The organism is Rufibacter latericius (genome assembly GCF_003721515.1).
Taxonomy (GTDB): domain Bacteria; phylum Bacteroidota; class Bacteroidia; order Cytophagales; family Hymenobacteraceae; genus Nibribacter; species Nibribacter latericius.
In genome coordinates this window covers 1-115,343 of record NZ_RJJD01000013.1, presented here as the reverse complement: position 1 = coordinate 115,343, position 115,343 = coordinate 1, and the positions used below count along the sequence as shown (strand labels likewise).

The following is a 115,343-nucleotide window of genomic DNA, read 5'->3' as shown; positions in this document are numbered from 1 at the left end:
TTGATTACGATCTGGTCTGAGTTTTGCAGGTAGATCGCGAAGTAGGTTTTCAGGATGGTGTTATCCAGAATTTTGATATTGCTGCGCTGAAACACCCGAATGGCGGCATCGTCTCTGGAATAGCTGGTGGCCACGTTTTTGAGGGTGAACCCCTGGATAATCACGTTATCGGCGGTTACCGCGATAAGCAGCCCCGTGAAGTTGCCATCAATGACCGGGTTGTTTTTCCCGATCAAGGTGAGGGGCTTGTCTATCTCTATCTTTGATTCTTGGTACACGCCGCCGTTCACCAGCACGGTATCGCCGGGCTTGGCCTGCAGCACCGCCTGCTTCACAGACGTAAGGGCGCAGGTTTTGCACACCATGACGTTGGCCCCTGCCGCGCTTTGGCCGGGTACTGACAGCAGCAGAATACTTGCTGCTGTCAGTACCCTTTTAGTGAAGTTTCTCATCATTCTTTACAATTGCCAGCACCTGACCCCAGGTGAGCAGCTCTGCACCCTGCTCCTGCTGTATTTTCCTGGCGGCCTCTTGCGTTGAAACGGCCAATAGGTTCATGCCCATAGGGCTGGGCAAAGCTGCGCTCCGCACGAAATGGGCGCTGTTTACCGGTATGAGTTCTGTAGGGTTTGAAAAATCAGTCACCATCAGAAAAGAGGCTTTTCGGCCTTCTTCCGGCTTACGGTTGACATAGGCCGCCAGGCATTCCACCGCGTCAAAGAAGGAAGGCTTGCCTTTGTCATTCACCAATTCGGCCCCGTACCGCACATCCGTAATGGTCATGCTGCAATGCGTGCAGTTGGCGTTGCCGTAAGGGACCGGCTTGGGCTCCGTTGAACAGGCCGTAAGCAACAAAACGGCTGGCACCAGCCAGCCATAGGGGAGGGAAAAAATTTGTTTCATGATAAAGAGGGAGTTGATTCTTTGCCCTTAGGCTTGGAGCTTAGATAATACACCAACCAGGCAAATATGACAGCCAGTAAGATACCCAGACTTCCCCAAGAGGGCAACGACAACGCATTAAAGTTGAGAAGCTGCTTACTGCCCAGCATGGGGGGGATATAGGTCATGTCCGGTACTTTGATAGGCGCCTGGGGGTTAAGGTTAGTCCCGAATTCGTGCAACCACAGGTAAAAGTCCAGTAACCCAACGGCTCCCCCCAGCATCAGCAGAACTACCCAACCTAAGATCAGTTTCCTTTTTCCCAGGAAAGCCACAATTACGCCCGTTACCATCAGAATGACTACGATGTAGGGCATGACTCTTAGTTCGGCAAAAGATTCTGGATGGATGGGCGCCATGCCGATGTAATGGTTCAGGATGTTGAAATTCTGAAGCACGCCTTCCGTACTACCGCCCAGTTTGTTAACCCAAATGTGCAGTTCCAGCCCCTCGGGGTATTGGGGGGCTTCCAGGTAGATCTTCCACATAGGGAAGAGAAACAAAAGGCCTAGCGACAAGGCGGCGAGAACCATCAATCCTCTGTGGTAAGCGGTCATCCTTTTTAGGTTAAGGTGAAATAAAAAAAAGACAGCGGAGTCTATGTAGAAACCTCCGCTGTCTTTTTAGTTTGAAGAAATTACTTACTTAAATAGGCGGAGGCCGGAGGCACCGGTTTTTTGACCCCGGTTGAGAATTTTATGGGAACGGTAGATCCCTTTTTGGAAACCCGCACGTACCCCTGCATTTCCTGGTGCAAGGCAGAGCAGAAGTCTGTACAGTAGAAGGGGAAAATACCCTCCGCTTTAGGCACCCACCGCAGGGTTTGGGTAGCACCCGGCATGATCAGCGTCTCCGCGTTGTTGGCCCCCATGATGGCAAAACCGTGCGGCACATCCCAGTCCTGCTCCAGGTTGGTTACGTGGAAGAGCACGGTGTCGCCTACCTGTATGCCTTCAATGTTATCAGGTGTGAAGTGGCTTCTGATGGAGGTCATTTTCACTTTCACCGTTTTGCCTTTACGGGTCACACTCACGCTTTTCTCGTTCTTCACGGCATCAGGGTGCGTGTTTTCGTCCAACTTGAAGAACTTGACGCTGTTAGGCGCAATCTTGCTGGCGGCAATACCCTGCGCGTAGTGCGGTTCGGCCAGGGTAGGGAAGTCCAGGAGCAGCTTCATCTTCTCCCCGCTGATGTCAATCAGTTGGGCGGAGTGCATCAACTCGGGGCCGGTGGGCAGGTAGCGGTCTTTCGTGATCTTGTTCATCGCGATGAGGTACTTGCCGTACGGTTCCTTGGTATCGCCGCCTGGGATCATTAAGTGGCCAGGGGAATAATACACGGGGATCCTGTCCTTCACCTTGAAGTCCTTCAGGCTCCATTTCACCACCTCAGAAGACACGAACATGGTGGAGTATGCATTGCCTTTCCCGTCAAACTCCGTGTGTAAGGGCCCTAAGCCCGGCTCTTTCACCTCGGCGTGCAGCACAGACTCATACTTGAACACCGGAATACCGTTCACTTCCCCGTCAAAGTCTTTGTTCTTGATGGCTTTCTGCATCTTGGAGAAAGAGAACACCGGCAGTGAAGAGGCCAGCTTGCCGTTTACCACCATAAACTCGCCAGTTGGGTCTACGTCAATGCCGTGCGGCGACTTAGGCGCCGGAATCAGGTACATCATGCCCGGGCACTCCTCCGGAAGCAGGTAACGCACCTTTTTTATTACGTTAGATTTGGCGGTATGTGAGCCATGGTCCATCTTGTTGTGGTAGTAGTTGGCGGGCATTTCGTGCGTCTTGCCTTCTTTGGCATACTTGGCCGCTAATTTCCAATTGATGGCTGCCAGGTAATCGCGGTCGTTCTGCGAGGCGCCCAGCTCCTTCAAGGTACCAGATTTCTCTGTGTTGTAGGTAGTGAAGAATACCCAGTCTTCTGATGGCCCTTTGCCGCCGTTGGCTAGATCATAGTCAAAGCCGGGCACCAGCACCTGGAAATCCAGTTTCATGTCGCCATGCCCCGGATCCATCTTTATAAAGGAAATGGATCCTCTGAACTTGTCTTTATAATCCGACAGACTTGCATCAGCGGTACCACCTTTCATGTCCAGCGGTACACTGAAGCGGGTACCCGCGATAATGTATTCGTTGTTGTTGGTGGGATAGGGCGAACAGTGGTTACCGGCAGAGTTAGGGATCTCCATGATCTCCACCGTCTCAAACGTTTTCAGGTCTATCCGGGCCACACGGGGGGTGTTGTTCCCGTTTACGAAGAGCCAGCGGCCATCCGCCGTTCCGTTCGCACGGGAAAGTTTGGGGTGGTGGAGGTCATCCCAGGGCACAAAGCCGTGCGAGGTCATCAGCATGGGCTTGGTTTCCTCATTGTAGCCGTAGCCGTTCTCGGCAAACTGGCTGAAAACCGGGATCACCTTGAGCAGCCTGCCAGAAGGAATCCCGTAAACAGACACCTGGCCGTTGAAGCCGCCTGAAAGGAACGAGTAGAGCTCGTCGTGCTTGCCAGGAGCCACATACACCGCCGTAGCAGCATCTGCGGCAATGGCGCCGTCCTTGGCATTGCCACCGCCACCCTCTCCAGAGTTACTACAGCTTTGCAGCATGGTACCGGCGGCCAACGCCACCAACAGGCCAATCTTAGGGACACTACTCTTATACTTATTGATAAGTGTTTCCATGTTTAATAGAAGGGTTACTTGTAAGGTCTACTAGCTTTTGCTGTCGTTCTGTCTCAGGTACTCCAGAATGGCCCGAGCATCAGACTCGGTAACATTCTGGTTGGTCATCTGGGTCAGGTGCTCCGCCAACAGCTTCTTAGCCTCGGGGTCTTTCTTAGTCATCTCCTCTGGGTTAACGATCATGTTCATGATCCACTCCGGCTTGCGGCGCCCCGTAACCCCCGCCAGACCCGGGCCTACTACCTTCTGATCACTCAGTTGGTGGCAGGCAGTACATTTGCCGTCAAAGATGGCTTTGCCGGTAGTGGCAAGGGCCTGGTCTATCTCCGCTCCAACTTCTACGGTTTTCACGGGGCCAACACCAAAACCGTTTTCTGCAGCCTCTTTTTCGGCTTGCGCTACAGCGTCTTCGTGAAGTGTATATTCGGGTTCGCTGGCGGTTTCCTTCTGCTCAGAAGAGCAACCAAATAAAAGAGCGGCACACATAATAACTACTGCCTGCATCCGCAGGGGAGACCTGGTTTTGTTGACGATGCTGCTGAACTGTTTTTTCATGAGAATTAGGATTAATGGTTGTTGAGCGAATTATGAAACAAAAGTAAATTCCATCGGCAGTAAAATAAAGGATGAATACATCTTTTATTTATGACATCAATCATGTTTTGATGTACTTCATCTTGCATTTCTAAGGCAAGGATACAGGCTACTTTCCCCAGAAGTGGCTCCCAGGCTCCTAAAACCAAACGAGTTATGATTCTAGGTTCATAAAGGGGCAGGAAACACTTCCCGCTACCCAGCATGAAGCAGAGGTCACCTCTGTTCAAGTAGGCCATCGCCTATTTTATACTATATTCCCTTTATTGATTTGCCTGCGGATGGAGAAAGTAAAGCAGGAAGAGGCCCGTAGGAACAGGTTTAACCGGGCGACCTGAATAAGGTGATGGGAGAAAGTCCTGTTTGGACAGGTAGATCCAAAAGGTTTCTCCTGTAGGATCATTTCGTTTCTGCACCATGGTTTTGGCCTACCCCTCTCACGATACCCTTTACCTCTGCTAGTTGATTTCTGCGGCAGATGAAACGGTGTCTACCTCAAGGGCATTGGAGGAATCTGACTCAGACTTTAACTGTGGGCTAATCTCATCTCCAGATCCAATTTCTACGCTCTCATCCGCAGTATTGCTATCGAGGTTTGAGTTTTCAGTATTGCCGCAGGCAAAAGTTAAAGTTCCGAGTGAAATAATCAATAATTTTTTCATGGGGGCTTTATTTACTTTTTTGTTTAAACGTCTTGTTGATTTTTTTGTTATGCAGGACGCCTGATGTAGGTGGAAACGGTTATCTTCTGGTAAGTACCCAAAGGGTGGGGTGCCCTGTATTCTTTCCGCCACCGGTCGGGGTAGCAGCTGGGCAGGGGAATAAGATAGCAGAAAAGGCTCAGTACCTCAAACGTAAACTATCCGTTGAAATGAAAGTGGGGGTAAAAGTAGATAGTGGAGAAGGAAACAGCTTTGAAATAGAGGTTGCTTCCGTTTTCTCAGATAGCAATAATAGGGCCTATGACGCAGGGACTTAAAGAAAAAAGCGCCAGAAAATTTAAAACGGTCTTCCTATTCCCTCATTATCAACGCACATGTCCTTATCTTTTATAGTAAGAGAAGGCACCTCCTCAGCACGCCTCAGGTATTCTTCGGTTATGAAGATGAAATTAACCCTAAGTACATGACCTATTATGATTCGGAAACAGAGAAGGTGAATTGGTGCAGGACGAGGATGCTAAGAAATATCACCAAAATACGCTGAATTACAAAGCGAAAGCCCTTGCTTCAGGAATACAAAGGCTTATACATAAGACTGCGGATTGGATTTTCCCTTACCACCTTAAACTGGGTGATGCCCCTGAGGGCCTCAAACGAAAGCTCGTGGATAAATGCGCTGTGTAATTAGCAGGAAATAAATATCCAGTTCAGAGAGTGTTATACGCTACTTGGAGGAAGAGATTGAAAGGATCATATACGATGTGTTGCAAAGGTATTTGCCCAGATTCATTGTTTAGGGAGTTTCTGCCGCTAAGTTTTGCTTCAGTTCTAGCAAATGCTAAAAATGAAGGAGGTAGCAAGAAGTTACTTTCTTCTTGCTACCTCCCGACGCTTGGCTAAGAACTTGATTCACCTTCACACACGGTACCCATTCAGCCTATCGCCATCCTATCTGAAAACAAACATAATCCGCTGGTAAGCATTATCTATCTTCCCCATATTGCTTTAGAGCATTAACATTAGCCGCTGATTGCCTTTTGTTGAAGTGGACGGGAGACGCCCTGACAATGTCCCGGTTGCCCACTTCCATCGTCATCACCCGACCCCCGTTCTTCTCGTACATCTCCACCACCAGCATCTTTTTATCCGGGATGGTGAATTTCTCCAGGCAGTACACCCGCTTCAGTTCGGACCGACCAGTGATGGTGTTCTGTCCCTCCGGATAGACGAAGATCGGCGTCACCTCCGTTTCCTGGACGGCCGTCCGCTTGCGCTGCTTTTTGTCCCGGACGTAGAATTTGATAAAGTCAATGTCATAGTTGAGGTTGCCCTTGTTTTTGGCGGTGATGGGGAAGAACAGGACGTTATCCTTGACATAGATCCCGTCCACCCCAAAGGTGATCTTGTTTTTATGCATGCCTATGCCGGAGATATAATCCCTTCGTTCAGCGATTTCATGGCTGTAGTACGCCAACTCCGCCTCATTCATGAGGACCGATTCAAACGAGACGGGCGCAGCAGTATTTAGGGAGGCAGTTAGGTAGACGGCCGGGGCGACTTTCGATTGGGACTGAACCAAGGGATTGGTAATGCCCGTATGATCCCCTCCCTCGATCTGATAGGTCAGGGAAGTGGGCTCCTCCTGGTAGCGCACGTGGAAGGAATAGAGCCGGCCGTCCTTGGTGATGACCGAGAGGTTGGTTTCCGGGAACCCCTTGGCATTGGCTTTCACCCGGAGGACGTTCTCCACCCCGGCGAACTTGTCGGCAATCACCGCGGCGGAGCCCAGGTCCACGCTGTGCACCCCGCTGGGAAAAATAAGGTTGACCGTTTTGGCATAGGAGACCCCCAGGGAAAATGATTTCAACAGCTGGGTATCCTTGAAAGGCTGCCGGTTCTGGGCCAGCGCCGAGAAGCCCGCCAAAAGGAATATACCAAGGGAAAGGAGATGCTTTTTCATGGATGCTAAGGTTAAAGTTCGGATTAAAAGTTCTCCGGGATCAGGTAGACCCGGTAATTGGCTTTCACGTGGACCCTCTCCAGCCGGGCCTTTTTGGAGGCCAGCGCCTTGACCCCGTTGATGCCACCCTGCGCGGCCTGCAGGGCCACCTGCTCGCCCACTCCTTGGGCCATCGTCACGTTGTAGCTCCCGCTGGAGGCCATGGAGCCCAGCGCCTGCTTGCCGGCTTCCCGGTCCAGGGAGCCGGGGATGGAGACCCCAGGCAGGCCGTCGCTGTCGTATACCTGCAGGGCGACCGGCAGGATCTCCTTGCCGTGCCGGATGTTCTCCACCGTAATGCCCAGGCGCTCATGCTTGACCGCTGCGACGCCGTAGACAAAGGTGTTTTTGGGGATGAGCGTGCCCTCCAGCTGGAGTTCGTTCAAGAGGCGCAGTTTCACCGTGGCCCCGGATACCACCGTCTGGTCGCTGTGGATCACTGCGCTGATGGTATTGCCGCTGACCTGGCCCTCACTGCCCCCGAGCGAATAGAAGGAATTGCCCTGCTGCCGGTTGGGTTGCCCCTCCCCTCCCCTTCCCTGGGGCAGGCTGCTGGCTACTTTGGGTTGGTGCCCGGTCACTTCCACCAGCTTCCTTTTCGGCTTCCGGGCCACGGTGTCCTGTCTCGGCCGCACGGGCTTCTCCCCGGCGAACTGGCCGCTGGCCAGGGTGCGTTGGAGGTACTGCAGGTACTGGTTGTTTCTGAGTTCCCGCTCCACGTCAACCGGGTTGGGGGCCCCATTTTGTTCTTTTTCCATCAGTTCCAACAACCGGTTCATCTTCGCCTCCGACAGGGAGGAAGTAGTGGCCGGGGTTCGGTAAAAGTCGTTTACCTTGCCGGTCAGGTGTTCGTACTCCCGGCGGTCATAGCTGGGAGTTGACCGAGGAGCAGAGCGAGGCGCGGGGGAATAGGCCAGCCCCCTGGCTTCCGGAGTTACGGCACCGGTATCCAAGCCAGGAGAAGCTGAAGCGGGGCTCACATGGTACTCCTCGAGGGAACGCATCCTTTCCGCATCCGCCTCCTGTTTTTCTTTCTGCTGGTACGCCGTCAGTTTGTCGCTGATAGCGGTTTTAAAGGTGGCTTTCGGGACTTCCGTGTTCAGGCCGCTGGCCTGCAGGGTCGCATTGGCTGCCGGGGTGCCACCACCGAAAAGGAAAAAGATGATCCCCAGAAACGGGACCACAAACACCGGCAACACCATTGCCATTTTTCGCTGGTGGAGGAATTCCGGGGAGTGTTGAATTGGGGAAGTATCCATAGTTGAAAATTTATAATTCTGGTTTTGTACCACGTGCCTTGGGTATCTGATAGAATGGCGGTCACCTGGATTCTGAAGGGCATAGAAATTCTCCGTCAACTCAGGTCCAGGCAACTCCTGATCCACTGCTCGGGAAATCATCGGATGTACCAGCCAAAGTCTCCTTGCTTAGCTTACTTTATTGAATCCAGCGATTGCATCTGTTGCTTGACGAGCGGGCGTTTAATAGAGGTAACCTTGAAACCTGAACTTCCAAACCCGGCCAAACCCGAGACCAGACAATACAGGAAGAAGCCCCCAAAAGAAAAGACAAACAGGAAAAAGTAAATCTTCTTCCGTCGGAGCGTCAAGCCCCTTTCCTTTTGCTGCAGGTATCCGACCAGGGATCCTTGGAGGGTCTTCCATTGGGATTTCACCCACTCCAAAGGGGTACTTTGCATAGCTACCGGGCTGTCACCTGTACATCCCGGTTCTCCAAGACGCGCCATTTCTCCATCAGAAAACCGTGCGGGTTATCGTCGCTCCGGGAAACATCGCGCAACTGGCATTGGGAGACCAGGGAGCGTTTGGTCTCGGAGGTAGACCGGATGATGGTCTGGGTGGCGTAGCAGCGGGCCGTATAAGGGTATTCGTTGAAATCCGTAAGCACGCTGTCAATTCTGATTTCCTGGCTCACGTTCCCCGCAATCAGGCTGGAGAAGTACCCGGCCTCCTTCAGGTTGGCGTATTCATCCTGAGCGGACTCATCACACAGGTACAGGGCCTGGTTGATGGTGTAATCGATGGCCTTTTGGTCGGGGGCCAACGTGAAGAAAAGTTCATGGAAGCGTTTGACGTGATCCCGGGCCTCCACCGGCCGGTTTTGCTTCATATCCTGGGAGATGGCCAGCATCAGGGATTTGCCATTGTCCAGGACGTATATTTTCTCCCGGGATTTCTTGGCGAAGCTAAAGGACATGTACACGACATAGACCGATAGGCAAAAGGTCAGGCCGATAAAGATGAGGAGGAACAGCCTCATTTGCTTAAAGCTGGTCTCCAGGTTGGATAGACTCTTGAACTGCATATTTTCCCCTTTCCTTAAAGTTTTTGGTACCCGGCCATGACTTGGCTGGGGGCATTCGCAAGATTCTTGGCGGCCGTCACACTTCGTCCGGCAATAGCCCCTGCCCCGGCTCCGGCCGCAGATCCGGCACTTCCCACCACGCTGGAGGAGGCATGGGTGATACTGGTCATGAACCGGCCCCCGCCGCAGGATTGCACGATCCACCCCGCCACCGTCGGCACGCAGGTATACCCGAAAATCCCGATCAGCAGAAAGACCAGGTACGCCGTATTGGTGGCGTCAAAATCTCCGCCGCTCTGCAGGTCCGCGATATCTTTCTGCAGCATGAGCACATTGATTTTGGAGATAATGGCTCCGAAAATATTAGCGACCGGTAACCAGAGGAACACATTGATGTACCGGGCGATCCAGTTGGTTAGGGTGCCGTGAAAACCGTCGAAAACCGCCAAACCGAAAGAGATCGGGCCGATAATCGCCATCACGATCAGGAAAAAGGTCCGGATGGTATCCAGCACCAGGCTGGCCGCCTCGTACAGCACAATGAGTACTTCTTTAAACCATTCTCTTACATTCGTTTGTAACTGGTACATGGCCCGTTCCGTGTACATTCCGGTCATTCCACCGACGTCAATAGGGTTTAGTTCCTCTAATTTCTTTTCAAATTCTGCATCATCGACCATCCAGCCTTTCCCCTCCTTTTTCATGCTTGCTTCCTCCAGTTTGGTCAGCTGTTCCTGGAACTCCCGTACTTGGACGTTCTGGGTGTCTACCAAGGCCCCCGTGGCCGTGGCCACCGGATTCAGAATGCCATTCAACGCCCCGATGACCAGCGGGAAAAGCAGGATGCACCAGCCGATGGCGAAAGGCCGAAGCAAAGGGTAAAAATCAATCGGCTCATTGTTGGCCATGTGCCGCCACACGCGGTTGGCGATGTAGAAGATTGCCCCTAGGCCGGCGATCCCCCGGGCCACCCCGATCAGGGAACCGCACAAGGGCAGCATTTCCTCATACAGCTGCCGGAGGATCTCGTGTAAGCTCAGCCATTCGTCGTTCATGCCGCTCTCCCTTTCTTCGTTACTGGGCTAAGCCGTATAAGCGCAGCACCCCTTCGGTATTGTTTTTCTTTTTCGCGCGCAGGTAGGAAACGGAGATGTTCTTGTTTGTATAATACTGGACCAGCGCCTTGTGCTGCCTGACCTTCTCGAAGGTGGTGTTGATCATGTCCAGCCGTTCCTTGTCGGTCAGGCTCAGGCTGCTCGCCTTGGCCCCCAGGTTCAGGTCGTCCACCAGGCGGGAGCTTTCCGCCAAGAGCTTGCCGTACCCATCGGTAATGTAATCCACTTCCGCCGGGGAGAAGTTCTTGTCCATCCGGAAACGGCTGATGTTCGTGCCGTACAGGTCCACGATCTCGGCGGTGAGTTGCAGGGTTTCGTAGATTTTCTGATACTCCGCCACGGTCGTGCTCACCCTTTTCAGGCCATCGTACCACTCTTTCCCCTGGTTGTAGATCTTGGAGGTTTCCTGGAAGGTCCGCACCAGTTCGTACTTCTGCTGAATCTGTTCCGTTATGTTCGTGATCTGTTGCAGGGCCCGCTGGGTGAAAGCCGTCGGATCGGCTACCACGAATTGCGCGGAGGCGGTAAAGTTTAAAAGCACCCAAAACGCCCCGATGAAAATTACCTTTTTCATACTTCCTCCTGTTTAAGTTTTTCCTCTATGCATTACTCCGTCATTTCTCCGATACCCGGCGATACTTGCCGCCACTGCCAAACACAATCATGTCCTCATTTTCGATGTACATGATATCCATGGGCACCCCTACATTCATTCTAATTACATTGTTTGCTTCATCCCAAACCCCAGGCACCGTTTTTTTACCTTGCTGAATCAGGAAGTTTTCCCCGTTTCTTGTGATGATGGTGTGATCCCTTCCCTCGCTTTGTACCGACTTCCATTCGCCAATAAATTTATCAGCATCATCAGTCGCCAGCGGTAGTTCCTCGTCTGGGTCAGAACCGTCTTTGGTGGGCTCGGAGCGGGACTCGGCGGTAGGGTCCGTTGCCGAAGCGGGGGTTTCCGGTTGCGAAGAACAGGCAGCCAGCAGAAAGAGGGCCAATCCTACGACATAGCATTTGGTTTTTGGCAATTGGGGCTTTTTCATGGTGCAGAAGTTAGGTTATACAGATGCGTACTCAACTGGCTCGGGCGAGGTTCGCCATTTCCGTGATCGCTGCCTCCATATTCCCTTTCCGCTCCGCCAATTCCAGCAGCTTTACTTTTTCGGTTTCCTCGGTTGTGTAGGTAAAATATTCCTCCGGGGAAACCTCGGTCGCATACACGGCGCTCTTGACCCCTCCCAGCCCGATCCACACCTCTTTGTAGCGGCGTCGGGGATTGTTGTCCAGGTTGATGGACAGCACCTGTTCTTTTTCCTTCTCGGAGAGGCCCAGCAGGTTCTGGATCTGATCGAACTTGTTGAGGTACTTGCGCTGGTCGAGCAGGATCTTACAATCCGAGTTATTGATGATGGTGTCTTTCACGATGGGGGAATGGATGATGTCGTCCACCTCCTGGGTCACGACCACCGCCTCCCCGAAGAATTTACGGACGGTCTTGAAGAGGTATTTGATGTATTCGGCCATCCCTTCCTTGGCGATCGCTTTCCAGGCCTCTTCTATCAGGATCATTTTCCGGACTCCCTTCAGGCGGCGCATCTTGTTGATAAAGGTCTCCATGATGATCAGGGTCACCACCGGGAACAGGATCTTGTGGTCTTTGATGTTATCCAATTCAAAGACGATGAACCGCTTATTCAAGAGGTCTAATTCCTTCTCCGAGTTGAGCAGGTAGTCGTATTCCCCCCCTTCGTAATAGGGCGCCAGGACATTGATGAAGTTGTCGAGGTCAAAGTCTTTTTCCCTTACCTTTTTCTCCTCCAGGATCTTGCGGTAGGCACCGTTCACAAACTCATAGAAGGTGTTGAAGCCGGGGGTGATATCCGTTCTTTCCCTTAGGGCCACCAGGTAATAGTTCACCGCGTTGGACAGGGCCACCTCCTCGGCCCGGGTTGGGATATCGGTGTCTTTTTTCCAGAGGGTCAGGATCAGGGTTTTGATGCTTTCCTTTTTTTCGATATCAAATAGTCCGTCCTCGGTGTAGAAAGGGTTGAAGCTGATGGGGTTTTCCTCGGTGTACGTCAGGTACACGCCATCCTGTCCCTTCGTTTGCCGGTTGATCAGGTGGCACAGCCCTAAATAGGAGTTCCCGGTATCGACCAGCAGCACATGGGTTCCCTGTTCATAGTATTGCTTCACCATGTGGTTGGTGAAGAAGGATTTACCGGAGCCCGAGGGGCCTAGGATGAACTTGTTCCGATTCGTGGTGTAGCCTTTTTTCATCGGCTCATCGGAGATGTCCACCAGAATGGGCTTACCGCTCATGCGGTCCACCATTTTCAGCCCAAACGGGCTGCTGGAGGAAAGGTAGTTGGTTTCGTGGTTGAGAAAGCAGCAGGCTTGCTCCAGGAACGTGTAAAACGTTTCCTCACTGGGGCAATCGGAGGCATTCCCGGGAATTCCCGCCCAGTACAGGGAAGGCAGGTCCTTGGTGTTCAGGCGGGGCTTGCAGTCCATGGCCGCAATCCCAGCCGAGGTCAGGTTGCGGTACTCTTTCAGCTGCTCGGGGTCTTCCGACCACAGCAGCACGTTGAAATGGGCCCGGACTGAGGTTTGGTTGAAGCTGAGGGCCTCGTTCAGATACTGGTCGTACCACTCTTTGTTCACGGCGTTCTCCCGGCTATACAAGGCCAGGGAATTCAGGTTGCGGGCCTTGCGCTCGAATTCCCGCAGGTTCTCGGTGTGGTCGTCGAGGAAGATGTATTGGTTATACAGATGGTTGCAGGACAGCAGCAAACCCACGGGCGAGGCAAATCCCAGGTGGCAGCTGCTCTTATCGGTGCTAAGGCGCTCATACCGTTTTTCGGTACTGACCGCGCCGGGCAGATCCTCCAGGTGGGAGAGGGTGAACAGGTTGAAATGGTTCGCCCCGATCTGCAGGCCCTGGGAGAAATCAAGGTCAGACAACAAAGGCTGGTTTTCCTGGCTCACGGCCAAGTATCTTTCGATGATCCCCGCTTTCCCCGCCGAGCCCAGGATCTCCGTCTCCGTCAGGCGGACCAGACCTACCGCCCCGCCATCGGTCAGGATGCGCTGGAACTGGCTGACCGTATCAAAAAAGGCAGTGAGGACCTGGGGCGAGTCTATCTCCTTCGGGATGAGCTTTCCCCGCACGAGGGAACCCCATAGGCTGTTTTTCCTGGCTTTCTCCGGGTAGGAAAGGGTCAAGAAGAGGTAGCAGTAATGGTGCAGGTAGGGGCGTTCGTTGAAATGGCGCTCAAAGGCCCGATCCAGGAAGCTTAAATTCTCCTGGCCGAAATCCGGACGGTACCTTTCCTCCACAAACCAATCCTGCTTGTGGACGATGGTGTATTTGGGGAGGATCCGCAGGGCCTTGATCCACGATTGGTGCAGGCTTTCATACTCCGGTTGGGAAAGGGTGAAAATCTCCTTCAGGTCCACCCGGAAGCACACCGTGATCTCGGCAAACTTGTTGATGATACAATCGTGCTCCACCTTGTACAAAGGCAGTTTCGATTCGAGGGTATCCGACTTGTATACAACGCCCATAACCTACCGCTTTTTCTTATACCGTAACACTCTTAAAAACTTCCCCTGGTTGATCAGGTAGTTCGGCCGTCGGCGGGCCGCCGCGTTTTTCATAAACCCATGCTCGCCGTAGACCCGGTTCCATTTGAAGACAAAATGGAATAACAAGCTGGTCGCCCCAATGGCCACGGCCGTGCACCCGTAGAGGTTGACCCCGAGGATGTAGAGGATGGTGAAGGCCAGGAAGATGCCCAACAACCCGGCCGCAAAATACACCAGGTACTGCGCCTTCAACCCCTTGAATTCGACCGGCTTGTTAATCCCCTTGTTGATGTGGTAACTGGCCAAGGGAACAGGATTCTAGAGGAAAAACGACCGCAGCACCGTCGCGACGATCACCAGGAAGATGCAGCTGCCAAACCATCCCGCCGCCACTTTCTGGGTATCGGGATCGCCGCTGTTCCATTTGGAGTACACCTTCACCCCCCCGATCAGGCCCAGCACCGCCCCTACCGCATACATCAGTTTCGTGGCCGGGTCAAAATAGCTGGTCACTTCCGCCGTGGCCGCCTCAATGCCGGCCGCGCCGTTCCCCTGGGCAAATACCTCCGGGGCGATCCCTGCCAGGGTTACCACGGCCAAAGCCCATCCTACCTGTCTTTTCGCTACTCGTTTCATGTTTCTAGAAGTTTGAGGGTTAAAAAATGAAGGGTTACATTATCTTATTCATCAGCTTGGTCATGTCCACATCGGCAAAGGAATCCTTGATCACTTGTTCCCCTCTCACCGTCTCTTCTTCGGCTGCTTCGTACCACCTGGCCCCGATCAGGGAATCCAGCTTTTCCCGGGCCCGGGCATTGCCGGAAAGGAGGGATTGGAGGAGCAGGGTATCCTCAATCAAATCCAGGTTTTTGGACAGCTCCCCTTTTTCACGGCCGGAAATATCCTCCTGCTGGAGAAGCTCCATGGTCCGGCTAAGCTCCTGCACCGAAATCCCACCCGTTTCCACTTCCGGGGATTCCGCGGCCTCGAAGGGGATAAATTGTTTTTCCAGGTCTACCTCCTCCCCGAAAAGCAACTCTTCTCCCTCCCCAAGCCCCTCCCCTACTGGGTACTCTTCCTCTTGGTACTCTTCTTCCTGGTATTCCTCCTCCAGATATTCTTCCTCCAGATATTCTTCTTCCTGATCCTGCACGTCAAACCCTTCCGGCCCTTGGTCATATTGAGCGGTCAAATCATTTGGGGTGCCCGACGCAGAGACGTGAGACAGGCTATGGCCATAATCAGGCGTACTGCCCACCGCCGAGAAAGTCGGCACCGGGGAATTGGCAGGAGCGGGAACCAGGCCGTCCGCTTTCCGCTTCTTCCCGAGCATTGCCAGCACCTCTGCCCGGTAATACACCGCCCCTACCCCGAGATAGTAGACGGTGACCGCGCCTAACACGAAAAAGCAGAATTGTCCCCAGGTAATGCCTTCAAACATAATCGTAACATTTTGGCCTGTTGGGCCGGGATAACGAACGCACTTCCTGCCGGTTCTTACGCCGTGAAGTACTTGGAATAGTTTCGTGAACGTGCTGTCTGCCGCGGATTTCAGGTTTCAGGTTAAAGGTGGTGGCTTCCGGTATGTGTCGCCAATATATTTATAATATAAATACTTTAGAAGCTATACGGTAACAAATATTTATGGGATAAATATTTTTAACAATTTTTAAATTTGTTCTTCGGTTTACAATTGGTAAAAAAAAGAGGCTACCCGGGGATTTCCCCATGGTAGCCTCTGCCTGGCAATGCTTGGGAAAGCTTAGCTTCCCAGGTGCTTTCCGTATAGTTCTTTGATCTGGGCTTCGTATTGCTCGAAGTGTTCCTCCAGCACATTCTCCAGATAATCAGCGAGGGCGATTTTCTTGTCCGTGAAGGCCAGGATCCTCCTTAATTTGTTGTGGTGGGTTTCCGAGATGTAGGCCCGGGCTTCTTTGCGGCCCGGGGTAGCTTGAAGGAAACGCCCGTATTCCCAACGCTTTCCCTGGGATTTGGCGGTAGCGGCCGGTTTCGGTTCTTTCTTTCCTTTGCTTTCCCCCTCGCCTGGTTCCAGGGTGCTTGCCGGGGCTTCCCTCCTCTCGGGTTCCGGCGTAGCCTTGTTTTCCAACGGAGGGACTTCCTCCGGGGGTAAGGGCTCAGTAGGCGCCGACGGTTGCGGAGCCGCTGACGGTTCGGGGGCCGCCTCTTTGTTTCTGTTCAAACCGCTGATGCTTCCAATCAGGAGACTTTCATCAAATGCTGGGCTCTTTCTGTTCTTTGCCATCTTGTTTATTATGTTATCTAGGGGAGACATTGATTTGCGCTAAGACTTCCTCAATCAACGGGACCATGTTGGTGTCCTTGATGAGGGCGGGTTGCATCGGGAAGATGGTGGACCTGAACTCAGGTTTCCTGAATTTCACGCTTTGGCCGATCACGGTCTTCAGGCAGTTTAACCCGGCTTGCCCGATCACGGAATTGGACACGTCATACAGGTTTGACTTTTCCGACTTGACGACATTGTTCCAGAAGAAATGAAGGGACTTCAGGTTGACGTTCGGTTTCCCAATCAGGTTATCATTCACCAGTAAGCCGAATTCGAGGCTGCTTTTGATCACGAGCTGGTCCGCTATCAGGGGAATGAAAATGTGGTCCAGCTGGCTGATGGTTTGGAGCACCCCGGGCGTGTTGATGGTACCCGGCAGATCCACGAAGACAATATCGTACGGCTCCTCCCCTGCTTCCAATTCCAGGAAGATATCCATCTCTTTCACGGATTCGGCCGGGTTGGTGTTCGCGATCGGGTACACCGGTTTGCCCAGGCCGGCAAAGGCCTGCTGGTAGGCTTCGTTTTTACGCACCATGTTGATTTCATCTTCCCTTAGCTTATGGATGTTCAGCTGGGGATAGTCCGCATCCAGGATGGCCACCTTCAACCCCAGCACATTGTGGCAGTAGCTGGCCATCAAAATCTCCAGGGTAGATTTACCCACTCCCCCCTTCTGGTTAAAAAATGAAATAAATTTCGTTTCTCTCGTCATTATTGTCTTTTGCTTTTCTACTTACTTAACCGTCTACTTACTTGTCTATCTAGACAAGTAAGTAGATAGATACTTGTTTGCTTAAATGCCTACTTGTTAACGTGGCCACTTCTGTACTTCCAGCGGCTTTTATTTTCCTGCCTACTTAGTTGTATAACTGCTTAAGTACCCATATACCTGTTTGCTTAGATAACTGAATAGGTACCTACTTACTTCTTCATTTACTTACCTACTTGCTTCTCTATTTACTCACCTACTTACTTCTCTTTTTACTTACCTACTTAGCTGTCTATTTACTTGTTTATCTTTTTAGCCCTTTGCCTGCCTACTTAATTATCTAGTTGTCTAACTATTTATATAAGTATTTATTTACATGGGTAGTTACTTATCTGTTTGTATAAGTGGTTACTTAACCCTCTAATTACTTATTTGTCTAAGCAAGTATAAGAATAAATACCTATATAGCTCCTTAGATGTTTACTTGTCTGTCTACCTATCTTTAAAGATAGTTACTTAGATGTCTGTCTACTTGCTTATCTATGTACTTGCTTGTTTAATTGTCGGTTTACTTGTTTAGCGAACTACTTACTTATCTGTTTACTTGTATAAGTAGGTATGCAAATAGATATCTGTCCAGTTGTATATCTAAGTGGATGTTTAAATGTATATAAGGTGGCTTGGGTAAGTAGATAATGGGTTATATGTTTATTTATTTAATTGGCTAAGCACTTGTTTCTCTATATATCCACATATCTATTTACTTATTTGCCGGTTTACTTGCTTCGCTTTATACTTAGCTCGCTAAATACCCATATAAGTAGATGGTTACCTGTCTGTCTAAGTAGATGGTTCGCTATCGATGTAGACTTCTACTTAACTATCTATTTACGTGCTTTCCAAAATAGCTATTTGTCTACTTGGTTAAGTACCTATCTACTTATTTACTTAACTATCTGTTTGTCTATCTACTTACCCGTTTGGATCCCCGAAGGTACAGATAAGTCTTTTGTTTCCCAATTGTTTACTTGCTTCCCTAAGTAGATACATATCCCTTTACCTATCTGCCTAACTACTTACTTTTGTGGTTAGTTAACTACTTAACTACTTACATCGCTGTAAAGCCTCTGTTGTAATGGTTTCCCGGCACGCTTTCTAAAATCTACTCAACCATCCCTTGGTACTTTCAGTATAAAGAGGTATGTTTTGCGTCAGCAAAAAGCAAGATATGTTTTTGTTCCACAAAAACTAAAACCGGTTCTCTCAGAGGTCGCTAATGCCAGGAGGAAAACCGCTTTGCCGCCGTCGTCATGAAAGAACACGCCCATGGAAAAGGAAGAGAAACCACTCGAGAAAAAGAAGGGGCGGGGCGGGCGGAAGCCCAAGCCCCCGCAGGACCTGGCCTCCGAAGAAATCAAGTTCCGGGTCACCGAGAAGGATTATAAAAAACTGGACGATTGGTTCCGGCAGTCTGCCTACCGGCATAAATCCGAGATGTACCATGATCTCATGTTCCACCAGAAGCTCGCCCTGCGGGACAGCACGAACGTGCTGCTGGCCACGGAGATGCAGCACCTGGTCCGGGAGATCAAGGCCATCGGGACGAACTATAACCAGGTCGTCAAGAAGATAAATTCCCTGACCGACGGGAGGCCCGTGCCCCCCGAAGTGGCCAAGCTGGTGGAGCTGACCGCCCAACTGGGGAAGGCGCAAAGTGAATTCCACGCACTTTTACTTCAGCTAAGGGAAAAATGGTTGCAAGGATAATTCGAGGCAAAGACATCGTCGGTCTGCTCAAGTACAATGAGAAGGAGCACTCCAGCGTCTTGTACGCGCAGTTGATCAATGACCTCAAGGACCCGGAGGAGCTGACGCTGCAGGACAAGATCCAGGGGCTGCAGGCCTATCTCCGGCTGAACCCGAAGATCAGTAAGCCGACCTTCCATGTTTCCCTGAACCCAGACCCGGAGGACAGACTCAGCGACGAGCAGCTGACGGAGATCGCCCGGGAGTATCTGGAGCGGATGAACTACGGCCAGCAACCCTACCTCATCTACAAGCACGAAGACATCGAGCGGACCCACCTGCACCTCGTCTCGGTCAGCGTGGGCCTGGACGGCAAAGCCATCCCCAGCAGCCAAGACCGGTACCGGTCGGAAGAGATCCGGAAAGACCTGGAGGCGAAATACGGGTTGGTGCCCGCCGGCGAGAAGATACCCAATGGGAGAAATGTCTTTGAGCCGATTGATGTCCGGGCCATCGAGTACGGCAAGACGGACACGAAAAGCGCCATCGCCGCCGTGGTGCGCTCCGCCACCCGGGAGTATCGGTTTTCCTCCCTGGCAGAATACAAAGCCCTGCTGAACCAGTACCACGTGACCGTGGACGAGGTAACCGACCCCAACGATCCTAGCAAGACGCTGGGGTTGTTTTACGGAATCATCAACCCGGTAGGGGAGAGGGTCGGCAGCAGGATCAAAGCCAGCAGCATCGGGAAAGAGGTCGGCTGGCCCGCCCTGTCGGCCAAGTTCACCGAAGACGGGCAAAAGATAACCGAAAGCCACGTTAAAGCTACCCTCTGCGGCAAGATAAAGACCGTTCTAACCGCCTATCCGTACCTCACCCTGGCTCATTTCAAGGAAAGGCTACAGGAGCAGGAAATACAGGTCATCTGCCGGGAGGGCGGGGAGAAGGGCCTGGCCAGCCTCACCTATATCGACGCCCACACGAAAACCGTTTTAGATAGCCAGGCTTTGGGCACCGCGTATTCCGCTCCTTACCTAGGCCAACGGTTTGCCGAAGCGACTTTGTCCCGCCCTGACCTGCAGCAGGCGAACCAGGAACTGGTGCGTATTTACAATGGCTACCGGAAAACAGACCAAAACTATTTCTTTGAAAGCAGCCTCATCAACGCCTTGCCGCAGTTAAAAGGGGCCTTTGCGTTGCAATTACTAAAACAGGTTCCCCAGCTGGAGGGGAAGCAAGCCGAATTGGCGGTCAGCAATTTCATGGAATACCGGCAACGGCAATTGCCCCAGGTACAGGAGAAAGAGAACGGGTATTTCCAGGCGAATACGCCGCCTCTGCTCCACTATGTCCAATCCAACGGGGAACTGAGCCTGCGCCAAAAGCTAAGCTTCCTGTACGCCCTCCACATCACGTTTTCCCAGAAAGGGGAGGACCTGCTCATCCACTCCTCCAAGAGTCCCGAGGTGGGGTATACCGTGCCGAATACGACCCTTTTCCAACTGCTGGGCGTGCCGGCCATCCTTGGGAAACTTACGGTGTCCGAAGGGGGGATCCCGGTGTTCCATAAAATGGACCGGCAGATCCTCAAAACCATGAGCCAGGCCCCGGAAGAGCGGCAGTACGGTACGTTGCGGCTAGGGGAGCGGATGGGGCAACTGGATCGTTCCCCCATCCTACCTTTCCTCTCCAAAGCGGACCGGCATCTGCTATTGAGTCACGCCAACCGGGACTATGCCGCCGGGGTCTACCAAGGGATGGACAAAGGCCTGGACTACCCCCAGACCCTCTCTTATCTGCTGGAAAACGGGTTGCTCATCAAACCGGTCCCCGGAAGGGGAGGGGAGCCGGTGGCGTACCACCTCGGGTACCATACGCTGCCGGAGAGCACCTTTGTAAAAGCGGGAGCGTCGCTGGCGAACCTGCTGAAATCCCATGGCTTCAACCCGGAAACCGAGGCCAGCGTCAAGCGTCTCGTCTTCCGGGAATCGCAAACCGGGGAAGTCACCGTGTCCCCTAAGTACCGCCTTCTGGTCTCCCTGAGCCAAGCCCTCCAACGGAATGACCTAAAAGCTACCCACCGCGTCCTACGTTTCATCCATGGGATAAATAAACCGCTGGCCAACCAAATAGAGAAACACCTGGCGGAAAACCTGCCCCGAAACCGGAAAGACCCCGGGGCAGGAATGCTCCAGGCCACCGATCTGATTCCCCTCATCCGAAAGGAAATAGCGGAATACCCGTCCGATACCTTGCGGGAGCCGAGCCAGAATGCCTCCTTGACCAGCCTTTACCGGGCGGAATCAACCCACGGGGCCCGTTTGCTGGAGAGTTTGGGGATTCTCTTCCGTAATTTCGCCGACGCCGTCTTCGGGAACGAGCAAGGGGAGAAGGAGGAACACCGGCCGGAGCAGAAGCGGAAAAGGCGCCGGCGCTTGCGTTGGTAAACCCTTGGTGATTATTATTCATCCCATGGATAGGGCTTGCCCGTATACCGGGGCAGAACGGGCCTCTTCCCCGCCTTTTCTAGTTGGGGAAAGAGGGCGTACATATAGCTGAAATCTATATATTTGCCTTGGCTCTTCCCTTCACCGGAACCTAACACGACTCACTGCCCCGATACTCGATTGGACCTTACCCTTTTCAGCAGATGCACGAAGATCAAAGAGCCTTATCCAAGCTGATGGACTTCACCCGGATCCTCAGTATTTTTTTACTCGGAATCCATGTGTACTGGTTTTGCTATTCCGCTTTCCAGGGCAACGGCTGGACGGTCCCTTTCCTGGATTCCGTTTTGCTGAAGTTGGCGAAAGGAAGCGGGCTTTTCTCCGATCCCCTCTATTCCAAAGGGGCCTGCCTCCTGCTACTGGGGATCTCCTGCCTGGGGACCAAGGGCGTCAAATCAGAGAAGGTCTCCGGGAAAAGCATCGGTGGCTACTTTCTCCTGGGTTCCGGGCTGTTTTTCGCCAATGACCTGCTTTTGCATCTCTTCCCCCAGCTCACCCTCCATTCCTTTTTTTACATCAGCACCCTGGCCCTCGGCTACCTGCTGCTCCTGAAGGGCGGGAATTACCTGTCCCGATTATTCAGCTCGGACCTGATGAAGGATATCTTCAATGCCGAAAACGAATCGTTTCCCCAAGAGGAGGGGTTGCTGGAAAATGAGTTTTCGGTCAACCTGCCCACGGAGTACCAATGGAAGGGAAAAAAAAGAAAAGGGTGGGTCAACGTCGTCAATCCCTTCCGAGCCACTGGGGTCACCGGAACACCCGGCTCCGGGAAGTCCTTCGCGGTGGTCAACCAGTTCATCAGGCAGCACATCGCCAAGGGATTCGCCATGTACATTTACGATTACAAGTTTGATGACCTGTCCCGCATCGCCTACAACACCCTGCTGCGGAACTACGACAAGTACCCCGTAAAGCCCGCCTTTTACGTCATCAACTTCGACAACCCAGCTAAGAGCCACCGGTGTAATCCGCTCCTGCCCTCCATGATGAGCGATATCATCGATGCCTACGAGAGTTCCTATACCATTATGCTCAACCTGAATAAAAAATGGATCGAGAAGCAGGGGGAGTTTTTCGTAGAGTCCCCGATCAACTTCCTGGCGGCCATCATCTGGTTCCTGCGGCTGTATGAAAACGGGAAGTACTGTACGTTCCCCCACGCCATCGAATTCCTGAGCCGGAAGTACGAGGAGATCTTCCCGATCCTGGGGAGTTATCCGGAGATCGAGAACTATGTCAAGCCCTTCGTCTCCGCGTTCGAGGGAGGGGCCATGGAACAGCTGGAAGGCCAGATCGCCAGTGCTCGGATCCCCTTGTCCCGGCTGGCCTCCCCGCAGCTTTACTGGGTCATGAGCGGCAATGACTTCACGCTGGACCTGAATAACCCCGCAGCCCCGAAAGTCCTGTGCGTGGGCAACAACCCCGATCGGCAAGCCGTCTACGGGGCGGCCCTGGGGCTGTACAATGCCCGGATCATCAAACTGATCAACCAGAAACACCGGCTGAAAAGCTCCGTCATCATCGATGAGCTGCCGACGATCTACTTCAAAGGGCTGGATAACCTGATTGCCACCGCCCGAAGCAATAAGGTGAGCACGTTATTGGGGTTCCAGGACTTTTCCCAATTGGAAAGGGATTACGGCCGGGCCGAGGCCACGGTCATCAAGAATACCATCGGGAATATTTTCTCGGGACAGGTGGTAGGGGATAGCGCCAAGCAGCTGTCGGAGCGATTCGGCCGGATCCTGCAGAAGCGCCAGAGCGTGTCCGTCAGCCGGGATTCCACCTCTTCCTCCACCTCTACCCAATTGGACAGCATGCTCCCGGCCAGTAAGATCGCCAACCTGTCCCAGGGAGTGTTCGTCGGGGCGGTGGCGGATAACCTGGGCCAGGAAATCACCCAAAAGGTATTCCACGGGAAAATCAAGATCGATGTCAAAGCGGTGCAGGAAGAGGAACGTACGTACCGGGAAATCCCCGTTATCACGAATTTCACGGATGAAACCGGGAGAGACCGCATGGAGGAGATCATCCAACAAAACTACCTGCAAATCAAAGCCGATATAGCAGACCTGATCCAGGCGGAGCTGACCAGGATAAAGGCGGAAGCCCCGGCACCAGCATCTAAGTAATCACAATGGAGCATATTGAGGAAGCATCAGAAAATATACCGAACAGCAATACGGGTCTCCCGGCCATGGAAACGGCCGCGTTCCAGGCCCTCGTAGGAAAGAGGCTGCTGGAGATCCGCACGTCCATCAAGCCGAAACTGACCCAGATGCGGTTGGCCCAGGAACTTGATTTAAACCAGGGCAACATCCAGCGGCTGGAATCCGCCGGCAGGGGAACCGTGGAAAACCTGCTGGTGATCCTGAACTACTACCTGAAGCAGGACTTTAACCTGAATTACATCCTGGCCGAGGACAATTCGAGGTTTACCCCCCGCCTAAGGCCTGAAGACAAGGTAGAGAACTTGGATTCCTATTTTGAGCGGCTGGAATAGGGGGTGCCTGCTTCCGCCCTGAACTTCTCAAACATCAGAAAGCAGAAAGGCAGGGGATCGAGGGGCCGCCCGTTTTTGGCGACGATGTAATGCAGGTGGTTCCCCGTACTCAACCCCGTCTGCCCCACATAACCCACCACTTGCCCTTGCTGCACGGTTTGTCCGGGGGTGACGATAAACCGGAGCAGATGCCCGTAGACCGTGGAGAACCCATTCCGATGATCCAGCTGCACGAAGTTCCCCAAGGCCTCATGGAAGGAAACCGAACGGGAAACGACCGCATCGGCCACGGCATAGACCGGGGTGCCGTTCGGGGCCGGTATGTCAATTCCCCCATGGAAAAGAACCGCGTCCTTCACGGGGTGCGCCCGGTACCCGAACCCGGAACTAACCCTGAAATTCCTTACTGACGATTGCTTGACCGGCACCAGGCTGGGGATCGTCCGGAGGATCCGGGAATCAAACCGGGAGATTCGGAGAAGGCGCAACACCTCGCCATAGGTGGTCGATTGCCTTAAGAGATCCTCCGTTACGAAGGTAATCTCATCCCGCAGGGCCTGTTTACGCAGCCAGAGCAGGGATTCCCGTCGCTTTTCCGTTTCCGATTTCTTCTCCCAGGGCAGAGGGTCCTGGGCCGCTGGGAAGGACTGGGCCTGACCTGGTACCTCCCCCAGTCCTAGCAAGGCGAACGCGGCATATTTTAGGTAGTGCGACATGCCATTTTTTTAAAATTATTCGTATCATGAATTATACGCAGTAAAAAAGTGGCCGTTTATTCATCTTATGAATAACTTATGTCTTTCTTTCGGCCAGTTGATTTTTTTACCTTAAAAATTAGAGCCATGGCAACGGTAGCATCACCCCTGATGGGGACAGGAAATCACGGCCTCGGGGAAACCGGGAAGACGAAAGCCAGGGAAGAGAAATCCGGCACGGAAGAGGAGCTTACGAAGGCGGAGAGTAAGACACAGCACCCAGGGGAATCCCCCCAACACCTTTTTACCTTGAACAAAGAAACGGGGGAGGTCCACATCCTCGGGAAAGATCCCCAAGGCAAAACCAGGCTCCATGATCCTGCCCAGCCCAGGCAAGCGGATGGCCCCGTTTTTGAAATAATTCCCCACAAAGGGTTTCTGGGTAACTTTATTATTAACTTCAAAAACAATTACGGTACTTCGGATTCTTTAGAAGTGTTGGCCGTGCCGGTTTCCAAATCGCCCGCCACGGCGGCCCGGGAAATACAGGAGAGCTTGCCTGACTTGAAAGCCGATCTGATCAAAGGGCTGATAGCCCTGGAAGACAAAACAGGGACCTCCGGGATGACCGACGCCACGGAAAGGGCCTTTGTCCATCTTCCGGAAGACCGGCAGCAACAGCTGCTGGAAAAGCTGGCCCCTGATCCGGAAGGGAATAACTCCTTTGTGTTGAAGGGTCAGAAGGATCGGTGGCACTTCCCGGAGGAGGGCACGGGGAAGCTGACCTTGCGGCAGAATCTAAGCAACATGGTCCTTTTCATCACAGGGGAGGACGGTAGTCCGAAGACAACTTTACGGCAGGATTTCAGAAATATGGTTTACTTCGTGAAGAATGATGAGGTAGGATCTTCCGAGATCGACGATGGCAAACCTAAGGCTGCCCAACCATCCTATAGCAAAACACTAGACATGCAGAAAACAAAATTCAACCCGGAGGACATCAACTGGAAAGATGCCGAGAAACTAGGCCTCACCAAGGATCTGTTGGAAAAAACCGATAACCTGACCAAGCTTCTGAATGGGGAAAAGACCTCCCTGCTCCAAGGGCTGAAAGGGGACTTAGGGGGCGTGAAAGTGTCCCTCGACGGAAAATTCCGGTTGGCGGAAGATCCGACCGGGAAGCCGACCTTTGTATTCCATGGCGTACGAGCCCACCTGGATATCCCCACCTCCTACCTGGGCTATGCGTTCTCCCCGGAGGACAAACAAAACCTGAAAGAAAGCGGAAACTTGAATAAACAGGTAACCCTCACCGATAGGTCCACCAACAAGGAATTCCAGGCCTATATAGGGGTAGACCGGGATACCCAGGAATTAGTGGCCGTCCGGGCCGATCGGATCAAGATCCCGAATACCTTGTGGGGGGTCCTGTTGACGGACGAGCAAAAGAAATCCCTGGAGCAAGGCAAGCCTACCCCCATCGCCGGGATGAAAGACGATAAGAACCAGGAGTTTTCGGCCACCGTGCAAATCGATCCCGCCAAAAAGGGATTTTCTTTCCGTTCTTTGCCCGCTACTGCCGTCCACCAAACCATCCAACCGGAGAATAAAATACAGGTAGCCGCCAATAACGAGGGGAACAAAGCGGAAACGGTGAAACACTCCGATACCGTGGAAAGCAAGCAGCAGCAGGAGCCGGAACCGAAGGCGGCCAAAAGAAGGGGACCAAAACTATAAACCACGCTGGGCTGCCTGGCTGGCTTCAAGTCGGCCGGGTCGGACTACTTTCCCCCTTCCATTCTACACCTTTACTTTTTTCCTATGGAGGATTTCAGAAGTAAATACCCGGATGCCAAAAGCTTTGAGGACTTCCGCCAGGAAATCTCCATCATTGAGCTGGCTACTGCCAACGGTTACCACCATGAGGTGAAAAAGGGTTCCCGGACCCCGGTCTTTTTCAACCCGCAAACCAATGACCGGATTATCATCCTCAATCCGACGAATCCTGGGAACCAGGGCTATTGGAATCCCGAGGATGACACGGATAAAGGCAGCCTGATCAATTTCGTGAAAAGGAGGCTGGGTACCCTGTTTCCGCAAAACAGCAACCGGAACGAAAACGCCAACGTGAATGCCATCCTGTACCAGTACCTGAAACTGCCGGAACCGGCCAGGCAGCAGAACCGGCAGCTGGTGGATACCGGAACCCTCCATAACATCGAAGCGCATCAATTTCTGATCGACTACTACCAGCTCAAACCGCTTTATAAAAAAGACTTCTTCCGGGAAAGGGGGATCTCCCTGGAAACCTTGGAAAAACCGGAATTCATCGGGCGTATCTACAATGTGCAATACCAGGATCCGGCCAAACCGGGACCGGTCTATACCAATGTGGCGTTTCCCTACCACCTGGCCCATGATACCCGGATGGTGGGCCTGGAGATTCGAAACAGGGATTACAAGGCCCATGCCGAAGGCTCCGACCGGAGCAACGGGGTTTGGCACTCCAATATGCCCCACAAGTTAGACCGGATCGTGCTGGTGGAAAGTGCCTTGGACGCCCTTAGCTACCAGGAACTCCGGAAACCGCAAAATACCTTGTACATTTCCTACGGCGGGAATCTTACCAGCCACCAGATCCAAACCATCAAGGAACTGAAAGCCAAAGGCAACACGGACCCTGATTTTCAGTACGTGACGGCCAATGACAATGACAAAAAGGGAGCCTACTATGATCTGATGTTCCTGAGGGAATTAGCTGCCGAAAAATTCCCCTCCCAACGGCTGGCAAATCCCAAAAACAGCCTTAAGCTGGCTTTCTCCAGCCTCCATACTGAACCTGGTGCTCTCGTGGACCTGGCCGACAGGCTGATGCGGGCACTGAAGCAGTACCACGGGCAAATCGACGAGGAACTAAAAAAGGAGGGATTGGGCAACGTCGTCAAAAACGAACTGGAAAAGGATAAAATCAAATTCAACCTGACTGGAAATCAGTTTATCGTTGAGATTCCGACTACTTTCTTCGCCCTGCACCAGTTCAACAAGGCGTTGGTTTCAGCGGCAGGGTTGGAGAAAAAGATAGAGATTAAGAAAGCCATTCTAAACGACTACAACGAGGATCTGAAACTGATCAAAGCCATCCACAAAAGCCCCGAGTTGCTAGCGGAAATCAATAAAAATGATCTGAAAAAGAGCCCAGCCGAAAAGCTGACGCATGACGATCTGAAGTTCGTGGTTCTCCAGCCAGGGCGCTACGAACAGCTCCAGCAAACCTTCGGGTTGGGGAAAGAGAATGAGGAAAGCCTACAGGTGCTGCAGCAGGAGAAAAAAGGGGGAGCGGTAGCGGACAGGGAAAACCAAGAAGCTTTGCCGAAGGATACTCCTCTGGAGAGAAGGGCCAACCCCAAAGAGAAGATACCACAGGTAAGCCGCAGACTGTAGAAGTCACCGCAGGGCCAGCAGAGAAAACCAGATCCAGGAACGGGTTTGGTTTTTTTATGAAAAGGGGGGAGGCTCCCTACCGGTCGGACCCACTCCGGACTGCGCATTGCTTCGGTCGCGACGACAAATCTGCTCCCTAGATTTTCCTTCGAGCTTCTAGCCCTACAAGACAACTGCCCAGCTTAGGGAAGGAATTGCTTTCCATGTAATAATAGGCTAGTAATCAGGAATTAATAAATAATAAAGCCAAGGGAAAAAGTTTTAAAGCACTAGTTTCTGTGCATAAATTAATATATACATTATGTATCTTTGTGATGATACGAAACGTATATATAGTAAAGGAAACGGTTTAACAATTGTACTTAAAACCTCTAAGACCATGGCCACCCAAAGCGCACATCTCGAAAGATCAAACTCCTGGGACCGACTCTGTTTTCCGGTCCGGGAAGAGAAACTGCAGGCTCTTCTACCCGGTTCGTACCAGTTGCTTCCCTCCGACCGGCAACGGGCGGTCGTGGGCGCTATGCCTGATGGCACACAGCACGTCTTTGCCCTGCAAAGTGAGGAGTATACTTTGATCCCCAATGAATTGCTGCGGGAGGTAGTCAACAGCGTAACCCAGGAGTATGTCTTGGATGCCCGCTTTACTTCGCTGGGGGATTTCGGGATCAACATCGTGTTGCCGGACAGCCTGCACGTAGGCCCCGAGCGTATCTATAAAAACCTCATCATCACCAATTCCTACACCGGGAAAAGCCCCTTTACCATTCAGGGTTCCTCCATCGAATCCACCAACGAGGAAAAAGTAAAGGTATCCTATTACCGTCAGATATGCTCCAACGGGCTGATGGGATGGGCCGACGAGTTTATGGGGTATGAGGAGTATTTTAATTGGTTGGCGAACGGCCAGCCTAAAAAGTACCTGGATGCCCTGCAGGAAAAAGTGGAGCACGTCACGATTGAACGGATCCGGAAAGAGGAAAGGATCCTGGCCGAGACGTTCCACCACAAGGGGTTGAACCTGGCGTTTTTCAAAGAGCACCTTACCAAGATCCTGAAAAATTTCACTGCACAAAGCCTCTCGGTGACCGGCACTATTTACCAAAAATTGGTGGAAGTGGCCGTGCCCACGGAGGCAGACGTCCAAAAAGTGATCCTCCAAGCGGGATTGCCCAAGAAATTGTCCTCTCTGGCCATGGAGCGGTTGCGGTTCGAGGAAAAGGAGTTGCAGACCGAGGCGAACCTATGGCTTTTATACAATGCCGCCAATTATGCCCTGTTCAACGGGAAATCGGCCCTGACTATCAACGAGCGGTTCAAAGCCGACCAAAAAGCCTTCCACCACATCGCTGAAATGGCGCTTTGATGGCCCGCGGAGGGTGCCGGTATTGTGCCTACACTCTCCGCAACTTTTTAGTCAAAGGCTATTACAAAGCAGGTGGTGGAGCCTCCCTCGCTCCTCCTCATCAAGTCAAAAAAATAGAGCACCAATGGAAAGGGAGTTGCGGTTATCATTATTTTATCGTAACATTGCGATGTAATAATCATCTACCAATCATGGGAGTCACTAAGACGCAGAATTTCACGGAGGAGCAGAACACGGTCGCCGCTTACGCGAAAGCCTTGGCGCACCCTGCCAGGATAGCGATTCTCCAGCACCTGCTCAAGAGCAAGGCCTGCATCTGCGGTGACCTGGTGGAGGTGCTTCCGCTGGCGCAGGCCACGGTCTCACAGCACCTGAAGGAACTCAAGTCCGCTGGGCTGATCACTGGCACCGTGGAGGGCACCAGCGTGTGCTACTGCATTGACAAACACAAATTTGAAGAAGTACGAGACATCTTCCTGAACCTTTTCTCCGCCAGCGTGGAGTGCAGGGATAGCTGCTGCTAAAATTTTTTATCCATATTCATCGTAATATCGCAATCATATGAACAGAGCAGATTTCATCAACTGGCAAGAATTCAAGGCCGAGCTTCAGCGTAAACCAGACCTGCACCTACAGTTCCAGTACGCCGAAGGGAAACTGGTGGACGTTTCCTACCACATCACCGAGATCAAACAAGCCCCGATCGTGTCGGTGGACTGCGGCGGGGTGATGAACACGTGGACGGAGGTCATCGTGCAGCTCTGGGAGCCTGAGCAACGGGACAGCAACCGTGAGATGAAGGTGAGCAAGGCCCTTTCCATTATAGGGGTGGTAGAAAAGGTATTGCCGCTGAACCCGCTGGGCACGGTGAAGATCGAGTTCGGCAACTCACAGTTTGACACCCGCCAGATGTACCCGTCCCAGTTCATCGCCGACGGGGAGAACCTGATCGTCAACCTAAGCCCTGATTTCGTGCAGTGCAAGGCCATCGAGCGCGGTGGAAGCTGCGGCACCAATGACAAAGGCGAGGAGTGCTGCGCCCCAGCCCCAGAGAAGAAGAAAGTCCAGTTGGTGGAACTGACCACGTTCCCCGCCGAAAGCTGCACGCCAGGGTCTGGCTGCTGCTAAACCGAAGACTATGCCTATAGCACCCTTGCTACCGTCGCATTGGGTGGACGTGAAGCGCATCTACCTTGAGGGGATCGCCACGGGGCAGGCCACCTTCCAGACCGAAGCCCCTTCTTGGGAGGACTGGGACAAAGGACACCTCAACAGTTGCCGCTTCGTGGCTCTGGAAGGGGAGGAAGTCTGCGGTTGGGTTGCCCTTTCACCCGTCTCCAGCCGCTGCGTTTACGCAGGCGTGGCCGAGGTCAGCGTCTACGTGGGCCAAGGTTTCAGGGGAAAGGGTATCGGCGAGAAGCTGCTCAAACACCTGATCACTGAGGCCGAGAACAACGGCATCTGGACAATTCAGGCGGGCATCTTCCCTGAGAACGTGGCCAGCGTGAAACTCCATGAGAAGAACGGCTTTCGCATCGTCGGCCTCAGGGAACGGCTGGCGAAGCACCACGGGGTCTGGCGCAGCGTCTACTTCCTTGAGCGGCGCAGCCTAGTGGCGGGTAATGATTGATCACGACAAATGACAAACATGAAGAATATACTTGTTCTCTGCACCGGCAATTCCTGTCGGAGCCAGATCGCGGAAGGATACCTGCGGCATTTCACGGGCGGCCACGCCAACATCTTCAGTGCGGGGATAGAAACCCACGGAGTGAACCCCAAGGCGATCTCCACGATGGCGGAAGACGGCATTGATCTCTCGGGCCACACCTCCAACCACATCGATGAATACCGAGATGTACCTTTTGACTACATCATCACCGTGTGTGACCACGCGCAGGAGAACTGCCCGTACTTTCCGTCCAAGGCCCAACGGTTCCACCAGAACTTCACTGACCCAGCCAAGGCCACGGGAACCGAAGAGGAGGTAAGGGCTGCCTTCAGGAAGGCTAGGGAAGAGATCAAGGAATACTGCCGCACGTTTGCCGCCGCGCACATCACCAGAGAAACCGTTTTCACCCCAACAGAATAAACTATGAGAATCGCCCTTTTCAGCGACATCCATGCCAACCTTCCCGCCCTTGAGGCAGTGTTGGCCGACATGGACAATCAGAACCTAGACGCTGTTTATTGCCTAGGTGACTTAGTGGGCTATGCCACTTGGCCGAATGAGGTAGTGGCCGAGATTAGAAGAAGAAGGATTCCCACCATCGCGGGGAACTACGACGAGGGTGTGGGTCTGGCCAGCCCCAACTGCGGGTGCGCCTACAAGACCGACACAGAGAAAGACCTCGGACAGCAGTCCATCGACTACACCAACCACATCGTCACAGAGGAGACCCGCCAGTACCTACGGATGCTCCCGCGCCACATCCGCCTCACCTTCATGGATGACTCAAAGGCTGAGAACAGGATGGAGATGCTGCTGGTGCACGGCAGCCCCCGCAAGATCAATGAGTACCTGTTTGAGGACAGGCCCGAGAAGAGTTTCCTGCACATGTTCGCAGACGCAGGGGCCGATATCCTATTCTTCGGCCACACGCACAAGCCCTACCACCGCGCCATGCCCTATGACCATGAGGGGCAGACCCGTTACCGCCACGCCATCAACATCGGCTCAGTGGGCAAGCCCAAGGACGGCGACCCACGCGCTGGTTACGTGATCTTGGAACTGACGCCTGAGAGCAAGCTGACCAACCCTGAGAGCATCAAGGTGGAGTTCGTCCGTGTGGCCTACGACGTGGAGAGAGCGGCTCAGGCCGTGGAGGCAAGCCCATTGCCCAATGAATTCGCAGGTATGCTCAGAACCGCTTAAAACGCTTTAAATAGACTGATATGAGTCAATGCACCGTAGATAAAAGAAAGAGGCTCTCCCGCCTTGACCAGTTCCTGACCCTCTGGATATTCCTTGCCATGGGCGTGGGTGTCCTGATCGGGTATGTGTACCCAGAAGTGGAGGACACGATCAACACCTTCCAGACGGGCACCGTCAATGTGCCGATCGCCATCGGGCTGATCCTGATGATGTATCCGCCGCTTGCGAAAGTGCGGTACTCACAGCTAGGCAGGGTCTTCAAGAACGTGAAGGTGATCACGCTCTCCTTGGTCTTGAACTGGATCATCGGCCCCATCCTGATGTTCCTGCTGGCGATCATCTTCCTCAGGGATTACCCCGAGTACATGGTCGGCATCATCCTGATCGGCTTGGCAAGATGCATCGCCATGGTGCTGGTGTGGAATGAACTGGCCGAGGGTGACCGCGAGTACGCGGCTGGCCTCGTGGCGTTCAACAGTATCTTTCAGGTGCTCTTCTACAGCCTTTTCGCCTACATCTTCATCACGATCCTGCCCACGTGGTTCGGGTTGGAGGGTAAGGTCGTGGACATCAGCATGGGGGCCATCGCCGAGAGTGTGGGCATCTACCTTGGAATACCGTTCCTGATGGGTTTCCTCTCCAGCCTGATCCTGCGCCGCGTGAAGGGCAATGAGTGGTACCAGAACGTCTTCATCCCCGCCATCAGCCCCATCACGCTGGTTGCCCTGCTGTTCACCATCGTGGTGATGTTCAGCCTCAAGGGGAACCTGATCGTGAACATCCCGCTGGACGTGATCCGCATCGCCATCCCGCTGGTGATCTACTTCGCCATCATGTTCGTGGTGAGCATCTACATGGGCAAGGCGTTGGGGGCCAACTACGCCCAGAACGCCTCCGTCGCTTTCACCGCGACGGGGAACAATTTTGAGTTGGCGATCGCCGTCGCCATCGGGGTTTTCGGTCTTAACTCTGGTCAGGCATTCGCGGGCGTGGTGGGGCCTTTGATCGAGGTGCCCGCCCTGATCGCCTTGGTGAACCTAGCTTACTGGTTCCGCCGAAAATACTACGGCACCGAACCCCTGCTTACTTCAGCGCCGACAGTAGAAGAAGCAAAGGCTTGAAACATCAACTTCCATCCGCAGGCTACTTAGGTCCTTGGGGTTAACCAAACTCCTTCAAAGCTTTGATTATTTTGCAATAGCCCTGGTACTTCTGCCTTCCTAAAATTTCTTGGATTTTATCCATTTACCCATCATGTTTAGGGTTGATAATGGGTAAATGGATATTCCCTGTTTTAAGGCCTTTACCAGCATTTTGCCGTATATAACCTATCCTAACTATTTCGATTGATGCTATTAGATGTTTTCAAGCCAGCGCGGCCAGGATTAACCCCGGATCAAGTGGAAGCCAGGATCGAAAGGGAGAAATCGGCTTTAAGTTCCCTAGCGGGGATCCTGACCAATGCCCCCATGCCTGACGATTTCGCAGTGGAGTTGATGCAACGTTACGTGGACGGGGAGCTTTCCTTGGCGGAGGTCAAGGAAAGGATCATCACGGAAACGAAGCGCCGGTACAGTTCCGTCCCTTCCGAAAAGCCTGTCTAACCTATAGGGTATGGGGGATTTATTCTCGGATAGCCAAGGCGTTCTCTTAAATAAATTAGGGATCACCGATGCTTCCGCCCTCTCCCAGGCAGAGGCCAACATCGCCTGGACCAGTGTGGAGGAGCTTAAAAGTAGGGGAGGGGTGCCGGGCGGCAGATTTGATAAAAACCACTTCCAGCAGATCCACCGGTTCATTTTCGGGGATATCTATCCCTGGGCGGGGGAAACCAGGGCCGACCGCCAGTTCCAGGGGCACAAGCCTACTTATGCAACGGGCAGCAGGGAAATCATGGTTTTTGCCCCCTATCCCGACATCGACGGGAACCTGCAGGCCCTGGCCGCGCACTTGGAAAAGGAAAACTACCTGAAAGGCCTGCCCCTCGACCAGTTCACGGAACGGGCTGCCTTCTACCTGGACCAGTACAACTATACCCACCCGTTCCGGGAAGGCAACGGTCGAAGCCTGCAGAGCGCCTTTACGCAACTGGCGTCCCAAGCAGGATACCGCCTTGATTTCAACCAGCTGAAGAACAAGGAAGACTACAACCACGGTCGGGATGTTGGCATGGTTCGGGTCCATGGTGCCCCGGACCGGGCCCGTAACCTGGAAGGTCTGAAAAGCATGCTCCGCACGGTGACTTATCCGGTGCCCACCCAGGAGGCCGAGTGGCTCCGCAGCATCCCCGCCGTACCGATTCCTCCTTTATCACAGGAACTACTGCGGATGGAAGCGAAGCGGGAGTTTGACGTCACTTTCCTCCGGCTGACCGAGGTGTACCCGGCGCTGCGGGGAATGGAGCCGATCGATACTTTCCTGCAGCGGTTCCAGGAAGTGCGGTTCGACGAGAAGCAGATCCTTCCCCACAAAGATGCTTTCCATGCCGTCATCCAGGCGGTTGTGAACCACCCCATGGTGGCGCCCGCCTCCCAGGACCTCCAGGATGCCCAACGATTCGGGCACTCTATCCTGCAATTGGAGAAAATAGCCAAAGGGCAGAAAATAGGGGAGGAGCTAACCCAAAAACTAAAAGGGCCCAGGGTAAAATAGAATTGCCTTGCCTACCAACCGGACCTACGGGGCCGAAGGTCCACCACGCCTTTGCCCGCGTAAAGGGTCGTTAGCCCCAGTTGAGCAGGACACTCAAACAAAGGAAGCTACCCGTGATGTTGAAGATAAAGGAGATGACGCTTATGGTCTTATAGGTCTCCTGTTTCAGGTAGGGCTTCCGGTCATGGAGCCAGAGTAGGAAGGTGCAGACAACCCCTATCGTCAGGCTTAGGAAGATGAGTGTATTGACAGTATCCATCGCATCCCTCTTAAGTTATACCAACCCTTTAAAGTTCTATCATACGGGTACCGAACGATCTGGATTTCTTTCCGGCGTGTCCTGCCGCAAGGAGTAGTATTCTCTTGCCCCTTTTTCCAATTGTTACCTGGAAGGCTGGCTGCATTTACGCTGCGGAGTAACCCAAACCTGGGATTTACAAAACCTATACTTTCCGTAGTCATTCACCGGTACATATCGTATATAATGTAAAGGGGGATTGTTCCCGTGACCGGAGGGGAGGATTGGAAATTGGCCCTGCCGGCAACGGGATAAGTACCTCCGGTGACCTTCCCTGGTAAATCAGGCAGAGGTTCATCCTGTTTCCGGTTCTTGTTTTGAGGAGGGAAGTGTTTTGCGTCAGGTTAATTGCCCTGATTCTTTCCTAATGAATTTTTTTCAGCTTTCGTGCCCCGCTTGTTTGCAGGTATTCAGCCGCTTTAGTATTTTACTTAACTAAATTGACCTATTGCGCTTCGCTCACTACCCGGACTTGTAGGACAGGGCTTCATAGTTTTATATGCTTTGTCAAAGATTTCAATTACGCTCCCGATGAAAACAACTGAGATCAACTTTGAGGATGACTTACGATACGTGAAGGTGAAGATTGGCTTGGAGGAAGGTAAGATAAAGAGTCTCGGGGAGATAGTTGCGATTATCCCGGTTACCCATATCGCCAAGAAGCTCAGTTTGAACACCGTCCGGCTGCAGGCTAAAATAAAAGACCCCAGCACCTTCCGGGTATCCGAGCTTCAGGCTTTCGCAAAGTTGGTCAACGTTGAGTTTTTAACCTTGGTAAGTGTCATTTTTGCTTCCCCCCCACCAAGTAACCACTAACGACATGATTAACGGCCATGAAATTGTACTGTACACCAAAGAAGGATTTATTGTCAGAGTAGAAAGCACAGAGTTACAGGAGAAGTTTTTGGCTTCTTCCCAGTACAGGATCGAGGGTGATTGCCCCCTGGAAAAGATGACCGCCTTTATCGAAGAGGTGATGGATTGCCAAGTTCCCGAGCAGAGCTGGGCAGGTCTGCGCTATGTCCTGGAGGTACTGGGGCACCCCGAGCATCTTCTTTCCGCCTAGAGTTCCCAGAACTGGATTAGCTTGGGCTGCTTCCGGGCTAGTCCAGTTCCGGGCTTTATTTCCCTTTCCTACTATGGTGTGAAAGGAAGGATTTGGGTTACATGGGCACCCTTTCCCCCCGTCTTTCACCTTTCAAAGCCTCTAAATCGCCTGAAAAATTATTAAGAATCAATCTAAATAATATTTGCAGGTTGAGATACCGTCTCTATATTTGCGTCAAATTAGATTTAATCTAAATAGCAATAATGAGACAGATCTACTCCTTCCTCTTCCCAATTCTAGTCTTCCTGGCCTTCGGCCAGCACGCGTTTGCCCAGGCGACGGGCAGGGTAAGCGGCAAAATAAAGTCCAGCGACGGGAAACCCGCCGCTTACGTAAATGTGGGTTTAACGGGAACCAGCAAAGGTGCCGTTACCGGAGAGGATGGTTTCTACACGATCCAGGGCGTTCCCCCCGGCACTTATACCCTGACCAGCTCTTTTGTGGGGTTGGAAAGCAAGGAAACGAGCATCACCGTGGAAGCCGGAAAGACAACCAAGGTCAATTTTGAGTTAGTGGAAAACGCCGCCCGGATCTCCGAGGTAGTGGTAACCGCCGGAAAGACCATCAACAAAAAGCCATTGGCCATCGGGAAAATAGCCATTGCCCCCCTGGACATGCCCCAGAGCATGACCATCGTGAACAGCGAGGTGATCGCCAACCAGCAGGCTTCCAGGCTGAGCGACGTCATCAAGAACGTGAACGGGGTTTCCCTGGGCACCAGCCGGGGCAGTACGGCGGAGACCTTCTTTGCCCGCGGGTACAACCTAGGGGCCAACAACATTTTCAAGAACGGGGCCCGCTCCAACTCCGCGGTCATCCCGGAGGCCAGCACCCTGGAACGGGTGGAAGTACTGAAGGGAAGTGCCGCTTTGCTGTATGGCAACGTGTCCGGCGGGGCCATCATCAACATGGTGACGAAGCAGCCCAAATTCGAGTACGGCGGAGAGATAGCCCTGCGGGCGGGCAGCTATAACCTCTACAAACCCATAGCGGATGTGTACGGGCCGATTTCCCAAAACCTGGCCTTCCGGATGATCGGCACCTTCGAAACGTCGGAGAGCTACCGGAACAGCGTGGAATCAAAACGGTACTACGTAAATCCTTCCCTCCTCTACAAACTGGGTTCCAGAACCACTATTTTGGTGCAGGGGGATTACATGAACCATGACTTCACCCCGGACTTCGGGATCGGCTCTTTAGACAGCAAGATTCCCACCACGATTGGCCGGTCTACCTTTTTCAACGCTCCCTGGGCCTACAACAAGGTCAACCAGGTAACTACCTCGGCCACGGTGGACCACCAACTGAACGAGACCTGGAAGCTGAACTTCATCGGGTCACAGCAGAAGTTCGGCCGGGACTATTTCTCTACCGAGCGGATTCAGGCGGACGCCGACGGGGATTGGGGCCGGAAACTAACCCGGTCGGATATCTCGGAGGATTACTACACCGGGCAGATCAACCTGAACGGGGAATTCAAAACCTTCGGCCTGGGCCATACCGTGCTGGTGGGGGCGGATGCGGAACGTTACCTGAACACTTCCCATACATTCAAAATATCTTCTTTGGGCAAGGGCGACGTGTACGATTCCATCAACCTTCTGGACCCCACCAAATTCACCCCTCGCACCGATGAGCCCCTTGCCACGGCCACCCTCCGCACCGAAACCCCTACCTACCGTATCGGAACCTATTTTCAGGACCTGATCAGCATTTCAGACAAGTTCAAGGTCTTGGCCGGACTTCGGTGGTCTTACCAGAAAGTTGCCGTCGCCAAACTGTATGACTTGACGAACAATGAGGTCAAGAACAGCACCACAGCTACGACTAAATACGACCGGGCATTTTCCCCTCGGGTAGGGGTAGTTTACCAGCCGACCTCCACGACTTCCCTGTTTGCCAGTTACTCCAACAACTTCGTCCCCAACACCGGGAAGGATGTGTTTCAGCAGAACCTGAAGCCCTCCATCGTGGACCAGTATGAAGCAGGCGTGAAAAATGATTTGATCAAAGACCTGCTCTCGGTCAATGTCACCTTTTACCGGATCATCAACAATGACCTGGCTTTGCAGGCGCAGTACCTGGCCGACGGTACCACGTTGAATACGGACGCCACCATTAAGGAATTCACCGGGCAGACCACCAGTGACGGGGCGGAGGTGGACCTGAGCGGTACCCTCGTGCCAAGCCTGACCTTCCTGGCGGGATACAGCTACAACTTCATGCGCTACACGGACACCCCCGGTTCCAAGGGCAGCTATATAGAGGGGGAGCGCCTGGTGAGCAACCCGGCCCATACCGCCAACGCCACCATCTTCTACACCCTCAAAACAACGGCCCTGAAAGGCTTGAAAGTGGGTGCCTCCGGTTTCTACACCGGGGAGCGGAACGCCGGCTGGAACAACCAAGTGGGCCAGGCGCAGAAATTCAACCGCCTGATCCCGGTAAGCGGTTTCACCACGTTTGATGTTTCGCTGGGGTATACCCGCCACAAGTTTTCCCTCCTGGGCAAGCTGTCCAATATCACCAATGAGCTCAATTACCTGGTGCACGAGAACTACAGCGTTAACCCGATCCCTCCCCGTCAGTTTGTCACTACCCTTTCCTACAGGTTCTAATCGCCCTATCCGGATAAGGGGCTAACGGGTCACCTACTCTTTACCCTTCTTCCAGGCGTACAGCCAGTTCTCTTCTGCCTTACCAGCCAGAAGGGAACTGGCTGATTGACGTCTATTGCGCTTGCCTATTCCCCAAGTCCTATCGTTTGCATTATTCAATAATCTTGTCTTGCCCATCCTTCCCCTCAACCACTTACGATTAATATATATAAACCGCATATGTTTAGGAACTATTGATTGTTAGGCGTACGTTGGAGAACCACAGCATAAACGCCCCAGCCTTCCCACAGCAATGATTTTGTTCGAGAACACCATCATAAAGTTAGACTATAGCCCTGCTACTGACATCTTAGAGGTGGCACACCCTGATTTGCATGACCACCTTCTCCCTGAGATAAAGGACAGTATAAAAATCCTGCTAGAGAACGTCAGAAGCTATGATGTCAAAAGGCTCCTGCTGGATTCCAGCAGGACAACTGTATCTGTCAGCGAGCAGGAGAGCCTGCAGATTGGGATGTATCTTGCCGAAGGCCTGATGAAGACCAGGCTGGTGAAACTAGCGCGTCTTCAGTCTCCTAGCCCGGCAGTGGAGGAGAATGCCGAGAAGGACATCAGGGAAATCGAGCAGGCTGGTATGCTTACCTTCGAACTCCAGAACTTCACCAAAAAAGTAGAGGCTTTGGAGTGGCTCAAAGGCTAGTCCCTTCCATTTCAGATATCAGGATTCCTGTCATAATCAGTAAGTGCGTTTGGATGGTCTTAGGAAGCATTTAGAACCTGTTGGTTACCACGGCTTGGGATCATGGTAACGAATAGGAGGGAAGTGCCGTTTGTCTGTACATCCTAGCCAACGCCCATGAATATCTATACCAGTGGTTTTCTTAATTTGGAGTACGACCCTGCCACTGATATCATGTCTGTCAGTTTTCCACCGGTGAGTGATATCCTCGTTCCTGAGATCAGCAGCTCCTTTGGCATCATCGTGGAGCACGTAAGGAACTACGACAGCAAAAAGCTCCTGTTTGACGCAAGGGATACCCAGGTGGATGTGGGGGAGGAGGTATTTGCGCCAGTCATCGCCCATTTCGTGAAGAGTTTAACCTCCACCCGCGTCCAAAAGATTGCAAGGATCATCTCCTCCAGCCATTTCAGGGAACATGTGGTGAGAAAGGTGTTCAAAGGCAATAAGTTGCCCATCCAGTTCCAGAGCTTCACAGAGGTTGCCCCTGCTATTTCTTGGCTGAATCGTTTGGACCTAGGCCTTCAATCAAATGGTTAATCATGCATCAGTCCTTCAGCCGATAAGCCTTAAACCAAACTTCTGTGGTAAGCTTCGGCAAAATCTAAGTTTAAGGGGCAAGCCTCCAAATGGCACTTAATCAGTATAGTTGTTGCACTATCTTTCAAATCTCCCAAGCGGGCCCAAAATAAAAGGAGGATTTACAGGTTATGAAAGGGAGAAAAGGTAATGAAAGGGAGGGATTTGAGATGAATTGGTTTGAGAATTTTGATGCCTCCACCCTTACCAGGGCAGAAGCAGAGGAGAAGTTGGTGTACGTAAGGTACTTGATAACTAGGGAAGAAGAGAGTGAAAAGCTTGAGGGGCTGCGGGTTTACCAAGGCCTGATAGAAGGCAGGCTTGCGTATTTCAAGCTGGGGGACAGCGCCTCAGGGACACAGGAGAGTATACCCCAACCCCTGGCTACTTCAGAGGACATGGATCTTGCATGACATGAAATCCCTTCACCTGCATAATCCATTCAACTATTTAACACCTGCCCATTAGTTATAGCCTTTTGTTAGGCTGCCAACCACGATCCGTATTCTTTCCTAAGGTGACCCCCTCCAGGCACTAGCCTCTTTCTAGTTATCTTTTCATTACCCATTAAAATTATCTATTAAGAGTTATCATTTGTTTGCAAGGGCCTAGTGGGAATCCAAAGCTCGGACAAACGCCCATTTCGGCCTGAAAGCGATGGTTTTTAGGTTGAAATGGGCTTACTTTGTATTGCCTTGAACAAGAATACCATGGAAAGTTTCGGCAGGTTCGTACGCCGCTTGCGCAAATCCCAAAAATGCACCCAAGTCCGCTTAGCCAAGGAGATAGGTCTTAGTCGCTTCCAACTAAGTCAATTGGAAGCAGATTCCGTGCTGCCCAAAGAGATCAACCTGATGAAAATGGCGGCGGTTCTCAAAACCGATCTGCCCGCGCTGAAGCTACAGTTTTTTGGGGAAAAAGTGGCCCAGGAACTGCATCGGCACAACTGTACCCTGGAGACCCTCACATTAGCGAGGGAGAAACTTATCTATTTGCAGACCCACCACCCTACGACGCCTGAAAGTACGCCAGCATAGCTCCGGGGCCTTGCCTTCACTTCCAGCAGCAACCCGCCTTATGGAACATCGAGGCGGACGGGAACACTTCTATAGGTTTGCCTTGCCCTAACGATCTGTCTAACTGCTAATTCCAGGAGTCATAAGGAATAGAACTAATTATATAAGTTTCCACCATAATTGTATAACAACTTATTACGCCTCTATCTCTACTTTTGCCAAGTAAAGGTCAGCAGATCAGGCAACTCTTGCTGGCTGCTGACGTTGTGATACGAAAGCAAAACCGCTTCCTGGATGAAAACACTGCATAAACTAGTTCACCTTAGCTTGATAGTGGCCCTTTCCCTGGCTTCTATGGGCTTCCGCGTGGCGGTCTCGCAGTGTTCCGGCGGAAAAGGGACTTCAATCGGTTTTTTCGCCGAACCAGGCTGCTGCTGCAAAAAGGCTTCCAAGAAGCCTATGAAATCCTGCAATGACCTGTCCTGTGTCATGCAGCGGGGAGTAGCCTCCCACACCAACCTCAACGCTCCGGCCCAACAGGTGGCCAAGGTGGCGAAGGAGCCAGGCACCTATCCGGACTTCACCGAACACATCCGGCCTTCCATCCTGGAGACGATCCCCCATTTCACCTTGCCCCCTCCGGTCCCCGGCAGGCTCATCGGCATCCTACATCAAACCTTTATTATATAGTACCCTTTCCCCGTCTAGGAACGCTTGCGATTCTCCTCCCCAAACGTCGTACCCTAGACCGTAATTTTCAGCCGGGTATTTTTACCTGCCCAAGCCACATTTTCCTAGCCCTTGTCGCTTGTGCTTAGGCCCTTGCCACCTCCTGTGCTCCCTATAGAGCCAGCAGTTGGCTAGCGCCTGCCTGTATCCGGATTTTACGCTCACCTCCTTTAGGATTATTCAGGCTTTGCCTCGCAGCACCGCTGTATTCCCTTGCCTAAGAAGCATGCCCTAAAAGACTTTTGTCTTTGGGGATGCTCCTTACAGGGGAAGAAACCCTCTTTTCATTCATCTATATATTCCCTTTCATGAGAACCTTGAAATCAACCCTTGCCGTGGCTTTTTTTGGCCTAACCCTATTCTCCGCCTGTAACGGTTCTGCCACCGAGCAGAAAGCCGCCGAAGGAACAGAGACGAACCAGCAGGTAGCCGGTGTCACCTACACTTGTCCTATGGACCCGGAGGTAATAAGCGACAAACCCGGAAAATGCCCTAAATGCGGCATGTTCCTGGAAGAGGTGAAGCCCGGCGAAAAGCTGGACTCCGCCGCCGCCGCCGCCCATGAGCACCAAGCGGGCGACCAGCATTAATCCTTTCCATTCTTTCCTCCCGGCATAGCAGCCGGGGGGATCATTTCCTGCAGAGCATGATTGCTAAACTGATTTCCTTCTCCCTGCGCAACCGAATGATTGTCCTGCTGATCGCGGCCGGCATGTTCGGCTGGGGGGTCTACTCCGTGGCCACCAACAAGGTGGACGCGATCCCGGACCTGTCCGAAAACCAGGTCATCGTCTTCACCGAGTGGATGGGCCGCAGCCCGCAGATCATCGAAGACCAGGTGACTTACCCCCTGGTAACCAACCTGCAGGGCATGCCGCAGGTGAAGTATGTGCGGGGCGTTTCCATGTTCGGGATGAGTTTCATCTACATTATCTTCCAGGATCAGACCGATATCTACTGGGCGCGGGAACGGGTGCTGGAGCGCCTCAACTACGCCAACCGGCTGCTGCCGGAGGGAGCCATCCCCACCCTGGGGCCGGACGGTACGGGCGTGGGCCACATCCTCTGGTACACGCTGGAGGCCCCAGGCATGGACCTGGGCGAGCAGCGCGCCATCCAGGACTGGTACGTGAAGTTCTCGCTCCAGAACGTGCCGGGCGTGAGCGAGATCGCCTCCTTCGGGGGCTTCCAGAAGCAGTACCAGGTCACGGTGGACCCCAACAAACTGACGTATTACAACCTGTCGGTGCCGCAGGTGATGGCAGCGGTACGGGCCAACAACAACGAGAGCGGGGGCCGTAAGTTTGAGATGAGCGACATCGGCTACATCATCAAGACCACCGGCTATCTCAAATCCACGGAGGAGATAGAGAACATCCCCATCACCACCCAGAATTCCATCCCGGTGAGCGTGCGCGACATCGCCACCGTGCAGATGACGGGGGAGACCCGCCTGGGGATTTTCGACCTCAACGGGGAAGGCGAGGCCGTGGGCGGTATCGTGGTGATGCGCTACGGCGAGAACGCGGAGGAGGTGATCCGGAACGTCAAGACCAAGATGGAGGAGGTCTCCGCCGGTTTGCCCAAGGGCGTCAAGTTCAACATCGTCTATGACCGGAGCGGGCTCATCAATGAGTCAGTAAACTCCATCAAGACCACCCTTATAGAGGAGATGCTGGTGGCGTCCTTTATCGTGTTCCTTTTCCTCTTCCATTGGCGCAGTGCGCTCATCATCATCATTCAGCTTCCCCTTTCCATCGCCATCGGTTTCATTCTGCTGAACGCCTTCGGGATCACCTCCAACATCATGTCCCTGACCGGAATCGCCCTATCCATTGGGGTGATCGTGGATGACGCTATTGTAATGGTGGAGAACGCTTACCGGCATCTGGCCGATGCCCAAACCAAAGAAAACCATGGATAAGGAAACACGCCTTTCAATCATAGAGAAAGCCTCCAAGCAGGTTGGCCCCAGCGTGTTCTGGAGTACCATCATCATCATCACCTCTTTCCTGCCGGTGTTTTTGCTGACCGGGCAGGAAGGTAGGCTATTCAGCCCCTTGGCCTGGACCAAGACCTTTATCCTGATCGTCGATGCCCTTGTGGCCATCACGGTGACCCCGGTGCTGCTCTCCCTGCTGCTCAAGGGTAAGTTCAAGCCGGAGAGTGCCAACCCCATCAACCGCGGGCTGGAAAAAGTCTACGGCCCTGTCCTGCGCTGGTGCCTGGAGTGGCGCAAGACCACCATCGGGATTAACATCGTGGCCCTGCTGGTCAGCATCCCTATGCTAATGAGTTTGGGTTCGGAGTTCATGCCGCCCTTAGATGAGAGTTCCATCCTGTTCATGCCAGTCACCCTGCCCGATATCTCCAACTCGGAGGCCAAGCGCATCCTACAGGTGCAGGACAAAATCATCAAATCCGTGCCGGAAGTGGCGCAGGTGCTGGGCAAAGCGGGCCGGGCCAGCACCGCCACCGACAACTCGCCCATCAGCATGATCGAGACCATCATCCAGCTGAAGCCGGAGTCCGAGTGGCGTGAGGGCATGACCAAGGCCAAGATCATTGCCGAGTTGGACCAGAAATTGCAAATACCGGGCGTGATCAACGGATGGACACAGCCCATCATCAACCGCATCAACATGCTGGCTACCGGCATCCGGACCGACGTGGGGGTGAAAGTGTACGGGCAGAGCCTGGACTCCATCGCGGTAGTATCAGAGAAGGTACGCAATGCCCTGCAGGGAGTGGAAGGCGTGAAGGATCTGTACATTGAACCCGTGACCGGCGGGAGGTACCTGGAGATCCAGACCCGCCGTGGGGAGTTGGGCCGGTACGGGCTGTCCGTGGATGACGTGAACAGCGTGGTGGAGTCCGCGTTGGGCGGGATGACCATCGGGAATACCATCGAGGGCCGTCAGCGGTTCTCCATCAACCTGCGCTTGGCGCAGGAGTACCGCAACAGCCTGGAGCGCATCGGCCGCATCCCCATCAAATCAGCTACGGCCGGGACAGTTCCTTTGTCAGCGGTAGCCGACGTGCGGTTCGTGGACGGGCCTCCGATGATTGCTTCCGAAAACGCGCAGCTGCGCGGGGCGGTTTTGTTCAACGTGCGGGACCGCGATCTGGGCAGCACCGTGCAGGAAGCGATCCAAAAGCTGAACGGGGAAATGGGCGTTCTGCCCACCGGTTACCGGTTGGAGTGGAGTGGGCAGTGGGAAAACCAGATCCGGGCGAATCAGACCCTAAAAATCATCATCCCCTTGGTCGTGCTGATTATCTTCCTGATCCTGTATTTCTCATTTGGGTCTTTAAAGGAGGCTTTCCTTAACCTGGTCACCATTCCCTTCGCTTTGGTGGGCGGAGTATTCATCGTGTACTTCTACGGCATCAACCTGTCAGTGGCGGTGGCGGTGGGCTTCATCGCCCTGTTCGGGATGGCGGTGGAGACCGGCATGCTGATGGTGGTGTACCTCAACGAGGCCATGGATGAGTTGGTGGCCAAGAAGGGGAACTCCAGCCAGACGATCACCAAGCGGGACATCCGCGACTATGTCTTCCAAGGTGCGGCTAAGAGGCTGCGCCCCAAGATCATGACCGTTTCCGTCTCACTTTTCGGATTGATCCCCGTGCTGTGGGCCACCGGGGTAGGCACGGATGTGATGCTGCCCATCGTGCTGCCGCTGATCGGGGGGGTGTTCACCTCCTCCATCCACATCCTGCTGGTGACGCCCGTGGTGTTTGAGATGACGAAACTCTACGAGTTAAAAAAACACGGCAAACTAGAAATCTACGATGTTAAACACTAGAATATACCTATTGGCCTTGCTGCTGTTGCTGGGGAGAGCGGCAAGCGCCCAAACGCCGGTGCTTCCGTTGGACACCGTGCTGCACCGGATCTCCCGGAACAATCCCATGCTGCAGGAATTCGGACTCCGCGCCCAGGCGCAGAACGCCATGGCGAAAGGGGCCAGGAGCCAGATGGCGCCCATGGTGGGGGCCGGGGTGTTCATGTACCCCTACCCGGGGCAGATGCCCATGGAGGGAGAGGAGATGGGAGGACAGGACGACGCCATGTACATGACCGCCGTGGAGCAGGACATCACCAACCCCGCCAAGCTGAAGGCCCGGGAGAAATACCAGCTTTCCAAGGCGGCCATCGAGGAGGCGGGGCGGGACAACACCTTCAACCAACTGCGGGCGCAGGCCAGGACCGCCTACTACCAATGGGTGGTGCTGGAGAAGAAAAGATCCGTGCTGCTGGAAAGTCAGCGCATCATGCAGTTCATGCTCAAGCTGGGCAAGGTCCGCTACCCCTACAACCAAGGTTCGCTGGGCAGTATCTACAAGGCCGAGGGACGGCTGGGCGAGGTGGAGAACATGCTGGTGATGAACGAGAGTGAGATCACCATGCGAAACATCCAGCTGAACATGCTGATGAACCTGCCGCCGGAGAACCGCTTCCGCATCGACACCACGGCCCAAGCCCCGGAACCGACGGTGCTGCCCGACACCGCCTCTTTGGGTGCCGCCCGCAGCGACATCCGCCAGGTAGACCGCACCATTGAGTCCATGCAACTCAACCTGCGCCTGGAGAACCTGCAGCGGAAACCGGACTTCGGCATCCGGTTCGAGAACATGATGCCCCGCGACCGGATGATGCCGCAGTCCTTCACCCTGATGGGGATGGTCTCCATCCCCATTGCCCCCTGGTCCTCCAAGATGTACAAGGCCAACAGCAAGGCCATGGCCCTGGAGATACAGGGGATGCAGAAGGGACGGGAGAACCTCTTGAACGAGGCCCGTAACATGGTGGCCAGCATGGCCCTGGAACTGCAGACCAAGCGCACGCAGGTGCGGAACTACGAGAAGAAGATCATCCCGGCCCTGCGCCGCAACTACGAGACCACCCTGCTGGGCTACGAGCAGAACACGGGGCAGCTGCCGCTGGTGATCGATGCCTGGGAAGCCCTGAACATGGCCCAGATGGAATACCTCAACAACCTGGAACAGCTTTACCTGATCGGCGTTAATTATGAGAAAGAACTGGAGAAATAAATTCATCTGGCTGCTGGTTTTGCTGGTGCCGTTCTCCTTCGCCGGCTGCAAGGACCAGGGCAAAGGGGAATCGGCGGAGGCCACCCACGTCATGGAATACACCTGCCCCATGCACCCGCAGATCGTGCAGGACAAGCCGGGTTCCTGTCCCATCTGTGGCATGGACCTGGTGGCCAGGCAACCGGCCAACGCCCCCGCTGCCCCCGTATCCACGGACCTGAATTACTTGCTACAGCCTGCCAACCAGACGGTGGTCTCCTCGGTGGGGACCACCCAGCCGGAGCAGAGGCAGGTGGAGAATGAGATCACGATGAGCGGGGTGGTGACCTACGACACGCGCCGGCAGTACACCATCCCGGCCCGTTTTGGGGGAAGGGTGGAAAAACTGTACGTGCAGTTCAACTACCAGCCGGTCCGCAAGGGCCAGAAACTGTACGATATCTACAGCCCTGAGCTGGTGACCGCCCAGAAAGAACTGGTGTACCTTCTGCAGAATGACCCTAGCAATACCTCCCTCATTCAGGGGGCGAAGCAGAAACTGCGCCTGTTAGGGGCTACGGCAGGCCAGATCAGCCAACTAACCCGAACTGGGAAGGAAACCTATACCTTTTCCGTTTACAGCCCTTACACCGGCTACGTGCTGGACCCATCCGTTACGGCAACTCCCCCAACGGCTCCTGCTGCCACCGCTGCCGCAGGAGGTGATGGGATGGGCATGGGCGGTGCGTCCAGTACGGCGGGAGGCAGCGGCAGTGCTGCAACGGCCCTCGCCCAGAATACAGGTTTTGCCATCCGGGAAGGCATGTACGTGACCACGGGGCAGGCCCTGCTCAAAGTGGTGGATGCCTCCCAGGTATGGGCGCAGTTCAACGTGGCCAGCGCCTTGGTGGGGCAGCTGCGGAAAGGGACGCCGATCACCATCACCTTCAACCAACTGCCCGGCGAATCGGTGCAGTCCACCGTGAACCTGGTGGAGCCGGTCTACGGGGCCGGGGAGAACTTCGCCCAGGTCCGGGCCTTGCTCCCGGCGCAGGGAAAGTCCATGGTTATCGGCCAACTCCTCACGGGTAGAACGAGGTACAGTACCGGCGCGGCTTTATGGGTTCCCAAAGAGGCGGTGCTGGACCTGGGTACCCAATCCGTGGCTTTTCTCAAAGTCAACGGGGTATTCAAGCCAACGGCTGTGCGGGTGGGGCAACGTGCCGACGGACAGGTGGAGGTAACCCAGGGCCTGACCGCCCAGGATGTGATCGCGGCCAATGCCCAGTTCCTGGTGGACAGCGAAAGTTTCATTAGGGTAGCAGATAATAATAGATGAGACAGCTAAAGAACCTATTCTTAATCTTCCTAGCGACAGCTATAGTGGTAGCCTGCACCGGGAAAGACGAACACCAGCACACGGATACGGGCACCACTTATACCTGCCCGATGCACCCGCAGATTGTCGAAGGCGAGCCCGGCTCCTGCCCGGTCTGCGGCATGGACCTGGTCGCGGCCAAGAACCAGTCCGCCAAGAAGGAACCGGCCTCCTCTTACACCTGCCCGATGCACCCCCAGATCACGGGGGACAAGCCGGGTTCCTGCCCCATCTGCGGCATGGACCTGGTACCGGTGAAGAAACCGGCCCCGGGAAGTACGGAGACGAGTATCATGCTCAGCGAAAGCCAGGTGCGGCTGGGCAATATCACCGTTAGGCCGGTCAGGATGGGGCAGGTCGGCAGCAGCACGGTCCTCACGGGCCGGCTGGTCGTGGACCAGACCCAGGCCGACCTGATCAGCAGCCGGGCAGCCGGACGGATCGAAAGGTTGTACGTGAAAGAGACGGGCCAGCCCATCCGCAAAGGGCAGCCGCTCTATGACCTCTACAGCGAGACCCTGCTTACCCTGGAGCAGGAATATCTGCTGGCCCTGGACCAGGTGCAGGCATTTCCGGGGGAAGGGCAGTTCGCCTCCATCCTGGACGCCAGCCGGAGAAAACTGGTACTGACGGGGCTTACCAACGCCCAGATCAACCGGATCGCCCGGAGCCGCCGCCTGGACGCCCGCATCACCTTTGTGGCCCCTGCCTCCGGCACGGTGACGGAGATTTCCGCCGCCGAGGGGGGCTACGTGGCGGAGGGCAGCCCGCTGTACCGGGTGAGCCGCTTCAATTCCATTTGGGTGGAGGCCGAACTGTACGCGCTGGAGGCAAGCCAAGTGAGGATAGGGACTCCCGTGGAGGTAACCGTGCCGGGGGTGTCCGCCCCCATCAAAACCAAGGTGGCCTTCATCAACCCGGAGTTCCGGCAGGGCAGCCAGGTGGTGGTGGCCAGGGCCGCATTGCCTAACCCCAAGGGGGCGTTGATCCCCGGTACCCAGGCGACCATCAACCTACCGGCCCCGGTGAGCGAGGCCCTGACCCTTCCGCTGGATGCGGTCATCCGGGATTCCAAGGGCGCGCATGTCTGGGTGAAAACCGGGGAGAACACCTTCAGTCCCCGGAAAGTGACCCTGGGCGGGGAAAGTGCGAACCAGGTGGCCATTGCCAGCGGCCTGAGCGTCAGTGACACGGTGGTGGTCACGGGGGCCTATCTGCTCTACAGTGAGTTTGTCCTGAAGAAAGGGGCAGACCCCATGGCGGGCCACAATCCTTAACCCATGGCGGATTGCCCTCAAGCCTTCCCATGGATGGCTTTCGCGCCGAATGCCAAAACAACTTGAATATCCAACTTAAACGATAGAACCCATGGCACCTAGAAAAATCACCCTATCTCTCCTGGCGAGCCTGCTGTTGGGTTTCACCGCCTGTAATTTCCATACCGAAGCCGACATGGAGGAGGAGATGGAAGACATGGAACTGAACATCGACTATCCCGCCGCGTTCGTGGTGAACGGCGAGTCCAATGATATAGATGTCATCAACCTGAACGACCTTACCCACCAAGACCACATCAGCCTGAACGGGGCCACGTTTCCGCACCACATCAACATGAGCCCAGACAAAACCAGGTTGGCGGTGGCCATCACCAGCACGGACCTGAGCGCCGGCCATGATGGCGGAGGAATGGGCGGGATGAGTGGCTTAAAAGTGGTCGTACTCAACAGCTACACCGGCCAAATCGAGAAGGAGATTATTCTCCCGAAAATGCCGCATAACGCCGCCTTCAACGCAGACGGGTCAGAGCTTTGGGTCTCCCAGGAAGATGACCACCAGAGCCAGGTACTGGTGTACAATGTGGGAAGCTGGACCCTGAAAAACACCATCCCGGTAGGCAAAGGTCTGTCTGAAATCACTTTCTCAGCCGATGGCAACCGAGTCTTCGCCGCCAATACCTTGGATGCTACCGTCTCTGTTATCCACCCTGCCACGAAATCCATTCTGGCCACCATACCGGTGGGCAAAGACCCGGTGGGTGCCTGGCCGGCAGGGAACGGTTATATGTATGCAGACAATGAAACAGACCAGACGGTATCTGAGATACAGGTGAGCACCGCCACGGTCACGGAAACGATTACGCTAGGCTTTAAACCTGGCTATGTGACTTACCACGCAGGCCAGCAGGAACTTTGGGTAAGCGATGCCACCAACGGCAAGGTAGTCTACTACAAAAAGGCCAATGGCCGATGGATCAGGCAGGGAGACATCTCTACCGGGGCGGATGCCCACGCCATCGCCTTCTCCCCGGATGGGGTGACCGCCTATGTCACCAACCAGGGAGCGGGTACCGTTTCCGTCATCAAAGTAGCAGACCATACGGTACGTTCCACCATCCCGGTGGGCAAGAAACCGAACGGATTGGTCCTCCGGCCATAAACAAACCTGACCATCTCTAAACCCAATCTCTTAGATGAAACCCAATCACATTTCCCTTTACTTCCTGGCCTTCCTGTTCCTGGCCCTGTTTCTAAAACCACAAAGCAGTGTGGCGCACGGAGGGGAAAAGCACCCGAAGAAAGCCAAGGTAGCCCCAGTGGATTCTGCCCGGCTGGAACCAAAACCGGACGGCGACACGGTGGTGCTGAAGGACATGACCCCGGCAGAGCATGCCGGACACGTAGCTGATCCAGGGAAGGTACATGCCTCGCTGGCGGAATTCCCGCACATCCACCCCTTGATCGTCCATTTCCCCATCATGCTGCTGATGATCGCCGCCGCCATGCAGTTTGTGAACATCCTTTTCGGAAACAAGCAGCTGAACTGGGCCGTGACCATCCTGGTGCTGGTGGGCTTTGTGACGGCCTATGCCGCCACGCACTGGTCCCATCCGCATACCGATGGGCTTACCGCGCATGCCGAATTGGTCTTGAAAGAGCACGATAAATACGCGGACTACACCATCTACCTGTCCGGGTTGGGGTTACTGGCCCAGCTGTTGAGCGTCTTGGCCTTGAAAGGGAAACGTTGGAGCATTGCCGTGGCGGCGGTTATCCTGATAGGGGCGGGGTACGCCGTGAGCATGGCAGGCCACTACGGGGCGCAGTTGGTGCATATAGAAGGCGTAGGGCCTCAGGGGAAATACCTGGAACAACATCATTGATCTTACCTCAAAACATCTTTCAAGACCTTTAAAATAAAACCCATGCTTTCAAAAGTAACCTTCTTCGGCTTTCTTACTACTCTCACTCTTGTCTTTCAATCATGCACCCAAAACCCGGATACCAAAAAAACGCAAGAGAAAGAGGCAACCCCTGCCGTATCCCCTATAACGAAGGCGGAAGATGCAGCCACGATTCAGCGGCAACCTGAACCCGACACCCTCAAGGGAAGCCTCAAAGCGGTGGCCACCGGGCGGATAGGCGCGGTCAATCTGCAGGTAAACTACCACTCCCCGGCCGTTCGGAAGCGGGTGGTGTGGGGCGGACTCGTGGCCTATGGCCAAGTATGGGTGACGGGTGCCCATTCCGCCACCACCCTGGAAACGGACGGGCCTATTCGCTTGGGCGGCACGGAAATCCCGGCCGGAAAATATGCCTTGTTCACCATCCCCGGCGAGAAGGAATGGACCGTCATCCTGAACCGGAACTGGGAACAGCACCTGGCTGATGAATACGCCCCCAAAGACGATGTCGTTCGCCTTTCGGTTACCCCCGAGGAGACTGCCAGCCACCAGGAGCGCCTGCGCTATGAAATCACTTCCGAAGGGGACGATAAAGGGACCGTGGCGATGCATTGGGGGCGGTTACGGCTTCCTGTTCCCCTAGAATTGTAGCATCCAGTTCCATCCATTTATTTCTTTATTCCTAAAACATGGAACCACAGGCCGCCGAGAACAAGACTATCCTCAGCATTAAAAATATGGTGTGCCCGCGCTGTATCCGGATCATCCAAGAGCAATTTGCCCTGCTTAATCTTCCTGTCCTAGGAGTGCAGTTAGGTTTCGTGGAATTAACCAGGCCTCTGGAGGCAATGGAAAAGGAAAGGGTTAAAGTAGTGTTGGAGGACTATGGCTTCGAGTTGTTGGAGGACAGGAAACTGAAGCTGGTGGAACAGATCAAAACCTTGCTTATCGACTTGATCCATTACCGGGAGGAGAAAATCACCACCAACTATTCCACTTTTCTGAGTCAGGCCCTGGGGAAAGATTACAGTACCCTCAGCCATGCCTTTTCCTCTGTCGAGAACATGACCATCGAACGGTATATCATTCTGCAGAAGATTGAGTATATCAAAGCGCAGCTGGACTATGAGGAGCTATCTTTGGGGGAAATAGCCGCACGGCTGCATTACAGCAGCCTGAGCCACCTCTCCAAGCAGTTCAAAGCCATCACCGGGTATACGCCTTCGGACTACAAGAAACTGGCTGTCCGGGACCGCTTACCCTTGGATCAAATGAAAAGAAGGTAAGGAGATCCTCTCTGCGCTGCCTGGCAGAAATCAAATATCCTTCCTACGGGTTAGAAAACAAAAAAGGGACTCTTCTCCAAGGGTCCCTTTTCAATGGCAAAAGCTTTAAAAATTAAGGTAACGCTACTGCTGGGGATGTCCCTTCAACCAGGTATCCAGCATTTCTTTTTCTTTCTGCTGGTCCTCCACAATTTTCTGGGCCATCGCCTTCAATTCCGGCACTTTGGCATTGGGGAGATAGGCTTTCGCCATATCGATCCCGCTTTGGTGGTGCATGGCCATCAGGCTGGCAAAATGATGGTCGGTCGTTCCCTTCATGGAATGGTCCATGCCGGCCATCATGGCTTTCATGGGTTGCATCAGCTGCATGGAAGCGGCCGTGTCGCCAGAGGCGGGCTGGTGGCTGGAGACAAATTGCTGAAGCCTGTCCTGTTCTTCTTTTTGGGTAGCTAAGGTTGTTTTGGCCATATTCACCAGCATGGTATCCTGCCCGTTATCGGCTTCTTCCTGGGCCATGGCCAAGGCCCCTTCGTGGTGGATGGCCATCATCTGGGCAAAATCATGGTCCACATCCCCCGTCATCTTCATCCCCTGCATCGCGGTCATATTCCCGTGCATAAGGTCCATCATTTTAGTATTGGAACTGCCAGTTGCCAGGTCATGGCCGGCATGGTTCCCCGTATTTTGGGCTGCGCCGGCCTCGGTCTTGCCGGCCTCCTGGCTACAGGCACTGAACAGCAGCGTTACCCCGCAAGCCAGGGCAGCCCACGTCATCTTTTCTTGTATTGCTTTCATTATCTAGGTGGGTTCAGGGATTATTAAGCTACTATATTCCGTTGCTTAGAAAATTATACGCCCCGCTGAAAGGGAGGTTCTCGGTGCCCTACCTGGGTTCTGGCTATAGGAAAGAGGAAAAATGGGAAATATAGGGAGCCCATTCTACTGAATAGCAGTTTTATAGGGGAATGCCATCGACCTGAGGGTACCTTCACTTCAAGGTTCAGCGGAATTATGACAACCTTTTCAAGAACTATATCACCCTTCCATTTGCTAGGGCTTCCCCACGCGGATGTTCTCCAGTTCAATTCTGGAAAGTTCCTTTAATCGTCCGGAGGCAAAGGCCTGATCGATCTGCCAGAAATCAACCGGGCCTATCGGCTCGAAATTGAGGTAATCCTGGAATAATACGCCTTCGATCCTTCGGGGAGCCATTGCCTGCCGGAAGCGAATCCCTCCGCCATCGGTGGCATAGGTATAGGCAAAATAATCCATCGTGAAGGATTTTTGATGGATAAAGTACAGGAATTCATCCTGGAAATCGGTGCCACCCCCTTCCTGCCGGAACGTGACCTTTATTTTATGATACGGCATTCCATGGATGGCAGCGCTTCCCAGGTACTCCTTTTGTACGGAGGGGTCATTCAAGCCAAAGGGCAGGAGGGCGAAGTAGATGACGGAATTAACGGAAGCACTGAAGGCTTTCACCCGCTCCGGAGGTAATTCTTTAGCCTGGCCATTGACCGTGCGGGAGAAACCCTCGTTGTTCAACACGTCCCTTACCTGACCCGTGGAATCGGTAAAGGAGCGAGTATAGGTATAAAGCCCTTCCTGGCGGGAAGCTTCATAATGCCGTTCCCTGAAATCAAAATCCACGTGCAATCGCAAAAACCGGGTTCCCCCATGGACGGCAATCGCCCGATCGATGATCGCCTGGGGATCCTTCTCCCCATTATCGGAGGGAGCCTGCCGGTCGGACTGCCTTGCCTCACAACCTGTCAGAAGCAACACCAGAAAAAGAAACCCTGTCACAAATCGCATACGCTCAGTAGTAAGTACCAGAAACTACGGGCCTATCCTTACCGGAAACAGAGGCACATACCTTCTCTACCCGGAAGGTAGTGAGAAGGGGCAAGTTCGACAACGCTAACGTTTCCTTACCCCAAAACATACAACTCTTATCGGAGATTGTATAAAACGTAGGAACTGGATTTGGGGTAAAACAAGAAGAAAAGCAGCTGATAGGATTCAGCCAAGATTATTCACTTAAAATATAGAACCATGCATAACTCCCAATATCAACCAGTGATAGACGCTTTGGCAGCCTGTGCCGCCGAATGTGAGCACTGTGCCACCGCCTGCCTGCAGGAAGATGACGTGAAGATGATGGTGCGGTGCATCCAACTTGACCGCGATTGCTCCGCCATCTGCCGGGTTACCGCTGACGCCTTGGCCCGCGGTTCAGACAATGCGAAAGTGTTTCTGGAGGCTTGCGCCGCCATCTGCGCGGCCTGCGGCGAGGAATGCGAAAAACATGCGCCCCATATGGACCATTGCCGGGCGTGCGCGGAGGCTTGCCGGCGCTGCGAAGAGGCCTGTCGGTCGCTTGCCCAGCAAATCTACTAATCGGTGCGGCAGATACGCTGGCCATTCTTCCCCGGGTTGATTCAATAGCTATATGATCCACCTGTTGCTCCATGTTTTGGTCCCGGGGGGTGTGGCCTTTCTTTTCTACCGGAAGAATCAGTGGAAAGTGTGGGCGGTATTGGCGGCCGGGATCCTCCTGGACGTGGACCATCTATGGGCGGTCCCCATCTATGACCCTGACCGGTGCAGTATCGGGTTCCATACGCTGCATACCTATCCGGCCATCGCCCTGTACGGGGTGCTATTGCTCTTCCCCAAAGTACGAATATTGGCCCTGGGGTTTTTGATACACATGGCCTTGGATTATATAGCCTGTCTGTAGGGTCTTCAACTTTCCTTATTGTTAAAGCAAACGTTAAGCACCATGGAACAAAGAAAGAACGCGGGCCGCTGGTTGGGGCTGCTATTTATTGCCTTTTTATTAGGGTCGTGTGAGCAGGAAGAGGAGGGGCTGGAACTCCAACCCCATGACCAGAATAAGATGATGGGCATCATGCACGACATGATGGCGGAAATGGAGACCATGCCCATGAACAGTGACCCGGACGTAGATTTCGCCAAGATGATGGTCATGCACCACCAAGGTGCCATCAACATGGCCAGCGAAGAAATGACAAGCGGCCAGGATGCGGAAATGAAAGCCATCGCCCAGAAAATAAAGGGCGAGCAGGAGAAAGAAATCCAGGAATTCAATGCATTTTTGAGTACTTATCGGCCAGACCAACCCATGAACATGGACTTCCATAGGGAGGTGATGGAATCCATGGAAAAGATGGGCCGGGATAGCGATTTACGGGTGATTACCGGTGATACGGACCAGGATTTCGCCCAGCTGATGATTCCCCACCACCAGGCGGCCATGGAAAATGCCAGATCGGTGATGGAGCACGGTAACAGTCCGGTGATCAGGGGGATGGCCCAGAAGATCATTGACAGCCAGAGAATGGACATCAAGGAACTGCAGGAATGGCTTCTTGCGCATAAGCAGTATTAGGTTTGTTGTTTGTTGTGTTAAGGCGTCTCTGTCCCACGGGCAGGGACGTTTTTCTTTGCCTTCCCGCAGAAACAAAATCTTGTACATCTTTGCCGGAATTGTATCATACTCCGCCCTGATCCATCCAATACCTTTGTTCAAGAAAGGAAACGGCCTCAGGGAAAACTTCTCGGCCTTTCCCAGTTGTTTACTATAAAATCTGAAAACCATGGAAACATTGAGATTCAAAACCAATATCAAGTGTGGCGGATGTGTGGCCACTGTCACCCCTTTCCTAGACAAGGAAACCAGTGTGGAGAAGTGGCAAGTGGATACCGCGAACCCTGACAAGATTCTGACGGTGGAGGGAAATGCCGTCAACGGGGGAGAAGTGATCGAAGCGATAGAGAAGGCAGGGTTCAAAATAGAGCCGCTCAAATAAAAAAGCGACAGAAGGGATAACTAGGGTTATCCCTTCTTGTTTGGATCCTTCCCATTCCCTCTAAAATAAATCCCTGAACCATGGACCACTCCCACCACAGCCACCGACCTTCCACTGCCGGAGCCAAAGACACGTTAGCCGAGAAAACCCTGCATGGCCACCAACAGGCGATGCCTCCCGCCGGGCATGGAGAGCACGGCCACGACCACCATGCCATGATGATCGATGATTTTCGGAAAAGGTTCTGGATCTCCCTGCTGCTATCCATTCCGGTGATTATCATCAGCCCCATGGTACAGGACATATTGGGGTACCAACTGGATATACCTTATGCTATGTATATTTCTTTGGTGCTTTCCACTGTGATATTTTTCTATGGTGGGTGGCCCTTTTTAACCGGATTAAAAGCTGAGCTGAAAAAAGGATCCCCGGGCATGATGACGTTGATTGCCATCGCCATTACGGTAGCTTATGTGTACAGCACGGCTATCGTTTTTGGCTTGGCAGGCATGGACTTCTTCTGGGAACTGGCGACCCTGATTGTCATTATGCTTTTGGGGCATTGGATTGAAATGAAGTCCGTCATGGGCGCCTCGCGGGCGTTGGAGCTGCTGGTGAGCATGATGCCTTCCGAAGCCCACCTGATTCAGGAAGGGGAAACGGTAAACGTACGGATTGATGCCCTTAAAAAAGGAGACCTCATCTTAGTAAAACCGGGCGAGAAAGTACCCGCTGACGGGCTGATTGTGGAAGGCGAAAGCTACCTGAACGAAAGCATGCTGACGGGGGAAAGTAAACCCGTCCAAAAATCCAAGGAAGACAAGGTAATAGGCGGCTCCATCAATGGTAACGGCTCTTTGAAAGTTACGGTCCAGAACACAGGTGCCGAAAGCTATTTGAATAAAGTGATTAACCTGGTGCAGGAGGCACAGAAAACCAAGTCCGAAACCCAAAACCTGGCCGATAAAGCCGCCCGTTGGCTAACCTACGTGGCCCTTTTTGCCGGATTTGGGACCTTCGCCGTGTGGCTAGCCTTAGGGGCTGAACTTTCCTTTGCGCTGGAACGAATGGTGACGGTGATGGTGATCTCCTGCCCCCATGCCTTGGGCCTGGCCGTACCGCTGGTGGTGGCCATTTCCACGGCTATCTCGGCCAATAATGGCTTATTGATTCGTAACCGCACCGCTTTCGAAAATTCCCGCAAAATCACCACCATCATTTTCGATAAAACCGGCACTCTAACCCAAGGATCCCATGAAGTAGCCCGGGTAGTTTCCTTTGCCCCGGAATACCCCGAGAAAGAATTGCTGCGCTTAGCCGCCGGTATTGAGCAGAACTCCGAGCACTATATTTCACAAGGCATTCTAAAACGCGTGAAGGCGGAAAACATCCCTATCCCCGCTTCGGTGAGCTTTAATTACTTGCCCGGCAAAGGGCTGGAAGGTGAAGTAGAAGGCAAATCAGTTAAAGTAGTGGGTCCTAACTACCTGAAAGAGTTTCAAATTCCCGTACCCGAGAGCAACGCCGAGGAAGAAGTAGAAACCGTGGTTTATGTGTTCATCAACGATACACCCATCGGGTACATTAGTTTAAGAGACCAGCTTCGGCCGGAATCAGCCGAAGCCATCCGGATTTTAAAAGAGAATGGCATTAAAAACCTATTGCTGACCGGCGATAATGAACGGGTGGCCAAAAGTGTGAGCGATGCTTTGAAAATGGATGGGTTTTTGGCGAATGTATTGCCCCACGAAAAGCAGGAAAAAATCAAGGAACTGCAAGCGCAGGGTGAATTCGTGGCTATGACCGGGGATGGCGTAAACGATGCACCGGCCCTGGCCCAAGCGGATGTGGGCATTGCGGTAGGTTCCGGTACGGATGTAGCTGCGGAAACAGCGGATATCATCCTGGTCAACAGTAATCCCCAAGACATAGCCTCCTTGGTACTGTTTGGGAAAGCCACCTACCGGAAGATGATCCAAAACATTATCTGGGCAACGGGTTATAACGTTATTGCGCTACCGTTAGCGGCCGGCGTTTTGTACCAGCAAGGCATCATGGTGTCGCCGGCTATTGGGGCCGTTCTCATGAGCCTGAGCACCGTTATAGTGGCGATTAATGCCCAATTGCTAAAAAAACAGATGAAGCACTAACTCATTTCAAAAATCAGGTGGTAAACCCAAAGGGGAAGAAAAGTAAATTTTCAGTTAGCCGCAGGTTGGGAAGTCAGCCCTGGCGCGTATTCCCGGTTAAAGTAAAATGATGTTCCTGATTTGGTGATGCCCCAACACAAGAAAAGGAAATAATAGGTGCCGATGCGGAAGACTTACTCCAGTATACTTTACCTACGGTGGCGAAGGAATTGCTTCCGGCAGCCGGTCAGGGCTTAACCGTTAGCTGCAAGTTACTTATCTCCAGACAGGAAGCGATTTCAATTCCCATCCGATTGGGTTGATATTTGCTGATACAGGCAAACAGTTTCGCCCTTAGATGAGCATAAAACCACAAAGCACCTATTTTTTTACTTGGATTTTGTTACTCATGCTGGTAGTCCCCATCATGGGAATTGGGCCCGTAAACCGCCCTGCTGCTATCACCAGTAAGGAGATCATTGATAAAATGTTTGTCTCCATCAAGCAGTTGCGAACGGTCAAATTCATCATGAAGAATTCGGAACGCCGGGAAAACCGGAATAGGGAAGGGGAACAGCATATCAAAATTAATATTTCTCCCTTTTGGCTGTATGCCTACATTGCCAAACCAAGTAAAGGGGTGGAAGCCCTCTGGCGGCAGGGAGAGAATAACAATAACGTCTTGGTGCACCCTAATTCCTTTCCTTACCTTAGTCTGAATCTGGATCCTAACGGTAGTCTGGTCCGCAGTGGCAGCCACCATAATTTATTTGCGGCCAATCCCAATTACACCGCCGACATCATTCGGGATACTTACAAAAAGGTCGGCCAGGAGTTTTCCGAAATTTTCAAATACGAAGGCGACGCTAAATTTGACGGCAAGGATTGCTACCGAATAGTCATTGACTACACGCCGTATAAGCTATACAATTACCGGGTAAAGCAGGGAGAAGATGTCTTCAGTATTGCCCAGAAACTTTACTTAAATGAGTTCAAGATCAAAGAATTAAACAAGTTGAAAGACTTTACCGGTTTAAAAGCAGGTCAGGTACTGGTGCTGCCCAATGCTTACGCGAAGAAAACGATTCTTTTGATCGATAAAAAAACTTACCTTCCTTTGGTGCAGGTTATCTACGATGAACTGGGGTTCTTTGAAAGATACGAATACCACGATTTACAAGTGAACCCTAGTTTTAAGAAAGATGAGTTCAGTAAGGATTTCCCGGCCTATCATTTTTGATTTTATGGTTTCCAGGTAGCTTACATCTTAGCTGCGGATAGTGAAATTTCAAAAAAAAACACCTGCTGTTGGCCTTCCAGTACTTGTAAATGAAACGCAAAACGCACCTTTTTATCCGCAGGGCACATCGCTATTTAGGGCTTTTCCTAGGCCTTCAATTTCTATTGTGGACGGCCGGCGGGCTTTATTTCAGTTGGAGCGATATGGATGAAATCCATGGGGATCATCACCGGAAAGCGCCCTTAAACTTTAGGGCGGATATGCCGCTGGTGTCGCCTTCCCAGATTATAAGCCACCTGCCCCGGATAGATTCGGTGAAGTCCATCCGGTTGATTGAAATAATTGGCCAACCCATTTACCAAATACAATATTTTAGCTCCGCAGCCGGCAAGGCCGTTGTCAAAACCCAGTTGGCCGTAGCTGCCACGGGCCAACTCCGCCCCGCCATTACCCGGCAAGAAGCTATTGCTTTAGCGACGAGTGATTTTACAGAGCGGGTTCGGGTAGCACAGGTGGAATACTTAACCGAAGGGGAAGTAAATGGCCACCATGAGTACCGGGAAAGTCCTTTACCCGCTTGGGCTGTTACCGTGGAGCATCCCACCCAAACGACGGTATATGTAACCGCCGAACAGGGGCAGGTCACCAAGTTCCGCAATAACAGATGGCGTATTTTTGACTTTCTCTGGATGCTGCATACCATGGATTACCAGGGCCGGGATAACATCGGCAACGTCTTACTGCGGATCTTTTCCATCGCGGGAATGGTGACCATCCTTTCCGGCTTTGCCTTGTATTTCGTCTCTTCCGGTACAAAACGGGCCGTAGGGAAAAAAGTCCGCCTAAGTCCCCCCGGTTAGGTTCGGAAAGCTTCCGTAAAAGCTAGACCCATGAGAGAATCCTGTATCTTCTGTCACAGCCCTTTGGATGGTTCTGACGAGCATATCATCCCTGAATCCGTGAATGGGCGGCTCCATTCCAAACAGCTGATTTGCCATCACTGTAACTCCAAAAAGTTTGGACGCCACCTTGACCCTGTTTTAGCGGAAACCTTTAAGACGGTAGGGCACCTTCTGGGCCTTAAAAAGGCACGTCCTTTACAGGTGCAGGATCCTTCCGGCCGGAAGTACCTGATGGAAAAATCCGGGAAGGTATCTGTTGTTGCCCCGGAGTACCAGGTTCAGCGGAAAGACGGCTTCACGTACATCAACGTGACCGGCGATCCTAAGAACACCCTGAGGAAATTCGCTAAACTGGCCGCGCCCTATTGGAACCCCGACCATAAATCTGAAAACCTAAAGGTTAGCACCTCGGAGGGAGACAACCCTCCCTTGAGTGCGGAACTTAAGATAGAGGTGACCGGTGCCTTGGTTTTACTCATAAACAAAATAATCCTGGAGTTCTACGCCCACTGTGGTTTGGATCTTCGTTTGGTGACGGGCTTGACGGAGCGGGTAAATGCCCTTGACTTTACGGTGGATAATGTCTTTTTCACCAACTTCCGCCAGGAAGTACGGGAATTCGGCAACGAGGAAATAAGTCACCTGATCACCATCCGCAGCCAAGGCAACTACCTCTATGGATATCTGGAAATATTCAATGTGCTCTGTGGGGTTATCATCCTCACTGAAGACTTTGGAGGGGAAGACCTGGAGGCAACCTACCACCAGGATGCCCTGGCCGGGGAAAGGCTACAGGGACCTGTCACGGTTACCCTTCCCTTGGAAATCCTAGCCGCTCCTGCTGCTGCTCCTTCGCCCGATGAATTCAGCCTATTGCTGGGGGCGTTACTGGAAAGAAACCGAAGCCGACAATTCCAGGACATCTTTGATAAAACGATCCGGCAGATAGAAGAAGAAGTGCAACAGGAAGTGAACGAGGGAAAGATACCACTTGCCAGCCACGAGGAGGAATATGTCAAAAGGAGCTGTGAGGCCATTGCCTACTTAACCGTTTATGAATTCCCCTACATCCTGGAGGATGCCCTCGATGAGCAGAATGACCTATACAACCATCTCCACTCAAACCTACGGGAAGAGCAATTCGACCCCTTTTTCGAGATGAACAGGCATGCCATCGGCATGCGCCTCGACTTTGGGGAAGGAGACATCTATCGGCTGGACACTTTCATAAAAACGCCGGTATTCAAGAGGGGGGAAGTGAATATAGTAAAGATCCACTGCCTGTTGATCCAGGAGGAAACCGGCTTTAAAAGATACCTTCCCTTTAGGGAGTTTTATGAAGGAGTGGGTCAACCTAACGAAAAAGGCCCGCCCCAGTAACTACCACGAGGCGGGTCTTTTTTTCGGTTCCCATTTCACCCTACTGGGATCATAGCCTCTGCGCTTTCAAGCGCAGGCTGTTGGCTACCACTGAGACGGAGCTCAGGGCCATTGCCGCCCCGGCGATCATCGGATCCAATAGGAATCCATAGAATGGGTAGAGGACCCCGGCCGCAATCGGGATACCAATCAGATTGTAGACGAAGGCCCAGAAAAGGTTCTGACGAATGGCTTTGACAGTTAGGCGGGATAGTTTCAGGGCCTTCGGCAACAACTGCAGATCCGAGGTGATCAACGTCATCTTCGCTACGTCAATCGCTATGTCCGACCCTTTGCCCATGGCGATGCTCACATTCGCCTGGGCCAACGCCTGGGAATCATTGATGCCGTCCCCCACCATCCCGACGATCTTGCCTTCCTGCTGGAGCTTTTTGACAAAGTCAGCCTTGTCACTCGGCATGACTTCCGCTTGGAAATGTTTGATCCCGACTTGCCGCGCCACCGAAGCAGCGGTACGGGCGTTATCACCCGTCAGCATGTACACCTCAATCCCCCTCTGCTGTAAAGACCGGATGGCTTGGGCAGAGGTGGCTTTCACTTTGTCGGCGATAGCCAGAACCGCCACCGCTTTTCCCTCTTCCGCAAAATAGATCACGGTATTGGCCGCCTCGGCCCAGGTATCCGCTACACCGGAAATCTCCTCTGAAATGGAAACCCCTTGCGCGGTCATATACTTCGGGCTGCCCACCTGGTAGCGGCGGCCTTGCCAGCTGGCATTCACGCCGCTTCCGGTGACGCTCTCAAACCTGTCCAGGGCAACGGCTGCGGTTACTTCTTCCCTCAGAAACCGGACAACCGCCTCGGCCAGCGGGTGCTCGGACTGTTGCTCGATGGAAAACAGGAGGCCCTTCAATTCAGGTTGACGGAACCGGGCCTCTTCCGACCAGATCAGATCGGCCACCACGGGTTTTCCCTCGGTGATCGTGCCAGTTTTGTCTAAAATGAGCGCATTCAGGCGATACGCCTGCTCTAAGCTTTCCGCATCTTTGATCAGGATTCCCTGTTCCGCCCCTTTCCCCACGCCTACCATGATTGCAGTGGGGGTGGCCAAACCCAACGCACACGGGCAGGCAATCACCAGTACCGTCACGAATGCCAATAGCCCTTGCGTTAAACCGTTATCGCCCCCCAAAACAATCCAGGTAACCAGGCTGATAGAGGCCAGCACAAACACCACCGGCACAAAGATACCGGCGATCTTATCGACCAGCTTCTGCACGGGAGCCTTAGAGCCTTGGGCATCCTGCACCAGTTTGATGATTTGCGCCAGTAACGTTTCACTGCCCACCTTCTCGGCCACAAACCGGAAACTTCCCTTTTGGTTAATGGTACCGGCAAATACCTTGTCGCCCATTTGTTTCGAGACGGGCACCGGCTCCCCGCTGATCATGGATTCATCTACATAAGAAGTACCGGATGAAACTTCTCCGTCAACCGGCACTTTCTCCCCGGCGCGCACCAAAAGAACATTTCCTTTTTGGATGGTTGAAACCGGCACTTCCCGTTCCGTGTCACCCTCTACGAGCCAGACGGTTTTCGGCTGCAGGCCGATGAGCTTCTTGATGGCCGAAGACGTATTGGATTTTGCCCGTTCCTCCAGCAATTTGCCAAGTAATATAAAGACGATCACTACGGCGGAAGCTTCAAAGTAAACGTGCGGATGCAAGCCGCGGGCGTGCCAAAACCCTGGATAAAGGGTATTGAAGACACTGAAGGCAAAGGCGGTGCCGGTGCTCAACGCGACCAGGGTGTCCATGTTGGCTTTCCCGTGCCGCGCCTGCCGGAAAGCATTCACAAAGAAGTTGCGGCCAAAATAAAACAGTACCGGGGCACTCAACGCCATCATCACCCAGTTCCCGTACGGCAAATCCATAAAGAACATGCCGATCACCACCACGGGTAAGGTAAGCAGCCCGGCCAGTAGCGTTTTCTTCTTAAGGGCTTGGTAGTGCGAGTGCTGGGCTTGCTCCTGGATTTCCTGGGCATTCTCCGTATCGATGATCAGGTCATAGCCTACGGACTGGAGCGCTTTTTGCATCTGGGCAACCTGCACCTGCTTCGGGTTATAGGTAACCTGTAACGTCTGAGTGGCGAAATTTACGTTAGCCCGGGAAACACCGGGCGTACTGGCTACCATCGATTCCACGCTCACGGCGCAGGCGGCACAGGTCATGCCCGTGACGGGCATGGAAACCTGGGTAGCTTCCCCTTCCTTCACCGGCGGCTTTTTGGCTAGTTGACTCGTATTTTCCATTTCAACGTCCTCTTTTATTTATAGCACAAATTTACCGTTACCCTTGGGAGTGGTCGTTATAGAATTTTGGAAAAGAATCATATGATTCTGTAGGGGTAAAATCATCCGGCTCTTATTCCTTCCCTTTCTTTTTAGGAAACGTTCTGGCTTTTTAGCCGTTTACTGAATATATTGCATTCATATGAATGTATCAGAACATTCAAAAGACTTAAATAGATAGAGAGATGTCACTTGACTCGATTGTAGACGTGATGGGAGGGGCCAAAAATATTGGGCGGGTTATCCATTCCCGCCTTGACTTCATCAAAGCCTCCCGGGAAGGGGGGGTATCCATTGCGGTGGTGAAATCCATCCAAAGCAGGATACACCTGACCAATAAAACGATGAGCCGGATTCTGGAAATCTCCGAGAGTACCCTCCAGCGGCTTATAAAGGAAGGACGGAACCTAAAGAAAACGGAATCCGAGACGGCCTATGATGTTTCCAAAGTGATCGCCAAAGGCATCGAGGTATTTGAGGACGAAGAGGACTTCAACGAGTGGCTGTCTACCAAGAACACCGCCCTGGGAGAAGAGAGGCCCATAGACTGGATGGATTCCCCCATCGGGAGGGAACAGTTGCTGGACCTACTGGTCAGCATCGAACATGGCATGTATTCCTGATCCATGGTCGTCTATCGTCTGGCCAAGCGGCAGTATGTCCGAGACCTTTCCGGAACGGGAGGCTTGTACGGCTCCGGCAGGTGGCACGAGAAAGGAACCCGCATCCTCTACACCGCGGGAAGCTTTTCCCTGGCGAAGCTGGAGGTCCTGGCCAATACCAAAATCCTCCCGAAGAACTACAGCCTGCTCGTCCTCGAGATCCCGGAGGACATCGCCCGGAAGGAACTCTCCGCCGCGGACCTCCCCGCCAACTGGAATTCCTTTCCGCACCCGAAGGAACTGGCCGCGTTCACGGAGGAATGGGTCAAGGAAAACAAGTATCTGGTCATGAGAGTCCCCTCCGTCCATTCCCCCTTTGAGTTCAATTACCTGATCAACCCGTTGCACCCGGAGGCCGGCCGGTTGAGAATCCTGGAAGACCACCCGCATGAGTTTGACGCTCGGTTGAAGTAGAAGCCTACTCCACCGGTGGTCAATAATCTTATTGCAGAAGAGTCGTGATAGAGAAGGGAAGAAAAAAATTCTCCCGAGGGGCCTGTGTATAAATAAATATATACGTAATGTATCTAATGTAAGTACTAAACGTATATATATATAGGTAAGGCAGTAATTTACAACCCTTTAAAACAACCTCTTATGCAACTTTCACTCTTGACGGAATTCGACCGAGATAAAGGCAAAGGACTTTGTGCCTTAAAAAACGAGTTGGTGGGGGTTCCCCAGATAGAACTGTCCTACCGAGTGGGAAGGCCTATCACCGAGTTAAGGAGAATCACCTGCTCGGAGGACTGCGCCGCTGCTTTCCGGCAGAACTGGGAGACGGACAAAATTGAGTTTGTGGAGCAGTTCAAGGTATTGCTGCTCAACCGCAACAACCGGGTCCTGGCGGAGTACGGGGTCTCCACCGGGGGCGTCTCGGGCACCGTGGTGGACATAAAACTCATTCTGGCCGCTGCCCTTCTCTCCTGTGCCAGCGCGATCATCCTGGGCCACAACCATCCCAGCGGAAACACCCAGCCCAGCGCGGCCGACAAGACCATGACCAAAAGGGTAAAGGAGGCCGCCGCCCATATGGACATTGCGGTACTGGACCATATCATCCTGACCTTAGACGCCTTTTACTCCTTTGCCGATGATGGGGAGCTGTAAGCCAAAGAGCGGAGGGAGCCGCCCGCCTGACGGCGGGAGCTTCTTTCGGTTCTGTTTCTCCCATTTCCCTTATGCTCTTCTCCCAATAGGGCATAAGGGAAAGCTGTGTCCACTGAAAAGTGAAAACGATGCCTCTTAGCTTATATGATTTCATCCGGTTAGGGCAGGGGGAACGGGCCGAGTCCGTCTTCCGGGAGGGGGAGTTTCTGGCCACCTGCGCGGGAAGGGGCAACCTGTACCACATGGGCACCTTCTACGCGGAGGTGCTCTATGACCGGGAAAGGAACGAGGTCAGGGAGGTACGCGGTTTTCGTACCCTCCGTAACCTGGAGCCCTATCTGAGAAATATTTCGGTCACCAAGGACGGAGTAGCCGGCAGCGGACCGGAAGGCTGATGTTCGGCAGCGGCCCGTGCTTTGGGCCCGGGATGTTTTTCCCTTCCCTTCTGCCAGGTTTAATGACGATGGTCAATAGCGGAGTTCCTTGCACTTACGGCTGCCTTGGAAAGTAAATTCCCCCCCCACCCAATCGCTGGGTAAGTGATCTATGTTGGGGTGGCATTCCTGACGAATCCGAAGACTATCTGTATCCAGCGAATGCGTTTTTAGTGGGACAGGATCAAGGAAATTAAAGGACGTTACTCCTCCAAGGCAGTTGCGCGGATGATTCAGGATTTGTTCAATAGGGCGTTTCTGAGGGGAGTGCTTATAATATTTTGTCCCGTTTCTTATTTGGCCAATCTTAAAATCCTTACCGCCCCCCTGATCACAATCACGAAGACGATCGCCCCGATCACCAAGTCTGGTATCGCGGAACCAGTGAAAAGCACCAGCAGGCCCGCGAGGATCACGCCGCCGTTGATGATAATATCGTTCGAAGTGAAGATCATGGTGGCTTGCATGTGCGCCTCCTTGCTCTTGCTTTTCTGGAGCAGGTACAGGCAAATCGCGTTGGCGACCAAGGCTAGGACCGATACCACGATCATGGTGCGGAAATCTGGCGTAGGCTCATCGCCGATGACCCTGCGCACCACTTCCGCAAAACCGACCACCGCCAACGTGAGCTGGAGGTATCCGCTCAACCTCGCCACGCCCTTTTTCCTTGCCACGGGGCTGCCGACCGCGAACAGGCTCAGGGCATACACCAACGCATCCGCCAGCATATCCAAAGAGTCGGCGATGAGCCCCATGGACTTGGCGAAAATCCCCGTGGTCATCTCGACTAAGAAAAACCCGAAGTTAATGAGCAGCACCGTCCAGAGGAGTTTTCTCTGGGCCTGTGCATCCTCCTCAACCAATTCTTGTTCTGTTGTTTCCGTGGAGAGGAGCGATGAACCCAAGCCAAGCCCGCCGATGGTAGATTCTATAATCCCTAGCCCGCCGCTGTGCAGTACCGTGAGCTGACGGCTCTGAAGGTCAAAGTCCAAGCCTTTGATCGTGTCTATCCCATCCAGCTTCATGCGCAAGAGGTTCTCTTCCGCCGCGCAGTCCATCTGTTGTATTTTGAAGGTTGATTTTTCCATTGTATTGGTATGGTTGATAGGAATGCCGCAGCCCCACGTCCAATATCCATGCGGAACAGGTGAGTCCCCGGGGTGTTATTTCCCAATGAGTTTTAAAGAAGGTTAAGCTTGATGCCGCCGTTGATCAGCCTTCCCTCTGTCGGCGCGTAAATTTCATTGAAAACTGGATCAGTGATAGTTCCCGAGTAGATATTGCCGAAACGGGTCTGTCTCACGTCTAGGAAGTTCTCGAAATTGAGGAACAGGGAGATTTTCCCGAACATCTTCTCCACCATCAAACCGTTCAACCAGTAGGCTTGGCCACGGGTACCGTCCGAGAGCCGCTGCGGGCTGAAGTAATACGCCTCCAGGCCGATCCTGAAGTTGTCCTCCTTCTCCAGCATGAGCACCGTGTTGACCCTGTGCTTAGGCGTGAGCGGCATGTCCTCCTGAGACCCGTCAAAGTGCTGCTTGGCGTCGGTGTAGGTGTAGCCGAGGAAGAGCTTGGCAAAGCCGTAGCCGAATTTCAGGTTCGTCTCCACGCCCTTGGTGTCGATATGGCCGTCGGCGTTCCTGAACTCATACAGGTTGTCTGGCCGTAGCGACAGGAGCAAGGGGTTGTTAAGGTAGGTGTAGAAGAACATGTGGTTCACGCTGAAGGTGAACCCCTCGGCGATATCGGTGGAGTAGTTGATATCGGCGTTGCCGCCGATAGAAGTCTCGGCCTGTGTCTGGCCGATGTTCAAAGGCAGGATGTTGCGGAAGGTGATTCTCTCCGCCTCCTCGGTGAAGATAGTGGGCGTTTTGTAGCCCATACCGCCGCCGATACGGGAGGAAAGCTTGTCGGTGATCTTGAACAGGGCAGAGACGCGCGGCAGCACGAACAGCCCCTTGGCCTTGTTCGCGGGAGACGGGGTGACGTAGTCCGTCCTCAGGCCAGTCTCCACGGAAAACCATTCCATGGGCGTGAAGGTGTTTTGGGCGAATGCCCCCACCGTCGTGAAGTCATAGTTTCTGGCACCTGCGATGCCCGCGTTCTCCTCGCGGAACCGATCCGTCCACAGGTTGGCCCCCAAGGCCCACTCGTGTTTCTCCCCCCGCAGGTTGTAGGAAACCTCCGTGAAGCTGGACACCTGACCGCCTTGGAACCTGAAGTTCGGGATGGTGATTTCCCTGTCGAAGAAGCTGACGCTGTTCCTCACCGAGAGCATGCCTTTGTCGGTCAGCCTGTGCTCGGCGTTGAAGAGGGTGGAGTAGCGGCGGGTGTCGTTCCGCTCGAAATAAAAGCCGCTTTCCGTCTCGCCGTCCAGATAGCGCATGTCGCCGCCGAGGCGGTCTTCCACCGTGGCATTCAGGCCCAGTGAGATCCGCGTGCGGTCAGTGGGGTAGAGGTACAGCATCGGATTGAGCGTATACCGCTCCAGCTCTGGGATGGCCGAGAGGCCGATGTCGGCAGGGTCGTATGCCTCGGTGGTGTTGCGCGACGCGAAGACCGTCACGCCCAACTTGCCGAACCTCTTGCCATAGAAGGTGCTCAGGTCTAGTCCTCTCGCGCTGGTGACGTTCCCCATGAAGCTGAGTTCGCCCGCCTCCGTAGGTTTCTTGGTGATCAGGTTGACCAGCCCCGCGATGGCCCCACCGCCGTACAGGGTAGAGGACGAGCCTTTGATTACTTCCACCTGGTAGAGGTTGAGCGGGGGAATCTGCATGATGCTCAGGCCACTGGCGAAGCCCGAGAAGAGCGGGAAGCCATCCTGCAAGATTTGGGTATAGCGGCCCTCCAGCCCCTGTATTCGGATGCCCGCGTTGGCACTGGTGGCTGAGGTCTGCTGCGTCTGGATGCCCGTGCTTTCGGTCAAGAGCATGCGGATATCCCCCGGCTTCATGTTGGCCTTCTCGCCCAGCTCCTCCGCCGTGATTGCCTCTATCCGCGTGGGGACGTCCTCTATGGTTCGGCTGCTTCGTGTGGAGCTGACCACCACCTCCTCCAGTTCCTCGCCGCCGCGTTCCAGCAGCACCGTAATTGGTTCTGCCGTAGGAAGCGGAAAGAGAAGGGTGTCTCGCCTGTCTTCGTATCCGACGTAGCTGAACTTGATGATCTGGCTGCCATCAGGGATTCCTGTGAGTTGCAGTCGGCCTTCCGCGTCGGAACTGACCCCTAAGCTGGTTCCCTCTACTGACGCGGTAGCGCCGATCAGTGGGGTTCCTGATTCCTTGTCCTTGACAATGGCCCTCAGGATATTTTGGCTATACGCCAGTGTGCCGCTCATCACGATAAGCAGCACGAGAATAAATTTCTTCATGGATGATAAACTAATGCTTTTGAAAAATAGGGATGCGCGATCAACCACCCCCGTAGCGGCGTGCTGGGTTAAATTGCGCTTGAAAGCATTAGCCGACCTTAGGAGGTTGCCAGATAGAAGGGGGGAATTGGGAGAATACTCCTAGCTTGACTCCTGCAGGATAATTGAGCGTAGGAATTAGGAGGATGGACGGCTCATAGGCCAATCCTGGCAAGGTGAAGCCCAGACAGGCCGCGCAAGTGTAGAAAGGAGAGCAGAGACCCGAGTCATCTGAACGGGTGTCCTTTTGTTCGGTATTGGCCACCTCGTCGGCGCAGTTGTCGGTTGCGCAGCACGGGGACACCGAGAGGGTGAATACTAAAAGTGCCAATATGATCGCAAAGGCTTTCATTTAGCAAATATACACCCATAGCCTTTACGAAGTGTAAATATTGAGTTAATATTAATAGACCGCTACAGGGCTTCTTTGCCCCACTAGGCAGTATTTTCTTGGTGAACTCTTGCTCAGACTAATTGTTAATGCACTTAGGGGATTTTCATTTGAGCGATGGAAATGATTCAGTGGCTGAGTTGCCGTCCGGTTAGTTTGAGTATTTCTTCCCTTTAGTTAGCGCCTCCCTGCACAAGAAAGGGTAAGGCTTGAGCCTGTTTATCATAAGAGCGGCTATCGGCTTTACATTACATATGAGGGGAATAGTTAGAGTTACCTTTTGCGACAAAGAGTGGCCCCGTGTCTTTCATAAAATGCAATACGATTGCAAATGGTTTTTATTAGATTTGCAGTAGATGAAATGGTTTGCTATCCTTCTGAGCGTATTCATGACAGTAATGTCATGTATCCCCTGTGCCGATGCGGCACCAAGGGTAGATACGCCTGCGCAAACCAGCATCAACCCAAACACTGATTCGGAAGACCACTCCCCGGCTGCGGATTTATGTTCCCCGCTGTGTATCTGCAGTTGCTGCGCCGGTTTCGCGTTGCAGGCCGTTACCCAGAAAGCAAGCCCCTTAGCCTTCAAGGTAACCATCCCGGTACCGGTTCATCGGGTAGCCAGTGTCCCCACCCTTTCCTTTTCTATCTGGCAACCGCCAAAGCTTTAAACCGAATTTGTTTTTGCCTGCCCTGTGAAGTTCCGCCAAGGAAGCTTCACGGCTTTGCCTATGCCTATATTCCGCCTAATGGCTGTTTAAAGGCATCGGTTTAGTCTGGCAGAAGAATCCTGGAATTTTGATTTAAAGCCATAAACTATGCTTGACCGCATAATACACTTCTCTATTTACAACAAAATCATCATCGGTATTTTCACCTTGGGGCTTGTTATCTGGGGTGTCTATTCCCTTACGCAGCTTCCTATTGATGCCGTGCCTGATATCACCAATAACCAGGTACAGGTCATTACCACCAGCCCCTCACTGGCGGCCCAGGAGGTGGAGCGGCTTATCAGTTACCCGGTGGAACAGACTATGGCCACCATTTCCGAAGTCGATGAGGTCCGTTCCATCTCCCGTTTTGGCCTTTCGGTAGTAACCATCGTTTTCAAGGACAAGGTGGATATCTACTGGGCGCGGCAGCAGGTGAATGAGCGGCTTTCCGAGGCCAGCGGGAAAATCCCGCCGGGGGTGGGGAGCCCGGAGATGTCCCCCATCTCCACCGGATTGGGGGAAATCTACCAGTACGTGGTGCACCCGAAGCCTGGCTACGAGAAAAAATACTCCGCCATGGAACTGCGCTCCATCCAGGACTGGATCGTGCGGCGGCAGCTGCTCGGTACGCCCGGTGTGGCGGAGGTGAACAGCTTCGGTGGGTTTCTGAAGCAGTACGAGGTGGCCCTTGACCCGGACAGGCTGAAAGCCCACAGCCTGAGCATCACCGATGTGCTGGAGGCCCTGGAGCGGAACAACGGAAACACCGGGGGGGCCTACATCGATAAAAAGCCCAACGCCTACTTTGTCCGCAGCGAGGGTCTGATTGAGAGCCTGGATGAGATAAAGAAAGTAGTGGTCAGCAGCACCTCCAACGGCACGCCGGTGCTCATCGGCGATATTGGCGTGGTCCAGTTCGGGAGCGCCAACCGCTACGGTGCGCTCACCAATATACAAGGGGAAGCGGTAGGCGGCATCGTGATGCTGCTGAAAGGGGAGAACACCAACCAGGTAGTGGAGCGGGTGAAAGTGCGAATGGACCAAATACGGCAATCGCTGCCCGAGGGCGTGGAGATAGAGGCTTTCCTGGACCGGAGTGATTTGATTGGCCGGGCCATGGACACCGTCACCACCAACCTGATAGAGGGTGCTTTGATTGTCATTTTTGTCCTGGTACTTTTCCTGGGCAATCTCCGGGCCGGGCTGGTGGTGGCCTCCGTCATTCCGCTGGCCATGCTCTTCGCCATTATCATGATGAACCTCTTTGGCGTGTCCGGCAACCTGATGAGCCTGGGAGCCATCGACTTCGGCCTTATCGTGGACGGGGCGGTGATCATTGTGGAAGCGACCATGCACCACTTAGTTCTGAAGGGCAGTGGCCGATTGACCCAGTCCCAGATGGACGAGGAGGTGTACGATTCAGCCCGTAAAATCAGGACATCCGCCGCCTTCGGGGAAATCATCATCCTGATTGTGTACCTGCCTATCTTAGTGTTGGTGGGCATAGAAGGCAAGATGTTCCGCCCGATGGCGCTGACCGTCTCCTTTGCCATCCTGGGGGCTTTCCTGCTCTCGCTCACTTACGTGCCCATGATGTCGGCCCTGCTGTTGAGCAAGAACACCACCCACAAACGGAATATATCTGACCGGATGATGGACTTCTTCCAGCGGATGTACAGCCCGCTCATAACGGGTGCTTTGAGGCTGAAAGCCGTGGTCATCATCGCTGCCGTGGTGCTTTTCAGCCTTAGCCTGGTGATCTTCTCCCGCATGGGCAGTGAGTTCATCCCTACCCTGGAAGAAGGCGATTTTGCCCTGGAGACCAGGCTGCTGACCGGCAGCTCCCTTTCGGAAACCATAGAGAAAGTGTCCCTCGCCTCCAAGATACTCCAGGAGCGGTTTCCGGAGGTGGAGGAGGTCATCAGCAAAATCGGGGCCGCCGAGATTCCCACTGACCCGATGCCCATGGAATCCGCCGATGTCACCATTCTCCTAAAGGACAAAGACGAATGGACCAGTGCCGACACGCGGGAGGAGCTGGCCGAAAAGATGACGGAAGCCCTGGAAACTATCCCAGGGGTTACCTTCGGGGTATCCCAGCCCATCCAGCTTCGGTCCAATGAACTTATCTCCGGGGTACGCCAGGATGTAGGCATCAAGATATTCGGGGAGGACCTGGAGCAGCTGACGCGGCTTTCAAAGGAGGTGGGCATGGTGGTGGCTTCCGTGGAGGGGGCTGAGGACCTGTACCTGGAACAGGTCTCCGGGCTGCCGCAGATTGTGGTGGATATTGACCGCAGCCAGATTGCCAAGTTCGGGCTGGACGTGGAGACGGTGAACCAGGCCCTCAACGCCGCGTTCGCGGGGCAGAGTGCGGGGATGGTGTATGAGGGAGACCGCCGCTTTGAGTTGGTGGTGCGTTTGGCGCAAGAGCAAAGAAAAGACATTTCCAGCGTTCGGCAGCTGTATGTCACGGCCCCCAACGGCGTGCAGGTCCCGCTGGAGCAGCTGGCAGATATCGAGTACCGGCAAGGCCCAAACCAGATTCAGCGCGAGGATGCCCAAAGGCGCATCATCGTGGGCTTTAACGTGCGGGGACGGGACATTGCCAGCGTGGTGGAGGAAGTACAGCAGAAAATAGACCAGCAGGTGCAGCTCCCCACCGGGTACTTTATGACCTACGGAGGCCAGTTTGAGAACCTACAGGAAGCCAACAAACGGCTCTCGGTGGCCGTTCCGGCGGCCCTGGCGCTTATTTTCCTGTTGCTCTATTTCACTTTCGGCTCTGTCAGGCATTCTTTGCTCATCTTCACGGCCATTCCGCTGTCTGCCATTGGCGGAATATTGGCGCTGTGGCTTAGGGGAATGCCCTTCAGCATCTCAGCCGGGGTCGGGTTTATCGCCCTGTTCGGCGTGGCCGTGCTGAACGGCATCGTGCTGATTGCCGAGTTCAACCGGCAACGGAAGGAAGAGGGGATTCAGGACCTGAAACAGGTAGTGCTGAACGGCACCGCCGTGCGCTTGCGTCCGGTTTTGATGACGGCTGCCGTGGCCTCCCTAGGGTTTCTGCCCATGGCCCTCTCCAACTCGGCAGGGGCTGAGGTGCAGAAGCCATTGGCCACGGTTGTGATCGGGGGCTTGGTGACCTCCACCCTGCTCACCTTGGTGGTATTGCCCGTCCTTTATATTCTGATTGAAAGCTACTTTATGAAAAAGAAGGAGAATAGCCGTGAAGGTGGTGGGCTATCGGCAGCCTTGACCATATTTATCCTTAGCATAGTTGCCGTGGCGGTGAGTTCCGTTCCCGCACAAGCCCAGCAGCAGCCAGCTAAAATTTATTCCCTGGAAGAGGCGGTGAACCGGGCCCTGGAAAAGAACCCATCCGTAGAGGCGGTGAGGCTCGGTATCAGGCGCAGCCAGAGCCTGCAAGGCTCCGCTTATGATGTGGAGAAAACCCAGTTGCAATTCTCCACCGGGAAGCTGGAGTCCGGGCAGTATGACCATGAGGTATCCGTTACGCAGTCCCTGCCTTTCCCGACTATTTTTACTAGGCAGGCGAAACTGGCGGAAGAACTGGTAGAGGTAAGCAAGATAAACCTGACCCAACGCCAGCGGGAAATCGTCCGCGAGGTAAGGTTGAATTACTACGGGTTGGTGTACACGCTTTCCCAACTGCAATTGCTCGCCTACCAGGATAGTCTGTATTCCCAGTTTCTCCGCGCCGCCCAGGTACGGCTCAAGACCGGGGAAACCAACCTGCTGGAAAAAGTGACCGCCGAAACCCAGCTGGCGGAAGTAGGGAATAACGTGTTTCAGGCAAAAGCCGACCAGGCAGTATTTCAGGCCCGTCTGCAGGCTTTGCTGGTAACAGACAGCTTAGTGGCCCCGGCTGACACAACGCTCAACCGGCTGCCTTTACCAGATGCCACCCTCCAGCTAGTGGAACAGAATCCAGCGTTACAGCTGGCCCGGCAACAGGTAGCGGTGCGGGAGGCAGAGACCGGCCTGGAACAGGCAAAACTGCTGCCGGACCTGAAACTGGGCTACACCAACCGGACCTTGGGAGGGGGCAGTAGCGAAATTGGCGGAGGCGTGGACATGGAAGCGCCCCATGAAGTGATGGTAGGGGTAGGAATCCCAATCTGGGCAAAGCCGCAGAGAAAACGTATTGAGGCGGCAAAAGTACAGACCCAGATTGCGCAACAGAACCTGCAACACCTCCGGAACGGATTGGAGGCCCAGGGGGAGGAAGCCCATCAGCAGGTCCTGAAATTTCAGGCCAGCGTTGGGTACTACGAACGCACCGCACTGCCCCAGGCGCAACTCATCATTGACCAAGCCACCAAGGCTTACCGGGCCGGTGAGATTAACTACCAGGAATACCTCCTGAACCTGAACCGAGCCTTGGCTATCCGGGCGAATTACCTGGAGACGCTTTACAAGTATGACCAGGCAGTCATTGAACTACAATTCATCACAGATAACAAACAGTAGCCTTCTTAGGCTTAACCGAAATTCCATGAAAAGGATAAATCCTATATACCTGCTATTCCTCTTAGGCCTCTTGCTTTTCTCCTCCTGCGGGGACGAATCCGAACCGGCACAGGAAACCGGGGAGGCACAGGCGGAAGAACAACACGAAGAAGGCCCGCAGGCGGCAGAGCTGACCCAGGAACAATACCGTGTCGCGGGTATCGCATTAGGAAAGCCCCAAATGCGCAACCTGAGCAATATTCTGACTTTAACCGGAAAGCTGGACCTGCCCCCGCAGAACATGGCCTCCGTGAGTGCCCCTTTGGGCGGTTATGTGAAAAGCACGGAGCTGCTGGAGGGGATGCGGGTCCGGAAAGGGCAGCAAATCGCGAGTATCGAAAACCCGGAGTTTGTGACGCTGCAGCAGGAATACCTGGAGGCAAAAAGCAGCCTTACCTTTCTGGAGCAGGACTACCAAAGACAGAAGGAACTGTCCCAGGAGCAGGTAACCTCCGCCAAAGCCTACCAAAAAGCCACGGCTGAGTACAGAGCCGCCAGGTCTCAGGTGGAGGCGTTGGGCGAGCGGCTCAGGATTGTAGGCATTGCCCCGTCTTCCCTGCGGGAGGGTAAAATCAGGCGAATCCTGCCTCTTTATTCTCCCATAGACGGGTATGTCACTTACATCAATGCCAATGTAGGCCAGTTCGTGAACCCCACGGATGTGCTGTTCCGGATAGCGGACACCGAACATCTGCATGTGGAATTGACGGTATTTGAAAAGAATGTATCCTCCCTTAAAAAAGGACAGAAGATTCGCTATTCACTTCCCAATGAGACTGTTGCCCAGCATGAGGCTACCATCTACCTGATTGGCAAGGAAATCAGCGGAGAGCGCACCGTGCGGGTGCATGCCCACATGGAAGAGGAAGACAAAGACCTGGTACCGGGAATGTATGTGCAGGCCCAGGTAGCGCTGGACGGGAACCAGGTATTGGCTCTTCCGGAAGAAGCCGTGGTGCAGGATAACGGCCTGAATTATATATTCCTTTATACCGGCCAGGAAAAAGAAGGCGAAGCGGTAATGAAGAAGTTTCGGATGGTTCAAATTGAGAAGGGGGCGGAAGCCGAGAGTTTCGTTCAGGTAGCCCTGCCTGCCGGTATAGATACCAGTCAGGCAAACTTTGTGACGAAGGGAGCCTATTCCCTGCTGGCCAAGATGCGGAACTCCGAGGAAGAAGGTGAAGGCCATTAATATCTTGCTTAATGCTACAGGACTTAGATAAAACTTTGCATCAAAAGGAAATCCGGCCAACCGCAATGCGGCTGCTGGTGCTGGACTACCTTTTAAAACAATCGGCTGCGGTTAGTCTTAGTGACTTGGAAACCTATTTTGACCGGGCGGACCGGATAACGCTTTACCGCTCCCTAAAGACATTCGAAGAGAAAGGTTTGGTGCATAGCATTGATGATGGCAGCGGAGCGGTCAAGTATGCCCTCTGCCAAGACAGTTGCAACCCACAGGAACACCACGACCTGCACGTGCATTTTTTCTGTAACAAATGCCGCGAGACGTTCTGCCTGCCGAAGTCCCGTATTCCTGACATCGCTTTGCCGGAGAGGTTCAAAACCGAGGAAGTAAACCTTATCGTGAAAGGCACCTGCGATACATGCAGCGGCTAAAATGCAATGCAGTTGCAGGGTATTCGGCTCTACCTTTGATTTATAATGAGGAGGTTACTATGAAATTCAACTGGGAAATGCCGAAAACACTGCGTCCGTTTTACCGGCAAGAGTTAAACGCTTACCAAGGATGTCTGCGAAAGGAAGACCTTCAAAAGGCCTGGGCACATCTGGAACGGGCTCATATTCTGGGGCAGCCTTATCCCATTGAGCATACTGCCGTGCATTTCAAGATGCTCCAATTTGGGATGCAAACACGGAATATGAAGGAGGTACTGGGGCAGATTCCCCGGCTCCTGGTGGGCGGCATAAAATCCTGGGCGGGGGAAATACCTGTCGGGAACACCGGCGGAGCCAATGTGCCTGCCTTGAAACCGATGCCTATTCCCAATGATTTGCAGGCTATCATACGGCAGGCAAGTCCTAATTCTTAAACTTAGAATCATGAAAGCAAATGAAGATAATACCCCAAGCGCTCCATTAAAGCCAATGGAGATTACCTCTCCCCGGACTGCTGAACAGCCGGGGCCTACTAAAACCGACGGGCAAGGTGAGGTGCCTGCCGGTAAAGCCAGTGAGCAGGGAGGGCACGAAGAGCACGAGGGTGCTTCTTATGTCCCTACCATTATCAGTCTGGTGCTGCTTTTAACCGGAATCGCCCTGGATTATTTCAAAGTGGACTGGTTTACCGACTATATCCGGATAGGAGTCTACGGCACCGCGTATTTATTGGTAGGAGGCAAAGTTCTTGTACATGCCGCCAGAAACATCGGGAGAGGCGAAGTTTTCAATGAGTTCTTTTTGATGGGAATCGCTACGCTGGGGGCGTTTTATATCGGCGAATACGCCGAGGGCGTGGCGGTGATGCTGTTCTATGTCATCGGGGAGCATTTCCAGGAAGCAGCCGTAGCCAGGTCCCGAAAATCCATCAAGGCTCTGATAGATAACCGACCGGAGATTGTTGGCTTGGTGCAGCAGGGCCAGGTAACTCCCGTTAATCCGCAACAGGTTAGAATCGACGACGTCATAGAGATAAAACCCGGCGAGAAAGTTGCCTTGGATGGCGAATTGCTCACCGAGCGCTCTTCTTTCAACACGGCGGCGCTTACCGGGGAATCCAAACCGGACACCAAAGCCAAAGGGGAGAAGGTGCTGGCCGGCATGATTAACCTGGACCAGGTTGTCCAGTTAAAGGTAACTTCTACCTACGAAAACAGCGCCCTTTCCAAGATTTTGCAATTGGTGGAACAGGCCAGTAGCCGCAAAGCCAAAACCCAGCAATTCATTACCCGCTTTGCCAAAGTCTATACGCCAGTGGTGGTGTTCATGGCGGTGGCGCTCACTATTGTTCCGTACTTTCTTGTAGCGGACTATGTGTTCAACGACTGGCTCTACCGGGCTTTGATTTTTCTGGTGATTTCCTGCCCATGTGCGCTCGTTATCTCTATTCCCCTGGGTTATTTCGGTGGGATTGGGGCAGCTTCCAAGAACGGTATCCTTTTTAAAGGCTCCAATTACCTAGACCTGATGACCAAGGTGGACACGGTGGTGATGGACAAGACCGGAACCTTGACAGAGGGCGTTTTCCAAGTACAGGAGGTAGAGGCAATCGGGATAGAGAAAGCCGAGTTTCTAGACCTTACGGCGGCCCTGGAAAGCAAATCTACGCACCCCATTGCCTTGGCGGTGGTGGCCCATGCCGGAAACAGCTACCGGCAGAAAAGCATAGCGGATGTAGAGGAGATTTCCGGCCACGGCCTGAAAGGGACGGTAGACGGAAAAGCCCTTTTGGTAGGGAACGGCAAGCTATTGAAAAAATTCAAGGTGGGGTACCCGTCGGAAGTTGATGCCATTGTGGAGAGCATCGTATTGGTGGCCATTAATGACCAGTATGCCGGATACATCATCATTGCGGATAAAATAAAAGAGGATGCCCGTGCATCTATCGGGCAGCTGCACGGGCTGGGTATCAAAAACATTGTCATGCTTTCCGGGGATAAGGATTCCATCGTGCAGAAAGTGGCAAAATCATTGAATATTGACCAGGCTTTCGGCGGGTTATTACCGGAGGACAAGGTAAGCAAGGTAGAGGCCCTGAAGAGGGAAGGGAGAAATGTAGCCTTCGTGGGAGACGGCATCAATGATGCCCCGGTCATTGCGCTGGCCGATGTGGGCATGGCCATGGGCGGTTTAGGCTCTGATGCGGCCATCGAAACCGCCGATGTAGTCATTCAAAACGACCAGCCTTCCAAGATTGCTACGGCCATCAATATAGGGAAGAGCACGAACCGCGTTGTCTGGCAGAACATTGGCTTGGCCTTCGGGGTGAAGGCACTGGTGCTGGCGTTCGGGGCGTTTGGCGTGGCCTCCATGTGGGAAGCCGTTTTCGCTGATGTCGGGGTGGCTTTTCTGGCTATTCTGAACGCCATCAGAATCCAGCGGATGAAGTTTTAAGGACTTATGTACATGCCCATTATTTCCTGGGCATGTACAGTATCAGGCACACCCCCAGTAAGGCTATCAGTGCGCCGATGATATCATACCGGTCCGGTTTGAAGCCGTCCACTTTCCAGGCCCATACCAGGGCCATCACGATGAAAACACCACCGTAGGCAGCGTATACCCTCCCAAAGCTGGCGGTCTGCCAAGTGGCCACCACTCCGTACAGGGCCAGGATTACGCCGCCCAGCAAGCCATACCATAAAGGTTTGTCTTCCTTAAGCCAAAGCCAGACCAGATAGCCACCACCTATCTCACAGAGACCCGCCAGGAAAAAGATCCCAAAGGACTTTAGTATATCCACCACAGTTCTAGTTCAGAAACTATTTATGCAATGATACCTATTTTGATATCGTATCACGACAAGATCTAAAGTCAAATATACATAAACCATATATAGCCTTCCCGGAAAACGGCAACTTTGTAAAGCTAAATTGGGCTATAGCAGCAGTGACTGCTGACTGCCATTTGAATATAATGACCATTATAGATAAGGGAATCTTCTGTCTATCATAATAACGGTTATCGGATAGGTGAACTACCTATTAATTGAGCATCCGGTAGTCATTCGGTGAATACCCCACTCGCTGCTTGAACAAGCGGGTGAAATGTTGGGGGTACTTGAAGCCCAGTTCATAGGCAATCTGGGCAACGGACTTGCTTTGGTCAAATACCCTTTCCTTGGCCACGTCAATCACCTTCGCTTGGATGTAGTCCTGCGCGGTTTTCCCAGTTTCTTTTTTGATCAAGTCCCCGAAATAGTTGGCCGATAGGTTCAACTCACCCGAACAGTAGGCTACGGATGGTAGGCCGATCGTCTGTGGTTTGTCTGTCTGAAAATATTCGTTCAGAAGGTTCTCGAACCTCTCCAGAGCTCCCTTGTGGACATTGTCGCGGGTGATGAACTGGCGGTCGTAGAAGCGGACGCAGTAGTTCAGCAGGAGCTCGATGTTGGAGGCGATGAGCCGTTTGCTGTGCTTGTCAACGGCATGCTCCAATTCATACTCGATTTTCGAAAAACAGTCCAAAACGATTTTCCGCTCCCGCTCCGAGAGGTGAAGCGCCTCATTGGACTGGTAGCCGAAGAAGGAGTAATCCTGTATGTGCCGCCCTAGGTCGGTACCGTGGATCAGGTCAGGGTGAAAAACAAGGGCATACCCTTTCGGCTGGTAGACCTCCCCGCTGCTGTCAACCGTGACCACCTGTCCCGGGCCTATGAACACCAGCGTCCCTTCCTGGTAGTCGTAGGTAGCCCGGCCATACCGCAAATCCCCGCATACCACCTCTTTCAGGAAGATGGTGTAGAAACCGAAGAACATGTTGGAGGCTGCCCTGGGGCTTGCCTTGGATAAATCCACCACACTCACCAGCGGGTGCAGTGTCCCGTGGTTGTTGAAGGCGTTGTAATCGCCTACCGTCTCGAATCTTCTCAGGTTATCCATGATCTCATTTGGTTTAAGCCCTTCAAAAATAACGTTTTACCCTCCTCTAACCTGAGAGCCCTGCCCCAATCAGTAATAATGGTATGGATACCCGTAATCTGTATAACACCCAGGTGTATACGGCCCCATACCTTTGCCGTAGTAATAATGTCAAAGTACAAATAGATTGAAGACTATGGAAACCGTCAAATTGAATAACGGGGTGGAAATGCCCCTATTGGGGTTCGGGGTGTTCCAGATCCCTGACCCAGAGGAGTGCGAGAGAAGCGTGTACGAAGCTATCCAGACCGGCTACCGCCTGATTGACACGGCAGCTTCCTATATGAATGAAGAAGCCGTCGGTAAAGCGATAAAAAGAGGCGGGGTGGCAAGGGAAGACCTGTTTATCACCACCAAGCTTTGGATCCAGTCCAACGGGTACGGAGGGACGAAAAAGGCCTTTGAGGATTCCCTCAGGAAACTACAGTTGGATTACCTGGACCTGTATCTCATCCATCAGCCCTATGGTGATGTATATGGTGAATGGAGGGCCATGCAGGACCTGTACAAAGAGGGGAAAGTAAGGGCCATCGGCGTAAGTAACTTCCATCCGGACAGGCTGATTGACTTGATTGTCCATAACGAGATTACCCCGGCGGTCAACCAGATTGAGACGCACCCCTTCCACCAGCAGATAGAGACGCAGCGGTTCCTGGAGGAGAACCAGGTGCAGATACAATCGTGGGGACCGTTTGCCGAAGGAAAACACGACATCTTCTCAAACGGGCTTTTGGCTTCCATAGCCAATAAGTACGGTAAAACAATCGCCCAGGTGATCCTACGCTGGCTCACCCAGAGGGGCGTAATCGCCATCCCAAAATCAGTGCGCAGGGAACGGATGGAGGAGAACTTCGATAGCCTCGATTTTACCCTAAGTTCAGAGGATCTGGAGGCCATCAAAGCGTTGGACACCAAAGCAAGCAGCTTCTTCGACCACCGCGATCCGGCTATGGTTAAATGGCTCGGGGAAAGAAAACTCGACATCTAAAACCCTCCAGAGACGAAAACATGCCAAAAAGAATATTAGGTGAAAGCGGCTTGGAAGTATCTACCCTGGGTCTTGGCTGTATGGGGTTGAGTTTTGGTTATGGCCCGGCAACAGATAGGCAGGAGGCACTAAAACTCATCCGGGCCGCATTTGAGCGCGGTGTCACTTTCTTTGACACGGCCGAGGCTTATGGCCCATTCGTGAACGAAGAACTACTCGGCGAGGCATTGGAGCCGTTCCGCAGCCAGGTGGTAATCGCCACCAAATTCGGTTTCAAGGAGGGTAAAACTGCCTTAGGGCTGGATAGCCGCCCCGAGAACATAAGGGCAGTGGCAGAGGCGGCGCTGAAACGCCTGAGGACCGATGCTATTGACCTGTTCTATCAGCACCGGGTGGATCCCAACGTACCCATTGAGGATGTCGCGGGAACGGTCAGAGATCTTATCATAGAAGGGAAAGTAAAGCACTTCGGCCTTTCGGAGGCAGGCGCCGGGACCATCCGCCGGGCACATGCCGTCCAACCGGTAACGGCGCTGCAAAGCGAGTACTCACTTTGGTGGCGGGAGCCAGAAGCAGAGATACTGCCGACCCTGGAAGAACTGGGAATAGGTTTCGTGCCCTTCAGCCCACTCGGGAAAGGGTTCCTTACCGGGAAAATCAACGGGAACACCACGTTCGACAAGGGCGACTTCCGCAATACGGTTCCGCGTTTCTCAGAGGAGAACCGAAATGCCAACCAGGTTTTGGTCAGTTTGCTGGGCACGATGGCACAAGAAAAAAATGCAACCGCCGCCCAAATAGCCCTTGCCTGGCTACTGGCCCAAAAACCGTGGATTGTCCCTATTCCTGGTACCACCAAATTACACCGTTTAGAGGAAAATATAGGATCAGCAGGGATCACCCTTAGTACTGACGATCTCATGGAAATCAATCTGGCTGTATCAAAGATTGACGTGCAGGGTGGCAGGTATTCAGAACAGTCCCAGAAGATGGTTAATCGTTAGGCCGTAGCAAGTGCAATAATGTATAAAAGAGCTGGTAAAGAGAAAATCGTTCTACTTACCGTTCACCCGGGTTCTTAGATAGGAAAGCTAACCTCCTTAATATAACCCACCCCTGAAAGAGGCAGGGCAAAACCATCTTCTCTCACCACTCAAATTCAACCATGGAGAATACGACAAACAACAATAGGGATAACGGAATGAAACGCCGCGACCTCCTTAAGACCGGTTTACTGCTGGCCGGAGCGGCCATGCTGCCCAGCGCCTGCACCACGCTGGCGGCAAGTTCAACCGGCGGCAACGCCGGGCTCTCCAACCAGAAAGCGGCCACGGTCAAGGGCCGCCGGAAGCTGGGCAAACTGGAAGTGTCCAGCGTAGGCCTGGGGGTGCAGAACATGAGCCGCAAGTATACCACGGAGGTTCCCTTAAGGTCCGAGATGCACCACATCATCCGGACCGCCTTTGACCAGGGGGTTACCTTCTACGATGCCGCAGAGGCGTACGGGCCGCATGAGGTGGAACGGATCCTCGGCGAGGGCGTCGCCCCCTTCCGAGACAAAGTAGTTCTCTGCTCGAAGTTCGGCTGGAACATCAACCAGCAGACCGGCCAGCGCCTGCCGGGTTTGAACAGCCGGCCCGAACACGTCCGGGTGGTCGTGGAGGGGATGCTGAAGCGCCTCCGCACCGACCGTATCGACTTGCTGTACCAACACCGGGTAGATCCCGCGGTTCCGATAGAGGATGTTGCCGGCTTGATGAAAGACCTGATCACAGAGGGGAAAGTGTTGCATTACGGCCTTTCCGAACCGGGGCTGCAAACCGTGAGGCGGGCCCATGCCGTTCACCCGGTGACGGCGATCCAGAACGAATACTCGCTTATCTGGCGGGGACCCGAGAACGGGGTTATCCCTCTCTGCGAGGAGCTCGGTATCGGCTTCGTGCCGTGGAGCCCGCTGGGCGTGCAGTTCCTGACCGGCTGGATCGACGCCAATACCCGCTTCGCCCCGGGTGACATCCGCGCCGTAGAGTCCCGTTTCTCGCCGGAAAACTTACCGAACAACCTGAAATTGGTGGATTTGGTGAAGAAGTGGGCTGCCCAGAAAGAAGCCACCCCTGCCCAAATATCGCTGGCTTGGCTGATGGCCCAGAAACCATGGATCGTGCCTATCCCGGGCACCACCCAGATGGCACACATGCTGGAAAACAACGGGGCCGATCACGTGCGGTTTTCTGCGGAGGAAATACATCAATTCAATACCGAATTGGCCCAAATCGAAATCAAGGGGGAGCGCCTGCCGCAGATGGTACTCCAATTTTCCGGTGTAGAGGCAGCGCCCAAGAAATAAGGTCGGGGCTTTGCCTAACCTGACCAGCCAGAAACCGAAAGGATGCCAGGCGGGTAATGGGGTGCTGCTGAAAATAGCAAGAGGCAAAGCCCCCAGCCTTATTGATAGGAGTAAAAATCTGAACATTTAAAAAAGAAAAATTATGAAACTGATATTGTATGCGATTGTATTGTTTGCCGGTTTAACCACCCAAGCGGTGGCCCAAAACGCGCCTATCTTCCCTAAAGGCGAAAAAGCGGCCAATGTGCATCATGTGGGGAATGTCTGGCTAAACGAGATAAGCCCGGCCGATAGCACCTTCACTTTCGGCATTTCCGTGGCCACGATGGAGCGCGGCGCGAGGTTGGATTGGCATAAGCATCCGGGCGGCCAGATCCTGCTCATTACCGAAGGTACGGGCTATTACCAGGAAAGAGGAAAACCTAAGCAAACCGTCCGGAAAGGCGAGGTCGTTAAATGCCAACCGGGCGTGGAGCATTGGCATGGCGCAACCCCTACCACCGGGGTTACCTACCTGGCCACCAGTCCTGCGTTAAACGGGAAAACCATCTGGTTGCAACGGGTAACGGATGCGGAGTATTCCAAAACGAACTAGAGGCTTGTTAGACACCTGGCAAGGTAACCACCCCTGACCCTTCACTTAAAAGATATACCTCCATGAAAGTATCCCTTCTCGGGCTTTGCCTGTTAGGATTGACAATGTTTATGTCCTGCACCACCCAGAAAAAAGCCAGCCCCACCACTATGACAACCCCGCATTCAGAACAGGAAATCATCAACCTCTCCAAACAGAAATGGGAATGGATGGCAGACAAGAAAGCCGATACCCTGGCTGCCCTTTTCCATGAAAACGCCATGTTCGTCCATATGGGAGGCAGCTGGGGCAAGGAACAGGAAGTCAATATCATCAGAAGCGGCGGGATCCATTACAAGCAGGCCGAAATCCAGGAAACGTCGGTAAAGTTCATCGGCAACACGGCCATCCTTCTGAGTAAGATCCGGCTATTGGCCGTGGTCGGCGGAAACGAGGTCACCAACCCTTTCATCGTGACCGAAGTGTACGTGAAAGTAGGGGGTAAATGGACCTTAGGCTCCCTTTCGTTCACCAGGCTGATGGGTAATTGAAATCCCTTCCCTGATGGTATTCTGCCATTTAGGGATTCGCGGCAATAACCAGAAAACAACTACCGCTATGATGCAGCTACTGTTAGTGTTCTTTTTAGTATTCTCCTCTTGTTCTTCCCCCCAGACGGAGGATATCGATGCGCAGGCTTCACCCGGCATAACTCCCGACAAGGTGTTGATCGTGTATCTGTCCCGGACCAACAACACCAAGGCCATCGCGGAGATAATCCACACCAAGGTCGGGGGGACTTTGGTCGCGTTGGAGTTGGAGAACCCTTATCCCCAAAACTACCGACAGATCGTGGACCAGGTGGCCAATGAAAATGCCACGGGTTTCCTGCCTCCCCTGAAAACAAGGATCGACAATATCCAAAACTATGACGTGGTGTTTATCGGCTTCCCTACCTGGGGCATGCAACTGCCCCCACCCATGAAAAGTTTTCTGAGGCAATATGACCTAAGCGGGAAAACCATCGTGCCTTTCAACACCAATGCGGGCTATGGGATAGGGAGCACTTTCGAGACCGTGAAAGCATTGGCTCCCAACAGCAAGATTCTGGAAGGCTTCACCACCAAAGGCGGCGTGGAAAGGGACGGTGTCTTTTTTGTGATGGAGGGGGAAAAGGAAAGGCAGGCCCAGGAGGAAATATCGAGATGGCTGAAAAAAATTAATCTTGCCAAATAGGCGGGTTTATACCCGCCTATTTGGCAAACGACCATTTACCTATAACCTAGAAACAATGAATCGATTTAACAGGATACCCGAAAATCTGAAGGCTGTTTTCTTCTTGTTTATAGCATCGTCTCTTTTATCGGCTTGTGCCATAAATAAAGGTACAAGCCCCGGAGCGATAGTGATCCAGGAACAGGGCAGTTTCGCGGTCGGGGGCACCGTGGTCACCAACCCCGGCACTTTCGACCCCATCAGACACGGTTCCTACAACCCGGTAAACCAGCCATCGGAGGGACAGACGCTGCACGGAGACCATGCTTATGTCTTTTACCAGGTACCGGTGAAGCCCCGCAAGTTACCCCTGGTGTTCTGGCATGGCCACGGGCAGTCGGCGAAGACCTGGGAGACCACCCCTGATGGGCGCGAGGGGTACCAGAACATCTTCCTGCGCCGCCGCTTTCCGGTTTACCTGATGGATCAGCCCCGCCGAGGCCGGGCCGCGCGCAGCACAAAGCCCGTGAATATCACGGCTGCCGCCGATGAGCAGCTCTGGTTCGGAATCTTCCGCCTCGGCACCTACCCGGACTTCTACCCGGGGGTGCAGTTCCCCAAAGACCCCAAAGCCTTGGACCAGTTCTTCCGCCAGGGGGTGCCCAACGCAGGGCCCTACGATGCCCAGGTGAACATTGATGCCGTCTCTTCCCTGTTTGACAAGATAGGGCCGGGTATCCTGGTCACCCACTCGCAGAGCGGCGGCCCAGGGTGGCGCACGGCCATGAAGAACGACAAGGTAAAGGCAATCGTCGCTTTTGAGCCGGGGGGTGATTTTCCGTTCCCCGAGGGCGAATCACCGGAAGGCATAAAATTAGCAGGCCGTACGGTTACCCCTCCGGCCATCCCGATGGCTGACTTCATGAAACTCACCAGAATCCCGATTATCATTTACTACGGGGACAACATACCGGAGCAGCCTTCCGAAAACCCGGGGCAGGAACAATGGCGGGCTTTTCTTGCTATGGCAAAGCAGTTCCGGGATGCGGTGAACCGCCACGGGGGTGATGTGACCTTGGTGCATTTGCCTGGGATAGGAATCAAAGGCAATACGCACTTTCCTATGTCGGACCTGAACAATGTGCAGATCGCTGACCACCTGTCAAATTACCTCAAGGAAAAAGGGCTGGACTAACCCAGCCACTGTATCCCCTCCCGTGAAGATGACCCATATTTTGTAAAACTTAGCCCCAATGAAAAACCACCATTCCATTTTCCTGCTCGCTTTGATTGCCCTTGTGTTCTGCTTTCCTGCAGGCATGAACGCGCAGGGGAAACCCAAAGGAGCCGAAATGTTAGATGCCCGGCAGCGCCATATCGTCACCATATCCTCCTTCACGGCGAAAGGTGATCTGGAAAGCCTTGGCAAAGCCTTGAACGCCGGGTTAGACGCGGGGCTGACCATCAATGAAACCAAGGAGGTACTCGTTCACCTGTATGCCTACTGCGGTTTTCCCAGAAGCCTTCAAGGAATCAACACATTGATAGCGGTCCTGCAAGAGAGAAAGACAAAAGGCATTGTTGATAGGGTCGGTAAAGAAGCTTCCACTGTAGAAAGCTCCGAAACGAAATACCAGCAGGGCAAAAAAGTTCTGGAAACCCTGACCGGCAGACCGGAAACAGGACCCAAAACGGGCTATGCCGCCTTCAGTCCTGAAATAGAGGTTTTCCTGAAGGAGCATCTGTTTGCTGATCTCTTCACTCGGGATATTCTGAGTTACACGGACCGGGAGATCACCACCATCTCCGCCCTGATCAGCCTTGGGGGTGTGGAGCCTATGATGCAGTCCCATATGGGCATAGCGATGAACCTGGGCATGTCCGAATCCCAGCTGAGGCACCTTCTTTCCATCGTGGAGTCAAACGTCGGAAAGAAGGAAGCCGAGTCCGGCAGGAAGGTGCTGTCTGCCCTGGTGGCATCAAGGAAGAAGTAGAAGTAACCGATACTCAGGACACTTATAACATAACCCTTATTCGGAATGAAAAACCTTGTAGTAAAACTGGCGGCGATAGTTTCCGTGTTCGGCCTGTCAAGCTGCGCAGTGGCGCAAAACGTGAAGGAGTCCGCCCAAGCCCCGGGTCTTCTTTACGCCAAAGGTGTAAGGGCCCCATCCACCAATTTCACGGGTACCGTTTGGGTGAATATGCTGGTGACCCCTGAAGACCGATTGGACAGCGGGATAGGCAGCGTCACCTTTGAGCCTGGGGCAAGGTCGAATTGGCATATGCATCCCGGTGGGCAGGTCTTGCTGGTTACGGAAGGAAAAGGGCTTTATCAGGAAAGAGGAAAGCAGGTCCAGGTAATGCAGAAAGGAGATGTTATGAAATGCCCCCCAGGAGTGGAGCACTGGCATGGTGCCTCACCTGATGCTCCGCTTACCCATATCGCCATTTCCGTCAATGCTGAGAAAGGTGGGGCAAAGTGGGGAGAACCAGTCACTGACGAACAATACAACAGCTTTAAATAAGGTCTATTAGCAAGCAGCCCCCGTCCTGAAATCTTGTATAATATCCGTAATGCCCACTTCCCATGGAGGGGAAATGGAGATAAAGGCTTAAATTGACACATGAGCACATTGGTAAAGTTCAGAATCAATTCGGTTGCAAATAGTAAGTAAGCTCTCAAAAAACCATAGAAATGACACATCAAAAAACCTCCATGTCCAGGCGATCATTCCTGAAAACCTCGGCCCTTGCCGGAGGCGGCCTGATGATCAGTTTCACCTGGCTGTCAGCCTTCCGCCCTGCCGAGGCGAAAAACGATCCTGCCCTCGCAGAGAAGTGGATCGAGATCAACGGGTACATCAAAATCACCCCAGACGGCACCATCCGGATCCTGAACCCCAACCCGGAGTTCGGGCAGAACGTGATGACCTCCCTGCCCATGATCATCGCCGAGGAACTGGACGTGGACTGGCAAAAGGTAGTGGTGGAGATGGGCCCGCACGACAGCGTAAAACTGGGGCCACAGTTCACCGGGGGGAGCAACTCGGTGCGGATGTACTGGAAACCCCTGCGCGAGGCCGGGGCAACGGCCCGCCAGATGCTGCGGGAGGCCGCGGCCCAGACTTGGGGAGTGCCGGTGGAGGAAGTGACCACCAAGGCAGGTGTGCTTTACCACGTAAAAAGTAACAAATCGGGTACCTACGGCAGTTTCGCGTCCCAGGCCGCCGGTATTCCCATCCCCAAAGGCGTAAAGCTGAAAGAGGCAAAGGACTTCAAGGTGGTGGGGAACTCCAAGAAAAACGTGGAGGGCCGGAAAATCGTCTCCGGCAAGCCCCTTTTCGGGTTGGACTATCAGCAGCCGGGCATGCTGATCGCCATGGTCGAGCACCCGCCCGCCTTCGGGATGAAACTCAAATTTTTCGATGCCTCCGAGGCCCTGAAAATGCCGGGCATCACCGATGTCTTCACCCAGAAACTCTACGAGGACGGCTTCGAGCAGGGCGGTTTCGACACCCGGACCTTCAACAACCTGCTGGTGGTGGTGGGCAAGACCACCTGGGAGGTCATGAAGGCCCGCAAGAAACTGAAGGTGCAGTGGGAACCCGCCGGCGACACCAAGGACACCATGGGCGGCAGGCAGAAGAGGGAGGTCGTGGTGCCGGGCGAGTTGGAGAGCACGGACGCCCAACTCCGGAAAATGCAGGAGTACGCCGCAAAACCCGCCCAGCAGCTCAGGAAAGACGGAGACCCCGAGACGGCCTTCAAGAATGCGGCCCAGGTCATCGAGCGCACCTACAACGCCCCGTTCCTGGCCCACAACTGCATGGAGCCGATGAACTTCTTCGCCCACGTCACGGACGAGAAGGCACTGTTGGTAGGCCCATTGCAGGCCCCGGGCTGGACGGAGCCCACCCTTGCCAAGATCCTGAACCTGCCCGCCGATAAGATTGAGATCCAGATGACCCGCATGGGCGGGGGCTTCGGCCGCCGGGCCTACGGGCATTACCTGACGGAGGCGGCCCTGATCTCCAGGAAGGTGAAGGCGCCGGTCAAACTTGTCTACACCCGCGAGGATGACATGACCTACGGGATCTACCGACCCATGTACACGGCCACCTACCGGGCCGCCCTGGACGCGAACAAGAACCTGACCGCCTTCCATGTGAAGGGCGGCGGCATCCCTGAGCACCCGATCCACGCCAACCGGTTCCCGGCCGGCGCGGTGGACAACTACCTGGCCGAAGGGTGGCAGATCCCCTCCAATATCACCATCGGGGCCTTCCGGGCACCTAGGTCGAACTTTAACGCGGCGGCGGAGCAGTCCTTCCTGGACGAGCTGGCCGAGGCGATGGGCAAGGATCCGATCGAAATGAGGCTGGAGCTTCTGAAGCGGGCCAAGGAGAACCCCGTGGGGAAGAACAACGAGTACGACGCCGACCGCTACGCCGGGATCCTGAGACTGGTGCAGGAAAAATCGGGGTGGAACAAGGCCGAAAACAAGAAATACAGCCGGGGCGTGGCGGCCTATTTCTGCCATAATTCCTACGCGGCCCATGTGGTGGACATGGTCATGAAAGACGGTCAGCCCTACGTGGAGCGGGTGTTCAGCGCCATTGACTGCGGGATCGTGATCAACCCCGACGCGGCCACGAACATGGTGCAGGGAGCCGTGGTGGATGGGATCGGGAACGCTTTTTACGGGGGGCTCACGCATAAGAATGGGGCCGCGGAACAGACCAACTTCCATAATTACCGGATCATCCGGATGCACGAGGCCCCTAAGAAGGTCGAGGTCCATTTCGTACAGAACGACATTGACCCCACCGGTTTGGGCGAGCCGCCCTTCCCGCCCGTTTTCGGGGCCGTGGCGAACGCCTTGTACAAATCGGTCGGCAAGCGTTTCTACCAACAGCCCTTCAGCCCGCAACTCAATAACCCCAGTATCCTTTGATCCATTGAATTTCCACCGTTTATACCTTCGCCATGATCAAACTTACCATCAATAAGAAACCCTACCAAGTGGAAGTAGACCCGGATACCCCGTTGCTGTGGGTGCTCAGGGATGCGCTCGGCCTGGTTGGGACCAAATACGGCTGCGGCGTCGCCCAGTGCGGGGCGTGCGTGGTGCACCTCAACGGGGAGGCGGTGCGTTCCTGCGTCACGAAGGTGAGCCGGGCCGCCGGGCAGAAGGTGGTCACCATCGAGGGTCTTGCGGCAAAGGCCGACCATCCCGTGCAGAAGGCCTGGCTGGAGCTGGACGTGGCCCAGTGCGGTTACTGCCAATCGGGGCAGATCATGGCAGCCGCGGTGCTCCTGAAAGAGAACAAGAACCCGACGGACGCCGACATCGACGCGGCGATGGCAGGCAACATCTGCCGGTGCGGGACCTACCTGCGGATCCGCGAGGCCATCCATCTGGCGGCGGAGATGCAGCGCAAGGGCAGCAATGGCTAACACCGGCGGGATAGGCTGCCCATAAAGACTCAATACAAGAGCCTTCAGGAACCTATGCCAAGCATCATAGGCGGAAATAGGCCTAGCAGTAGGTCAACACACATCAGCTTCGAAACAGAATCTTTCTATGAAACAGCATCCTGAATACGGAACCCGTACTTCGGCATTGATGAAAATCATAACCACATTGTCGGTCTTTATCTTTCTTGTTACAGCGGTTACCACGGTGTACAGCGGCGATTATGTAATTTCCAAGAGTACGGAAACCAGGTTAACTGACAGCGTACCCATACCTTTAAAGGCGGAACGGGACAGCGTGGCGTCGGTGCAGGCCTTTAGCAAAGTCTACAAGGTGCTGATGAGCCCCCGCTGCATGAACTGCCACCCGGCTGGCGATGTCCCGCTGCAGGGGGATGACAGCCACTTGCATACAATGCTGCCCCAGCGCGGCGTGGACGGCAAGGGCGTTTATTCCATGAAATGCGGGAACTGCCACCAACCTGAGAACACCCCCGGCCTGAACACCCCGCCCGGCAACCCGGAGTGGCACCTGCCGCCGGCCCGCATGAAGATGATCTTCCAGGGCAGGACACCCCACCAATTAGCCAAACAGCTCGTGAACCGCAAGCAGAACGGAGATAAATCTTTGGAGAAGTTGCTGGAGCACGCCGATGATACGCTGGTTTTGGCGGGCTGGCACCCCGGGGAAGGACGCACGTTGCCGCCTATGAGCCATGCTGAGTTTAAAAAGGCTTGGACTACTTGGATAGTAAAGGGAGCTTATGCCCCAAATCCTTAAATAGAATGAACTAATGCCGCACCATTGGATTCCTAATCCTAGGAACACCTAGAGGTGTCAATTTCATTGAAACAAACATCAGCCGCATTTCCTTAACGGGTATGCGGCTTTTTTGCATTTACTTCTTCGAATACCCTATTGCTCTGGAGAAAATGGCAGTGAAATGAACTAGGCTTATCTACAGAAATTCAAAGGAATTAATTATAGGTTACCAAGCAAATAGACACGGAACCCAGGTCTTCCTAAATCCCGAAAAACGGCGGTATAACGATAAATTTAATTCTCTTCGAAAACGTGCTATGGGAGCAAGGTGGCAGTCCCAGATAGTCATCTCACAAAACAATATATAGAATTAATTTATGAGATGGCATTTTTGAGAAACATGCTGTACCCTGCCGAAAATTTCTATTCTCTCCTGTTGAGTTTACGTCACTTCGGTTTTCATTTAAACGATCGTATAAATGAAAAATCCTACCTTCTCCCAAAGCCCCGGCTTACCCCCGCTTTTTGCTTTCATAATTGCCTTTTGTTTAAACAAATTTCATATATTGGAACTTTATTGAGTTTCTTGAAAATATGGCAAAGTTCGGGTACGCGCGTGTCTCCACGGTAGACCAAAAGTTGGACCGGCAGTTAGACGCCCTGGAGAAATACGGCTGCGAGCAGATCTTCCAGGAGAAGGTGACGGGACGCAAGGCGGATCGGCCGGAGCTGGCCCAGCTGCTGAAAGTCCTTCGGAAGGGGGATCAGCTGGTCATCTACAAACTCAACCGGCTGGGCAGGAACTTCAACCACCTCATCAAACTGATGGGGGAGCTGGAGGAAAGAGGCATTGACCTGGTTAGCCTGACGGACGCCATCGACACCAGCTCCAGCATGGGACGCTTCATCTTCCGGATGTTCGCCTCCCTGGCCGAGCTCCAGGCCGACTGGATCAAGGAGGATACCTCCCCGGGCCTGGCCTCCGCCAGGGCTAGGGGAAGAAAAGGAGGGCGTACCCCGGGCTTATCGGAGAAGGCCAAAAAGAAAGCCTCCAGCGCCTCCAAGCTCTACAAGGCGGGCAGCACCATCACCGAGATCCAGGAAGCACTGCAGATCCGCAGCACCGCCACCATTTACAAATACCTCCGGTTGGAGGGAATCGAGATAAAGGGCTGGGAAAAGTCTACCTCAAACACAAAAGGCACCGCATATGTCAACAGTTGATAAGAAAGGCAAGGGCAACAAAAGGACGGGGGTGGTGAAGCTGCCGGATACTATGACCTGGATCAAGCAGCCCAACAAGGTGACCAAGATGGGGTATGACTTCACGGTCCTGCAGCTGCGGGTTTTCCTGTCGATCCTGGTGGAGCTGCAAGGCCACATGGAAGAGGTGATCCAAGGCAAGGAGGTAGAGCAGCTGAATTTGTTTCAGAGAAGCAAAGGCGATAGCATCCGCCTGACCATCCCCATCAAGAAATTCGGGGTAACCCCCGATAAATACAACGAACTCAAGATGGCGATGCGCAAAATCGCCGCCATTCCCGTGGAGCTCGATGCCCGGGACCCGGAATCGGGCAAAGAGTACTGGGTGGTCAAGGGCCTGTTCACGGCCTACATCCCCAAGGAGAAATATTCCCGGGAAGTCATCATCGAAATCGAGAAACCCATCGCCAAGTACCTCCTGGACACCAAGCCGGGCTGGTCCAAGTTCATGTACGAGATCGTCAACCAGTCCAACAACAAGTATACGTTCCGGATCTACATCCTCATCAGCAGCTGGAAGCGGAAGGGGGGCCTACGGATCCCGTATGCGGACTTCCGGAAGATGCTCGGCATTGGGGACCGGTATGCCGAGTACAAAGACCTGTACAAGCGAGTGATCAAGCCCGCTTACGACGAGCTGTTCGAGAAGGCGGACTGCTGGTTTGAGATGGCGGAGGTAGAGAAAAAAGGGAAAGAGGTCACCCACCTCAACTTTAAGATCATCAAGATCATGACCGAGCAGGAGCGGAAGATCTACGATGCGAAAAGCGACCAGCTGATCAACTGGTGCAAGACGCACCACCAATTCAAGGATCACCACCTGAAGGCGTTGTATATGATCCTCAACGAGGAGACCATCAACCCGCTCCACACCAAAGCCGCCATGCTGACCGGGTCCATCGATACAGCCAAGGTGAAGAACGTGGCCGATTACGTGCTGAAAGCCCTCCAGAACGAGGTAGCGGCCTTTTTCGAAAGCGAAGATGTGGAGACGGAAGCGATCATGCTGGAATAGGCTTCCTTTCCCTGCCTTCGAAAGGAGGGAGTTTCCCAATTGTAAAAGTTGCCTTTTTGTCCCTCGGTGCTGATAATCCTTTCAAAAGAAGGCTCTGGCTATTGTCTAAGCGATGGCCAGAGCCTTCCAGGCTTTCTCTTTTCCTGCAAATCCGCCCCAAGGAGCGTTTAAATGTTGCCTTTTTGTCCCCCAAAGTGCCTGCAAAGGAAGGAATGTTGCCTTTTTGTCCCCTAGAGGAGGGGTAAGAGCCTAAATGTTGCCTTTTCGTCCCCAAGGCGACCCTACAGGAGGGAATGTTGCCTAATTGTCCCCAAGGTCAGCCAAAAAAGAGGGAATGTTGCCTTTTGGTCCCCTAAAGCGCTAGGAAGAGCCGGAATGTTGCCTTTTTGCCCCCGGAATGTTGCCTTTTCGTCTCCCGAATGTTGCTTTCTTGTCCCTAAAAAGTTGCCTTTCTGTCTCTAAAAACAGAGATAAGAATTTATGATTCAACGAGTTACAGCGCGTACTACTTATCTACTATTTAACAACTATAATCTATTATTCTTTTAGAGTACCTAAAATCAGATAAATCATTAAAGGAAAGGGAAAAAAAGGCGAAAACAGCCGCCATTGCCCTATTTTGGGAGCCTTATCTCCAAAGAAAGCACGGAAAACAACCTTTCTCCAGGCGAATGTTGCCTTTTTGTCCCTAAACCCACTGGAAGGGATTATCGAAAGTTGCTTTTTTGTCCCCAGATTTACACAAAATCCTGTCTATAAGAGTTTTATATCCCTGCAAATAAATGAATGGATCAATTCACTAACGGGAGATCAGTTGGTTTTACAATTGGAAAAGTACTTCATCAAAAGGAAAGATGAGATAAAATTCTGATTAGTTAACCAGGTTAAACTTACAAGATGTATATATTTTCATCAATTAGTTAACATAATAAAAAATTTAAATTACTGAAAATCAATTACTTATAAATGTCTTATAATTTACCTTATGTTAAGTTGTAAATGGAGGTTTAACTCTCCGGTTAGTTTCCCTTCCGGTATTGAAGACGGAGATACGGCAGGACTCTACTTCACATCTCTCTCCTTCATCAGGTATTTTATCGGATCCTTACCTGGTTTGCCATCCTTTTAACTTGCGGTCGTAAGGGACAATTCTCTAGTTGTATGCTCGGAAGTTTTATACCGAGCCATAGTTGCTGAGCGATAACCCTATTACGGGCAGGGCAAAGTTTAAACTATTTAGGCCACTAGCGTATACGAAGTTCCATCAACGTAACTGTCTTTTATATTTGAAGGTAAGTTGGTAGGGGAAATTTCGGAAATAGTAAATGGCGCTTACGGAAGAACAGAGAAAATTAATTCAGGATTTTACCGGCCAACCCGATTTCAGGCAATATGGCGGACTAATGACTGATCTGGATGGCACCATTGTGCAGCACCAGGATGGCAATTACTCCATCCCCTCCCAGGTGCAGGCCGGCCTGAACGATTTATACCGGGTAAATTGCCCCATCATCCTCAATACTCTCCGGTTCCCCATATCCATCATCAAGACCTTTGCCGCTGTCTTATACCCTATTGCCCAGAATCCTGTTCCGGTAATTTCGCTGAACGGCAGCCAGTGGGGTTATATCTCGCCGGGGGAAGCCAAGGAATTCAGCTTCACCGAAGCCGGGGCGCAACCTTTGAAGCCCGCGGAAATCAAGGGCTTTCTGGCTGATATCCGGATACTGGCCCAAAACAAGGCACCCGATATCTCGGCTTTTTATTATCCCCGCGATTGGACCAAAGGGGAGATTATCTGGTCGGCGGAGGAACACCGGGTCCCCGGGCTGGCGCAGAAGCATAAAAGCGCCTCCCGGGTTTACAGCAGCAGCCTCGCTATTTTGGAAAAGCATCTGGCGGCCGAAGAAATCAGCATGATATTTTTATCGGTCAAGAAAGACACTGCCCAAGGAACGCACCTGCAACACAACTTCAAGGATTTTTACACAACCACCGGCGCAAACAAACTGACCGGGGCCCATGCTTTCGTAAACCAGCTGGGGCGTGACTTAAAACATTTTATCGGTGCGGGCGATACCCCGATGGATGTATTCCTGAAGGAAACCGGGGTTGTTGTTCAGGTGGGGGATTTGCCCCTTGGTTTCGACTGCCAGGCAACCATTCTGCCGGTAAAAACGGTACCGGAGATTGGCGAAGTCTTTACCCACATAGCGGAGGGCTGCAAGTTTACAGACCCCAGCTACCAACTATAAGACGGGTCCCGTTAGAAATGGGTGGGCTTTTACCAAAGGAATAGCTTGGTTCAGATTCTGGATGATTTTATTCCTGAAATCCCCTATTGGCAAACATTGCACCCGGTTTGATAAATCCAAAACCATATCCATAACCGCTTGCCGGCTAAACCGGATTTCCCGGCCAAACTCCCGCGGCATATCTTCTGTAAACCAGTTATCAACCAAGCTTACATAATCGGCACTCATGGCGTATTCAAAATCCACATGGTGGCATTCACTCTCCTTTGTGAACGGATTGGAAACAATCATGTTCTTAGGCTTGCGGTCGTTATCTCCGTAACCCAGCGTGATTCTGGTGGCGTCCCAGGCTGCCTGGTGCGCCAACTCCTTCCGGAGGGATCCGGCAACTGTTTCGTCCTGCAAAATATCGGCCAGGCGGGTACCCGGCACTTCCTGCGTACCCAACACCATATGGGCAATATTCAATTCGGCATCCTGGTAAAAGCTCAGGGCGTTTATCTCGGGCAGGTTCAGGCCCAAGATAGGCGCATATAGATAACAGTTATATTCCAGTTCGGCCTGGGCCTGCACCAGTGGGTAGTGTTCATCCAACAGGCAATCCTGCTGATGGATATAATACGTTTGCTTGGTCTCGTAATGAAAAATCTGCCGGCGCATGCGTTCGGGTTTCTGACCCGTGTCGCGGTAAAGCGGTTTCAGTATCTCGCTGTCCCGGATCGTTCTGAATTCCTGCCAGGTGAAAGTACTGTTCTTTGTTTCTATGAAAGGTGAGTTTATGGGCATGAATAAGGTTATAGGGAAGTAACATCACTTTCAGGAAAAACGCTCAAAAAACACTTGGCATTGAGAGGTTATTTTCGGCTGGATCGGTTCGGGATGAATATATTTAAAAAATGGTATATTATCACATTATATTGCCTTCCAGCAAGATTTATTTTTCCTTTTTAGGTTATCAGGATACCGGAAGACACTAAGTATCCAGCTTTGTCCCAACAACTTTTTTTAAACTGTTTTTTCCCTCATACTGCGGCGAAACTCCTGTATATATTTAATAATCAGAGACATGTCTACTGAAGGGGAGTATAAAGGCTGGAAACTCTGCTGAGATTATAACCGTAGCTATGTGAATTAAAGTTTTTGGTTAGGAGTCCTCCAGCTCCCGCTCCAAGTCCTCTATGGTGGGAAGGCTCCCCTTCAGGTTATCGGGGATCGCCTCGGTCAGCTGGTACTCCGAGACACCGATCGGCTTGTCGATGTTCTTCAGGGCGTACTCGGCCACTACCTTGTTCTTATCCTGGCAGATCAGCAGTCCGATACTGGGCTGGTCATGCTCCGTCTTAAGGAGATCATCCACCACGGAGAGGTAAAAGTTGAGCTTCCCCGCGTATTCAGGGAGGAACTTCCCCCGTTTGAGCTCTATGACCACGTAGCACCGCAGTCTCAGGTGGTAGAAGAGCAGGTCCATGTAGAAGTCCTGCCCCCCGACCTCCAGGTGGTACTGCCTTCCCACGAAGGCGAAGCCAGCCCCCAGCTCCAGCAGGAACTTGGTGATGTGCTGCGTCAAGGCCCCTTCCAGGTCCTTCTCCTGATAATCCTCCGTCAAGGTCAGGAAATCAAACACGTAAGGGTCCTTCAGCATCTCCTGGGCCAGGTCTGATTGCGGGGAAGGGAGCTTCAGGCCGAAATTGGTGAGGCTTCCCCCTTGTCTTTGGTAGAGATTTGACTTGATCTGCAGGCCCAGTACGTTCCTGGACCATCCATTCTCGATGGATTTATGGATGTAGAAGGCTCGTTCCTGCTCGTTCTTCACCTTGTCTAAAAGCACCACATGGTGGGCCCAGGGCAATTGCGCAACCGGTTGTTGCGTAAATTCAGGCACGGGATAGACGGAGGCGAATTGCCGCATGTACAGCAGGTTCCGGTAGGAGAACCCTTGCAGGTCGGGGAACTCCCTGCGGATGTCGCCGGAGAGGGTCTGGATGACTTTGGCTCCCCATCCTTGGGCTTGCTGCTGGGCCAGGATGGTTTTGCCCACCCTCCAGTACAGGGAAAGAAGCTCGGAGTTGACGGCGAGAGCCGCTTTGACCCGGGCCTTCCTTATCTCCGATTTAAGCTCCTCCAGAACATCGGCGTAAACAGTAGAATGAGAAGGCATGGTGAAAATAGAAAACTATAGGATAGGTTACATTACCTGTCCCCAAATATAATGGATAACCTGGGACTGCCCCCTTCCCATCTAGGCGGTGGGGCGTAGTAAGTGTTGTTGTGAACGCAACCATGCGGAAGGAAACGAATTCGTTAACTCCTTTATGAGTTGTTTGGAACCATAGCTTATACGGCCAGAATATGTCTCGATTATTAAATTATGTTAAAGTGATAAAGCGTAAAGGTTTATTTCCCTTTTTTAGACTGGCTCTTAACCAACTGATTGAACCTCTTTTTTCTATTTCTGAGCCGTTTTCTACTTCAAGGCCGTTTACGAGAAAAGAGCCTTAAAACATGAGACAGGGCTGCCTTGGATTTCGAAGCAGTCCTGTCTCATGTTTTAAGAATCATAGTTCCCCACCTCACGGATCGATCATCATCATATTCTCGACGATGACGCTCATCTTTGACGGGCTCGTGTTGAGCTTGATCAAGTGGTGATTTTTGTCTGGGTAGTGGAAGGAAGGATATTTCCAGGAGACGTTGCCGCCCGGGTCGGATCTCAGCTGTCCATTGGTCTCGGACGTCAGCCTCCCGCCCCAGAGGCCCCGCACGGCGATCAGCACGCCCATTTGGTCCCAGCTCGGCCGGAAATCGGGGCCGTGGTAACGGCTCTTGGCTATCTCATACGCCTTACGCACGGGATTGGCGTTGGATTTGGTAGCCAGGAGCCGATTTCCTGTCTTGATCTTGTCACCCACTTGGTTGGGCACAAACCAAGCCTCCCCCGGCCAATGGTTAATATCCCGTTGGGTGCTGGATGCCGACAGTTTGTAGTTAAAGGAAGTTCCGGAAGAGCCGTCTTCGTCTATCCACCCCCCTGCGGCAACCAGCCTCCTCACTTTCCGTCGGATCAGATCCATGCCTTCGGAGGAAGCCATCAGGTTGTCCAGGTTGCGGAGCGGACCTATGGTTGCGATCACGACACTATTATCCGGCTGCCGGGACAAAATTTGCTGATAGAGGGTCGTGGCATTGGGTGCGTTGACGAGATCTTGGGGATAATTGGCCGAAATTTGACTGTACCAACCGCCTGTGGGAAGAAGGGTATTATCCCTAAGAATCCCGATGGGGATATTCGGGAGACCGTAATACGTATTGATTGCATCGGTGGCTGGGGCGCTGTACGGGTAAGACACCGTAATCATCATGGCCAGCACATTGACCTCGCCGGACCGGATCAGGCTGTGCAAAACGGCTAGGGCCCCCGCATCGTCCGAGTCATTAAAGATATCCAGGTCCAGGATCAGGTTCACTTTGCTCGTTGATGGCGGCGGAGGAGGAGCATCATTGCTTACTTTTTTGAATTCGAAGAAATCGACATCAAAATATTCAGACTTCGTCTGGAACCGCAGCAGATGCCGTCCTGCGCTCAGTTTCACGCGCTTGACGGTAGTGAGAGAGTAGCTTTGGTAGCTTCCCCGGTTGGGGACCTTGATATTCCCCATCCGGTTGACGCCGTCAATGAGCATCTGGAAGCTCTTGCCGGAAGCGGTGGTTGCGACAGATGCCGTGAAATCATACTCGCCGGCGGCCGCGACGTTGACCGTGTATTCCAGCCACTCGCCCTTCCGGATGGCGCTGATGTGATGGCCCGTGGTGTGGACGTTACGGGCGATGTCTACGTCCTCGCTTGTGCGATAAGCCTGGTCGCGGTTTTTTGGGGTCGTATCATAGTAGGCGACATTCATGCCACCGCGGTCGAAGTTCTCGCCTTCCATGCGGGTTGGAAGCTCAAGCGGTGCCCCTAAATAAGGCCTTTGCTGCCCCGCAGCGGTGAACGGATCAGTGCCGAGAGCCAAGATGCTTAACGCAAGAAGTGATTTGAGTTTTGCCATAGTTCCCATGAGGATGAGCCGCTTGGTGGTGAAGATAAACGTGTCCGGAACAGCCTGAAACCTTATTCTATTCTTCTCTGCAGTAAGGAGCTTCCCGTAATTCCTATGTAATCCGTCCTGCCTGCGGTACCTTCCCTCCCCAAAATGCCTGAAAATAAGCCCGGATTCTTAGGTTTTTGGTTGGAAGGGTGGAAAAGTGCCTAATAGACTGAAATTACCGAATATTGGCGTATCCGCAACAAAAGTGTTTGATTTATCGATGCAAATAGTTTACGCATAACATCACCCAAGGCAAATCAAACCTATGTCAAGCTTTATGAAAACCGGGTTCCTTTTTCTTTTTTCATTTTTAGCTTGTGAGCCGTTGACCAGTCCGTGTCTTCCCTCACTCACTTGGATTTAACTAAGGTATATAATCCAGGAGTTTACTAAGCCAGACTATTACCATAGTTCATTATAGCCCATGGAGAACTTCCAGCCCTCTTCCCATTTGGTGAGGTGGAACACGGTATCTTGTCTGGTGAACTCCCATGAGTCTAGCCGCCTTCCCTGATGCACCTCGATTACATCGTGGAAGAGGCGGGACATCAACAGGGAGGAAACTAAGGCGTTAAGGCCAGCACCCCGCCGATGATGGCATTGACCCAGACCCGAGCGGCACCAGCAGCGTCACCGCGATCGAGACGCTCGGGTCTGGGTCAAACTTCCTTCACCCACGCCCATATCAAGGCATAGTTCTTTCCATACCTTAAGGGTAAGAGGAATGGGGGGGTAAGATTTCAAAAAAGTTGCAAAAGCTAAGCAGGCTCTAATTCCACCAAAGAAGGGAAAGCTACCCAGCATGTACATATTCCTAGAAATATGTACATGCTGGGTAGCTTTTAAAAAGCCTTCCAATCCCTTGCTCTAAATGTACGAAAACTCAACTCTCGCTTCCCCTCTGTGAACACCAGCAGCCACTCCGCCTCATAGCTATACTGCGCCTTGAACAGCTCCATGCATTTTGGAAGCTCCCCAGCACGTCATTGTAATAGGGACTCTTCTCCTGCTGATTAAGATAGTTCATCCAACCGGCGGAGTCCTAGGCGATAATGTAGGGATGCTTGTCCAGAAACTGTTCGGCCAAGGCAGGTTTTACGCTGTTGGGCTGTCCTTACGAATACAAAGGTGTACCTAGTGCCTAGTTTGGAGTAGATGTAGCCTTTGGCGTAGTAACAGGTCATATCTGAAGCTATCCATCACGGGGAGGTAACAGAGGGTTAAGTGGCTTTAAGCATGAACGCAAAGAGCTGAGGTCAGCAATCCCGGCTCTTCCTGATCAACTCGGGGAGACAAGGGTCTACCTGCGGCTCCTTTGCCCCCGAGCAAGAGGCAGTCAAACGAATTTGCCTAAGTATATTCCCTGAACTACCTGGCAAGGTGTTTACCATAGCAGGGAGATGAATAGAGGGGTGGGTATGGTATAAGAAGTAAGTGATCGATGAATAAAGCTCTATAGGATGATTTTCTTACCCATGTACTTGGTTAATTACTTATTAAAATACTTATTAAATTAAATATACAATTATCTATGAAGATAACTACGTAAGTAGGAGTGTAAGTAAATAGCTGTTTACTTATAACATTGAGCCGGTCGGTGCAAGGCTTAGGTTCCTGCCCTTAGGGTAGGCTCCGCTTTAACCCCATCAAGCCTCCTGTCGGCCAGCCAGCGGCTCAGGTTGTTCCGCCCGGGCCAGGTACATCTTGATGGTGGCGGGGTAGAACTTCTTGCCCCGAACGGTGGTGACCCCGTTACGGTTCAGCTCATCGGCGATCTGCTGCAGGGTCATGCCTTGCCGCCGGTCAGCGAGGATTATCTTCGTCAGCTTGTAGTTTTCGATGTTCTGCCGGGCCATTTCTTTCATCTTCCGGCTGCCCAGCTTCCGACTCTGGTCGGTGAAGTTGGCAGCATTCCCCAAGGAAAGCCCCCTCTTCTTCCGGCTGCTCAGGGCCGCGATGGTGCGTTCGCTGACCTTGATCAGTTCCTCCTCGTTAAGCGCCGTCTTGATGCGCAGCATCAAGGCATCGTCGTTGGGGTTGGCGGCCGCCCGGAACCGGATGTTGGAGGCAATCAGGTAATTCATCAGCAGGGAGAAGCGGGTAAGCCGGGAGGCCTCTTTCACGAGGATGGTGGCCTCCTCTTTTTGCGCCAGGCGGATGGCCTCCTGCAAGACCGGCCTTTTCCGAAGCAGGGTGCTCAGGTTCGGCGAGGCGCCCGCCGAGATCCGGTCCTTGTTGCCGCCCGTCTCGATCTCGACGAACCGGGCGATGGAGACGGCCCCCACGGAGACCAGGTACGCTTGCACTGCCGCCTCCTGCGCCTCAAGCCCCAGGCCCGAGTTCCCCTGCCGCTGGGTGCTGACCCGGTAATATTCGATAGCCTTCATAGCGGTTTCGGTAAGTTCCAGTAGGTGAATTTTCCTTCCCAAAGGAAACGCATCGGATTTAAAAAGGCAAGAACGACCGTCCTTGTTTTTTTAAATAGCCGTGGAACATTTACATATAGATAGTCTCTATGAAATATCAAATCATATAGAGGATTTTCGTAGGGGTAGGCTGCCTAAATCCCCGAGCAGAAATTGGGTTTGGGAGTGAACTGGATCTAAGTCGGAAGTTGTTTCCCTGCCTGCTGCATTACGCCTCTTGCTGGGTTCCCAACACCTTGGCGGTGGATATTAGATTCTAGTGGAGATTAAGAGAAGGGAAAAGATGAAAAGAGGACTTTTTTATAACTTGCTTACATGTGCATTTTGAGCACGGCCTACCAACTGCTTGCGCTTTAGGATGGTTGATTTTTCGTTAGCATAAAAGAGCCGTCCAACTTTAATAGCTGCACGGCTCTTTTATGCTTAATTGTTCGGCACCTTAGATTCTTATAAGGTAAGTTCCTGATTTGTAAAACTGTCTATATTTATTTTGATAATTACATTATTATAATTAGTCAATTAAGATATAATAAAAAGATTTGAAACCCTAAAATAAATAAGAAGTGGCTGTTCAAGGATCTTAAACGACCGCTTCTTATTACCTTCAAAATATACTTACAAAAAGGATCATCTAATGCTCTCTATTTAAGACAACTATTTACTTATCTTCCAGCTGCTTTCGCTGCTTTTTCGATCCATTTACTTATATTTTCACGGCCATTATCATTAATCCAATGATAGACAGGGTAAATTTCTGAAAGTAGCACCTCTTTTCCGTTTCTCTCAATATAAAAGTTATCGAAAGGGTTAACTCCTTTCAATCCTCTTGCCTTACTTTGATCCAACATGCCATCAATATAAATTCCGAAGAGCCCTCTTCCTTCATTGTGGCTCTTCTCAATTTCATATTTAACCCAAGGGCGCTGAGAAGTCTGTTCCCCAATCAACACGCAGGTAACACCACATCCCTTCATCTGCTCGTCTATCCAATCTTTGATTGCCTGTTTACCTTTACGTTTTATTTGCTCCCATTCAGCTTTATCCAGGAATGGTTGAGCATCACCCTCAGGCTTACAGACCCAACTGTTTCTAATTTGACTTACCCGCCAACTGTCATTTGTGTAGTGGAAACTAAAAAATACTCTTCTGGCCATTCTTTATTTTTTGTTGATAATGGATAATATTTCTACGACTGTTTTTATAATTTTATCTGGCTCCGAATCTTTGAGTGCTTCCACATGATTTCTAATTTCTAAATAGCCTGAATAATACTTATCAAAGTTGAGCAGTACTTCATCCCACAATTCTTTGGACATGTAACCTGTAGCCCCAATTGGAATTAGAATGACACCTTGTTCGAAAGCAATTTCGAACTCTTTCCTAACTCCTCCTGCATTTATAATGGTACCTTCCTCTAGCTTGTTTCCAAACAAAAAGATTGACACACCAGCAAAGCTGATCATCCTTTCCCTGTATTGATGCCATAGTGCAGGTAATTTATGCTTGCCTGTCTCCAGTTGTGGAAAAGGCCTAATAGTGAGCTGATCTTCAGTATACCTCAGAGGTTGCTCATAAATCATCTCTAGAGCTCCATTGATTACTGCACTTCCTATTCCCCAACCAAAGCCATTAACAACTCTATAATGGTTTTTTACCAATGCTTTGCTCAGATTATGGACGAAGTCCAAAGATTTGTCTTTTCCCCATTCTCCGTATTCTTCTGCACTGCCAGATATAAAAACAGTTTGCTGCTTATAGCGTTTCTCTATAATAGACAGGATTTCTGTTATTTCCTCGTAAGTATCTACCTCTACTGCGTGTATGCCGTACCGTTTTAAGTCTTCCAACATTAGGTACTGCTTACGCTGATTATACATGAAATCAGCATCTGACTCACTACCTTTATCTCCTTTTACTACCTTCTTTATAAAGGCATAATGGTGGTTAACTTCATCGTCAAGGCCTGACCTTAATCTACTTAAAACATAGCTTAAGTTCGGATCCGTAAAGCTAAAGCCAATAAACAAAAAAGTCTTGGTAACCAAATCAGCGCTTAAGGCTGTGATAAAAGGAGCATGTGTCTTGTAGTACTTCTCGTATTGATCCTTAGTGAGGATAGTTTTGGATGGGTGATCCACGTCCCCATGCATCTTGTAAACCACAGCATCCCGCTTATTCCGGTTAGTAGTCAATTGAGATGGGGTATACTTTACATCAACTATCTTCTGGTAATCTTTAAGTGTCTGCTCGATTAGTTGGTCATAATTAGTGGTCCAGTATGTCGATATTGGCAAACGGGACAATATTCTATGGTTCTCAGTTGGTTCAGCTCTCTCCGCGAACTCTTCGATTATTTTCTTATTCAAGAAGCTATCATTGCGTTTCTCATTAACGTGATATTGGGCAAGGGAAATCAAGTCGTACTCGATTTCGATATCCAACTTCAGTTCGAGGGCTATGTCTTTTAATAGCTCTTTCCAATTGATAAAACCGGCAGAAACGGAGAGGCCGGCACCCGCAAAGATTGCTGCTGAGTTATCATTCAGTTTCTTGAGGTAATCTTTGATAAATAATTCATGTTCATGTTTCATAGAGTATTATTTTCTAAGCCAAGAAGAAAGACTTTGAGACGTGCCATTTGGGAATCTTACTATATAGTTGTCCTTAGCGGAGTCAGGCAAGTACATATTCGCTTTTTCTATATAAGGGTAGATGCGTAAGTACTCTGCATCTTTCCAAGTTCCCCCATTAGATACAAAGGGGAATAGAGCTATATGCTCTAAATACTTTGCAGCATCTCCTAGGCCTAATTCCCAGTTAACCCAGTTAGAGGAAATTGCGCTAGGGGAAGCTAAAAGCACGAATTTCTTGTTAGATTTTATCTTTTCTTTCAATTTTGTTGCTGTTGATGCATCCGTAACTTTTGGCATATTATCGTCAAGCCAATCTACATATACCTCTACCCCCTGTGCAGAGAGCAAAGAGATTGCTCCTTCAAATACTTCCTTGTTGCCTTCTGCATCACTATGACTATGGGACAAAAAGACAGTAACAGCCCCATGTTGCTTTGCCTCAAACAGCCGGTCTTTTCGGCTCATGAACCTTGTTCTCTCTGTGTAAGGGACTTGATTTCTGAAACTAATCAGCGAAGTGGCATTGATAATTGCCATATAATATTGAGTTTGTTTTAGATTGAACAATAAAAGGCCAAGGAGTCGCAATTGTGACTCCTTGGCTTTGAATTTAGATTACTTCTCCTTTCTTACTCCCTTGAAAGGGTTGCCGTCAGATTTTTGGTCCATGAAGCGCCCAGTTTGGGTGTCTCTTTTGACCCATTGATCACTCTGGGGATTGTAGGTCTGGGAGCGCTGTCTCACCGCTCCGTTTCTGTGGCCGTCTCCGGCAGGTTTATTGGTTGCCATAAAATGGAATGGTTTAGATAGCTTTGTCAATTCATTTATTCATAGCCCAGCTTGGCGCATCCCTTTCATTGGCAACCTATGCCACGGAAGGAGCTAACAGGTATGCGTTGCTCGTGATTTTTTGGAAAGGTCCGGACATGCCTCCTCCAGACAGGGAGCTGCTGCGGTCAAGTTCGGACGCAACTATCCCATGTAACGGAATCCTTTGGCCGCTCCAAGTCATTATGACTTGGAGCGGCCAGTGATGTGTTATGTTTTTTCGAAACTCTATCTCATTCATTAATGGTTTGATGTCTCCGTCTGGCTTGCCGTAGGGGCAGACGCGTTCCCTTGAGTGCGGATAAGTGGCACCAATACCTTAGATGAAAAATCGCCGGGAGGGCAGGCTGGCGAGGCCGCGTGAAGAATTCTGGAGAATTGCGTGTAACAATAATTATGTTACTTTTGCGTTCAGAACAACAGAAGTACTCACTTCACCTCAGAATCTTGGCGGATTCTGGCCCTATTGAGACCAGCGGTCTATACTCCTAATATAGATAGCTGGTCTTTTTTGTATCTCAATCAGTATGCCAATAATATAGGAAAGCTGTATATAGTCATATTTTATATTAATCTGTAGTTTAAGGCCATTCTGTCATTGATCTGCAAGATCAATGACAGAAACAATTCAGTCATAATGTCATTTTACCCTTACGTGTGGAGGCTGACTTCGCCTATGGGAAGATATTAGAGATGCGACGTTCTGTGCACCCACCCCTAACTGCCTTCCGCAATTCTCCTAATAATTAACATTGGATTTGAATCAAGCTCATGCTCCTCAATGGAAGTGTTGGAGATGGAATGCGTGATCCTGGTAGTTAATTAGGCTCCGGTCCTTCTCGTTCGCTGTCCAAGCAAATTCCTCATGGCTAATGTGCACGAGGTCAGAGGTGGAAAGGTGTCCTAAAGAAGACCTTACCCTTTCCAATACGGACAACTCCTCACCATTGAAATCTGCCTCCTCAACCGGAACGACCCCTTTGAAAATCTCTGCCGTGTAATCTTTCACTACCTTCTGGGAAACAGCGATCAATCCATCTTCCTGCAGCTTCATATATAACTTATCGTACTCGGCAGGCACCGGGCCGTACTGGATAGCCCGGTACTCAAGTCCGGTCAGAGAACGTCCTGTGCGCTTGTAGTGGCCAAAGTCAGCGTAGAAAAGCAGTTTGTTCAACTTGGTTTTGTTAACCTCGAAAGCCTGACCAAAATAGGAAATGATTTTGGCCACCCTGGCAAAGTCCAGCTTGCAGTACCCCGAGTAGGCGCTGGGTGACTCACCGTGAGTGATTTGCATCGTGAGCTGATAGTTCCAGATATTATTATTGTTGCGCTGAATGATCCTTTCAGCTTTCTGCACGATCTTGGCAACCTCTCCCTCATTCAGGTAGTGCTCGCTTAGCTTTACCTGCTTGATAAAATCCTCAGGCTCTTTGATGGCTAGGATCAGGCGACCATTGGCGACGGAGGGAATTTCCCCTGTTTCGTAGAGCCTGTACTGATTTGCCCCAAAGCCTAAGATGAGGGACATTTTGCTGGCCGATACGCCATACTGTTCCCGAATGCTCCTGATTTCATCGGGGAACGGGATGCCGTACTTTTCCCGGTACAGGTTGTACACTTGGTTCAGGTTGAGCGTATCGAGCACATCATCCGTAAACCGCTCCCCGCTCTCCTCGCACACATAATAGTGGTACATCACCTCAAATTCCTCCTTGCGAAATGGCAGCTTAGTCGCTTCCATTTCCAACTTCATCTCTTTTCCTGTTATTGGGCTTTGCATCTTATTTACTTTTGAAAGGGTAAACCATTGGCTTCTCAGCCAAGTGAAATGAAATACAGATCACATTGGAGCTAGGCCTGCCCATGGAAATTTTGATATAGACCTCCTCCCTTTTTACATTTTTCCCGAACACCCACATAGGGGCTACATCGTAGAGCGTGTCCTCCAAGGGGCCTTCACTGTAGTCGATAACCTCAAGCTCTTCGATGATCTTCCTCCTGCTTGCCGGGGTAATTTCCAATGCAAGCAAAGTCTTGCTATTTTTCCCCCGATCATCCCTGAAGAGGATATTGAACACGCCCAGTTTTGCGTGGAAATCGTTGAGGAACCGCCTTACCTCTTCCCTACTTGCCATTCTTTAACGTAAAGATAAGTAACATAGTTGCTATATTCAACTTTGTAGTTTAATTGATGTTAAAATTTAATTTATAATCAACTAGAAAGTTGAATTGTCAAATTCATGAAATTCCTGTTAAGCTGACCTCATAATCTTTAGAGTAGATCTTAAAGCATTTACATCCCAAGGGTAGATCGAGACCTGCTTATTGCCATGTTATATCTTTGGAACCCCGGTGATGGGCGCTCAGGTTTGGTTCACCCCTTCCAACTACATCATAATTATAGCAGGAAAAAAACTCATCTGATGTACTGATCTTGCTCGGTCTTGCGCAGCAGCCCTAGTCCATGAAGCGTTTGAAGGAGGTTGTCTATCTGTTCTAGGCGCTGGGGCAGGTGGCCTTTGGCCACGGGTTTGAACTGCCGGTACAAATCCTGAGCGGTCGCGGGGCGCTCGTGCAGGTTCAGGGCGCGCTGCACGGCCTGCGCTTGCTCAACCAGGGTCTTGGGCCAAGCCAGTACCTCTTTGGCTGTGGCTTTGGCTGCTTTGACCGATACCTCTATGCCTGTGTCTGCCTGCTGGGTGCCCTGAGGGTTCTGGTACTCGGGGCGGAGCCAGCGGGTGAAGCCGCGGGCTTCTTCTGCAGCGCGCTCTTTGTTGAGGGTCACTAATCGTACTAAGATTTCTTCATTAGGCAGGTTAGCCGGCCAGCCGTAAGCGGAGGCCACGGCAGCATCTAGTTCTTGGTGTAGTTGCAGCAGAATGCTCACCAGCCCCTGCTCATGCGTTTTCTGCTCTTTAACGGTGAGTGCCTCCCCGGCCTTCAGCTTCTCCAGCACGTTGTACATGTCTGTGATGGTGAGCGTGGAGTGCAGCGCCTGCCGATGCTTGCGGTGCGCATCCAGCTGTTCGGCGAGGCTGCGGATTTGCTCCTTCTGAACTTCGGTGGCTGCTGGGAAAGGGAAAGTTTGGAAACAGCGGGTACTATTATATACGGAGTCATTTCCTACTCCTAATCGCCCTCCGGCAGACATTGCCCAAAGAACATGGATTTTACTTGAAAGAACTCCAAGGTTATAAAAATCACTAAGGGCGATGTTGACTAATTTATGATCAGGAAGAATTGAAATATCTTGGGCAACAAAGAATCGATGTTTAGCTGTCTCAGGTGTAGATATATACTGATTCAGCTTATTAAGTGATGCTCTCAACCCTTGGCGACACTCGCCAAAAAGCCACCATTTTTCTTTTAAACTTTTTCTATTATTTAAATCTCTATCAGGCTTGACCTTGGTATAAAGATGTTGATATACCTCAGGAAACTTTATGCGAACTTCTTCGACAGTTAAGGGAAACATATCTATTAAAAAAACGCCTCTTGGAGTTGAAGTTAGGTCTTTCCCGTTTCTATAAGGCCTTATCCTATCAGTGAGTTCTGGATTAATCCCTAAGCCTAAAGATTTGGCTTCTTCTTCTGTCACAATAAAACCTGACCCAGCCAGCATCATTCCAAAACTGCTAATTGACTGGTTAGACTTCAATGATTCTGCAGAAGTTATTTCAGCTCCAATAGATAAATCTGCATGGATTTTTCCAATACTTTCATTGAAAGAAATAAGCTTCTCATTATCACTATCTTGTTCATCAATTACTTTGCTCAATCTTCCAACCAATGGACCAATCTCAGCTACAGTCATTGCTATTCTAACGGCAGCACCATCAACACTATCCACCCATGGGTGGTCTGGTATTGCATAGACAATAGACAATCCATTGCTTGCCTCAAGATGCTCTTGAATTATGCGACGATTAAATGTCTGCTTTAAGCTATTCGTGGTAATAAAGCCAAACCGTTCTGCTCTAGTTTTCCTCACAACTTCCGCGGCTTTATGCCACCAGAACATCACAAAATCAGCACTTTCAGGTACAATAGTTTTATATGCCTTTCTTAGTGCATCTACATAACCATCACCTAAAGCACCCCGCATTGCTTTATCGCCAATAAACGGCGGGTTGCCTACTATGAAATCGGCTTCGGGCCAGGAGGCGGGCTGGGGGTTAAGGAAGTCGTAGACCACGGTTCGGGCGGTCTCGTCAGGCACGTCCTGTCCGGTGACCGGATGCAGCTTGGTGGAGTGGCCGTCCCAGCGGGTGACGGGCTGGCCCTGGTGGTCCAGGCGTGGCACGCGCTCAGAGTAGCTCAGCACAGCGTCCTGCTGTTTAATATTGCCGTACTCGCGCAGGATGGGGTTGCTAAGGCGCTGGGCGTGGCCGTGCGCCCTGAAGTGCCACTGCAGGTAGCCGATCCAGAGCACCACGTCGGCGATGGCCGCCGCGCGTGGGTTCACCTCCAACCCCAGCAGCTGCGCCGGGGTCACGGTGTAGCCGCCCGTCATGTCCAAGGTTTGCTGTCCCGGGAAGTGGGCTAGGTACTCGGTCACCTCTCCCTCCAGCCGCTTGAGGTGCTCTAGGGTCACGTACAGGAAGTTGCCGCTGCCGCAGGCCGGGTCCAGCACCCGCACCGAGCACAGCCGCCGGTGAAAATTCTCAATCTCCTTGCGGGCGCCGGCCTCATCGCCTGCGTCTTCTAAAATTGCCGAGGCAGTGCGGGCCGCCTCCCATTCCTCGCGCAGCGGCTCGATGACAGTGGGCATGACCAGGCGCTCCACGTAGGCGCGCGGTGTGTAGTGGGCCCCCAGTTTATGGCGCTCCCGGGGTTGCAGGGCTCGCTCCAGCAGCGTCCCGAAGATGGCGGGCTCCACGTCGGCCCAACCGGCCTCGGCGGCCTGGATGAGCAGTTCCAACTGTGCCTCGGTGACGGGCAAGGCCTCCGGGTTCTTGAACAGGTAGCCGTTGAACTGCGGAATGGTGGTGCGCAGGGCAGGGTCAAAACCACCTCTATCCATACTCTGCCAAAGTGCCCACAGCGCATCTGGGAAGTGCTGCAGGTTATGGCGGTAGTCTTGTAGCAGCTTGGTAAAGGACTGGTCTGGGAGCAGCTGCACATCCTCGGCGAACATGGTGAACAGGCAGCGCATCAGGAAACCGGCCACCTGCTCAGGTGTGTGTCCGGCGCCCTCCAACGAACTTGCCAGCTTGGCCAGCCGCTCGGCCAGTTGACGGGTAACTCGGGCAGCACGGCGGCTGGGGTCCAGCTCCAAAGGCTCAGTGAAGAGCAGCCGCAGCCGCTCCTGCACCTCGGGCCGGTGCAGCTCCTCCAAGGTAATGCGGTAGCTGATAGGATCCGGGAACGGCACGTAGGTCTTGCCCTGTCGGGCGAAGTCGGCGTACAGGTCTATGCAGTAGCCCACATCCACCACGGCTAGAAACGGCGGCCATCCTTCCGAGGCGGGTAGGGAGCGGGCGTAGCGAAGGGCCTGTTCCTTAGCCTTCTTCATTTCGCGCTCCCAGGTGCGGGTGTCGCGGGTGGCTGTACCGGTCTTGGTTTTCACTTTCCCCAGTCCCAGCAGCTCAGCCTCGGTTACGATGGCTTTGTCACTGCCCTGCTTGGCCTCCAGCACGAAGCAGTCTTTCTTGTAGAGGTCGATGAAGTTGGTGCTGGTCCTCCCCTCCCCGTCGTCAAACACCACGGGCCGCTCGAAGGTGTAGGTGGCCTCGTGCACCTTGTCAGAGGCGGGCCTGGGTTTCTCGACGCCTAATAGTTCGCACAGTTCCGTAAGGAAAAGCTGGTTATTGGCCCTCTCGGAGGCGCCGGAGGCTTTCCAACGGGAGATGAACTGTTCAGTAGTGGGTTGTAGGAATAGAGACATATAAGTTGAGCAGAATAGGTCCTGTGGTTGATGCGGGTAGCCTTAATTATAATTTAAAATAAACAGTCCTCTAAATAGAGTGTTTATCCCTGTCTCTAGAAAGATTATCTAACTCTGCCGATAATATTACCATTTGTTTTATATCTAAGTCTTTAAATATAGAGGGAAAAGGATATCTTGTATCATTGCCTAGTGAGGCATCATACATGAAAGAATCATCCAAATGAGGCGCTTATCCCTGATTTGCCTAATATTATTGTTTTTATTCCAATATGCCAAGGCTCAGCGGGCGCCTATTGAAGTGGCGGAGCTATCCATCAAAGTGCCAGGCATGGAGACCCAAGAAGTGTACTACGGGTTTGAGGCCGGAGACGAGCTCCTCCTGGAATTCTCGGACCCGTCTCGCAAAGGGATGAAGCAGGTGGAGGTAATAGAATACCCTTCCACCGTCAAGTATTCCGGCCTGCAGGTAACCAACATTACCAAAGCCATCAAAGTGAACAGGCGCACGGTGTACCTGTTCCGGTTCACCAACTCTTCTTTGGTTAGCAGGGTATGCCAGGTGCGGATCAGCCGGAGGCCGGACAGGGAGGAGACAGAAGGCTTCAACCCGGAGGTAGCCTGGCGGGAGGTGGCCGATACCTCCTATGTTATTTCGTCCAAGCAGGAGCTCGTGCGGTACGACACCGTCTACCACTTCGTCAACAAAAGGGAGCTGGTCCAAGTGGACACCGTCGCGCAGGAACTGATCAGCAAAGTTGAGCAGGTGGCCGCCCAACTGACGGTCGGGAAACCGAGCGAATCCCGTCTGATGGTTACCCTGCCTACTAACAAGGCAACCCCCCTAGAGACCTCGGAGGTTCTTTCATGGGCCTATTGGATCGGGGTGGGACAGGAAGGACACTTGGCCTTTGAGGCCAATAAAGCGAAGTACCTGCAGGCACTCGGAAGTTTGGCGCATCTGTCAGGCAATCCCCTTATCGGGCTGGCGCTGAACCAGCTGAGCTTTCTGCCCACCGGGAACGCCGGCAGCAACGTGCACTACTATTTCATGCAGGACCCCGGCAGTGCCCAGACCTTCCTCCAGTCCTTCGACAAGGGAGGGTTCCGGTACTTTGACAATGGGAACGGGGTTTCAGGTTTCGGGAGAAGGGAGTCCCCGCTGCAAGGGACCTTCTACTTGGGTTTGCACAACGACAACACCTATAATGACATTAATGTGACGGTGAAAATCGTGGCCATCGTCCTTCGGAAAAGGTATAGGGAAGTCATCCAAAAGCAAGCCACCGTCACCCCAGTCTATGAGGTCAGAAGGTATAGGAACCCAACCGTGAGCGTAAAGAAAATGCCTTTCACCAGGTGACCGCGGCTGATCCGACTGCTTGGTTTTTCTTAGCTCTACCTCTGGGCGGTTCAAAGATATTTTTCCCTTTTCTAACTTGGAATCAAGTAGATTAGATTTATTCTATTCGTGCATTTCTGAATGAAAAAAACTACCTTAATAGTCTATATCCAATATCAAATCAACAACTCCTTTGGAAACTGAATTCATATACTCCCCGTCCGTCAACTTCGCCATGCAGCAGAACCACGTTTCAGTGGTACGGAAACTTTTGTTAAGAAACACCAGTGAGACTGATTTGAAGGGTCTTACTATCAGTATCACCAGTGAACCAGAGTTTGCCATGGCCTGGGAGCATCAGGTGGATGTATTGAAAGCTGGGGAAAGCTTTGAAGTGGATACCGTCCATTTGAAGGTGTCTGCCCCCTATTTATCCAATCTGTCAGAGCGGGTGTCCGGGATTTTCACCCTCACCGTTTCCGCGGGAAGTGAGCCTCTCTTTACCGGCAATTACCCGGTTTCCGTATTGGCCTATGATGAGTGGGGCGGGGCGGCCATCCTACCCGAAATGGTAGCCGCCTTCATCACCCCCAACCATGCGGAGGTGCTGAAGATTATCAGAAGAGCCGCCCCTATTTTGGAGAGATGGACGGGAGATCCCTCCTTCAATGAATACCAGAGCCGCAACCCCGACAGGGTCCGGAAACAGATGGCCGCGCTCTACGAGGCCGTGGCCGAATTGCAGTTGGTGTACTGCAGCGTACCCGCCAGCTTTGAGGAAACCGGGCAGCGCGTCAGGATGTGTGACACCATCTTCGCGCATAAACTCGCCAACTGTCTGGACATCTCTTTGCTGTA

General features: G+C 52.6%; 109 protein-coding genes (1 of these 109 running past the window's edge). 68 read left to right on the top strand and 41 right to left on the bottom strand.

Annotated elements, in window-relative coordinates:
* From EFB08_RS17260 to EFB08_RS17160, 18 genes are all read right to left on the bottom strand, one after another.
* A protein-coding gene (locus EFB08_RS17260) for a nitrous oxide reductase family maturation protein NosD (RefSeq protein ID WP_227006385.1) crosses the window boundary here: on the bottom strand, nucleotides 1-455 show its beginning. It extends 874 nt beyond the left edge of the window; the window shows 455 of its 1,329 coding nt (coding positions 1-455); the start codon lies at nucleotides 453-455; its stop codon lies beyond the left edge, outside the window.
* The gene (locus EFB08_RS17255) at nucleotides 436-903 is read right to left on the bottom strand and encodes a nitrous oxide reductase accessory protein NosL (protein WP_123128211.1); all 468 of its coding nucleotides are present in this window, start codon (nucleotides 901-903) and stop codon (nucleotides 436-438) included. The genes EFB08_RS17260 and EFB08_RS17255 overlap by 20 nt, the downstream gene beginning before the upstream one ends.
* Complete coding sequence (locus EFB08_RS17250) at nucleotides 900-1,499, bottom strand: hypothetical protein (RefSeq protein ID WP_123128210.1); 600 nt, start codon at nucleotides 1,497-1,499, stop codon at nucleotides 900-902. Before EFB08_RS17250 ends, EFB08_RS17255 begins: the two co-directional genes overlap by 4 nt.
* An 80-nt stretch (nucleotides 1,500-1,579) precedes the next feature.
* Nucleotides 1,580-3,628, bottom strand: a complete 2,049-nt coding sequence (gene nosZ / locus EFB08_RS17245) for a Sec-dependent nitrous-oxide reductase (RefSeq protein ID WP_123128209.1) — start codon at nucleotides 3,626-3,628, stop codon at nucleotides 1,580-1,582.
* A gap of 30 nt (nucleotides 3,629-3,658) precedes the next feature.
* Nucleotides 3,659-4,183, bottom strand: a complete 525-nt coding sequence (locus tag EFB08_RS17240) for a c-type cytochrome (protein WP_227006384.1) — start codon at nucleotides 4,181-4,183, stop codon at nucleotides 3,659-3,661.
* A 497-nt stretch (nucleotides 4,184-4,680) separates the two neighbouring features.
* Nucleotides 4,681-4,884: a hypothetical protein gene (locus EFB08_RS17235; protein WP_123128208.1), complete on the bottom strand. Its 204-nt coding sequence runs from the start codon at nucleotides 4,882-4,884 to the stop codon at nucleotides 4,681-4,683.
* A 982-nt stretch (nucleotides 4,885-5,866) separates the two neighbouring features.
* Nucleotides 5,867-6,844, bottom strand: coding sequence for a conjugative transposon protein TraN (gene traN, locus EFB08_RS17220; RefSeq protein ID WP_123128205.1), 978 nt, complete (start codon nucleotides 6,842-6,844; stop codon nucleotides 5,867-5,869).
* Between the two features lie 23 nt (nucleotides 6,845-6,867).
* Nucleotides 6,868-8,142, bottom strand: coding sequence for a conjugative transposon protein TraM (traM, locus tag EFB08_RS17215; RefSeq protein WP_165864946.1), 1,275 nt, complete (start codon nucleotides 8,140-8,142; stop codon nucleotides 6,868-6,870).
* 442 nt (nucleotides 8,143-8,584) lie between these two features.
* Nucleotides 8,585-9,208, bottom strand: coding sequence for a conjugative transposon protein TraK (gene traK / locus EFB08_RS17205; RefSeq protein WP_123128202.1), 624 nt, complete (start codon nucleotides 9,206-9,208; stop codon nucleotides 8,585-8,587).
* Nucleotides 9,209-9,222: 14 nt separating this feature from the next.
* Nucleotides 9,223-10,263 (bottom strand): conjugative transposon protein TraJ, encoded by a 1,041-nt coding sequence (gene traJ / locus EFB08_RS17200; protein WP_123128201.1) that lies wholly within the window; start codon nucleotides 10,261-10,263, stop codon nucleotides 9,223-9,225.
* A gap of 19 nt (nucleotides 10,264-10,282) precedes the next feature.
* A complete protein-coding gene (locus EFB08_RS17195) occupies nucleotides 10,283-10,897 on the bottom strand; it encodes a hypothetical protein (RefSeq protein WP_123128200.1) in 615 nt (204 codons plus the stop codon).
* 40 nt (nucleotides 10,898-10,937) lie between these two features.
* A complete protein-coding gene (locus EFB08_RS17190) occupies nucleotides 10,938-11,369 on the bottom strand; it encodes a hypothetical protein (RefSeq protein ID WP_125077774.1) in 432 nt (143 codons plus the stop codon).
* Nucleotides 11,370-11,400: 31 nt separating this feature from the next.
* A complete protein-coding gene (locus EFB08_RS17185; RefSeq protein WP_123128198.1) occupies nucleotides 11,401-13,893 on the bottom strand; it encodes a TraG family conjugative transposon ATPase in 2,493 nt (830 codons plus the stop codon).
* A 3-nt stretch (nucleotides 13,894-13,896) separates the two neighbouring features.
* Nucleotides 13,897-14,220, bottom strand: a complete 324-nt coding sequence (locus tag EFB08_RS17180; protein ID WP_123128197.1) for a DUF4133 domain-containing protein — start codon at nucleotides 14,218-14,220, stop codon at nucleotides 13,897-13,899.
* Between the two features lie 12 nt (nucleotides 14,221-14,232).
* A complete protein-coding gene (locus EFB08_RS17175; RefSeq protein ID WP_123128196.1) occupies nucleotides 14,233-14,550 on the bottom strand; it encodes a DUF4134 domain-containing protein in 318 nt (105 codons plus the stop codon).
* A gap of 34 nt (nucleotides 14,551-14,584) precedes the next feature.
* Nucleotides 14,585-15,355: a hypothetical protein gene (locus EFB08_RS17170; protein ID WP_123128195.1), complete on the bottom strand. Its 771-nt coding sequence runs from the start codon at nucleotides 15,353-15,355 to the stop codon at nucleotides 14,585-14,587.
* A 321-nt stretch (nucleotides 15,356-15,676) separates the two neighbouring features.
* Nucleotides 15,677-16,177, bottom strand: a complete 501-nt coding sequence (locus EFB08_RS17165) for a DUF3408 domain-containing protein (protein ID WP_165864945.1) — start codon at nucleotides 16,175-16,177, stop codon at nucleotides 15,677-15,679.
* Between the two features lie 13 nt (nucleotides 16,178-16,190).
* Nucleotides 16,191-16,934 (bottom strand): ParA family protein, encoded by a 744-nt coding sequence (locus EFB08_RS17160; RefSeq protein WP_123128193.1) that lies wholly within the window; start codon nucleotides 16,932-16,934, stop codon nucleotides 16,191-16,193.
* A 1,323-nt stretch (nucleotides 16,935-18,257) separates the two neighbouring features.
* Here EFB08_RS17160 and EFB08_RS17155 point away from each other — a divergent pair.
* The 4 genes from EFB08_RS17155 to EFB08_RS17140 all read left to right on the top strand — a co-directional run bounded on the left by EFB08_RS17155 (nucleotide 18,258) and on the right by EFB08_RS17140 (nucleotide 23,690).
* Nucleotides 18,258-18,698: a plasmid mobilization protein gene (locus EFB08_RS17155; RefSeq protein WP_123128192.1), complete on the top strand. Its 441-nt coding sequence runs from the start codon at nucleotides 18,258-18,260 to the stop codon at nucleotides 18,696-18,698.
* Nucleotides 18,683-21,124, top strand: a complete 2,442-nt coding sequence (locus EFB08_RS17150) for a relaxase/mobilization nuclease domain-containing protein (RefSeq protein ID WP_123128191.1) — start codon at nucleotides 18,683-18,685, stop codon at nucleotides 21,122-21,124. Before EFB08_RS17155 ends, EFB08_RS17150 begins: the two co-directional genes overlap by 16 nt.
* 203 nt (nucleotides 21,125-21,327) lie before the next feature.
* Nucleotides 21,328-23,319 (top strand): conjugal transfer protein MobC, encoded by a 1,992-nt coding sequence (mobC, locus tag EFB08_RS17145; protein ID WP_123128190.1) that lies wholly within the window; start codon nucleotides 21,328-21,330, stop codon nucleotides 23,317-23,319.
* A gap of 5 nt (nucleotides 23,320-23,324) precedes the next feature.
* A complete protein-coding gene (locus EFB08_RS17140; RefSeq protein WP_125077773.1) occupies nucleotides 23,325-23,690 on the top strand; it encodes a hypothetical protein in 366 nt (121 codons plus the stop codon).
* On the opposite strand, the gene EFB08_RS17135 is transcribed toward EFB08_RS17140, so the two are convergent.
* Nucleotides 23,669-24,406 (bottom strand): M23 family metallopeptidase, encoded by a 738-nt coding sequence (locus EFB08_RS17135; RefSeq protein WP_123128188.1) that lies wholly within the window; start codon nucleotides 24,404-24,406, stop codon nucleotides 23,669-23,671. The two genes, EFB08_RS17140 and EFB08_RS17135, sit on opposite strands and share 22 nt — an antisense overlap.
* A gap of 288 nt (nucleotides 24,407-24,694) precedes the next feature.
* Here EFB08_RS17135 and EFB08_RS17130 point away from each other — a divergent pair, with 288 nt between their 5' ends.
* The 11 genes from EFB08_RS17130 (at nucleotide 24,695) to EFB08_RS17080 (ending at nucleotide 34,719) form a co-directional block, all read left to right on the top strand.
* Nucleotides 24,695-26,122, top strand: coding sequence for a DUF3945 domain-containing protein (locus EFB08_RS17130; protein WP_165864943.1), 1,428 nt, complete (start codon nucleotides 24,695-24,697; stop codon nucleotides 26,120-26,122).
* 84 nt (nucleotides 26,123-26,206) lie between these two features.
* Complete coding sequence (locus EFB08_RS17125) at nucleotides 26,207-27,826, top strand: toprim domain-containing protein (RefSeq protein ID WP_123128186.1); 1,620 nt, start codon at nucleotides 26,207-26,209, stop codon at nucleotides 27,824-27,826.
* A 379-nt stretch (nucleotides 27,827-28,205) separates the two neighbouring features.
* Nucleotides 28,206-29,192: a hypothetical protein gene (locus EFB08_RS17120; RefSeq protein ID WP_123128185.1), complete on the top strand. Its 987-nt coding sequence runs from the start codon at nucleotides 28,206-28,208 to the stop codon at nucleotides 29,190-29,192.
* Nucleotides 29,193-29,383: 191 nt separating this feature from the next.
* A complete protein-coding gene (locus tag EFB08_RS17115; protein ID WP_123128184.1) occupies nucleotides 29,384-29,716 on the top strand; it encodes an ArsR/SmtB family transcription factor in 333 nt (110 codons plus the stop codon).
* A 37-nt stretch (nucleotides 29,717-29,753) separates the two neighbouring features.
* Nucleotides 29,754-30,320 carry a DUF6428 family protein gene (locus tag EFB08_RS17110; RefSeq protein ID WP_123128183.1) on the top strand — a complete coding sequence of 189 codons (567 nt, stop codon included), beginning with the start codon at nucleotides 29,754-29,756 and terminating at the stop codon, nucleotides 30,318-30,320.
* 10 nt (nucleotides 30,321-30,330) lie between these two features.
* The gene (locus tag EFB08_RS17105; RefSeq protein ID WP_123128182.1) at nucleotides 30,331-30,822 is read left to right on the top strand and encodes a GNAT family N-acetyltransferase; all 492 of its coding nucleotides are present in this window, start codon (nucleotides 30,331-30,333) and stop codon (nucleotides 30,820-30,822) included.
* An 18-nt stretch (nucleotides 30,823-30,840) separates the two neighbouring features.
* The gene (locus EFB08_RS17100) at nucleotides 30,841-31,284 is read left to right on the top strand and encodes an arsenate reductase ArsC (protein ID WP_193553980.1); all 444 of its coding nucleotides are present in this window, start codon (nucleotides 30,841-30,843) and stop codon (nucleotides 31,282-31,284) included.
* A gap of 3 nt (nucleotides 31,285-31,287) precedes the next feature.
* Nucleotides 31,288-32,067, top strand: a complete 780-nt coding sequence (locus EFB08_RS17095) for a metallophosphoesterase family protein (protein ID WP_123128180.1) — start codon at nucleotides 31,288-31,290, stop codon at nucleotides 32,065-32,067.
* Between the two features lie 20 nt (nucleotides 32,068-32,087).
* Nucleotides 32,088-33,188, top strand: a complete 1,101-nt coding sequence (gene arsB / locus EFB08_RS17090; RefSeq protein ID WP_123128179.1) for an ACR3 family arsenite efflux transporter — start codon at nucleotides 32,088-32,090, stop codon at nucleotides 33,186-33,188.
* Between the two features lie 279 nt (nucleotides 33,189-33,467).
* Nucleotides 33,468-33,671, top strand: coding sequence for an antitoxin VbhA family protein (locus EFB08_RS17085; protein ID WP_125077772.1), 204 nt, complete (start codon nucleotides 33,468-33,470; stop codon nucleotides 33,669-33,671).
* A 10-nt stretch (nucleotides 33,672-33,681) separates the two neighbouring features.
* Entirely contained in the window at nucleotides 33,682-34,719 is a 1,038-nt protein-coding gene (locus EFB08_RS17080) for a Fic/DOC family protein (protein ID WP_123128177.1), read from the top strand.
* Nucleotides 34,720-34,789: 70 nt separating this feature from the next.
* On the opposite strand, the gene EFB08_RS17075 is transcribed toward EFB08_RS17080, so the two are convergent.
* Complete coding sequence (locus tag EFB08_RS17075) at nucleotides 34,790-34,978, bottom strand: hypothetical protein (protein ID WP_123128176.1); 189 nt, start codon at nucleotides 34,976-34,978, stop codon at nucleotides 34,790-34,792.
* 570 nt (nucleotides 34,979-35,548) lie between these two features.
* On the opposite strand from EFB08_RS17075, the gene EFB08_RS17070 reads away from it, so the two are divergent.
* From EFB08_RS17070 to EFB08_RS16980, 18 genes are all read left to right on the top strand, one after another.
* A complete protein-coding gene (locus tag EFB08_RS17070) occupies nucleotides 35,549-35,833 on the top strand; it encodes a hypothetical protein (RefSeq protein WP_123128175.1) in 285 nt (94 codons plus the stop codon).
* Nucleotides 35,834-35,837: 4 nt separating this feature from the next.
* Entirely contained in the window at nucleotides 35,838-36,083 is a 246-nt protein-coding gene (locus EFB08_RS17065) for a hypothetical protein (RefSeq protein ID WP_123128174.1), read from the top strand.
* Between the two features lie 245 nt (nucleotides 36,084-36,328).
* A complete protein-coding gene (locus EFB08_RS17060) occupies nucleotides 36,329-38,743 on the top strand; it encodes a TonB-dependent receptor (RefSeq protein WP_123128173.1) in 2,415 nt (804 codons plus the stop codon).
* A 292-nt stretch (nucleotides 38,744-39,035) separates the two neighbouring features.
* Nucleotides 39,036-39,443 (top strand): hypothetical protein, encoded by a 408-nt coding sequence (locus EFB08_RS17050; protein WP_123128171.1) that lies wholly within the window; start codon nucleotides 39,036-39,038, stop codon nucleotides 39,441-39,443.
* Nucleotides 39,444-39,599: 156 nt separating this feature from the next.
* Nucleotides 39,600-40,022, top strand: a complete 423-nt coding sequence (locus EFB08_RS17045; RefSeq protein WP_123128170.1) for a hypothetical protein — start codon at nucleotides 39,600-39,602, stop codon at nucleotides 40,020-40,022.
* A 170-nt stretch (nucleotides 40,023-40,192) separates the two neighbouring features.
* The gene (locus tag EFB08_RS17040; RefSeq protein WP_123128169.1) at nucleotides 40,193-40,474 is read left to right on the top strand and encodes a hypothetical protein; all 282 of its coding nucleotides are present in this window, start codon (nucleotides 40,193-40,195) and stop codon (nucleotides 40,472-40,474) included.
* 297 nt (nucleotides 40,475-40,771) lie between these two features.
* Nucleotides 40,772-41,098 carry a helix-turn-helix domain-containing protein gene (locus tag EFB08_RS17035; protein WP_165864942.1) on the top strand — a complete coding sequence of 109 codons (327 nt, stop codon included), beginning with the start codon at nucleotides 40,772-40,774 and terminating at the stop codon, nucleotides 41,096-41,098.
* Nucleotides 41,099-41,371: 273 nt separating this feature from the next.
* Complete coding sequence (locus EFB08_RS17030) at nucleotides 41,372-41,767, top strand: hypothetical protein (RefSeq protein ID WP_123128167.1); 396 nt, start codon at nucleotides 41,372-41,374, stop codon at nucleotides 41,765-41,767.
* Between the two features lie 356 nt (nucleotides 41,768-42,123).
* Nucleotides 42,124-42,396, top strand: a complete 273-nt coding sequence (locus tag EFB08_RS17025; protein ID WP_125077771.1) for a heavy metal-binding domain-containing protein — start codon at nucleotides 42,124-42,126, stop codon at nucleotides 42,394-42,396.
* A 56-nt stretch (nucleotides 42,397-42,452) separates the two neighbouring features.
* Complete coding sequence (locus EFB08_RS23915; RefSeq protein WP_123128165.1) at nucleotides 42,453-43,730, top strand: efflux RND transporter permease subunit; 1,278 nt, start codon at nucleotides 42,453-42,455, stop codon at nucleotides 43,728-43,730.
* Nucleotides 43,723-45,615 (top strand): efflux RND transporter permease subunit, encoded by a 1,893-nt coding sequence (locus EFB08_RS23910; RefSeq protein ID WP_123128267.1) that lies wholly within the window; start codon nucleotides 43,723-43,725, stop codon nucleotides 45,613-45,615. Before EFB08_RS23915 ends, EFB08_RS23910 begins: the two co-directional genes overlap by 8 nt.
* Entirely contained in the window at nucleotides 45,602-46,864 is a 1,263-nt protein-coding gene (locus tag EFB08_RS17010; protein WP_123128164.1) for a TolC family protein, read from the top strand. Before EFB08_RS23910 ends, EFB08_RS17010 begins: the two co-directional genes overlap by 14 nt.
* Nucleotides 46,842-48,182 carry an efflux RND transporter periplasmic adaptor subunit gene (locus tag EFB08_RS17005; RefSeq protein WP_123128163.1) on the top strand — a complete coding sequence of 447 codons (1,341 nt, stop codon included), beginning with the start codon at nucleotides 46,842-46,844 and terminating at the stop codon, nucleotides 48,180-48,182. Before EFB08_RS17010 ends, EFB08_RS17005 begins: the two co-directional genes overlap by 23 nt.
* The gene (locus EFB08_RS17000) at nucleotides 48,179-49,498 is read left to right on the top strand and encodes an efflux RND transporter periplasmic adaptor subunit (protein ID WP_125077770.1); all 1,320 of its coding nucleotides are present in this window, start codon (nucleotides 48,179-48,181) and stop codon (nucleotides 49,496-49,498) included. Before EFB08_RS17005 ends, EFB08_RS17000 begins: the two co-directional genes overlap by 4 nt.
* Nucleotides 49,499-49,589: 91 nt before the next feature.
* The gene (locus tag EFB08_RS16995; RefSeq protein WP_165864941.1) at nucleotides 49,590-50,657 is read left to right on the top strand and encodes a YncE family protein; all 1,068 of its coding nucleotides are present in this window, start codon (nucleotides 49,590-49,592) and stop codon (nucleotides 50,655-50,657) included.
* Nucleotides 50,658-50,691: 34 nt separating this feature from the next.
* A complete protein-coding gene (locus EFB08_RS16990) occupies nucleotides 50,692-51,381 on the top strand; it encodes a DUF2231 domain-containing protein (RefSeq protein ID WP_123128161.1) in 690 nt (229 codons plus the stop codon).
* Nucleotides 51,382-51,423: 42 nt separating this feature from the next.
* Nucleotides 51,424-52,053, top strand: a complete 630-nt coding sequence (locus tag EFB08_RS16985) for a DUF2911 domain-containing protein (RefSeq protein WP_123128160.1) — start codon at nucleotides 51,424-51,426, stop codon at nucleotides 52,051-52,053.
* Between the two features lie 38 nt (nucleotides 52,054-52,091).
* The gene (locus tag EFB08_RS16980) at nucleotides 52,092-52,688 is read left to right on the top strand and encodes a helix-turn-helix domain-containing protein (protein WP_227006383.1); all 597 of its coding nucleotides are present in this window, start codon (nucleotides 52,092-52,094) and stop codon (nucleotides 52,686-52,688) included.
* A 123-nt stretch (nucleotides 52,689-52,811) separates the two neighbouring features.
* Here EFB08_RS16980 and EFB08_RS16975 read toward each other — a convergent pair whose 3' ends face one another.
* Complete coding sequence (locus EFB08_RS16975; RefSeq protein WP_123128159.1) at nucleotides 52,812-53,483, bottom strand: DUF305 domain-containing protein; 672 nt, start codon at nucleotides 53,481-53,483, stop codon at nucleotides 52,812-52,814.
* A gap of 255 nt (nucleotides 53,484-53,738) precedes the next feature.
* Nucleotides 53,739-54,506 carry a DUF6503 family protein gene (locus tag EFB08_RS16970; protein ID WP_227006382.1) on the bottom strand — a complete coding sequence of 256 codons (768 nt, stop codon included), beginning with the start codon at nucleotides 54,504-54,506 and terminating at the stop codon, nucleotides 53,739-53,741.
* Between the two features lie 240 nt (nucleotides 54,507-54,746).
* Here EFB08_RS16970 and EFB08_RS16965 point away from each other — a divergent pair, with 240 nt between their 5' ends.
* From EFB08_RS16965 to EFB08_RS16930, 8 genes are all read left to right on the top strand, one after another.
* A complete protein-coding gene (locus EFB08_RS16965; RefSeq protein ID WP_123128158.1) occupies nucleotides 54,747-55,091 on the top strand; it encodes a four-helix bundle copper-binding protein in 345 nt (114 codons plus the stop codon).
* Between the two features lie 52 nt (nucleotides 55,092-55,143).
* The gene (locus tag EFB08_RS16960; protein WP_123128157.1) at nucleotides 55,144-55,434 is read left to right on the top strand and encodes a DUF6122 family protein; all 291 of its coding nucleotides are present in this window, start codon (nucleotides 55,144-55,146) and stop codon (nucleotides 55,432-55,434) included.
* Between the two features lie 42 nt (nucleotides 55,435-55,476).
* Nucleotides 55,477-56,106 carry a DUF305 domain-containing protein gene (locus EFB08_RS16955; protein WP_123128156.1) on the top strand — a complete coding sequence of 210 codons (630 nt, stop codon included), beginning with the start codon at nucleotides 55,477-55,479 and terminating at the stop codon, nucleotides 56,104-56,106.
* A 208-nt stretch (nucleotides 56,107-56,314) separates the two neighbouring features.
* Complete coding sequence (locus tag EFB08_RS16950; protein WP_123128155.1) at nucleotides 56,315-56,527, top strand: heavy-metal-associated domain-containing protein; 213 nt, start codon at nucleotides 56,315-56,317, stop codon at nucleotides 56,525-56,527.
* A gap of 80 nt (nucleotides 56,528-56,607) precedes the next feature.
* Nucleotides 56,608-58,677, top strand: coding sequence for a copper-translocating P-type ATPase (locus tag EFB08_RS16945; protein ID WP_123128154.1), 2,070 nt, complete (start codon nucleotides 56,608-56,610; stop codon nucleotides 58,675-58,677).
* A gap of 388 nt (nucleotides 58,678-59,065) precedes the next feature.
* Nucleotides 59,066-59,896 carry a DUF1571 domain-containing protein gene (locus EFB08_RS16940; protein WP_165864940.1) on the top strand — a complete coding sequence of 277 codons (831 nt, stop codon included), beginning with the start codon at nucleotides 59,066-59,068 and terminating at the stop codon, nucleotides 59,894-59,896.
* A gap of 89 nt (nucleotides 59,897-59,985) precedes the next feature.
* Nucleotides 59,986-60,756 carry a PepSY domain-containing protein gene (locus EFB08_RS16935; RefSeq protein ID WP_123128152.1) on the top strand — a complete coding sequence of 257 codons (771 nt, stop codon included), beginning with the start codon at nucleotides 59,986-59,988 and terminating at the stop codon, nucleotides 60,754-60,756.
* Nucleotides 60,757-60,786: 30 nt separating this feature from the next.
* Nucleotides 60,787-62,178, top strand: a complete 1,392-nt coding sequence (locus EFB08_RS16930; RefSeq protein WP_123128151.1) for an HNH endonuclease — start codon at nucleotides 60,787-60,789, stop codon at nucleotides 62,176-62,178.
* A gap of 49 nt (nucleotides 62,179-62,227) precedes the next feature.
* On the opposite strand, the gene EFB08_RS16925 is transcribed toward EFB08_RS16930, so the two are convergent.
* Complete coding sequence (locus EFB08_RS16925; protein WP_394342981.1) at nucleotides 62,228-64,492, bottom strand: heavy metal translocating P-type ATPase; 2,265 nt, start codon at nucleotides 64,490-64,492, stop codon at nucleotides 62,228-62,230.
* Between the two features lie 224 nt (nucleotides 64,493-64,716).
* On the opposite strand from EFB08_RS16925, the gene parS reads away from it, so the two are divergent.
* The 4 genes from parS (at nucleotide 64,717) to EFB08_RS16905 (ending at nucleotide 66,698) form a co-directional block, all read left to right on the top strand.
* On the top strand, nucleotides 64,717-65,154 hold the full coding sequence (parS, locus tag EFB08_RS16920; protein WP_227006381.1) for a type II RES/Xre toxin-antitoxin system antitoxin: 438 nt from the start codon (nucleotides 64,717-64,719) through the stop codon (nucleotides 65,152-65,154).
* A gap of 3 nt (nucleotides 65,155-65,157) precedes the next feature.
* On the top strand, nucleotides 65,158-65,607 hold the full coding sequence (locus EFB08_RS16915; RefSeq protein WP_123128150.1) for an RES family NAD+ phosphorylase: 450 nt from the start codon (nucleotides 65,158-65,160) through the stop codon (nucleotides 65,605-65,607).
* A 183-nt stretch (nucleotides 65,608-65,790) separates the two neighbouring features.
* Entirely contained in the window at nucleotides 65,791-66,303 is a 513-nt protein-coding gene (locus EFB08_RS16910) for a JAB domain-containing protein (RefSeq protein WP_123128149.1), read from the top strand.
* A gap of 128 nt (nucleotides 66,304-66,431) precedes the next feature.
* Nucleotides 66,432-66,698: a hypothetical protein gene (locus tag EFB08_RS16905; RefSeq protein ID WP_123128148.1), complete on the top strand. Its 267-nt coding sequence runs from the start codon at nucleotides 66,432-66,434 to the stop codon at nucleotides 66,696-66,698.
* Between the two features lie 332 nt (nucleotides 66,699-67,030).
* Here EFB08_RS16905 and EFB08_RS16900 read toward each other — a convergent pair whose 3' ends face one another.
* The 3 genes from EFB08_RS16900 to EFB08_RS23370 all read right to left on the bottom strand — a co-directional run bounded on the left by EFB08_RS16900 (nucleotide 67,031) and on the right by EFB08_RS23370 (nucleotide 70,498).
* A complete protein-coding gene (locus EFB08_RS16900) occupies nucleotides 67,031-67,825 on the bottom strand; it encodes a cation transporter (RefSeq protein ID WP_123128147.1) in 795 nt (264 codons plus the stop codon).
* Between the two features lie 92 nt (nucleotides 67,826-67,917).
* Entirely contained in the window at nucleotides 67,918-70,107 is a 2,190-nt protein-coding gene (locus EFB08_RS16895) for a TonB-dependent receptor (protein WP_123128146.1), read from the bottom strand.
* Nucleotides 70,108-70,195: 88 nt separating this feature from the next.
* Nucleotides 70,196-70,498, bottom strand: coding sequence for a DUF6660 family protein (locus tag EFB08_RS23370; RefSeq protein WP_317125610.1), 303 nt, complete (start codon nucleotides 70,496-70,498; stop codon nucleotides 70,196-70,198).
* Nucleotides 70,499-70,893: 395 nt separating this feature from the next.
* Here EFB08_RS23370 and EFB08_RS23365 point away from each other — a divergent pair, with 395 nt between their 5' ends.
* From EFB08_RS23365 to EFB08_RS16865, 6 genes are all read left to right on the top strand, one after another.
* Nucleotides 70,894-71,208, top strand: a complete 315-nt coding sequence (locus tag EFB08_RS23365; RefSeq protein WP_317125609.1) for a DUF6660 family protein — start codon at nucleotides 70,894-70,896, stop codon at nucleotides 71,206-71,208.
* 147 nt (nucleotides 71,209-71,355) lie between these two features.
* Nucleotides 71,356-75,744, top strand: coding sequence for a CusA/CzcA family heavy metal efflux RND transporter (locus EFB08_RS16885; RefSeq protein ID WP_123128144.1), 4,389 nt, complete (start codon nucleotides 71,356-71,358; stop codon nucleotides 75,742-75,744).
* Between the two features lie 25 nt (nucleotides 75,745-75,769).
* Nucleotides 75,770-76,975 carry an efflux RND transporter periplasmic adaptor subunit gene (locus EFB08_RS16880; RefSeq protein WP_165864939.1) on the top strand — a complete coding sequence of 402 codons (1,206 nt, stop codon included), beginning with the start codon at nucleotides 75,770-75,772 and terminating at the stop codon, nucleotides 76,973-76,975.
* A 35-nt stretch (nucleotides 76,976-77,010) separates the two neighbouring features.
* Nucleotides 77,011-77,403 carry a Fur family transcriptional regulator gene (locus EFB08_RS16875; RefSeq protein ID WP_317125608.1) on the top strand — a complete coding sequence of 131 codons (393 nt, stop codon included), beginning with the start codon at nucleotides 77,011-77,013 and terminating at the stop codon, nucleotides 77,401-77,403.
* 59 nt (nucleotides 77,404-77,462) lie between these two features.
* On the top strand, nucleotides 77,463-77,837 hold the full coding sequence (locus tag EFB08_RS16870; protein WP_123128261.1) for a DUF3703 domain-containing protein: 375 nt from the start codon (nucleotides 77,463-77,465) through the stop codon (nucleotides 77,835-77,837).
* Between the two features lie 10 nt (nucleotides 77,838-77,847).
* Entirely contained in the window at nucleotides 77,848-79,857 is a 2,010-nt protein-coding gene (locus tag EFB08_RS16865) for a heavy metal translocating P-type ATPase (protein WP_123128141.1), read from the top strand.
* A gap of 19 nt (nucleotides 79,858-79,876) precedes the next feature.
* On the opposite strand, the gene EFB08_RS16860 is transcribed toward EFB08_RS16865, so the two are convergent.
* Together EFB08_RS16860 and EFB08_RS16855 are read right to left on the bottom strand one after the other, a co-directional pair.
* On the bottom strand, nucleotides 79,877-80,209 hold the full coding sequence (locus EFB08_RS16860) for a YnfA family protein (protein ID WP_317125607.1): 333 nt from the start codon (nucleotides 80,207-80,209) through the stop codon (nucleotides 79,877-79,879).
* A gap of 238 nt (nucleotides 80,210-80,447) precedes the next feature.
* Entirely contained in the window at nucleotides 80,448-81,344 is an 897-nt protein-coding gene (locus tag EFB08_RS16855) for a helix-turn-helix domain-containing protein (protein WP_123128140.1), read from the bottom strand.
* A gap of 175 nt (nucleotides 81,345-81,519) precedes the next feature.
* Here EFB08_RS16855 and EFB08_RS16850 point away from each other — a divergent pair, with 175 nt between their 5' ends.
* On the top strand, nucleotides 81,520-82,371 hold the full coding sequence (locus tag EFB08_RS16850) for an aldo/keto reductase (RefSeq protein ID WP_123128139.1): 852 nt from the start codon (nucleotides 81,520-81,522) through the stop codon (nucleotides 82,369-82,371).
* A 20-nt stretch (nucleotides 82,372-82,391) separates the two neighbouring features.
* A complete protein-coding gene (locus tag EFB08_RS16845; RefSeq protein WP_123128138.1) occupies nucleotides 82,392-83,375 on the top strand; it encodes an aldo/keto reductase in 984 nt (327 codons plus the stop codon).
* Nucleotides 83,376-83,517: 142 nt separating this feature from the next.
* Here EFB08_RS16845 and EFB08_RS23830 read toward each other — a convergent pair whose 3' ends face one another.
* Nucleotides 83,518-83,823, bottom strand: coding sequence for a hypothetical protein (locus EFB08_RS23830; protein ID WP_227006394.1), 306 nt, complete (start codon nucleotides 83,821-83,823; stop codon nucleotides 83,518-83,520).
* Between EFB08_RS23830 and EFB08_RS16840 the strand changes: the two genes are divergently transcribed.
* The 13 genes from EFB08_RS16840 to EFB08_RS16775 all read left to right on the top strand — a co-directional run bounded on the left by EFB08_RS16840 (nucleotide 83,768) and on the right by EFB08_RS16775 (nucleotide 97,281).
* Nucleotides 83,768-84,718 (top strand): aldo/keto reductase, encoded by a 951-nt coding sequence (locus EFB08_RS16840; RefSeq protein WP_262707487.1) that lies wholly within the window; start codon nucleotides 83,768-83,770, stop codon nucleotides 84,716-84,718. The two genes, EFB08_RS23830 and EFB08_RS16840, sit on opposite strands and share 56 nt — an antisense overlap.
* 142 nt (nucleotides 84,719-84,860) lie before the next feature.
* Complete coding sequence (locus tag EFB08_RS16835; RefSeq protein WP_123128136.1) at nucleotides 84,861-85,313, top strand: cupin domain-containing protein; 453 nt, start codon at nucleotides 84,861-84,863, stop codon at nucleotides 85,311-85,313.
* 62 nt (nucleotides 85,314-85,375) lie between these two features.
* Entirely contained in the window at nucleotides 85,376-85,843 is a 468-nt protein-coding gene (locus EFB08_RS16830) for a nuclear transport factor 2 family protein (protein WP_123128135.1), read from the top strand.
* A gap of 67 nt (nucleotides 85,844-85,910) precedes the next feature.
* Nucleotides 85,911-86,528, top strand: a complete 618-nt coding sequence (locus EFB08_RS16825; protein ID WP_227006380.1) for a flavodoxin — start codon at nucleotides 85,911-85,913, stop codon at nucleotides 86,526-86,528.
* A gap of 169 nt (nucleotides 86,529-86,697) precedes the next feature.
* The gene (locus EFB08_RS16820; RefSeq protein ID WP_227006379.1) at nucleotides 86,698-87,702 is read left to right on the top strand and encodes an alpha/beta hydrolase; all 1,005 of its coding nucleotides are present in this window, start codon (nucleotides 86,698-86,700) and stop codon (nucleotides 87,700-87,702) included.
* A 58-nt stretch (nucleotides 87,703-87,760) separates the two neighbouring features.
* Nucleotides 87,761-88,501, top strand: coding sequence for a carboxymuconolactone decarboxylase family protein (locus EFB08_RS16815; RefSeq protein ID WP_227006378.1), 741 nt, complete (start codon nucleotides 87,761-87,763; stop codon nucleotides 88,499-88,501).
* A 45-nt stretch (nucleotides 88,502-88,546) separates the two neighbouring features.
* Nucleotides 88,547-89,035 (top strand): (R)-mandelonitrile lyase, encoded by a 489-nt coding sequence (locus EFB08_RS16810; RefSeq protein ID WP_123128134.1) that lies wholly within the window; start codon nucleotides 88,547-88,549, stop codon nucleotides 89,033-89,035.
* A gap of 170 nt (nucleotides 89,036-89,205) precedes the next feature.
* Nucleotides 89,206-91,464, top strand: a complete 2,259-nt coding sequence (locus EFB08_RS16805; protein WP_123128133.1) for a xanthine dehydrogenase family protein molybdopterin-binding subunit — start codon at nucleotides 89,206-89,208, stop codon at nucleotides 91,462-91,464.
* A gap of 32 nt (nucleotides 91,465-91,496) precedes the next feature.
* Nucleotides 91,497-91,967 (top strand): (2Fe-2S)-binding protein, encoded by a 471-nt coding sequence (locus EFB08_RS16800; RefSeq protein ID WP_123128132.1) that lies wholly within the window; start codon nucleotides 91,497-91,499, stop codon nucleotides 91,965-91,967.
* A 127-nt stretch (nucleotides 91,968-92,094) separates the two neighbouring features.
* A complete protein-coding gene (locus EFB08_RS16795) occupies nucleotides 92,095-92,766 on the top strand; it encodes a hypothetical protein (protein WP_227006377.1) in 672 nt (223 codons plus the stop codon).
* A gap of 576 nt (nucleotides 92,767-93,342) precedes the next feature.
* Nucleotides 93,343-93,972 carry a recombinase family protein gene (locus EFB08_RS16790; RefSeq protein WP_123128131.1) on the top strand — a complete coding sequence of 210 codons (630 nt, stop codon included), beginning with the start codon at nucleotides 93,343-93,345 and terminating at the stop codon, nucleotides 93,970-93,972.
* Nucleotides 93,959-95,026, top strand: a complete 1,068-nt coding sequence (locus EFB08_RS16785) for a replication initiation protein (protein ID WP_123128130.1) — start codon at nucleotides 93,959-93,961, stop codon at nucleotides 95,024-95,026. The genes EFB08_RS16790 and EFB08_RS16785 overlap by 14 nt, the downstream gene beginning before the upstream one ends.
* A gap of 1,325 nt (nucleotides 95,027-96,351) precedes the next feature.
* Nucleotides 96,352-97,281 carry an HAD hydrolase family protein gene (locus EFB08_RS16775; RefSeq protein ID WP_123128128.1) on the top strand — a complete coding sequence of 310 codons (930 nt, stop codon included), beginning with the start codon at nucleotides 96,352-96,354 and terminating at the stop codon, nucleotides 97,279-97,281.
* Here EFB08_RS16775 and EFB08_RS16770 read toward each other — a convergent pair.
* The 12 genes from EFB08_RS16770 to EFB08_RS16725 all read right to left on the bottom strand — a co-directional run bounded on the left by EFB08_RS16770 (nucleotide 97,276) and on the right by EFB08_RS16725 (nucleotide 113,143).
* Nucleotides 97,276-98,067, bottom strand: coding sequence for a hypothetical protein (locus EFB08_RS16770; RefSeq protein ID WP_123128127.1), 792 nt, complete (start codon nucleotides 98,065-98,067; stop codon nucleotides 97,276-97,278). The genes EFB08_RS16775 and EFB08_RS16770 overlap by 6 nt on opposite strands.
* 358 nt (nucleotides 98,068-98,425) lie before the next feature.
* Nucleotides 98,426-99,439, bottom strand: a complete 1,014-nt coding sequence (locus tag EFB08_RS16765; RefSeq protein WP_123128126.1) for a PDDEXK nuclease domain-containing protein — start codon at nucleotides 99,437-99,439, stop codon at nucleotides 98,426-98,428.
* 412 nt (nucleotides 99,440-99,851) lie between these two features.
* The gene (locus tag EFB08_RS16760) at nucleotides 99,852-101,327 is read right to left on the bottom strand and encodes a carbohydrate-binding protein (RefSeq protein WP_165864938.1); all 1,476 of its coding nucleotides are present in this window, start codon (nucleotides 101,325-101,327) and stop codon (nucleotides 99,852-99,854) included.
* Between the two features lie 441 nt (nucleotides 101,328-101,768).
* Complete coding sequence (locus EFB08_RS23565) at nucleotides 101,769-101,915, bottom strand: hypothetical protein (protein WP_165864937.1); 147 nt, start codon at nucleotides 101,913-101,915, stop codon at nucleotides 101,769-101,771.
* Nucleotides 101,916-103,012: 1,097 nt separating this feature from the next.
* Complete coding sequence (locus tag EFB08_RS16755; RefSeq protein ID WP_125077767.1) at nucleotides 103,013-103,795, bottom strand: recombinase family protein; 783 nt, start codon at nucleotides 103,793-103,795, stop codon at nucleotides 103,013-103,015.
* Nucleotides 103,796-104,454: 659 nt separating this feature from the next.
* A complete protein-coding gene (locus EFB08_RS16750) occupies nucleotides 104,455-104,946 on the bottom strand; it encodes a TIR domain-containing protein (RefSeq protein ID WP_123128123.1) in 492 nt (163 codons plus the stop codon).
* A gap of 3 nt (nucleotides 104,947-104,949) precedes the next feature.
* Nucleotides 104,950-106,383 carry an SIR2 family protein gene (locus EFB08_RS16745; protein WP_123128122.1) on the bottom strand — a complete coding sequence of 478 codons (1,434 nt, stop codon included), beginning with the start codon at nucleotides 106,381-106,383 and terminating at the stop codon, nucleotides 104,950-104,952.
* 6 nt (nucleotides 106,384-106,389) lie between these two features.
* Nucleotides 106,390-106,962 (bottom strand): toll/interleukin-1 receptor domain-containing protein, encoded by a 573-nt coding sequence (locus tag EFB08_RS16740; protein WP_123128121.1) that lies wholly within the window; start codon nucleotides 106,960-106,962, stop codon nucleotides 106,390-106,392.
* 78 nt (nucleotides 106,963-107,040) lie between these two features.
* A complete protein-coding gene (locus EFB08_RS23560) occupies nucleotides 107,041-107,214 on the bottom strand; it encodes a hypothetical protein (RefSeq protein WP_165864936.1) in 174 nt (57 codons plus the stop codon).
* Between the two features lie 817 nt (nucleotides 107,215-108,031).
* Nucleotides 108,032-109,036: a type II toxin-antitoxin system antitoxin SocA domain-containing protein gene (locus EFB08_RS16735; RefSeq protein WP_123128120.1), complete on the bottom strand. Its 1,005-nt coding sequence runs from the start codon at nucleotides 109,034-109,036 to the stop codon at nucleotides 108,032-108,034.
* 1 nt (nucleotide 109,037) lies between these two features.
* Nucleotides 109,038-109,391: a toxin gene (locus EFB08_RS16730; RefSeq protein WP_123128119.1), complete on the bottom strand. Its 354-nt coding sequence runs from the start codon at nucleotides 109,389-109,391 to the stop codon at nucleotides 109,038-109,040.
* 281 nt (nucleotides 109,392-109,672) lie between these two features.
* A complete protein-coding gene (locus EFB08_RS16725) occupies nucleotides 109,673-113,143 on the bottom strand; it encodes a class I SAM-dependent DNA methyltransferase (RefSeq protein ID WP_123128118.1) in 3,471 nt (1,156 codons plus the stop codon).
* A gap of 256 nt (nucleotides 113,144-113,399) precedes the next feature.
* Here EFB08_RS16725 and EFB08_RS16720 point away from each other — a divergent pair, with 256 nt between their 5' ends.
* Both EFB08_RS16720 and EFB08_RS16715 read left to right on the top strand, forming a co-directional pair.
* The gene (locus EFB08_RS16720; RefSeq protein WP_123128117.1) at nucleotides 113,400-114,506 is read left to right on the top strand and encodes a hypothetical protein; all 1,107 of its coding nucleotides are present in this window, start codon (nucleotides 113,400-113,402) and stop codon (nucleotides 114,504-114,506) included.
* A 172-nt stretch (nucleotides 114,507-114,678) separates the two neighbouring features.
* Nucleotides 114,679-115,343: hypothetical protein (locus EFB08_RS16715; RefSeq protein WP_227006376.1), on the top strand; the 665-nt coding region annotated here is incomplete at its 3' end.

Bases quoted from the DNA above. Each gene is read 5' to 3' on its own strand.
- EFB08_RS17255 (WP_123128211.1), bottom strand. From the start codon at position 903: ATGAAACAAATTTTTTCCCTCCCCTATGGCTGGCTGGTGCCAGCCGTT.
- EFB08_RS17250 (WP_123128210.1), bottom strand. From the start codon at position 1,499: ATGACCGCTTACCACAGAGGATTGATGGTTCTCGCCGCCTTGTCGCTA.
- nosZ (WP_123128209.1), bottom strand. From the start codon at position 3,628: ATGGAAACACTTATCAATAAGTATAAGAGTAGTGTCCCTAAGATTGGC.
- EFB08_RS17240 (WP_227006384.1), bottom strand. From the start codon at position 4,183: ATGAAAAAACAGTTCAGCAGCATCGTCAACAAAACCAGGTCTCCCCTG.
- EFB08_RS17235 (WP_123128208.1), bottom strand. From the start codon at position 4,884: ATGAAAAAATTATTGATTATTTCACTCGGAACTTTAACTTTTGCCTGC.
- traN (WP_123128205.1), bottom strand. From the start codon at position 6,844: ATGAAAAAGCATCTCCTTTCCCTTGGTATATTCCTTTTGGCGGGCTTC.
- traM (WP_165864946.1), bottom strand. From the start codon at position 8,142: ATGGATACTTCCCCAATTCAACACTCCCCGGAATTCCTCCACCAGCGA.
- traK (WP_123128202.1), bottom strand. From the start codon at position 9,208: ATGCAGTTCAAGAGTCTATCCAACCTGGAGACCAGCTTTAAGCAAATG.
- traJ (WP_123128201.1), bottom strand. From the start codon at position 10,263: ATGAACGACGAATGGCTGAGCTTACACGAGATCCTCCGGCAGCTGTAT.
- EFB08_RS17195 (WP_123128200.1), bottom strand. From the start codon at position 10,897: ATGAAAAAGGTAATTTTCATCGGGGCGTTTTGGGTGCTTTTAAACTTT.
- EFB08_RS17190 (WP_125077774.1), bottom strand. From the start codon at position 11,369: ATGAAAAAGCCCCAATTGCCAAAAACCAAATGCTATGTCGTAGGATTG.
- EFB08_RS17185 (WP_123128198.1), bottom strand. From the start codon at position 13,893: ATGGGCGTTGTATACAAGTCGGATACCCTCGAATCGAAACTGCCTTTG.
- EFB08_RS17175 (WP_123128196.1), bottom strand. From the start codon at position 14,550: ATGAAACGAGTAGCGAAAAGACAGGTAGGATGGGCTTTGGCCGTGGTA.
- EFB08_RS17170 (WP_123128195.1), bottom strand. From the start codon at position 15,355: ATGTTTGAAGGCATTACCTGGGGACAATTCTGCTTTTTCGTGTTAGGC.
- EFB08_RS17165 (WP_165864945.1), bottom strand. From the start codon at position 16,177: ATGGCAAAGAACAGAAAGAGCCCAGCATTTGATGAAAGTCTCCTGATT.
- EFB08_RS17160 (WP_123128193.1), bottom strand. From the start codon at position 16,934: ATGACGAGAGAAACGAAATTTATTTCATTTTTTAACCAGAAGGGGGGA.
- EFB08_RS17155 (WP_123128192.1), top strand. From the start codon at position 18,258: ATGGAAAAGGAAGAGAAACCACTCGAGAAAAAGAAGGGGCGGGGCGGG.
- EFB08_RS17150 (WP_123128191.1), top strand. From the start codon at position 18,683: ATGGTTGCAAGGATAATTCGAGGCAAAGACATCGTCGGTCTGCTCAAG.
- mobC (WP_123128190.1), top strand. From the start codon at position 21,328: ATGCACGAAGATCAAAGAGCCTTATCCAAGCTGATGGACTTCACCCGG.
- EFB08_RS17140 (WP_125077773.1), top strand. From the start codon at position 23,325: ATGGAGCATATTGAGGAAGCATCAGAAAATATACCGAACAGCAATACG.
- EFB08_RS17135 (WP_123128188.1), bottom strand. From the start codon at position 24,406: ATGTCGCACTACCTAAAATATGCCGCGTTCGCCTTGCTAGGACTGGGG.
- EFB08_RS17125 (WP_123128186.1), top strand. From the start codon at position 26,207: ATGGAGGATTTCAGAAGTAAATACCCGGATGCCAAAAGCTTTGAGGAC.
- EFB08_RS17120 (WP_123128185.1), top strand. From the start codon at position 28,206: ATGGCCACCCAAAGCGCACATCTCGAAAGATCAAACTCCTGGGACCGA.
- EFB08_RS17115 (WP_123128184.1), top strand. From the start codon at position 29,384: ATGGGAGTCACTAAGACGCAGAATTTCACGGAGGAGCAGAACACGGTC.
- EFB08_RS17110 (WP_123128183.1), top strand. From the start codon at position 29,754: ATGAACAGAGCAGATTTCATCAACTGGCAAGAATTCAAGGCCGAGCTT.
- EFB08_RS17105 (WP_123128182.1), top strand. From the start codon at position 30,331: ATGCCTATAGCACCCTTGCTACCGTCGCATTGGGTGGACGTGAAGCGC.
- EFB08_RS17100 (WP_193553980.1), top strand. From the start codon at position 30,841: ATGAAGAATATACTTGTTCTCTGCACCGGCAATTCCTGTCGGAGCCAG.
- EFB08_RS17095 (WP_123128180.1), top strand. From the start codon at position 31,288: ATGAGAATCGCCCTTTTCAGCGACATCCATGCCAACCTTCCCGCCCTT.
- arsB (WP_123128179.1), top strand. From the start codon at position 32,088: ATGAGTCAATGCACCGTAGATAAAAGAAAGAGGCTCTCCCGCCTTGAC.
- EFB08_RS17080 (WP_123128177.1), top strand. From the start codon at position 33,682: ATGGGGGATTTATTCTCGGATAGCCAAGGCGTTCTCTTAAATAAATTA.
- EFB08_RS17075 (WP_123128176.1), bottom strand. From the start codon at position 34,978: ATGGATACTGTCAATACACTCATCTTCCTAAGCCTGACGATAGGGGTT.
- EFB08_RS17070 (WP_123128175.1), top strand. From the start codon at position 35,549: ATGAAAACAACTGAGATCAACTTTGAGGATGACTTACGATACGTGAAG.
- EFB08_RS17065 (WP_123128174.1), top strand. From the start codon at position 35,838: ATGATTAACGGCCATGAAATTGTACTGTACACCAAAGAAGGATTTATT.
- EFB08_RS17060 (WP_123128173.1), top strand. From the start codon at position 36,329: ATGAGACAGATCTACTCCTTCCTCTTCCCAATTCTAGTCTTCCTGGCC.
- EFB08_RS17050 (WP_123128171.1), top strand. From the start codon at position 39,036: ATGATTTTGTTCGAGAACACCATCATAAAGTTAGACTATAGCCCTGCT.
- EFB08_RS17045 (WP_123128170.1), top strand. From the start codon at position 39,600: ATGAATATCTATACCAGTGGTTTTCTTAATTTGGAGTACGACCCTGCC.
- EFB08_RS17040 (WP_123128169.1), top strand. From the start codon at position 40,193: ATGAAAGGGAGAAAAGGTAATGAAAGGGAGGGATTTGAGATGAATTGG.
- EFB08_RS17035 (WP_165864942.1), top strand. From the start codon at position 40,772: ATGGAAAGTTTCGGCAGGTTCGTACGCCGCTTGCGCAAATCCCAAAAA.
- EFB08_RS17030 (WP_123128167.1), top strand. From the start codon at position 41,372: ATGAAAACACTGCATAAACTAGTTCACCTTAGCTTGATAGTGGCCCTT.
- EFB08_RS23915 (WP_123128165.1), top strand. From the start codon at position 42,453: ATGATTGCTAAACTGATTTCCTTCTCCCTGCGCAACCGAATGATTGTC.
- EFB08_RS23910 (WP_123128267.1), top strand. From the start codon at position 43,723: ATGGATAAGGAAACACGCCTTTCAATCATAGAGAAAGCCTCCAAGCAG.
- EFB08_RS17010 (WP_123128164.1), top strand. From the start codon at position 45,602: ATGTTAAACACTAGAATATACCTATTGGCCTTGCTGCTGTTGCTGGGG.
- EFB08_RS17005 (WP_123128163.1), top strand. From the start codon at position 46,842: ATGAGAAAGAACTGGAGAAATAAATTCATCTGGCTGCTGGTTTTGCTG.
- EFB08_RS17000 (WP_125077770.1), top strand. From the start codon at position 48,179: ATGAGACAGCTAAAGAACCTATTCTTAATCTTCCTAGCGACAGCTATA.
- EFB08_RS16995 (WP_165864941.1), top strand. From the start codon at position 49,590: ATGGCACCTAGAAAAATCACCCTATCTCTCCTGGCGAGCCTGCTGTTG.
- EFB08_RS16990 (WP_123128161.1), top strand. From the start codon at position 50,692: ATGAAACCCAATCACATTTCCCTTTACTTCCTGGCCTTCCTGTTCCTG.
- EFB08_RS16985 (WP_123128160.1), top strand. From the start codon at position 51,424: ATGCTTTCAAAAGTAACCTTCTTCGGCTTTCTTACTACTCTCACTCTT.
- EFB08_RS16980 (WP_227006383.1), top strand. From the start codon at position 52,092: ATGGAACCACAGGCCGCCGAGAACAAGACTATCCTCAGCATTAAAAAT.
- EFB08_RS16975 (WP_123128159.1), bottom strand. From the start codon at position 53,483: ATGAAAGCAATACAAGAAAAGATGACGTGGGCTGCCCTGGCTTGCGGG.
- EFB08_RS16970 (WP_227006382.1), bottom strand. From the start codon at position 54,506: ATGCGATTTGTGACAGGGTTTCTTTTTCTGGTGTTGCTTCTGACAGGT.
- EFB08_RS16965 (WP_123128158.1), top strand. From the start codon at position 54,747: ATGCATAACTCCCAATATCAACCAGTGATAGACGCTTTGGCAGCCTGT.
- EFB08_RS16960 (WP_123128157.1), top strand. From the start codon at position 55,144: ATGATCCACCTGTTGCTCCATGTTTTGGTCCCGGGGGGTGTGGCCTTT.
- EFB08_RS16955 (WP_123128156.1), top strand. From the start codon at position 55,477: ATGGAACAAAGAAAGAACGCGGGCCGCTGGTTGGGGCTGCTATTTATT.
- EFB08_RS16950 (WP_123128155.1), top strand. From the start codon at position 56,315: ATGGAAACATTGAGATTCAAAACCAATATCAAGTGTGGCGGATGTGTG.
- EFB08_RS16945 (WP_123128154.1), top strand. From the start codon at position 56,608: ATGGACCACTCCCACCACAGCCACCGACCTTCCACTGCCGGAGCCAAA.
- EFB08_RS16940 (WP_165864940.1), top strand. From the start codon at position 59,066: ATGCTGGTAGTCCCCATCATGGGAATTGGGCCCGTAAACCGCCCTGCT.
- EFB08_RS16935 (WP_123128152.1), top strand. From the start codon at position 59,986: ATGAAACGCAAAACGCACCTTTTTATCCGCAGGGCACATCGCTATTTA.
- EFB08_RS16930 (WP_123128151.1), top strand. From the start codon at position 60,787: ATGAGAGAATCCTGTATCTTCTGTCACAGCCCTTTGGATGGTTCTGAC.
- EFB08_RS16925 (WP_394342981.1), bottom strand. From the start codon at position 64,492: ATGGAAAATACGAGTCAACTAGCCAAAAAGCCGCCGGTGAAGGAAGGG.
- parS (WP_227006381.1), top strand. From the start codon at position 64,717: ATGTCACTTGACTCGATTGTAGACGTGATGGGAGGGGCCAAAAATATT.
- EFB08_RS16915 (WP_123128150.1), top strand. From the start codon at position 65,158: ATGGTCGTCTATCGTCTGGCCAAGCGGCAGTATGTCCGAGACCTTTCC.
- EFB08_RS16910 (WP_123128149.1), top strand. From the start codon at position 65,791: ATGCAACTTTCACTCTTGACGGAATTCGACCGAGATAAAGGCAAAGGA.
- EFB08_RS16905 (WP_123128148.1), top strand. From the start codon at position 66,432: ATGCCTCTTAGCTTATATGATTTCATCCGGTTAGGGCAGGGGGAACGG.
- EFB08_RS16900 (WP_123128147.1), bottom strand. From the start codon at position 67,825: ATGGAAAAATCAACCTTCAAAATACAACAGATGGACTGCGCGGCGGAA.
- EFB08_RS16895 (WP_123128146.1), bottom strand. From the start codon at position 70,107: ATGAAGAAATTTATTCTCGTGCTGCTTATCGTGATGAGCGGCACACTG.
- EFB08_RS23370 (WP_317125610.1), bottom strand. From the start codon at position 70,498: ATGAAAGCCTTTGCGATCATATTGGCACTTTTAGTATTCACCCTCTCG.
- EFB08_RS23365 (WP_317125609.1), top strand. From the start codon at position 70,894: ATGAAATGGTTTGCTATCCTTCTGAGCGTATTCATGACAGTAATGTCA.
- EFB08_RS16885 (WP_123128144.1), top strand. From the start codon at position 71,356: ATGCTTGACCGCATAATACACTTCTCTATTTACAACAAAATCATCATC.
- EFB08_RS16880 (WP_165864939.1), top strand. From the start codon at position 75,770: ATGAAAAGGATAAATCCTATATACCTGCTATTCCTCTTAGGCCTCTTG.
- EFB08_RS16870 (WP_123128261.1), top strand. From the start codon at position 77,463: ATGAAATTCAACTGGGAAATGCCGAAAACACTGCGTCCGTTTTACCGG.
- EFB08_RS16865 (WP_123128141.1), top strand. From the start codon at position 77,848: ATGAAAGCAAATGAAGATAATACCCCAAGCGCTCCATTAAAGCCAATG.
- EFB08_RS16855 (WP_123128140.1), bottom strand. From the start codon at position 81,344: ATGGATAACCTGAGAAGATTCGAGACGGTAGGCGATTACAACGCCTTC.
- EFB08_RS16850 (WP_123128139.1), top strand. From the start codon at position 81,520: ATGGAAACCGTCAAATTGAATAACGGGGTGGAAATGCCCCTATTGGGG.
- EFB08_RS16845 (WP_123128138.1), top strand. From the start codon at position 82,392: ATGCCAAAAAGAATATTAGGTGAAAGCGGCTTGGAAGTATCTACCCTG.
- EFB08_RS16840 (WP_262707487.1), top strand. From the start codon at position 83,768: ATGAGCCGCAAGTATACCACGGAGGTTCCCTTAAGGTCCGAGATGCAC.
- EFB08_RS23830 (WP_227006394.1), bottom strand. From the start codon at position 83,823: ATGATGTGGTGCATCTCGGACCTTAAGGGAACCTCCGTGGTATACTTG.
- EFB08_RS16835 (WP_123128136.1), top strand. From the start codon at position 84,861: ATGAAACTGATATTGTATGCGATTGTATTGTTTGCCGGTTTAACCACC.
- EFB08_RS16830 (WP_123128135.1), top strand. From the start codon at position 85,376: ATGAAAGTATCCCTTCTCGGGCTTTGCCTGTTAGGATTGACAATGTTT.
- EFB08_RS16825 (WP_227006380.1), top strand. From the start codon at position 85,911: ATGATGCAGCTACTGTTAGTGTTCTTTTTAGTATTCTCCTCTTGTTCT.
- EFB08_RS16815 (WP_227006378.1), top strand. From the start codon at position 87,761: ATGAAAAACCACCATTCCATTTTCCTGCTCGCTTTGATTGCCCTTGTG.
- EFB08_RS16810 (WP_123128134.1), top strand. From the start codon at position 88,547: ATGAAAAACCTTGTAGTAAAACTGGCGGCGATAGTTTCCGTGTTCGGC.
- EFB08_RS16805 (WP_123128133.1), top strand. From the start codon at position 89,206: ATGACACATCAAAAAACCTCCATGTCCAGGCGATCATTCCTGAAAACC.
- EFB08_RS16800 (WP_123128132.1), top strand. From the start codon at position 91,497: ATGATCAAACTTACCATCAATAAGAAACCCTACCAAGTGGAAGTAGAC.
- EFB08_RS16795 (WP_227006377.1), top strand. From the start codon at position 92,095: ATGAAACAGCATCCTGAATACGGAACCCGTACTTCGGCATTGATGAAA.
- EFB08_RS16790 (WP_123128131.1), top strand. From the start codon at position 93,343: ATGGCAAAGTTCGGGTACGCGCGTGTCTCCACGGTAGACCAAAAGTTG.
- EFB08_RS16785 (WP_123128130.1), top strand. From the start codon at position 93,959: ATGTCAACAGTTGATAAGAAAGGCAAGGGCAACAAAAGGACGGGGGTG.
- EFB08_RS16775 (WP_123128128.1), top strand. From the start codon at position 96,352: ATGGCGCTTACGGAAGAACAGAGAAAATTAATTCAGGATTTTACCGGC.
- EFB08_RS16770 (WP_123128127.1), bottom strand. From the start codon at position 98,067: ATGCCCATAAACTCACCTTTCATAGAAACAAAGAACAGTACTTTCACC.
- EFB08_RS16765 (WP_123128126.1), bottom strand. From the start codon at position 99,439: ATGCCTTCTCATTCTACTGTTTACGCCGATGTTCTGGAGGAGCTTAAA.
- EFB08_RS16760 (WP_165864938.1), bottom strand. From the start codon at position 101,327: ATGGCAAAACTCAAATCACTTCTTGCGTTAAGCATCTTGGCTCTCGGC.
- EFB08_RS23565 (WP_165864937.1), bottom strand. From the start codon at position 101,915: ATGTCCCGCCTCTTCCACGATGTAATCGAGGTGCATCAGGGAAGGCGG.
- EFB08_RS16750 (WP_123128123.1), bottom strand. From the start codon at position 104,946: ATGGCCAGAAGAGTATTTTTTAGTTTCCACTACACAAATGACAGTTGG.
- EFB08_RS16745 (WP_123128122.1), bottom strand. From the start codon at position 106,383: ATGAAACATGAACATGAATTATTTATCAAAGATTACCTCAAGAAACTG.
- EFB08_RS16740 (WP_123128121.1), bottom strand. From the start codon at position 106,962: ATGGCAATTATCAATGCCACTTCGCTGATTAGTTTCAGAAATCAAGTC.
- EFB08_RS23560 (WP_165864936.1), bottom strand. From the start codon at position 107,214: ATGGCAACCAATAAACCTGCCGGAGACGGCCACAGAAACGGAGCGGTG.
- EFB08_RS16735 (WP_123128120.1), bottom strand. From the start codon at position 109,036: ATGCAAAGCCCAATAACAGGAAAAGAGATGAAGTTGGAAATGGAAGCG.
- EFB08_RS16730 (WP_123128119.1), bottom strand. From the start codon at position 109,391: ATGGCAAGTAGGGAAGAGGTAAGGCGGTTCCTCAACGATTTCCACGCA.
- EFB08_RS16725 (WP_123128118.1), bottom strand. From the start codon at position 113,143: ATGTCTCTATTCCTACAACCCACTACTGAACAGTTCATCTCCCGTTGG.